Genomic DNA, 111,655 nt, shown 5'->3' with positions numbered 1-111,655 from the left:
ACGCCTCGACCTCGCTCTCCGACGCGCCCTGCCCGCCGAGCGCCTCGTTGGCCTTCCTGATCTCGTCGGCGGTCAGCAGGCCGTCGCCGTCGGTGTCGAAGCGCCTGAACTCCGCCTCTGCCGCCTCACGCGCGGTTGCCATGGGATGCCCCCCTTGTCTAGCTCTCGTCGAACAAGGCGATATCTTCCGGCCTGATCGGAACGCGAGTCAACCGGAGCCCCGTGGCCGCTCTGACGGCGGCGGCGATGGCGGGGGTGGACGACAGGGTCGGCGGCTCGCCGGCGCCGCGCAGCCCATACGGAGCCGCCGGGTCCGGATTTTCTAGGATTTTTAGCGTCATGGGCGGCATGTCGAGGATGGTGGGGATGAGGTAGTCGGTGAACGACGGGTTCAGCACCTGGCCGTCGCGGACCTGGATCTCCTCCATCAGCGCCAGCCCGAGCCCCTGCGCGGAGCCGCCGTGGATCTGGCCCTCCAGGGCCTGCGGGTTCAGCATCCGCCCGACGTCCTGGACCGCCGCCAGCTCGACCACCTTCACCAGGCCCAGCTCCACGTCCACGTCCACGACCGCCCGGTGCACGCACAGCGCGAGCTGCGTGTGCGAGTCGCCCTGCCCGGTGAGCGGGTCCATCGGGTACGTCGGCCGGTGCCGGTACTCCCGCGTCTCCTCGATCGGCCCGAACCGCTCCAGCGCCTCCTTCGGCGTCAGCCCGTCGAACCGCTTGCGCACCGCCTCGCAGGCGGCCTTGACCGCGCCGCCCGTCACGTACGACTGCCGCGACGCCGACGACGAGCCCGCCGAGCCGACCGAGGTGTCGGCGGTGGCCACGGTGACGTTCGGGATGCCCAGCTCGGTGCGGGCGATCTGGGCCTGCACGGTCACCAGGCCCTGCCCCACCTCGGCGGCCGCCGTCTGCACGGTGACGTGCGGCTCGCCGCCGACCAGCTCGGCCCGCACCCGGGCGGTGGAGTAGTCGTCGAAGCCCTCGGAGAAGCAGATGTTCTTGATCCCGACGCCGTAGCCGACGCCGCGGCGCACGGACTCGCCGTGCGTGGTCTGGGAGACGCCGCCGGGCAGCCCCCGCAGGTCCCCGTCCCCGGGGCCGGGCAGGGGCATCGTCTCCAGGTCGCGCAGCATGTCGGCGAGCGGGGCCGGCGAGTCGATCACCTGCCCGGTGATCAGGTGGGAGCCCTGGGAGACGGCGTTGCGCACCCGGATCTCCACCGGCGACAGGCCGCACGCCTCGGCCAGCCGGTCCATCTGCGACTCGTAGGCGTAACACGCCTGCACCGCGCCGAAGCCGCGCATCGCGCCGCACGGCGGGTTGTTGGTGTAGACGCCGGTGGCGTCCACGCGCACGTTCGGCACCTCGTACGGGCCCACGCCCAGCGACGCCGCGTTGCCGACCACGGCGGGGGAGGAGGAGCAGTACGCGCCGCCGTCGAGCAGGATGTCGGCCTTGACGTAGACGAGCCTGCCGTCGCGGGTGGCGCCGTGCTCGTACCGCATGCGGGCCGGGTGGCGGTGCACGTGGCCGAAGAACGACTCCTCGCGGCCGTACACGATCTTGACGGGGCGGTTCAGCCGCAGCGCCAGCATGCAGGCGTGGATCTGCATCGACAGGTCCTCGCGGGCGCCGAACGCGCCGCCGACGCCCGACAGCGTCAGGCGCACCTTGTCCGCGGGCAGGCCCAGGCAGGGGGCGAGCTGGTCGCGGTCCACGTGCAGCCACTGGGTGGCGATGAACAGGTCCACGCCGCCGTCCTCGGCGGGCACCGCCAGGCCGGACTCGGGGCCGAGGAACGCCTGGTCCTGCATGCCGACCTCGTACTCGCCCGTCACGACGACCTCGGCCTCGAAGGTGTCGCCGCGGCGTACCGGCTGGTGGCGCACGAAGTGCTGGGACCGGCGGGGGTCGGTGATGGCCGGGCGGGGCTCGTACTCGACGGCGATGGCCGCCGCCGCCCTGCGGGCCGTCTCCGGGTGGTCGGCCGCCACCAGCGCGACCGGCTCGCCCTGGTAACGCACCTGGTCGATGGCCAGCACCGGCTGGTCCTTGTGCTCCAGGCCGTAGTACTTCGCCCCGGGCACGTCCTCGTGTGTCAGCACCGCCCGTACGCCGGGGATGCGCAGGGCCGGAGCCACGTCGATCGAGCGCAGCCACGCCGACGGGTGCGGGCTGCGCAGCGTCGCGCCCCACACCATGCCGTCCAGCCACAAATCGGAGGCGTAGGCGAACTCGCCGGTCACCTTCAGCGTCGCGTCCGGCCGCCGCGCGCTCGTCCCGACACCGAATCCGGTGCCGGCGCCGGGGAGGATCGCGTCAGACGTCTGCGTCATCCTCCGAGTAGAGCACCGCGCCCGCACCGGACAAATATGCCCGAAGTCAAATTGCGGTCATCGGTTGCAACATCCGGCTTGTACATTCCTACAGGTGCGCATCTCCGACCTGCTGGCCATCGACGACCTGCGCCTGCGGCTGCTCGCCGGCGACCCGGCCCGCGAGTTCGGCACCGTGCACATCACGGACCTGCCCGAGCCCGGCCGCTACCTGAGCGGCGGCGAACTGGTGCTGACCGGGCTGATGTGGTGGCACGCGCCGGAGGACTCCGCCCGGTTCGTGGCCGCGCTGGCCGAGGCGGGGGTCGCCGCACTCGGCGCCGGCGAGGCGTGGCTGGGCCACGTGCCCGACGACCTGGTGGCCGCCTGCGAGCAGGCCGGGCTGCCGCTGCTGAAGGTGCCGGTCGAGGTCTCGTTCCGCACGCTGGCCGAGACGGCCGGGCACCGGCTGGCGGGCGACGTGCGCGACGCGCTCGGCCGCCACCGCCGGCTCGTCGCGGCCATCGCCGAGGGCGCCGACCTGCGCGAGCTGTTCGAGCTGACCGCCGCCGAGCTGGGCGTCACCGGGGCGGTGGTGTCCGCCTCCGGGGAGGTGATCGTCGGCGCGGCCGGCGACCCGGTACGGCTGGCCAAGGCGTACCTGACGGCGCCGCGCCTGCCGGTCAGGGTCGGCGAGCACACGATCTTCGCCGTCGGCCGCGGCCACCGCGCCGCCGGGTGGGCGCTGGCCTGCGACGGCGACCTGATGGACCGGGCCGACCTCGGCTACGAGCTGGCCGCCTGCGTCGGGCTCGAACGCAGCCGGATGGAGGAGGGGCGCAGGGTCGAGCGCCGCCTGACCGAGCAGCTCGTCGTGGCCGCGCTGGACGAGGCCGGGGTGGCGGAGCTCGACGCCAGGCTGCGGACGTGCGGGGTGGGAGCGGCGGAGCCGTACACGATCGTGAACGTCACCGCGCCCCGGCCCGGCGCCACCCGCGGGCCCGACCCCGCCACGCTCGGCGGCCAGGCCGTCGAGGAGCTGCTCGGCCGCGAGGTCGTGGCGGCGGCCGGCGCCGACGGCGCGGTCGCCGTGGTGCCGCTGCGCGAGCGCACCACCGCCGAGCTGGCCGACCGGCTGCGCGCCGGAGCCGGCGTGCTGGCCGCGCTGCCCGGCACCCGCCTGTGCGTGGGGCTCAGCGGCGCGCTGACGGGCGCCGCCGCCGTCAAGGGCGGCGTGGAGGAGGCCGGGCACGCCCGCCGGCTGGCCGAGGCCCGCGGCGGCGGGGTGGTGATCAGCGACGAGATCTACACGCACGCGCTGCTGCTGGCCACGGTGCCGGGCGACGTGCGCCGCTCGTTCTCCTCCCGGCTGCTGTCGCCGCTGCTCGACTACGACCGCAGGCACCAGTCGGAGCTGGTACGCACGCTCGGCATCTTCCTCGACTGCGCCGGCTCGTGGAACGCCTGCGCCGAGCAGCTCCACGTGCACGTCAACACCGTGCGGTACCGCGTGCGCAGGATCGAGGAGCTGACCGGCAGGGACCTGTCCACGATGGCCGACCGGGTCGACTTCTTCCTGGCGCTCAGGGACACGGCGCCGCCACGCTGAGGCCCGGGTCTCACGCGGTGACCGAGCGCTGGCCCGTCGCCGCCTCGCGTTCCCTGGTCGCCTCCCGGATCCAGTACGGGCTGCCCATCTGCTCGGCGAGCACGAGCGCTTCGATGCTGTACCTCATGGCCTCGCGGGTCCGGCCGAGCAGGCGGTGGGCCCGCGCCAGCAGCACGACGCAGTTGACCTCGGTCATCTTCATCCCGGTAGCGCGGGCCGGCTCGAGCACCTCGGAGAGCAGGGCCAGCGCGGACTCCCGCTCGCCGAGCTCGATCAGGACCAGCCCGCGCGCCACGGTGAATTCCACCTGCCGGAGGGAGTCGCCCGCCTGGTCCGCCAGCGCCGCGCCCTCGTCCAGCGTGATCGCGGCCTCCTTGAACCGGCCGAGGCCCGTGTAGGCCCGCCCCGCCACGAGCAGGGCGTAGCGTTCTCCCGGCCCGGACGCGATGTCGCGGGCGATCACGCGCTGGGCGAGCGCGTGCTCCAGCGCATCGGAGCACCGGTCCCATTTCATGAGCGTGCCGGCCAGGTTGCCGTGCGCTCGCTGCTCGTTGAAGCGGTCACCGAGCAGCCGCGCCAGCCGGAGGTGCCACTCGTGGTGCTGGATGCACGCGGCCCAGTCGCCCTTGAGGTACAGCCCCGTGGCGATGTGGGCATGCCCCTCCATCGTGATGACCCGGTCGTCGAGGCGCTCCCCCGTCGCGAGCAACTGCTCGCCCAGCGAGATCAGGCCGGGCACCCGGTACGCGGCCTGCTGGTACCACCACAGGGCGAGGGCGATCCCCGCGCCGGCCCGCGCGATGTCGTCGTCCGGATCCGCCATCGCCTGGAAGGCGGCGGCGAGCAGGATGGTCTCCTCCCTCCTGAGCCAGGCGCGCGCCTCGTCCGCGCTGTCGAAGCCGCGGCCGCGGACGTCCAGCGGCGGATACAGGCAGTGGACCCGGTGCGGGTCGCTGGTCCGCGCCGCGGCCCGCGCGGACTCGGCGTAGTAGCCGATCGCCCGCTTGAGCGGCGCGATCCGCTCGCCGGCGGGCAGCAGGTCGCCCGCGAAGAGCCGGACGAGGTCGTGCGGGTGGTAGCGGCCCGGCTCGCCGGCCTCCAGCAGGTGGGCGTCACAGAGCCGTTCCAGGGCTCGCTCGACGTCGACCGGGGAGGACTCGGACAGCGCCGCGGCCGCCTCCACGGTGACGTCGGGCACGTGCAGCAGGCCCAGCAGGGCCAGCAGGTGCGCCGCCTCGCCGTCGAGCTCGCGGGTGCTGCCGTTCAGCGCGTTCCAGCTCGCCGCCAGGCTCGACCGTACGGCGAGGTCGCCCGCCTCCAGCTCGCGCAGGCGGCGCCGCTCGTCGGTGAGCCGCATCGTCAGCGCGCCTACGCTCCAGTCGGGACGGTCGATCAGCCGCGCCCCGGCGACCCGGAGGGCGAGGGGGAAACCGTCGCAGAGCCGCACCAGGTGAGTGGTCTGGTCGAGGTCGGCCGATACCCGGTCCGCTCCGACCAGCTTGGCCAGCATGGCCGTGGCCTCGGCGTCCGAGAGGGGGTGCAGGCGGACCTGGGCGCAGTCGTCCCCGGCTGTCAGGGACTCGCGGCTCGTGACCAGCACCGCGGTGCCGCGGGGTGCCGAGATGAACGGCTTGACCTGCGCCAGGTCGGCGGCGTTGTCCAGGACGAGGAGCAGCCGCCCGCTCTGCAGCTTGCTCCGCCACAGGGCGGCGGCCTCGTCCTCGTCCTCGGGAATGGCGCTGTCCGGCGTGCCGAGGCCGCGCAGCAGGCGGCTGAAGATCTCGTGGGTGGACGGCCGGGGGACGTTCGGCGTGCCCCCGCGCAGGTTGACGTAGAGCTGCCCGTCGGGGAACCGTTCGCGCACCATGTGGGCGACGTGGACGGCCAGCGCCGACTTCCCGACACCGGGCGGGCCGCAGATCACGACGAACGGGTGCGGAGGCTCGTCACCCCAGGGATCCAGCAGGGATCTGAGCCGGACGGTCTCCCGCGTGCGGCCGACGAAGACGAGCAGGTCGCCGGGAAGCTGGCGTGGTTTGACGTGATCAGGGGCCGCGGGCTCGCCGGCACCCGACAGGACGACGCGATGCGCGCGGCGCAGGCCCTCGCCGGGAAGGATGCCGAGCTCATCCGACAGAGCACGCCGGGCCTCCTCGAACACCGCCAGCGCCTCGGCCTGGCGCCCGCACCCGTGCAGGGCCAGCATGAGCAGCTCGCCCGGGCGCTCCCTGAGGGGGTGGCGGTGGACCAGCTCGTACAGCTCCCCGAGCGCCTCCTCGGGGCGGCCGAGCCGCAGCAGCGCGTCGGCCCGGGTCTCCACGGCCGTCACCTGGAGCTGGTCGAGGCGGGCGCGCTCACCATCGGCGAAGGGCCCCGGCACGCCGCTCAGCGCCGGGCCGCGCCACAAGTCCAGCGCCTCGTCGATGGCGCGCAACGCGCCGGCGAAGTCACCGGACTTCCTGGCCTGCGCCGCCGCGTCGAGCCGCGCGGCGAAGAGGTGGGCGTCGACCTGGAGGGGGTCGAGCTGTAACAGGTAGCCGCCCGAAGCGCGGGACACCCTGCCCGGAGGCTGTCGCCTGCGGCGGCCGGGCTCGAGCGCCCGCCGTAACCCCGCGATGTAGGTGTAGATGCTCTGGGTGGCGCTGGGGGGAGGATCGTCTCCCCACAGACCCTCGATCAGCTGGCTCACGGTGACCACGCGGTTGGAACTCATCGCGAGCATCGCTACGATCGCCTGCTGGAGCGGCGGCCCCAGGTCGATCTCCCTGTCACCGAGCACGCCCACGACGGGGCCCAGGAGACCTACGGTCAGATCGGCCGGGGGGCGCTCATGATCGCGAGTCTCGTCCACGTAGGGAGCTTAGTCCCGATGGCCGCAGCGTAAAGAGGCCGAATCCGTCATGTAGAGGGAATGTAGACGGGGCGGCTAGGCTGAGCCCACGTGCCCGAGGTGCGGTCGGTCACGTGGGCTCAGACTGATCAGCGGCTCAGGCCTGACGGCTCCCTTTCCTGCCAGACCACTGGTGCCGACGAGCGCGAAGTGCGGTTCGTGCCCGTCGTTCGCCTCTTCTCGCTCGGCTCAGCAGCAACCGATCTCCGCTGTGGCGCTCGAGAGGGAAGACGCCGTGGCATTCGCGGCCGTAACATGACCTCCTAGGACTGTCGCGGCGCCGACCGCGACAGCCAGGATCGACAGGGCAATGCGCATGCGCATGGGGGTTCTCCCTCGCCTTTGTGAGTTGCTCGGATTTCATCTTCTCAGGGAGCGGTAGCTGTGACCACATCTGACCTAGTCGGACTCCGCATCAAGACGGTTCGGCGGCAACGCGGCTTGTCGCAGGCACAGCTGGCCCATCCCGAGCTGTCGGACAGTTACGTCTCGCTGATCGAGAGCGGCAAGCGTACCCCCACTCCCGCAGTCTTGGAGCTCCTGGCCAACAAGCTCGACTGCTCGCTGTCCTACCTGATCAACGGTGTCACCGCCGAGCAGATGGAGGACATCGAGCTCGCTCTCGGCTACGCGCGGCTGGCACTCGAGAACGGCGAGGTCGCCGAGGCCCGCACCCGCTTCGCGGAACTGCTGGGGAACAGTAACTTGGCAGGTCTGACATCGCTTCGTCAAGAAGCCGAGTTCGGCCTGGCCCTGGCGACGGAGGCGGCCGGCGATCTCGACCAGGCCATCTCGATCCTGCTCAAGCTCCGCGCGGAAGAGCTCTCGCCCGACCGCGCCATCGAGGTGGCCGTCGCGCTGTGCCGCGCCTACCGGGAGAGCGAGCGGCTGAGCGAGGCCGTCGAGGCGGGGGAGCAGTTCCTCAGCGGCAACGCCCGCCAGCCCTGGAACGACCTGCTGGTCGAGCTGGCCGCCACGCTCCTCATGGCCTACTACGAGCGCGGCGACATGCTGCGCGCCAGGCAGTTCGCGGCCGAGCTGCTCAACGCGGCCGACGCGCTGGGCACCCCGCGCTCCATCGTGGCGGCCAACTGGAACGCCTCGATCATCGCGCGCGTCACCGGGCACACCGACGAGGCGGTGACCTTCATCGAGCGGGCCCTGGCGGTGCAGATGGAGCACGGCCAGCCGCGCAACACCGCCCGGATGCGGCTCCAGGCCACGCGGACGCGGCTCAGGAGCGGCGCGCAGGACCCCGTGAACGCGCGCGAGGCCCTGCGGGCGGCCGTCACGGAGTTCGAGCAGACCTCGACCAGCACGATCGACCAGGCCACCCTCTACCTGGAGCTGGCCTGCGCCGAATACATGAGTCACGACCTCGACAGCGCCGCCGAGCACGCCAGGGCCAGCAGGAGCCTGCTCCCCAGCTTCGGCCACGTCGCGGGCGCCGAGGCCGACCTGCTCCTCGCCCGCATCTACGGTGCCGTCGGCCGTACGGAGGAGGGGCGTGAGATCGCCGCCGGCGTCGAGGGCTGGCTCTCGCCGCTGCCCGACACCCGCCGCTCGGCCTCCCACTGGTACGCCACGGCCGAGACCATGGAGCAGCTCGGCGACGCCGGCGGCGCGGTCGACGCCTACCGGCGCGCGCTGGCCTGCGCGGGATTGTAGAGCCCGGTTCGTAGAGCGACGTCCGGACCGGGCGGTGGCGTCGGTAGCCTTGGGGGTGCCATGAAGAGATCCCCGCTCGCGGCCCTCACCGCGATTCTCGCCTCCGCCCTGCTCGCGTCCGGGCTCGTCGTGTTCGGCTCCGCCGCGCCCGCACTGGCGCACGACACGCTCAAGAGCAGCTCTCCGGCCAAGAACGCCGAGGTCAAGTCCCTCGACGAGGTCAAGCTGGAGTTCAGCGCCAAGGTGCGCATGCCGTTCGTCATCGTGCGGGGCGACGGAGACGCCCAGCACCAGAACGGCAAGCCCGAGGTGGACGGCGCCGTGGTGACGCAGGCGGTCAAGGGGCCGCTGCCCGACGGGAAGTACACGATCGCCTACCGCGTCGTGTCCTCCGACGGGCACCCGATCGAGGGAGAGATCCCGTTCCGGGTGAAGGGCGCCGAGACGCCTGCCCCCAGCCCGTCACCCTCCCCGTCGGCGTCCGGGTCGGCGTCCGGGTCGGCGTCCGCGTCGGCGTCCGTGTCAGCGTCGGGGGAGCCGGCCGCCACCGGCGCGCCCGCCTCGAGCGCCCCGGCTCCCGCGGCCACCGAGGTGACCGCCACCGATCAGGCGGCCGTCGAGCAGGGGGCGACGTTCCCCGTCTGGCTGATCATCGTCATCGGCGCGCTCGTCGGCATCGGCATCGGGTTCCTGCTGAGCGCGCGGAAGAAGCAGCCATGACCCGGGCGGCGCGCCTCGCGCTCGTGACGGCGGCGGCCGCGATCGCCGCGCTGGTCCTCGGCATGATCGCCGGAGGCAGGGCGTTCCCCAGGATCATCCCGGGGCTGCCCGACGCCGGCGCCGTCGTGCGGTGGGGGCTGCCGCTGTCCAAGCTGCTCATGGACGCCGCCGGCGTGATCACCGTGGGCCTGCTGCTGATGGCCGCCGCGCTGCTGCCCAACGACAAGGGCGTGCTCGGCAAGAGCGCCGTCGAGTACGTCAAGGCCGCCTCGTGGGCCGCCCTCGCGTGGGCCGGCGCCGCGTTCCTGTCCATCGTGTTCGGCGTCGCCGACTCCATGGGCAGGAGCGTGCCGCAGATCCTCGACCGGGCCTTCCTGACCAGCTACGCCACCCAGACCACCCAGGGCGTCGCGCTCACGCTCGTCGTGCTGTTCGGCGTGGCCATCGCGCTGTTCTCGCGCGGCGCCATCACCGCCGGGGCGGCGGCGGGGCTGCTGGTGTTCGCGATGGCGACGCTGCTGCCCGCGCCGCTGACCGGGCACACCTCCTCCTCGCCCAACCACGACCTGGCCACCTCGTCGGTGTCGCTGCACCTGCTCTCGCTCGCGCTGTGGACGGGCGGGCTCGGCGTGCTGGCCCTGCACGCGCTGCGCAAGCAGCCGCAGCTCGACGTGGCCGCGGCCCGGTTCTCCCGGATGGCGCTGTGGTGCTACGCCGGGGTGGGCCTGTCCGGGGTCTTCGCGCTGGTCGCCCGCCTGGGCGCCGTCTCCGACCTGTGGACCACCGAGTACGGCCTCCTCGCCGTGGCCAAGATCGTGCTGTTCGTGCTGCTCGGCTACATCGGCTACTGGCACCGCCAGCGCACGCTGGCGGACCTGGAGGCCCGCAAGCCCCGCGCGTTCACCCGGCTGGCCGGCGGCGAGATGGTGCTCATGTTCGCCACCATCGGCGTCGCCGTGGCGCTGTCGCGCACCCCGCCGCCCGAGTACAGCGTCCCCGCGGACCGGGCCTTCGACCTGCTCGGCTTCCCCCTCCCGCCGCCGCTCACCCTTGGCAACATCTTCTCGCTGTGGTGGCTCGACCTGTTCTTCGCCGTGGTGGCGGCCGTGCTGGCCGGGCTCTACGGTGCCGGCCTGCTGCGCCTGCGCCGGCGCGGCGACCGGTGGTCGTGGGGCCGCACCGCCTCCTGGTACATCGGCGTCGCGCTGCTCGTCTTCTGCACGCAGAGCGGCCTGGCCAGGTACGCCAAGGTCATGTTCGACGTGCACATGATCGAGCACATGACGCTGTCCATGGTCGTGCCGATCTTCCTCGTCCTCGGCGGGCCCGTCACGCTGGCCCTGCGCGCGCTCAAGCCCGCCGCCAGGCGGGGCGACAGGGGGCCGCGGGAGTGGATCACCACGATCCTGCACAGCCGGTTCACCAAGGTCGTCACCCATCCCGTGGTCGCCACCGCCATCTTCGTGGCCTCGACATACGCGCTGTACTTCACGCCGCTGTTCGAGTCGGCGATGAACGAGCACCTCGGCCACATCTGGATGACCCTGCACTTCCTGATCAGCGGCTGCCTGTTCTTCTGGGTGATCATCGGCGTCGACCCCGGGCCGAACCGGCTCCCGTACGTCTGGCGGCTGCTGATGCTCTTCGTCACCATGCCGTTCCACGCCTTCTTCGGGATCGCGCTGATGATGATGGGCTCCGTGATCGCCTCGGGCTGGTACGAGCAGCTCGGCCGTACGTGGGGCGACACGCTGCTGCAGACGCAGCGCGACGGCGGCGCCATCGCGTGGGGCTTCGGCGAGATCCCCACGCTCATCGTCCTGCTGGCCATCGCCGTGCAGTGGTACAAGGACGACGACAGGCAGGCCCGGCGCGCCGACCGCAGGGCCGAACGCGGCGCCGGCGGCGATCCCGAGCTTGATTCCTACAACGCCTACCTCGCCCGCCTCAACCGTGCCGACAAGGGCGAGTAGCGGTTCGGACATGGCCTTCTACCTTCCGACTACATGTCTCTGGACCGGCAGGTAGCCTTTCTTACAGGGGAGACGGGCATAACCCCATCAGCTAGAGTGCGCAGGCCTTGAGGGGGGATACGCACCGCAGCTTGGGAGCGCCGGAGTGGGGACCGGCGCTGCGCCCGGTGCCAAAGAAGGCGAGAGACCAATTGTCGGAAGAGACTCGGATGCGCGGGGGGCAGAGCCTGGCCGAGGCCCTCGAGAGTTATCTGGCCGAATGGTCGGAGCGCACGGGAATCACGGTCGAGACGTGGGCGCTGCCCGCGACCGACGTGCCGTCCCGCGTGTCGAGCGGCGTCATGACCACCATGCGTGAAGCGCTGTCCAACGTCGAGCTGCACAGCCGGGCCCGGACCGTGTCCATCGCCGTGACGGTCGGCAAGAGCGGGCTGCGGATGACCGTCAGCGACAACGGCCAGGGGTTTCCCACGTCGGGGGCAGGGCGGGGGATCGCCAGGATGCGGGCGGCCTTCGCCGAGCTGGGCGGGACCCTGTCGGTGAACAGCGTGCACGGCGAGGGCACCACGGTGACGGGGGTGGTGCCCAGGCGGCGTTGACGGGGGCGCGCCCCGGGCAGGCGTGCGGGTCAGGGCAGGGTGAGGATCTCGCTGCCGGATTCGGTGACGACGATCGTGTGCTCGAACTGGGCCGTGCGCTTGCGGTCCTTCGTCACGGCCGTCCACTTGTCGGGCCAGATCTCGTACTCGATCGTGCCCAGCGTCAGCATCGGCTCGATCGTGAACGTCATCCCCGGCACCAGCTCCACCCGCAGCGACGGGTCGTCGTAGTGCGGCACCATCAGCCCGGAGTGGAAGCTCGTGCCGATCCCGTGGCCGGTGAAGTCGCGCACCACGCCGTAGCCGAAGCGCTTGGCGTACGCCTCGATGACGCGGCCCACCACGTTGAGCTGCCGGCCTGGCGCGACCGCCCTGATGGCGCGCATCATCGCCTCGCGGGTGCGCTCCACCAGCAGCCGTGACTCCTCGTCGACCTCTCCCACCAGGAACGTCGCGTCCGTGTCGCCGTGCACGCCGCCGATGTAGGCGGTGATGTCGACGTTGACGATGTCGCCGTCGCGCAGCACGGTGTCGTCGGGGATGCCGTGGCAGATGACCTCGTTGATCGAGGTGCACAGCGACTTCGGGTAGCCCTTGTAGCCGAGCGTGCTGGGGTAGGCGTGGTGGTCGAGGAGGAACTCGTGGCCGATCCTGTCGAGCTCGTCGGTGGTGACGCCCGGCCGGACGTGCCTGCCGACCTCCTCGAGAGCCTGGCCGGCGATCCGGCCGGCCACCCGCATCCGCTCGATGATCTCGGGGGTCTTCACGTCGGACTCGCCGGTCCTGGGGCGCTTCTTGCCGACGTACTCCGGCCGCTCGATGTGGGCGGGAACCTTTCGCATGGGCGAAACTCGCCCGGGCTGGAGCAGTGTCGTCATGAAACCTGAGTCTACGGGGCAGAATTGACCATGTGAGCGAAGGCCAGTGGTGGTTCTGTCTCAAGCACATGCGGGTCGAGCCCGACCAGGGCTGCCCCAACAAGGACCGGATGGGTCCGTACGCGTCCGAGCAGGAGGCGGCCGGGGCGCTGCAGCGCGCCGCCGACCGCAACAAGGCATGGGACGAGGCGGACCAGGACGACGACTGATCAGCGTGCCCGAGTAGGCTGAGCCGCGTGGAGATCGATCCTCGGCGGCTGCGCATCCTGTACGAGGTCGCCCGCCGCGGCGGCGTGCTGCGCGCCGCCGAGGCGCTGCACCTGACGTCCTCCGCCGTCTCCCAGCAGCTCGCCCAGCTCGAACGCGAGGTCGGGCTGCCCCTCATCGACCGCTCCCAGCGCAGCGTCTCGCTCACCCCGGCGGGGCGGGTGCTGGCCGGGTACGCCGAGCGGGTGGAGGAGGAGCTGGCCGAGGCGAAGCGGGAGCTCACCCGGTTCACCGAACGGCTGGCGGGGCCGGTGCGCATCGCCGCGTTCGCCACCGTGATCAAGCACATCCTGGTGCCCGCCCTGCGGGAGCTGGCCGTCCGCCATCCCAGGATCACGCCGGTCATCCACGAGATCTACGGGCCGCCCGCGCTGCAGGAGTTACGGCTGGGGTCGGTGGACGTGCTCATCACCGAGCAGGACATGGGCCTGCCCGCCCTGTCGCAGCCGTCGCTGAGCACGCGGCTGCTGTACGTGGACGAGTACCGCATCGTGCTGCCACCCGGCTGGGCCGAGCCGGCGGCCACGGTGACCGACCTCATGCGGTGCCCGTGGGTGGCGAGCCTGCCGTCGCACGCGACCGGGCAGGCGCTGGACCGGCTGGCGGGGCTGCACGGGTTCGAGCCGCGCAAGGTGCACCTCGTCACGGAGTTCGACTCGGCGCTGGCGCTGGTGGCCGACGGGCACGGGGTGGCGATCGTGCCCACGCTGGCGCTGCTGGACGTGCCGGAGGGTGAGGTGCTGGTGAGCGACATCCGCGAGGTGGGGGCGCGCAGGGTGGACGTCATCACGCGGGTCGGCCGTACCCGGTCGGGGGAGCCCGATCCGGTGCAGGCCGTGGTGATCGAGGCGATCGAGGAGGCCACCGCGGCGCTGGAGGCGTCCCTGCGGGGGCGGCTCGGCGAGGAGAAGCCGGTCGCCGGCCGGTAGCCCGCCTGGAGATCCGCCTGGAGTCAGTCGGTGATCTGGGGGCCGCTGACCTTGTCCAGGAGGCGGGCCAGGCGGTCGCGCAGGCGCGGGCGCTGCTCCAGCTCGCCCGCCGCCGCGCTCACCAGGTGCTGGGCCCCGTCGAACGTCACCAGCCCGTCGCGCGGCACCGCGATCGCGTCGTGCGCCAGCCCGGCCAGCTCCCGGTCGCCGCCCTCGATCGCCAGGATGGTCGCCCCCGTGCGCCGGGCGTCGTCCACGCGTTCCAGCAGGGGGACCGGCGCCTGCTGCTCCGACAGTACGAACAGGGTCTCCCCGCGGGCCGCCCGCTCCAGCCGGTCGAGGCCGACGCTCAGGTGGGCGGGGGCGCCCGGAGGCGGGTCCCAGCGCACCAGGGTGGGCGTGAGCTGGGACAGGCCGGACAGGCGGGCCTCGTCGGCGAGGTGCGCGGTCAGGTGCCAGGGCTCCTCGTCCGGCGTGCCGACCAGCAGCAGGCCGCCTGGCGAGCGCGTGGCGCGCAGGGCCAGGCCCAGCTCGCGGGCGCGTTCGAGCCAGCCGGTCTCGGCGAGGAGCTCGCGCAGGAAGGCCACCGATCCTGAGTCCATGTCCCCATGGTGCCCCACGGGGGTGAGCGGGGAGGTTGATTCGCGAGTGATGTATTGACACGAAGCGTGCGTATCCGTCATTTCGGGCCTTGACATTGAGTTACCCTCGGGTAACGATCGGCTCGCGGCGCCGCCGTCCCAGTGGTGATCCTCACGGAGAGGGGCGGCACATGACCTTACGTGTGCGCGTCAGCATGTCCATGATCCTGTTATCGATCATGTCGCTTCTCACCGCGGGCCCCGCCCGCGCCGCGGCACCGGGAGACGTCGTCTCCGCCCAGCCCACCACGGTCTACCTCCTGCCGGGCCGGCTCCTGGAGGTCCCGGTCAACGCCTGGCACCTGCGCTACAACTCCACGTCCGCCACCGGCGCCGTCAACACCGTTTCCGGCACCCTGCTCGTGCCCAGGGCCGGCTACCCGCTCGGCACGCGCCCGATCATCGGCTACGCCTTCGGCACCCACGGGCTCGGCGACCAGTGCGCGCCCTCCGTCAGCATGAGCCAGGGCAGGGAGGCCGAGCTCGCGCTGGTCAGCCTGTTCCTGCTCAAGGGGTACGCGGTCGCGATGACCGACTACGAGGGGCTCGGCACGCCGGGGCCGCACACGTACATGGCGGGGATCTCGCAGGGGCACGCCGTGCTCGACGCGATCAGGGCCGCCACCCGTGTGTCCGGCGCCGGGCTGTCGGCCACCGCGCCCGTCGGCATCATGGGGTACTCCCAGGGCGGCGCCTCCGCCGCGTGGGCCGCCCAGCTCCAGCCCTCGTACGCGCCCGAGCTGCGGCTGCGCGGCGTGGCGGCCGGTGGCGTGCCCGCCGACCTGCACGCGGTCGCCCAGCACCTGGACGGCAGCGCCGACTTCGGCCTGGCGGCGGCCGCCGGGGTCGGGCTCGACGCCGCCTACCCCGAGCTCGACCTGGAGGCCGACCTCAACGACCGCGGCCGCGCGCTGCTCGCCGACGCCGCCGACGACTGCGTGGGCGACCTGAGCAAGCTGGCCGGGCTGCGCTTCGCCGACCTGAGCCCGATCGACCTGCTCAACCAGCCCAAGTGGCTGACCCGCCTGGCGGAGAACCGGCTCGGCGCGACCCCGCCGCGGGTGCCGATGTTCCTGTACCACGCGCGCGGCGACCAGATCATCCCGCTCGCGGTCGGGTCCACGCTGCGCACCGAGTACTGCAGAGCAGGGGTGCGGGCGCGCTGGCTCTCGCTGCCCGCGCCCGACCACGTCACGGGGGCCATCGAGGGCGGGCCGCTCGCCATCGAATGGCTGGCCCTGCGGATCCTGGGGCTGCCCGCCTCCAGCAACTGCTGAGACCCGCGACCCACCCACCCGGCCCTGGTGCCGGGTGGGTTTGGCATGATCTGGTTATGACAGACGTGAACGGACTTTCCATCGCCATCCTCGGCGGCACCGGTGACCAGGGGAAGGGGCTGGCGCGGCGGTTCGCGCTGGCGGGGCATCCGGTGCTGATCGGCTCGCGCAGCGCCCAGCGGGCCCAGGAAGCCGCCGAGTCCATCGGGGCCGGCGCGACGGGGGACGAGAACGCGGTCGTGGCCGCGCGGGGCGACATCGTGATCGTGGCGGTGCCGTACGAGGGGCACAAGGCGTTGCTGGAGTCGCTGAGGGGGGAGCTGGCCGGCAAGATCGTCGTCGACTGCGTCAACCCGCTCGGGTTCGACAAGCAGGGCGCGTACGCGTTGCAGGTCGAGGAGGGCAGCGCCGCGCAGCAGGCGGCGGCCGTGCTGACCGACAGCCGGGTGGTGGCCGCGTTCCATCACGTGTCGGCCGTGGTGCTGATGGATCCGGCCGTGGACAAGGTGGATCTCGACGTGCTGGTGCTGGGGGACGACCGCGAGGCGACCGACACCGTGCAGGCGCTGGCGGAGGTGATTCCGGGGGTGCGCGGGGTGTACGGGGGGCGGCTGCGCAACGCTCACCAGATCGAGGCGCTCACCGCCAACATCATCTCGGTGAACCGCCGCTACAAGGCCCACGCCGGGCTGCGCATCACCGACATCTGACCACCGCAGCCCGCCCGCCGCGCCTGCCCGCCGCGCCTGCCCGCCGCGCCTGCCCGCCGCGCCTGCCCGGCACGCCTGCCCGGCGTGACTGCCAGGCGTGCGGTCTCCGGGTGCGGCTGGGGGCGGTTGGCGGGTGGCCGGGGTCAGAGCCAGCCGGCGTCTTGGGCGATCCGGATGGCGTCGATCTTGTTGCGGGCGCCCGTCTTCGTGATCGCCCCGGTCAGGTAGTTGCGCACGGTGCCGGGGGAGAGGTGGAGGCGGGCGGCGATCTCCTCGGCCGAGGTGCCCCTGGCCGCCTCCCTGAGCACGGTCGACTCCCTGGGCGTCAGCGGGCTCTCGCCGTACTCCATCGCCGACGACACCAGCTCCGCGTCCAGCACGCGCAGCCCGGCGGCGGTGCGCCTGATCGAGTCCGCCAGCCGGTCGCCGGGGGCGTCCTTGACCAGGAACGCCTCGATGCCGGCGGCCAGCGCCCTGCGTACGTGACCGGGCTGGCCCATCGCCGTGAGCACCAGGACCCGGCAGGACGGCAGGCGTTCGCGGAGCGTGGCGGCGGCGGTGATGCCGTCCACGACCGGCAGGTCGATGTCCAGGACCGCGACGTCCGGCCGGACGCGCAGCGCCTCGGGGACGATCTCGTCGCCCCGGGTGACCTCCGCGACCACCTCGATGTCGGGCTCCAGGCGGAGCAGGGCGGTGAGGGCGGCGCGGATCATGTGCATGTCCTCGGCGAGCAGCACCTTGATCATCGAGCGGCTCCCGTGGTGCCGCTGTCACGGCCTTGCGAAGCACGGGTCACGTCGCGACCTCGACCGCCAGGAGGAAGCCGCCCTCGCCCGTCGGGGTGGTGGTGCAGGAGCCGCCCGCCTGCGCCGCCCGCTCGGCCAGCCCCGTCAGCCCGCCGCCCGCGGCGCCGTGGGCAGCGGGGGCGAGCCCAGCCGGCCCGCCGCCCGCGGCACCGGGGGTGAGGCCGGTGGGCGCGCCGTCGTTGGCCACCTCCAGCCGCACCGCGCCGCCGTGCAGCGACGTGGTGATGGTGCAGGTCGTGGCCCTGCTGTGGCGCAGGACGTTGGTGACGCCCTCGCGTACGGCCCAGGCCAGCGCCTCCTCCGAGCGCTTCGGCAGCCGGACGTCGGCCAGGTTCGCCTGCACGCCCACGCCTGACGACTCCAGCAGCGCGACGGCCCGGTCCACCTCGCCCGCCAGCGACAGCTCCCGGTATCCCCTGGCGACGTGCCGTACGTCGTGGGCCGCCTCCCTGGCCACCTGCACCAGCTCGCCCACCTCCGTACGCGCCGCGCCGGGGTCGCGCTCGATGAGCCGGCCGGCCAGATCGCCCTTGAGCGCGATCGCCGTGAGGCTGCGGCCCAGGCCGTCGTGCAGGTCGCGGGAGATCCGCAGCCGCTCCCTGAGCACCGCGGCCTCCGCCAGCTCGGCCCTGGCCTGCTCCAGCTCGACCGTCACCCGGACGAACCGCACCAGCAAGTAGATCATCGCGCCTGTCGTCGCGATGGTGGCCACGTAGAAGAACGTGATGTGCGCCCCCGCCAGGCCCCACCACATCCGCGTGGCCTCGCTCAGCATCATCAGCCCGACCAGCGCCCCGCCCCAGCCCAGCGGCAGGAGCACCAGCAGCGACCCGGCGAGCAGCGGCGCGGTCAGCGCCGACATGCCGCCGGGCAGCAGGAAGTCGGGCAGGTAGGTGGCCACCGCCTGCAGCACCAGCGTCACGGGGAACCAGGGCGGCCGCACGCCGCGCAGGCCGGCCCGCATGTTCACGTGATGGGTGGTGATGACGGCGGCCATGGACAGCAGGGCCAGCAGGCCGTAGTAGGCGCCCTGCCGGAAGTACACGAGCGTGATCGCCGTGTACGCGCACGAGACGGCCGTGATGAGCACGCCGGCCAGCCTGCGGGCCGCGGGGGAGGACATCACGATGACGATTATGACCTGCGCGGTTCCCAGCGGAACCACAGCCGCAGCGCCACGAGCCCCACGACGGCCCAGCCCGCCAGCACGAGGAACGGCACCACGAGCTCGCCGGTCCTGACCGCGTCCACCACGGCCGTGGTGGGCAGCAGGTCCAGGGCCGGACGCAGCCAGGAGGGCACCGGGATGGGCCCCATCGCGCCCGCCGACACCGCGGCGACGAGGAAGACCGGCATGGTGTAGGCGGCGGCCAGCTCGGCCCGCGGGATCGCCGCCGTGTACGCGGCCCCGAGCAGGGACATCACCACCGAGCCCGCGATCGTGACGGCGGCGAAGGCCACGGGGTCCGCGGGGAGCGGGACGCCCGCGGCGTAGCGTACGGCCACCGCGCACAGCACGATCAGGGCCACGGTCTGCGTGGCCGTGCTGGCGATCTGGCCCAGCAGGAGCTGGCCGTCCGTCAGTCTTGTGGAGCGCAGCCGCTTGAGCACGAGCTGGTCGCGGCGGGCGGTCAGGGCCACCGTGATGTTCATGAACGCGGTGATCGCCAGCAGGATCGAGATCGAGCTCTGGGCGAGGGCGGCGGCCCCCGCGACGCCGCCCGCGGTGACGTGCCGCATCAGCGTCGGCAGGCCCACGGCCAGGCCGACGGGCGTGACGACCGAGGCGAACAGCATGGCCTTGTCCCGCCAGAACAGGCGGGTGCCGAGCCGGTAGGTGGCGGTGAGGCTCATCGGGCGCTCATCTCCATGAACAGGTCTTCCAGAGTGGCGGCGCGGACCTCCAGGCCCGCCAGGCGCAGCCCGCGTTCGGCCGCCCAGGTCAGCAGCGTCTGCGCGGCCAGGTCGGGGTCCTCGGCGCGGCACACGGCGACCCCCTGCTCGACCGTGACCGGCAGCGGCAGGGAAGCGGGGTCCACGTGCGCGGGCAGCCGGAACGCCACCCGCCCGCCGCGGGCCGCGAGCGTCTCGGCCATGCCGCCGGAGGCCACGATGCGGCCCTCGTCCATGATCGCCATCGAGGCGGCCAGGCGCTGCGCCTCCTCCAGGTAGTGCGTGGTCAGCAGGATCGTGGTGCCCTCACCGGCCAGGTCGCGGATGACCTGCCAGGTGGCGGCGCGTGCCTCCGGGTCCATGCCGGCGGTCGGCTCGTCGAGGAAGAGCAGGTCGGGGCGGCCCAGCAGGGCCAGCGCCAGGTCCAGCCTGCGCTTCTCGCCGCCGGACAGCTGCCGCACCCTGGTGCCCGACCTGGCCCGCAGCCCGGCCAGCTCCAGCGCCTCGTCACGGGGCCGGGGCGAGGAGGTGAAGTCGCGCCAGGTGTCGACGGTCTGGGCGACCGTCAGGTCGGGGAAGAACCCGGCCTCCTGCAGCATGACGCCGGTGCGCCGGCGTACGGCGGCGCGGTCGCCGTGCGGGTCGAGGCCGAGCACCCGCACCGTGCCGCCGTCGGCCCGCTGGAAGCCCGCCAGCACCTCGATCGTGGTGGTCTTGCCCGCGCCGTTCCTGCCGAGCAGCGCGAAGATCTCTCCCTCGGCCACCTCGAACGAGATGCCCTTCACCGCCTCGAATCCCTGATGGCTCTTGCGGAGCCCGCTCACGTCGATCGCTGTCATGCGTCCCACTGTCGCCGGGGGCGGAGGCGGGCGACAGTGAAGAATTCACGACTTCCGGGAGAGCTTGAGCAGCGCGTCGGTGACGCCCTCGGGATCGACGAGCTGGTGCAGGTGGGTGCCGGGCAGCCGGGTCACCGGCCAGCCCCGGCGGGCCGCCTCCTCGGCGACCGCGTCGTACGGCGGGCCGTACCACAGGAGCGAGCACCGGACGGTGTCCCATCCGGCGGGCACGGGTATCGGCTGCGTGTAGTAGTCGAGCGGCAGCCGCGGCTGCTCGGCCGCCACCCGGATCCTGACGGCCGGATCGGGCAGCATGGCCACCACGTCCTCCTCGTCCCACCAGTCGGTCCAGCGCGGCAGCACGCCGTCGGGGCCCGCCAGGTCGTGCAGGAACGGCAGGAACGCCTCCTCCGCCGTCGTGACCATCCCCTCGCCGGGCGGGATGTGCGCGTCGGCGAACACACAGGCCACCACCCGCTCGCCCAGCCCTTCCTTGATCGCCGGCACGAAGAACCCGGCGTTGCTGTGCGCGACCAGCACGAGGGGGCCGTCGGAGGGCGCCGCGGCCCGCACCGCGGCCACCACCTTGTGCCAGTACGGTGGCCCGCCCGCCGACACGCCGGTCAGGTCGGGCACCACGGCGGCATGCCCGCGGCGCTCCAGCGACTCGGCCACCGGAGCCCACGTCGAGGGCCCGACGGAGGGGCTGTGCACGAGTACGAACGTCGTCTGCATGCATCCAGCTTTTCAGACGACGAGGGGGTGGCGGGAGACCGTGCGACCGGCTCCGTCGTACGAGGCCCAGGCCGCGGCCAGGTTGTTCACCGCTCGCGAGAGCTCGTCCTCGGGGAAGAGGAAGTGCAGCCGCATGCGGTCGGCGTGGGCGCCCAGCGGGTCGAAGGAGCGGCCGGGCGGCACCGCGACGCCGTGCCTGAGCGCCACCTGGGCGAAGGAGTCGGCGTCACCGTGCGGGAGGCGTACCCAGATGGTCTGGCCACCGAGCGCGGGCTCGAACGTCCAGGACGGCAGCCGTGCCCGCAGCTCGGCGCACAGATGGTCGTGGCGGCGGCGCAGCGTGGCGAGCTGGGCGGCGCGAACCTCGTCCAGGCGCCGCACCAGCGCGGCGGCGGCGAGCTGGCTGACCACCTCGCCACCGAGATCCTGTACGGCCCGCAGCCTGGCCAGCCGCGAGACCAGCGGCGCCGCCGCGCGGATCCAGCCCACCCGCAGCCCGCCCCAGACGAGCTTGCTCAGCGAGCCGATCGTGATGATCTGCTCGCCCCGGTGGAAGCCGGCCAGCGGCGCCGGCGTCTCGCCGGAGAAGCACAGCTCGGCGCGGACCTCGTCGTCGATCAGCGGTACGTCGTGCTCGGCGGCCAGCGTGGCCAGCCGCCGGCGGGACGGATTGTCCATGATCGCGCCGTCCGGGTTGCGGACCGAGGGCACGAAGTACGCCAGCGCCGGGCGCTCGCGCAGGTCCTCGATGCTCGTGGCGGGCCGCACGACCGCCGCCGCGTGCCTGAACGCCTCCAGCGCGCCCGGATAGGTGGGCGTCTCGGTGAGCACCGTGTCGCCCGGCGCCACCAGCAGGCTGGTGAGCAGGGTGAGCGCCTGCTGGGCGCCCGTCGTCACGATGATCTCGTCGGGCGTCGTGGGCAGGCCGCGGCCCGTGTAGTACGCGGCCAGCACCGCCCGCAGCTCCGGGTCGCCCGCCGGCTGGTAGCCCATCTCGTGCAGCCCGGCCAGGCGGTGCGCGGCCTCGGCGTACGCCTCGCACAGGGCGGGTGGCGGGTCGTGCGGGGCGGCGCACGTCAGGAGCTGCACGTTGTCCGGCGGGTGCAGGATGTGCAGGAGCAGCGGGTTGGCGGCCACGCCGTCGGCCGTGCGCGTGGCCGGCAGGTCGAGCGCGGCCACCCTGGTGCCGCTGCCCTGGCGGCGCACCAGCCGGCCCTCCTGCTGGAGCAGGTCGTACGCGGCCACCACCGTGCCCCGGCCCACCGCCAGCCGCCTGGCCAGCACCCGGTCAGGGGGCAGCGGCTCGTCCGGCGCGAGCACGCCGTCGTCGATCAGCGCCCGCAGGCGGGCGGCGAGCAGCAGGTACAGCGGCCCGCGCCCGGACGCCCAGCGGCCGAGCAGATCGACGAGATCATCGAGATTGGCCCCATTCATGGACCAATTCTGCCGCATTGGCTCTGACATCGGATCCCAGGCGGATGGATCCTGGAGCCATGAACGAATTCCGCCCTGATTCCCGCCCGGTTTTCCGGCCTGAGACGCGAGCCGTGCACGTTCCGCAGCCGCCCATCGAGGGCAGCCGCCCGATCAGCATGCCGATCTACCAGACCTCCGGCTTCGTCTTCGACGACCCCGCCGTGATGGCCGAATCGATGGGGCGCCCCGACGGGGCGTTCGTCTACGGGCGGTACAGCAACCCGACCGTGCGCTCGCTGGAGCTCGCCGTGGCCGGGCTGGAGGGCGGCGAGCACGCCATCGCCACGGGCTCGGGCATGGGCGCCATCAACGTCGTCCTGCTCGGCCTGCTCAAGCCCGGCGACCACTTCGTGGCCCAGCGTTCCCTGTACGGGGGCACCGCCGCCATGATCAACGAGCTGGTCGCCAGGTTCGGCGTCACCGTCACGTACGTGCCGGAGAACGACCCGGCCGCCCTGCGCGCAGCCGTCCGCCCCGAGACCCGGCTGGTCTACCTGGAGACGATCAGCAACCCGATGACGCTGGTGGCCGACCTGCCCGGGATGTGCGAGGTCGCCCGCGACCTGGGGATCCTGTCCGTGGTGGACAACACGTTCGCCACGCCCCTGCTGTGCCGCCCGTTCGAGCACGAGGCGGACATCGTCCTGCACTCCACCACGAAGTACCTGTCCGGGCACACCGACGTGGTGGGCGGGCTCGCCGTCTTCGCCGACCGCGGGCTCTACGACCGGCTGTGGCACTTCGCGATCGAGCTGGGGGCCTCGCCCGACCCGTTCGCGAGCTGGCTGACGGTACGCGGGCTGCAGACGCTCGCGCTGCGCATGGAGCGCCACTGCGCCAACGCCGAGTACCTGGCCACCCGGCTGGCCGGGCACCCCGCCGTCGAGGCCGTGCACTGGCCGGGGCTGGCCACGCATCCCTCGTACGAGCTGGCGGCCAAGCTGCTGCCCGGGTTCGGCGGGGTGTTCTCGTTCGACCTGGCCGGCGGGCGGGCGGCGGGGGAGCGGTTCATGAGCTCCGTACGCCTGGCGCTGCTCGCCCCGTCGCTCGGCGGCGTCGAGACGCTCGTCCTGCACCCCGCCACCACCTCCCACCGCGCCCTCGGCCCTGACGAACTGCGGCGCAGCGGCATCGGCGAGGGCACCGTACGCATCGCGGTCGGCATCGAGCACCCCGAGGACCTGTGGGCCGATGTGTCCCAGGCCCTGGCATAGCCTTGAAGACCGTGACGACTGTTAACCATGAGCACGTTCCGGCGGCCGCTCGGCGGATCGCCGGGCACGTGCTCCGCACGCCCGTGATCGAGGTCTCTCCCGGGTTGTGGCTGAAGCTGGAGCTGCTGCAGCACACGGGGTCCTTCAAGGTACGCGGGGCGTTCAACCGCATGCTGTCCGCCGGTGAGCTGCCCGGGAGCGGCGTGATCGCCGCCAGCGGGGGCAACCACGGGTTGGCGGTGGCGTTCGCCGCGCGGGCCCTGGGCGTGCGGGCGGAGATCTTCGTGCCCGAGGTGACCAGCCCGGTCAAGGTGGCGGGGCTGCGGGCGCTGGGCGCGCACATCACGCAGACCGGGGCCTTCTACTCCGACGCCGCCGATGCCGCCGCCAAGCGGGCCGTGGAGACCGGGGCGCTGGCGGTGCACGCGTACGAGCAGGCCGAGGTGGTGGCCGGGCAGGGGACCACGGGGCTGGAGCTCGTCGAGCAGACCGGCGGGGTGGACACGGTGCTGGTGGCCGTCGGCGGGGGCGGCTTCGCGGCCGGCATCACGCTCGGCACAGCCGCCGCCGCGGCCGCGGCCGGTGCCGGTCCGGCGGATGCCGCCGGGTCCTCGGCCGGTTCCGGGGCGGGTGGGCCGAGGATCGTGTGTGTCGAGCCCGAGCGGATCCCGACCCTGCACGCGGCGCTCCGGGCGGGCGAGCCTGTGCAGGTCGAGGTCGGCGGCGTGGCGGCCGACGCGCTCGGGGCCAGCAAGCTCGGCGGGCTGGCGTTCGAGGTGCTGTCCGGGCCCCGGGTGGAGAGCGTGCTGGTGACGGACGAGGCGATCGTGTCGGCGCGGCGTACGCTCTGGGAGCGGCACCGGGTGGCGGCCGAGCACGCGGGCGCGGCCGCCTACGCGGCGTTGCTGTCGGGCGTCTACCGGCCGGCTCCGGGCGAGCGGGTCGCCGTGGTGGTGTGCGGCTCGAACACCGACCCCGCCACACTCACCACCGCCTGACCCGCCACCCGCACGACCACGCCGAACCCCGGTGGCCGCCCCGACGGAACGGCCGGCCACCGGGCACCTGACAGGCCCGCGCGGACAGCCACCCGGCCAGGCGGGTACCCGCCTGGCGCGGACGGCCACGCGAGTCACCGGGCCATGCTCGGACGGCTGCCGGGCGCGTGGTCAGCTGTAGGTGTGCTCCGCCGCCGGGAACGCCCCGGACACCACGTCGTCGGCGAAGGCGCGGGCGGCGCGGTCCATCTCGCCGGCGAGGTCGGCATACCGCTTGACGAACCTGGCCGGCCGCGGCGTGAGCCCCATGAGGTCCTGCCACACCAGGACCTGGGCGTCCGTCGCGGCTCCCGCCCCGATGCCGATGGTCGGGATCGCCAGCGACGTCGTCACCCGCTGCGCCAGATCGGCCGGCACGCACTCCAGCACCACTGAGAACGCCCCGGCCCGCTCCAGGTCCTTGGCGTCCGACATGAGCTCGTCGCCCGACTGCCCCCGCCCCTGTACGCGGTAACCGCCCATGACGTTGACCGACTGCGGGGTCAGCCCGAGGTGCGCCATGACCGGCACCCCGGCCGAGACCAGCGCCTCGACCTGCGGCAGGACCCGCCGCCCGCCCTCCAGCTTGACCGCGTGCGCCCCGGCCTCCTTCATGAACCTCGCCGCCGACTCCAGCGCCTGCTGGGGCGAGGACTGGTACGAGCCGAACGGCAGGTCGGCGACCACCAGAGCGCGCTGGGAGCCGCGCACGACGGCGGCCGTGAGCGGCAGGAGGTCGTCGACCGTGACCGGCAGCGTGGAGTCGTAGCCGTAGACGACCATGGCCGCCGAGTCGCCCACGAGCAGGACCGGGATGCCCGCCGCGTCGAACACCCGCGCCGTCATCGCGTCGTAGGCGGTGACCATCGGCCACCGCTCTCCGCGCTCCTTGGCGGCGGTGAGGTCGCGGACGGTGACGCGGCGCCCGGACACGCCGCCGTACAACGTGGTTGAAGAGGACATGTGCGAACCCTCCAGGACAACGTCTCGAGGCGCCCCAGTGGCGTCCCCGGACTCACTCCGATGATGTCACGCGCTCTCATACGCGGAAAACCAGTGGCAAAACTGTCGGTGCCTCTTGCCACAATCGACGTCGGAGGTAATGAACACCATGGCTCTCGACCCTTACCGGCGCCTGCTCAGAATCCCGGGCGTCCCCACGCTGCTCCTGGTGGGGCTGCTGGCCCGCGTGCCCGCCACGGCCGTGGGCATGGCGCTGACCCTGCACGTGGCCGAGGTGATGGGGCTCGAGTACGGCCCGGCCGGGCTGGTCTCCATGGCCAGCACGATCGGCATGGCCATCGGCTCGCCGCTGGCGGGCAGGTTCGTCGACAGGCACGGGCTGCGTCCGGTGCTCACCGTCACCACCGTGGCGCAGGCGGCGTTCTGGGCGAGCGCCTGGGCGCTGCCGTTCCCCGTCCTGCTCGTGGCAGCGGCGGTGGCGGGGCTGCTGGCGCTGCCGGTGTTCAGCGTGACCAGGCAGTGCCTGGCGGCCATGGTGCCGGTCGAGCAGCGGCGCAGCGGGTTCGCGCTCGACTCGATGCTGGTCGAGATCTCGTACATGGTAGGGCCCGCGCTCGCGGTGGCGGGCATCACGACGCTCGGCAGCGGCGTGACGCTGACGGCCATCGGGGCCGGCCTGACGGCGGCGGGGCTGGGGCTGATCCTGCTCAACCCGCCGGTCCGCTCGGTCGCCGAGCTGGAGGCGGAGGCCGTGAAGGTGCCCAGGCGGCAGTGGCTCACGCCGGCGTTCGTGGCGCTGCTCGGCACGGCCGCGGCGGCCACGTTCGTGCTCACCGCGACCGAGCTCTCCCTGGTCGCCACCATGACCGAGGCGAAGCAGACCGCGTGGGTGGGGCTGGCGGTGGCCATCTGGTGCGTGTTCTCGCTGGTCGGCGGGTTCGTGTACGGCGGGCTGTCGCGGGGCTTCTCGCCGCTGGCCCTGATCGCGGGCATGGGCGTGCTGACCATCCCGGTGGGGCTGGTGGAGGGCGGCTGGCACTGGCTGGTGCTGGCGCTGCTGCCTGCCGGGCTGCTGTGCGCGCCGGCGCTGTCGTCCACGGTCGACGCGCTCAGCCGGTGGGTGCCCAGCGCGGCGCGGGGCGAGGCGATGGGCTTCCACGGCACGGCCCTGCTGATCGGCGGGGCCGCCTCGGCGCCCATCGCGGGCGCCGTCATCGACGGGGCGGGGCCGGAGTGGGCGTTCGTGCTGGCCGGGGTGGTCGGGGTGGCCATGGTGGTGGTCGCCCTGCCGTTCTGGCGGCGCCGCCCGCCCGGCGGTGGTTCGGGGACGCTGCTGGAGAAGGGGGCCACCGAGCAGGCCGAGCCTGCCACCGCCGCGTCGTCCTGACACAGCCCGTCATGACGGAGGCGTCGTGACGGACGGGTGAACGGGGTCCGGGGGCGCGCGGGGGCTGCTCCCGGGCCCCACCGCGTCCTCGCCTGTTTACCTCAGGTTTACGAAACGGGACCGTTGCGTATCGGAATACCTTGCGATACGGTGACGTTGCGAAACTCAGACGTATCGAAATTAAGGATGTTTCCATGGACCCGAACACAGGGCACCCACGCCGCTGGGGGATCCTCGGCGTGCTGGTGTTCAGCCTGCTGGCCGTGGTGCTCGACAACACGATCCTGAACGTGGCGATGAAGACCATCGCCGACGAGACGGTCGGCTTGGGCGCCACCCAGAGCGAGCTGGAGTGGGCGATCAACTCCTACACGCTCGTGTTCGCCGGCCTGTTGTTCACGTTCGGCGTGATCGGCGACCGGACGGGACGCAAGCGGATGTTGTTCATCGGCATGTTGCTGTTCGGCCTGGCCTCGCTGGCCAGCGCCTACTCACAGGACCCGATGCAACTGATCCTGGCCAGGGCGGCGATGGGCATCGGCGGCGCGGCCATCATGCCGGCCACGCTGGCGATCATCTCCAACGTGTTCCCGCCGGCCGAGCGGGGCAAGGCGATCGGCGTGTGGGCCGGTGGCGTGGGCCTCGCGGTGGCGATCGGCCCCATCACGGGCGGCCTGCTGATCGAGCACTTCTGGTGGGGCTCGGTCTTCCTGATCAACGTGCCGATCGTGATCATCAGCATGATCCTCATCGCGGCCGTCGTGCCCGAGTCGCGTGACCCGAAGCCGTCCAAGCTGGACCCGGTCGGCGTGGTGCTGTCCATCATCGGCCTGGTGGCCCTGGTCTACGGCATCATCCGCGGCGGCGAGCTGGGCACCGTGGCGAGCGCGGAGGTGCTGATCCCGACGCTGGCCGGGGTGGCGGTGCTGGGCCTGTTCGTGTGGTGGGAGCGGCGCATCGACCACCCGGTGTTCGATGTGCGCAGCTTCGGCAACGTGCGCTTCAGCTCGGCCATCGGCATGATGGGCATCGTCTTCTTCGCGATGATGGGCGGGATGTTCTTCCTCACGTTCTACCTGCAGATCGTGCTGGGGTTCACGCCGATCCAGGCGGGCGCGCTGATGATCCCGTTCGCCGCCGCGCAGCTCATCTTCGCGCCGCTCAGCCAGCGCATCAACGAACGGTTCGGCGCCAAGCTGTCGGCCAGCGTCAGCATGGTCGTGGTCACGCTGGCCCTCGGCAGCTACGCGCTCATGGACCAGAACACGCCGATCCTGCTCATCGAGGTCATCTTCTTCGTCCAAGGTGCCGCGATGGCGAACATCATGCCGCCCGCGACCACGGCCATCATGGAGTCGCTGCCCAGGGAGAAGGCCGGTGTCGGCTCGGCCATGAGCAACACCGTCCGCCAGGTGTCCGGCGCGCTCGGCGTGGCCGTGCTCGGCTCGGTGCTGTCGTCCAGCTACCGCGGCCAGATGGAGCCCGCGCTGTCCGCCCTGCCCGAGGGCGTGCGGCACGCGGCCGGTGAGTCGATCATGGCGACCATGTCCGTGGTGCAGGAGCTCGGCGCCCAGGGGCGGGCGCTGGTGCAGCCGGCGTTCACCGCGTTCGTGGACGGCATGCACGTCACGGCGCTGGTGTCGGCGGTGATCGGGCTGCTCGGCATCGCGGTGGTGGCCCGGTGGATGCCCGGCAAGCCCCGCTCCGCCAAGCACGCGGAGCAGTCCGAGCCGGTGCTGACGTCCTCCCGCGGATGAGAGGCGGGCCGGCCGATGGAGCGAGCAGCGGGCGGCGGCGCGTGTGCGGCCGGGCGCCCTGAAGACCGGCGCGAGCGCGCCGGCGAGGTATGGTGAGGCCGCGATGTCGATCCAGGAATCCGGAACCGCCCGCCCCGCGGGCCGTCCGCGCAGCGAGAAGGCCGAGAAGGCGATCGTCGAGGCGACCCTCGACCTGATCGGCGAGGGCATGGGCGTGTCCGAGCTGACCATCGAGGCGATCGCCTCGCGGGCGGGCGTCGGCAAGACGACGATCTACCGCCGCTGGTCCAACAAGGAGGACCTGGTCGTCGACGCGCTCTCCACGCTCAAGGCGCCGCTGCCGCCGCTGTCCGGCACGTCGGTGCGCGACGACCTGATCGCCCTGGTCGACGCCATGCGCAGGGAGCACGGCCAGGCCCGCAGCCGTTGCGTGATGAACATCGCGATGAGCGAGGCCGACCGCTACCCGCAACTGTTCGAGCGCTTCCTCCAGCGGGCCGTGGAGCCGCGCAGGGCGGCGATGCGGCAGGTGATCGAGCGCGGCATCGCCACCGGCGAGCTCCGGGCCGGCCTCGACGTGGACATGGCCCAGGCCATGATCTCCGGCACCATGTTGTGGCACACCAAGTGGGGCCCGGCCGGCGACCTCTCGCTCGATCTGGCCGAGCGCGTCGTCGACGCGGCCCTGGCCGGCATGGCTCCATGAGGTCTTGAGAAGAAATGTAGGCGGGCGGGCTAGCGTTCTGGTTCGCCCCACGGAGTTGCACGGATGGCCGACTTCGCGGGGCGCCATTTTTTCCGGATCTTCCGCCTAGGCAGAACGTGAGCCTTGTTCTAGTCTCGCGGCCATGGGCCTCCTGCGAAAGCTCGCGTCCATCGTCGCACTCGCGTCGGGCCTGCTGGTGGCCGGCGGCGGCGCGGCCCTGGCCCACGAGGAACGCCCGGTCTCGTTCCCCGACGGTACGGGCTCTGTGCCGGTCCTGCGGCAGGGCGAACCCGATCTGCTCGTCTGCAAAACCGACAAAGCCGATTTCGAACGCCGAATCGCGAATTTTCCGGCCGACCTTAAAACCCGCAACGTCGACTTATTCGCGAAATGTCAGGAAAACGGGGTGCGGCATCTCCAGGAGGCCGTGGACCGGGTGAACCGCCCCGGAATGACCATCGCCATCCTGCCCGGCCTCTACCGCGAGGAGCCCAGCCGCCCCGCCCCCACCGGCGCCTGCGCCCGCCTGCCCGCCCGCTGGTCGGACTGGGGCTACCAGATCCTCAGCTACGAGCAGCAGGTCCAGTGCCCGCACAACCAGAACCTCGTCGCCATCCTCGGCAAGCAGGACCTCCAGATCGAGGGCACCGGCGCCGGCCCGCTGGACGTCGTCATCGACGCCGAGTACCGCAAGCTGAACGCCGTCCGCGCGGACCGGGCCGACGGCGTCTACTTCAGGAACCTCACCGCGCAGCGCACCACGTTCAACTCCCTGTACGTGCTGGAGACCGACGGCTTCGTCATCGACCGCGTCCTGACCCGCTGGAACGACGAGTACGGCTTCCTCACCTTCGCCAGCGACCACGGCCTCTACACCGACTGCGAGTCGTACGGCAACGGCGACGGCGGCCTCTACCCGGGCAGCGCCTCCAACCTGAACGAGGGCCGCGGCCACGACGTCCCCCGCTACGCCATCGAGATCCGCCGCTGCAAGAGCCACGACAACGCGCTCGGCTACTCGGGCACCGCGGGCGACTCCCTCTGGGTGCACGACAACGAGTTCTACGACAACATGGTCGGCGCCACGATGGACAGCCTCTGGCCCTCCCACCCCGGCCTGCCGCAGAACCACGCGAAGTTCGAGAACAACAAGATCTACGACAACAACCGCGACTACTACCACCACACCCGCGACGGCACCTGCGCCAAGCCGCCCGCCGAACGCGGCTACGAGCGGGGCGTGGTGTGCTCGCAGGTGGGGGTGCCACCGGGCACCGGCGTGATCGTGGCGGGCGGCAACTACAACGTCTTCAAGAACAACCAGGTCTGGGGACACAAGCGGGCGGGCTTCCAGCTCTTCGGCGTGCCCGCGTTCATCAGGGGCGAGAACGACCTCGCCAAGCAGGCCGACACGTCCGACTTCAACCGGTACGAGGGCAACGTGTTCGGCGTCAGCCCGACGGGGGAGCGGCGGCCGAACGGGCTGGACGTCTGGTGGGACGGCCAGGGCACCGGCAACTGCTGGCAGGGGGACGCGGGCGCGTCCTCGCCCACGGTGCTGCCCGTGTGCGCGGCGGCGGCGCCCGAGCTGACGGGCGGGACGCGGCGGCTGCTGGCCGAGCCGGTCAAGCTCGTCAAGCTGTATCTGTGCGCGGACTTCAGCGCCGCCGAGGCGCGGCTGCCCGCCGGGTGCGACTGGTTCGGGGCGTCGGGGCTGGGCAAGGTGGAGGCGCAGCTCGCGCTGGGCGGCTCGGTGGTGCTGGGGCTGCTGGCGGGGCTGTTCTGGTGGCGGTCGCGGCAGGCGATCAGCCGGCGCAAGGCCACGCCCGGTCCGGCGGTGATCAGCCGGCGCGGGGTCACGCCCGGTCCGGGGGCGATCAGCCGGCGCGGGTATCGGCTGGTGGTGGCGGGGACCGTGGCGGGCGGGCTCGGGCTGGTGCTCGACGTCGTGGCCGCGGCACTCGGCAGCTCGGCGCAGGCCGGGGCGGCGTTGCTGCTCATGGGGGCGTGGTGGTTGTGCCTGGGGTCGGCGCTGCGGGCGGGGCGGCCGGTGTTCGGCTGGTTCACGATCGTGGTGGGTGTGCTGGCCTGCGCGGACGCCTTCGACCGGCTCGTGTACCTGATTCCGGTCATCCCGCTGGGGCCGGGGTGGGTGCGGGGGCTGGTCACCGGGTTCTGGGTGTTGTGCGCGGTCGTCGTGCTGGCGCCCCGGCGGGCCCGCGCGGCGGCCGAGCGGCCCGCCGAGGCCGAGGTGCCCACGTGAGGCTCGCCTACTCGCGTGGGTGCCGTGTCGCGAGGCTCGCCTTCGCGCGCGGGTGCCGTGTCGTGCTGATGGTGGCGCTCGCCGCGGGAGCCGCGGGGTGCGGGCCGTTGTCGCGGACGCACCGCGATCCCGGCAACAGCCACGAGGTGGCGACCGGGGCGCCGAGCGGGCGGGCGGACGCCGAGATCACGATCGCGGGCGGCCGGGTCCACCCGCCTCCCGGGTGGCTGGAGGTGGCCAAGGGGCGGCAGGTCAGCATCACCGTCACCAGCGACGTGGCCGACGAGGTGCACGTGCACGGCTACGACCTCGCGGCCGAGCTGCGGCCCGGGGTGCCCGCGACCGTCCGGTTCACGGCGGACCTGACCGGGGTGTTCCAGGTGGAGACCCATGGCAGCAAGCTGGTCCTGACCCAGCTCGCGGTCCGGTGACGGGCATGGTCGCGGCGGGCATGGTCGCGGCAGGCATGGTCGCGGCGGGCGTGCTCGCGCACGGTGTCGGGGAGCGGGCCGATCTGCCGATCCCGATCTTCTACGCCTACGCGGGCGCGTTCGCCGCGCTCGTCGTCTCGTTCCTGGCGCTCGGCCTGCTCTGGGCCGATTCCCGCTTCCGCGGCGACCTGGCCGGCCGCCCGATCACGCTACGCCTCCCCGGCCTGGCTCGGCGCCACGCCGGACCGGCCCCGCCTGGCGATCCCGCCGCCCCTCCGGAGTCTCGCCGTCTGGCCCGTCCGGCCCGGGTGCGCCTGGCCGCGCGCGTCCTGACGCTGCTGGCCGCCGCCTACACCCTCGGCTGGCTGGTCCTCGGCCCGGAGGTGGAGAACGCGGGCCCGTACCTGGTGTACGTGCTCTTCTGGGTCGGCCTGGTGCCCGCGTCGCTGCTGCTCGGCCCGGTGTGGCGGGTGCTGAACCCGTTCCGGCTGCTGCCGGACCGCCCGCGCCGCCCGTACCCGTCCGGGCTCGGCTACCGGCCCGCGGCGGCGGGGCTGCTCGCGTTCACCTGGATGGAGCTGGTCGCCCCCGAGCCCGCCGCACCCCCCACCCTGCTGATCTTCCTCACCCTGTACGCCGCCGCCCAGCTCACCGGCACCCTCGCCTACGGCCACGCCTGGCTGGAGCGCGGCGACCCGTTCGAGGTGTACTCGACCCTGATCGGCCACCTGTCCCCGCTGGGCCGGCGCGCGGACGGCAGGCGCGTGCTGCGCAACCCGTTCGACGGCCTGGACGCCATCGCCCCGGCCCCCGGCCTGGTCGCCACCGTCTGCGTGCTGCTCGGCAGCACCGCCTACGACGGCCTGTCCACCAGCCCGGCCTGGGTGAACGCCCTGCAGTCCGCCCCGTTCGGCGGCCGCGCCGGCCTGGGTACGCTCGGTCTGCTGGCGGCCGTCGCCGGGGTGGCCGCGCTGTACGCCGCGTGCCTCGGGGCGGCCGGCCTGATCGGCGGCACGAGGGGGCTGTCAGGCCGCTTCGCCCACTCGCTGCTGCCGATCGCCGTCGGCTACCTGATCGCGCACTACTTCTCGCTGCTGGTCATCGAGGGCCGGCACGCGATCATCCTGGCGCTGGGCCTGGACGCCGAGGTGGACCGGAACGCCGTGGCGCCCGGCACGATCGCCACCGTGCAGGTGCTGGCCATCGTGATCGGCCACGTCGCGGGCGTGGTGGCCGCCCACGACCGCTCGGTCCGGCTGCTGCCGCCGGCCAGGGCGGTGGCGGGCCAGATCCCGCTGTTCGTGCTGATGGTCTGCTACACGACCGGCGGGCTGACGCTCCTGCTAGCGTGAGGCCGTCCTGCGGCGGAACAGCACCGCCGCCACCGGCACGCAGACCACCACCGTGGCCGCGAGCCACGCGGTGGCCACAGCCCCCGACGACCCCATGGGCAGGCCGAGCAGCAGCGACCGCATGGTCTCGATGATCGGCGTCAGCGGCTGGTTGTAGGCGAAGTCCCGCAGCACGCCGGGCATGGTCTGGGCCGGGACGATGCCGTCCGACACGTACGGCAGGAAGAGCACGAAGAAGCTGAACGCCCCGGCCGCCTGCGACGAGCTGACCAGCAGCCCCCAGACCGCCGCCAGCGCGGACATCGCCAGCACGTACCCGGTCACCAGGGCCAGCACCAGCGCCCAGTCGGCGAGCGAGGCGTCGGGACGGAAGCCGAGCAGCAGCGCGGCGGCCAGGGCGATGGCCGAGGAGCCCACGTTGCGGATCACCGAGGCCACGACGTGCCCGGCGGGCACGACCCAGCCGCTGATCGGCAGGGTGCGGAAGCGGTCGATCATGCCGCCTGTCATGTCCTCGGCGATCGTCACCGCGGTGAGCGCGGCGCCGTACCCGCCGGACATGAGCAGGACGGCGGGCACGACGAAGTCGATGTAGTCCAGCCCGCTGGAGCCGGTCGTGATCGCGCCGCCGAACACGTACACGAACAGGACCATGATCATCACAGGCAGTGCCGTGTTCACGATGAGGCCGTCCAGGACCCGCAGGTCGCGGCGCAGGTCGCGGACGACCAGGCGGCGCAGGTCGCCGGGTGCGGTGAGGGAGGCGCTCATGCCGCGGCTCCTGTCGCGGTGAGCTCGAAGAAGACGTCGTCCATGGTGGGGGTGCGCAGCTCCACGCGTTCGACCGGGATGCCCGCGCCGTGCAGAACGTCCAGCGTGTGACGCAGGTGGTCGGGGCCGTGGAGGGCCAGCGTCAGCTCTCCGGCCTCGGGGTCGACGTGGGCACCCCGCAGCGCGGCGCCCGCGCGGGGCAGGTCGGCCGGGCGTGCCGGGCGCAGGGCCAGGCGTTCCCTGCCGACCTGGCGCTTCAGCGCGGCGGGGGAGTCGTCGGCGACGACGCGACCGTCGTTGATCACCACGACGCGGTCGGCGAGCTGGTCGGCCTCCTCCAGGTACTGGGTGGTCAGCAGGATGGTGGTGCCCGAGCCGAGCAGCTCGCGGATCACCGACCACAGCTCGGCCCTGCTGCGCGGGTCGAGGCCGGTCGTGGGCTCGTCCAGGAACAGGATCGGCGGCGCCGACACCATGCTGGCCGCCAGGTCCAGGCGCCGGCGCATGCCGCCCGAGTACGTGCCGGCCCGGCGGTCGGCGGCGGCGGTCAGGTCGAAGCGTTCGAGCAGCTCCTCCGCCCGCCGCCTGGCCTGGCGGCGGCCCAGATGGTAGAGGCCGGCGAACAGCTCCAGGTTCTCTCTCCCGGTCAGCAACGCGTCCACCGTGGCCTGCTGGGAGGTCAGCCCGATGGCGCGGCGCACCCGTGGGCCGTCGCGCGTCACGTCGTGCCCGGCCACGGTGGCGGTGCCGCCGTCCGGGGCCAGCAGCGTGGTCAGGATCCGTACGGTCGTCGTCTTCCCCGAGCCGTTGGGCCCGAGCAGTGCCAGCAGCGAGCCGGTGGGCACGGTCAGGTCGATCCCGGCCAGCACCCTGGTCCCGCCGAACGACTTGGTGAGCCCCCGGGCCACGATGGAATCTGTGAATGGCTTACTGTGTATGACATTCATAGTTTCACGATAATGCAGAATCCTAGGAGCGAGTCAAGGAGGAGTTCGATGGCGCAGGACCGGTTGCCCCCCATGCTGCAGCGGCTGTGGGGGCGCGAGCCGGCGCCGCGCAGAGGGCCGCGGCCGCGGCTCGACCTGGTCACGATCACCGCCGCCGCCATCGAGCTGGCCGACGCGGAAGGACTGGCCGGGGTGTCGATGAACAGCGTGGCCACGAAGGTCGGGGTGGCCGCGACGGCGCTGTACCGGTACATCGGCAGCAAGGACGACCTGCTCATGCTGATGTCCGACGCCATCGCCGCCGACCCGCCTGATCCGTCGGGCCGGCCCTGGCGCGACTACCTCGCAGAGTGGACCAGGCTCCAGCGCGACCTCGTGCTGAAGCACTCCTGGGTGCTGCAGATCACGAAGTTCGCCCCGCCGCTCGGCCCGCGGCGGCTGCTCTGGCTGGACCGGGCGCTGGCCGCGCTCGACGGCACGGGGCTCGACGACGGGGAGAAGATCAACGTGGCCAGCGCCCTGACCGGGTACGCGCTGACCGACGCCGCGATCGTCGAGGCGGCCGGCACCGGCGTCCAGGAGTTCACGGAGGCCGGGATCGAGAGCGCGGCCGACTACGGCGAGCTGCTGGTGGAGCTGCTCGACCCCGAGCGCTACCCCGCCGCGTCGGCCGCCGTGCGCGGCGGCGCCTTCCGCGGCGCCGAGGGCTGGATCCACGACGACGACTTCCGCTTCGGCCTCGACCTGCTGCTCGACGGCGTGGAACAGCTCATCGCACGGCGCGCGTCAGGCAGTCACGGCGGCGGGTAGCGCGCGTCAGGCGGGCAGCGGCTCGTGGCGCGGTGCGCGTCAGGCGGCCACGTCGGCGGGCAGTAGCTGCTCGGTCAGTAGCCGTCGTACCCGGTCGGGGCCGGTCGCCCACCGGCGCACCAGCTCCCATCCATGGAAATATCCGAAGATGTACGGACTCATCGGCGACGGCTTGAGCAGCCCGAGCGCCGCCGCCACCTCGTCGTCACCGTAGAGCGACCACCGCCCCAGGTACGCGGCCAGCTCCGCCTCGTCCCGCCCCTGGTCCGCCAGGAACGCCGCGTTCCCCCAGACGCCCCACAACACGTTCCTGGCCCGGTGCACGGCCGCGAAGTCGCTGCCGTCAGGCCGCATGCCCAGCTCGGGCAGGACGTTCGCGTTCAGCCACGCCTGCGCCTCGTCCCCGGGGAACACCAGCTCCTCGGCCACCAGCCCCAGCCCCTCGCTGAGCACGAACGACGGCGACAACATGAACCGCACCCGCTGCCCGTCCCCGAGCCGCAGCTCCTTGAGCATCGACTCGGCGATGTGCCCGGGATGCCCCTCGTGCGCCACCAGATACAGCAGATCGGCGACGTTGAACGGGATCGCCCGGTTGATGTGGATCGTGGACTTCAGATCACCCTCGTAGTGACCCGCCCCGTGGAACCCCACGCCCTCCACCAGCCGGCACTCCACCACCTCGCCGGGCGGCAGCGGGACGATCGTGCCCGTCCGCGCCCGCGTCTCCGCCACCGCCCGGTCCACCAGCCCGGGCAGCCGCCCGATGTCCCGCAGCGTGTGCGCCTCCTGCCACGCCCTGAGCCGGTCGGCCAGCGTGCCGGAGTGCCCCGGCAGGGCCGCGTCCAGCTCGGCGTGCGCCTGCTCGAACACCTCCTCCGGCACCCATCGCGGCTCCAGCCCCAGGCACTCCCGCCCGTACTCGGCCAGCGGCGGCCGCTCGCCGTCCAGGTGGCGGGCCATGGCGCGGACGGCGCGTACGTGGGCGGCGAGATAGGCGGTCGGCGCGCACTCCATCAGCCGCTCCGCCTCCTCCGCCAGCGCCCCCGCCACGGCCGGCGGCTCCGCCTCCACCGCCGCGGCCCACTCGGCCGGTCCCCGGTAGATCAGCGCGGTGCCGCTCGCGCCGCCCGTCGCCAGCCGGTTGATCCGCAACGCCAGCATCGCGTGATCCCGGTGCCACTGCTCCATCTCGTCCTCCTCGGGTCGTCGGGGGCGCCTAAGCTAGCCGTACGGATTTCCGTACAATGCACGGAAGGCTGGAGCATGCCGGAGACGATCTGGTTCCGTGAGGACTCCGGGCCGCGCAGGCCCCGGCTGTCACGCGAGCGCATCGTCGAGGCCGCCGTCGCGCTCCTCGACGCGGAGGGCGTGGCCGGCTTCTCCATGCGGGCGCTCGCCGCGCGGCTGGGTGCCGGGACGATGTCGCTGTACGAGTACGTCCAGAGCAAGGAGGACGTCCTCGACCTGGCCCTGGACGAGGTGATCGGCGAGATCGAGGCGCCCGGGGAGACGGGGCCGTGGCGCGAGTTCCTGACCGCGCAGCTCACGCAGAGCCGGGACGTCATGCGCCGCCACCCCTGGGTGCCCGCGCTCACCGCCACCCGCCCGCTGCTGGGGCCCCAGGCCGTGGCCCGGTCCCGGCTGTTCTACTCGGCGCTGGCCGCGGAAGGGCTGGAGGGGGCCGAGCTCACCGCCGCGGTGGGGACGCTGTCGTCCTACGTCAACGGGTTCGTCGCGGCGGAGAACATCTGGTGGCAGAAGGTTCGCAGCCCTGCCGCCGACGCCGAGATCCGGGCCAAGGTGGCCGGGCATCTGGACGGGGAGCTCGCCCGGCTCAGCCAGGTGGAGGATGGGGACTTCGACCGGCAGTTCCTGCTCGGGCTGGGGCTCATCCTGGATGGGATCGAGGGCCGGCTGGCAGGAGCAGGGCGGTGATGTTGTCCTGGCCGCCCGCCGCCAGGGCGTGATCGACGAGGGCGCGGGCAGCGTCCAAGCCTCTGGTGCGGGTCCGGTCTCGCAGGGCGTCGGTGCGGGCTCGGCCGCGCACGGCGCCGACGTGGGTGCGGTCGCGCAGGGCGGTGGCGGTGGCGGTGGGGAAGTGGCGCCACAGGCCGTCCGTGCACAGCAGCAGGAGGCCCGGGGTGCTGGGGCGGAAGCTGCGGAGGTGCGGCTCGGGGCGGCCGGCGTCGGCGCCGAGCCAGGCGGACAGGGCCTCGTGCTCGCCGGTGTCGTCCTCCGTCATGGCCGTCGCGACGCCCTCGCCGGGGAGCCAGTACGCGCGGCTGTCGCCGACCCAGCATGCCCACACGCCGTCCCTGCCCGCGACGCCGGCGACGTACGTGCAGGCAGGCGCCCCGTGCGCCATCGGGTCCCCGGCGGGCGCCAGCGGAACCCGGGCGCGAGTCAGTGGGCCCCGGGCGTGGGTCAGCGGATCTCGGGGGCCGGCCTGCGGATCCCGGCGGCGCCACCGTCCGTCGTGAGCTCGACGTGGGAACGGAACGCCGGCTGCGCCGTCCCGCAATCCCAGCAGTGGCCGTCGGGGGCCACGGTGCCGCCGCCGCACGAGACACAGCGTGTCATTTCCGTCATGGCCTCACGATCGTCCCAGATTCCGGCGGCGGTAGCGTGGCAGGACGCGACACGAGTGGGGTGGACCGGCGGATGGCGCGGACCTGGATCGAGGAGCCCGACGGCGAGGCGGGAGAGCCGCCGCCCCCGTTGCGGGGCGGAGAAGACCGCGAGCCGGCGGCGGCCCGGGGCGGGGAGGAGCGCGAGCTGGTGGCGGCGGCCCGGGGCGGGGACGAGGAGGCGTTCGGGCGGCTGGTGGGGCCGCTGCGGGACGAGCTGCGGGCGCACTGCTACCGGATGCTGGGCTCCCTGCACGACGCCGAGGACGCCGTGCAGGAGACCCTGGACCGGGCGTGGCGAAGCCTGGGACGGTACGAGGACAGGGGCTCGATCAGACCCTGGCTGTACAAGATCGCGACGAACCGGGCCCTGACCCTCATCGAACGCCGGACCCGCCGCGAGCTGCCCGCCGACCTCGGCCCCGGCGGCGCGAGCGAGGTGGCGTGGCTGGAGCCGTACCCGGACCGGCTGATGAGCTGGACGGACGGGCTGGACCCCGAGGCGCGGGTGCTGGCGCGCGAGAGCGTGGAGCTGGCGTTCGTGGCGGCGCTGCAGCACCTGCCGGCCCTCCAGCGGGCCGTCCTGCTGCTGCGCGACGTGCTCGGGTACGCCGCCCGCGAGGTCGCCGACCTCCTCGGCACGACGGTCGCGGCCGTGAACAGCGCCCTGCAACGGGCCCGCGGCACGCTGCGGGACCTGCTCCCCGGCGCCACCCAGCAGCAGACCCTGCGCGAGCTGGGCGAGGAGGGCCGGCGCGAGCTGGCCCAGCGGTACGCGGACGCCTGGGAGGCCGGGGACGTCGAGGCCGTCGTGGCCATGCTGACCGAGGACGCCAGGTACTCGATGCCGCCGCTGACCGCCTGGTACCAGGGGCACGCGGGCATCCGCGCGTTCCTGGAGGAGGGGGCGCTGAGGCGGAGGTGGCGGTTCGTGGCGGCGCGGGCGAACGGGCAGCTGGCGTTCGGGACGTACATGTGGGACGGGGAGCGAGGCCGTTACGTCCCGGCCGGGCTGGACCTGCTCGTGGTACGGGGCACGCGGGTCGCCGAGGTCGTGTCGTTCCTGGAGACGGACTTCGCCTCGTTCGGCCTGCCGGACGGTGACGAGCTCGGTTCGGCGGCCGGAGCTGACTTCGGCGGCGGGTGCTGACTTCTGCGGGCGAGGACTCCTGGTTGCGATGACTTCCGCGGGCGGCGATGAGTTCGCGGCGTGGCGCGGGTTGTAACCGCGGAAGCAACCCTCAGGAGGAGAACCTCATGACCACCGACGAGCAGAGCGTTCGCACGCTGATCGAGAGCTGGGCCGCCGCCGTGCGCGCCGGGGACCTGGACGCGGTCGTCGCCGGTCACGCCGACGACATCGTCATGCACGACGTGCCGGAGAACCTGCGCGGCATCGAGGCGTACCGCAAGGCCTGGCCGCCGTTCTTCGAGTGGCTGGCCATGGGCGTCCCGTTCGACATCGAGTCGCTGGAGGTCACGGCCGGCGCCGACGTCGCCTTCGCGCACACCCTGCTCCGCTGCGGGCCCGCCGCCGAAGAGCCGGACAGGCGGCTGCGGATCACGTTCGGGCTGCGGAAGGAGGGCGGGCGGTGGGTCGTCGCGCATGAGCACCACTCGTTCCCCATCGCCGACCAGGCGGCGGGGGAGGCGGAGGTGCGGCGGGTGCACGAGCGGTGGTACGCGGGCACCGCCGCCAGGGACCTCGACGGCATGATGGCCGCCATCGCTGATGACGTGGTGTCGTACGAGCAGGAGGCGCCCCTCCAGCACGTCGGCGTGGACGCGGTGCGCGAGGTGTGCGCGCGGGGCCTCGACCTGGCCGGTGACGCCCGGGTCACTCTGGCCGTTCCCGAGTTGAAGGTGCTGGTCAGGGAGGATCTTGCGGTGTCGTGGGGGCTCGACCTGGTACGGGTGGGCGAGTCGGGTGAGAGCTGGTCTCGCGGGACCCGGGTGTTCGAGCGGCGCGGCGGCGAGTGGGTGATGGTGCACCAGCACCTGTCCGTTCCGTACGACCCGGCGACCGGAGAGGCGAAAACCGGCCTGCGGCCATGATCGGCGGCCGTTAGCCTGGCGGGCATGTGCACCTACGCGATGGTCCACTACAAGGTCCACTACGTCTGCCTGCCGTGCCGGCGCAGCCACAAGCAGCCCTGGCACGGCGGGGAGCACCGCTGCGCCCGCTGCCGGAGGCCGATGCTGGACGGCGGTCACGACTTCGCCGCGCCGCGGCGGGCGGACGAGCGGAGGTGGCGGGCGGTCGCGGCGGTGCTGGAGTCAGGGTTGCGGTACGAGGGGTTCGAGCCCTGCGGGTGCGGGCGGCAGCCCGAGTACCGGCCTCGGACGAGTGCGCAGGTACGGGCCCGGCGGAGGGTGGCGGCCCGCAGGGGGCTGACCGAGGCGGAAGCCCTGGCACTCCGCGACCCTTCGGACGACTGAGCCTCCCGGCCCTCACATGAGGGAGGCGGTCCAGGTCCCGGCTGTCCGCCGGGGCCGCTCCTGGGCTGAGGGCGTGTTCCGGGATGGGCGGCGTGTTCCGGGGCGCGAGGCTGACCAGCGCCCGTGTTTCGGGTTGCGCGGGTGTCGAGCGGCCGTGACTCGGGTTGAGCGGCCGTGTCTCGGGACGAGCGGGCGGTCAGCGGGGCTGCTCCTGGACGGTCGCGAGCATGGTGTCGAGGGCCTGCTGGGACGTCTGGAGCCGTTCGATGGTCTCGGCGATGCGGCGGCGTTCGCGCTGGAGGTTGGCGACCATGCCGGGGCAGGCGGTCGGCACCATCCGGTCGCCGTCGTCGTGGACGCAGTCCAGCAGCCGCGCGATGACGGCCGTGGGCAGGCCGGCGGCGAGCATCGTGCGGATGTGGCGCACGGCGGCCACGTCCGCTTGGCCGTATTCGCGGTAGCCGTTCGGCAGCCGCAGCGGACGCAGCAGGCCCTGCTCCTCGTAGTAGCGCAGCAGCCGCCTGCTGACCCCGGTCTCGCGGGCCAGGTCACCGATCCTCATGAGCTTCCTTGACCTTCACATCGATGTGACGCCTTAACGTCGCGAGCGTCATGCATGCGAGAACAACGTGAAGGAGCGGATCGATGCCTGGAGCGGTGATCGTCGGGTCGGGGCCGGGGATCGGGCGGTCGGTGGCCCGCCGGTTCGCCAAGGAGGGGCTGGCGGTGGGGCTCGTCTCGCGCAGCGGTAGCTCGCTCGGGCTGGACGGGGTGCTCACGTACCGGGCGGACTGCGGGGACGAGGGGGAACTGCGCGCGGCGCTCGACGCGGCGACGGGAGCGCTCGGCACGCCGGACGTCGTGGTGTACAACGCCGCGATCATCCGCCCTGACACGCTCGCCGAGGCGAACGCGCGGGTGCAGCTCGACGCATGGGCGGTGAACGTGGTGGGGGCGCTCATCACGGCCGCGCACGTGGTGCCCGCGATGGCGCGGCGCGGCGGCGGCACGTTCATCGTCACCGGCGGGATGCCCGAACCCAAGCCCGCGTACGTCAGCCTCTCCCTGGGCAAGGCGGGGCTGCGGACGCTGGTGGCGATGCTGGACGAGGAGTACGGGGCGTCGGGGGTGCACGTGGCCGGCGTGACGGTTGCCGGGGCGGTGGCGCCGGGCACGGCCTTCGATCCGGACGACATCGCCGAGCACTACTGGCGGCTGCACACCCAGCCGCCCGAGGCCTGGAAACGGGAGGTCGTCCACACGGGCACCCGCGGGTGAAACCCGGCCGAGGCTTGCCGGGCGCGCCGGCTGGGTGCCTGCCGGTCGTGCGCCTGTCGGCTGGGCGCCGTGCGTGTTGCGCCGTTCACCGCCGCACAACGCCTCGCCGCACCGGCGCTGGATGGTGGCGGGGGCTGCGGTTTGGGCGGCGGCGGGTTGCCGGGCGGGCCGCACCGTGAGCGGTGGCGTGTCAGGCGGTGAGGTGCCAGAGCCGGCCGAGAGGCCGGAGGGCCAGGCGCCGAGCTACCCGCTGCGACGAGTGGTTGTCCGCGCTGGTGCTGTAGAACAGGTGGATCCCGGGCAACTGGTCGGCCCAGGCGGAGGTGGTCGCGGCGGCGTAGCCACGACCACGGTAGGGCGGGGAGGTCCAGGTGCCGGCCTCGGCGCCCAGCGGGGTGAGGCGGGCGCTGTGGCAGATCGAGACCACCCGCCCGTCCTCGGCGACCATCGCCCACGGGGCTCCCGCGCTGAGGCCGGTGAGCTTGGCCCACTCGTCGGGCTCCCAGGAGTCGGGACGCGGTAAGGAGCGTACGAGGTGCACGTGCGAGGCGGAATCCGACCTGAGCACGTCCACCGCGACGAGGGCGGGGACGGGCGGGGTCACGAGGTAGCTGGGGCCGCCCGAGATCGTCACGCGCTCGCCGCCCAGCAGCGCCCGGCAGTCCGCCAGGACGGACGGCGGGGTGGCGAGGTCCGGTGGGGCGGGGGTGGCCGGGGTGATCAGGGAGAGCAGGCGCTCGGCCAGGTCGTCGGGGACGTCGCGGGCGACGGCCGCCGTCAGGCCACCGGCCGCCACGCCGATCACCATGTCCTCCGGCCCCGGCAGGCGCCCGCGCTCGTCCAGCCGCCAGATGACGCCCAGCTCGATCCGGAGCAGGTCGATGTCGCGCGCCTCATCCGTCACAGGACCCCTCCCGGCCGGTGCCTCATGCCCCGGTCAGCGTGAACGGGACGGTGGCGGCCACCCTACCGTTGACGATCACGTCGAGCTCGCGCGGGCCCGGCGGCTCGTCGCGCGTGGTGACCGGGCGGAACGAGTGGCTCTTGCGTACGGTGAACGTCTCCCCGGCCCCGCCCGCCTCCCGCTGCCCGAGGTGGAACACGCGGCGCGAGCCCGGCCGCCGCACGGCGTACTTCAGCAGCACGGGCCCCGCCGCTTCCGCCGTCACCGTGACCGTGAAGGCCAGCTTGCCGCCCACGGCCACGGTGGGCGAGCCGAGGGCCAGCTCGTCCACCGCGCCGCTGCCCGGCGTGGCGCCCACCAGGGCGAGGGCCTCGGGATGGCCGGCTCTGAGCAGCCCGCGGACCGCGTGGCGCAGCACCCGTTCGACGTGCGAGCCGCCGCCCGCGCGCCAGCCCGCCAGCAGCTCCAGCGCCACCTGCGGATGGTCCTTGGCCAGGTCGTTGACGTGGTTGGCGACAGAGCGGCGGACGTACTCGCTGGGATCGTCGCGGAGGCGGTCGAGCAGGGGCAGGGTCGGGCCGGGCGTCATCAGCCAGCCGACCCGGGTCGCCCAGGGCAGGCGGGGGCGCGAACCCTCGGAGGCCAGCCGGCGCAGGTGCTCGTCGGGTGACTCCGCCCACCCGTACATGATCTTGATGGCGTCGTCGCGGTAGCGCTCCAGGTAGGGGCGCACGGCGAACTCGCCCGTGGCGTACGGCGTGAGCGCGGCCAGCGTCTCCATCGCCGCCTCCAGGTGGTCGAGCCCCTGGGCGGCGGTGTGCTCGGTGGCGGGCCAGCCGCTCCACATGTCGAGCGTGGCGGCGCACTCGCGCACGAGCGGGGCGGCCTGCGGGTACGGCAGGGGCAGGGCGTCGTGCAGCGCCGCGGCGACGTGCGTGACGCGGGCCTTGAGCTCCAGGCCGTCGAGGCCGGTCAGGGCCCGCTCGGTGAAGCGGGCCCGCGGGAACGCCGGCCAGGCGGCGGCCAGCCCGTCGGCGAGCACCGACACCGATCGGGTGTTGATCATGTCTTTCAGGGGTTGAGCCACGCGGCCACTGTGCCAGGAGCCACCGACAATTCCTGTTCAGCCGCCTGACGGGGTGAGACCGGCGTAGTACGCCTGCATCGACGGGTAGTACGCGTCGAAGCCGGGCGCGGGCGAGCCGTCGCGCGAGGCGACGAGCAGGTCCAGGTAGTACTCCCAGCCAGGTCCGATGTCCCCGACGCCGTCCAGCGTGTCGAGGTGCTGGACGAACCGCAGCTCCGTCACCCCGTCCGACTCCGCCAGCAGCAGCTCGAGATGCCAGGCCCCGTGCTCGTCCAGCGACGAGACGGCCAGGCGGCGGGGCGGCTCGCAGGCGTCGATGCGCAGGTCGTACCAGGGCTGCTGCTCCTCGAAGAGGAGCTGAACCTTGACCGTGCGCCCGGGCGCCGCGTCGCCCTCCCACGGCCCGAACCAGCGGGCCGTGCGCTCGGGCTCGGTGACGCTGGCCCAGACGTCGGCGGCGGGCGCGCGGAAGGTGCGCGTGAGGACCAGGTCGGTGCCGTCATCGGTGCTGAACAGCCGTCCTGTGGGGATGGGGCTCATCCGGTGCTCTCCTCTCCGGGGACGCCTGGGGCGGCGTCGGTGGTGGTACGGCGTTCGCGGCGCGTGCGGTACACCTCGGTCTCCAGCGCGTCGAGGCGGTGCTCCCACCCGGAGGGCCGCACGAACGGCCCCAGCCACGCGACCAGCTCCCCGAACGGCCCTGGATCGAGCGTGTAGAGGCGCTGCCTGCCGACCAGCTCGGCGCGGACCAGCCCGCTGCGCCGGAGCACCCGCAGGTGGCGGCTGACGGCGGGCCGGCTGATCGCGAAGCGCTCGGCGACCTCGCCGGCCGGCAGCGGCCCGTCGCGCAGCAGCACGAGGATCCGCCGCCGCACGGGATCCGCGACAGCCCCCGCCACCTCGTCCAGTCGTTCCTCCGCCGCCTCGGTCACAGCAGAAAGCGTAACCTACTGGTTACGTATACTCAAGGCAGCACAGCACGAAGTCCCGCACGACGGGGTTGTCGTCGTCCGCGGGCGCCCAGGCGACGGCGACCTGGCTGGCGCTGACGCCCGTGACGGGCCGGTACGTGACCCCGGGCCGCGCGTAATAGCGAGCCGCCGACTCGGGCGCCAGGGCGACGCCGTACCCGTTGGCGATCGCGCTCAGCCACTCGTCCGGCTGGTCGGTGACGGCGCCGATCCGCACCGGCCGCCCGTCGCGCTCCCCGGCGCCCACCCAGTAGTCCCGCCAGGCCCCGGTCTCCTCGGGGGCCGCCACGAACGCCTCGTCCCACAGCTCGCTGAACGCGATCACCTCCCGCGAGGCGAGCGGGTGCGAGGACGGCAGCGCGACGCAGCGGGGCTCGCTGAAGAGCACCTCCACCCGCAACTCGTCCTGCCCGGGCAACGGCAGGCGCAGCAGGGCGACGTCGACGTCCCCGTCGGCGAGCCCGGCGGTCGGGTTGGCCCACGAGGCCTGCCGCATGTCGGCCCGCCAGCCCGGCCGCCGGCGCGCGAACTCCGCCACGATCTCCTGGGTCGCCTCGTTCGCGGCGCTGGCCAGGAAGCCGACCCGCAGCACGCGGGCCGCCCTGCCGGCCGCCCGCCGGGTCTCGCGCAGCGCCCGGTCCCAGGTGGCCAGCAGCTCGGGCACCCGCTCCGCCAGGGCCCTGCCCGGCCCGGTGAGCGCCATCCCGGACTTGGACCGGGTGAACAGCCGCACCCCGAGCCGTTCCTCCAGCTGCTTGATCTGCTTGGTCAGCGCGGGCTGCGACACGTACAGCCGCTGGGCCGCGCGGGTGAGGCCGCCCTCCTCCGCCACGGCGGCGAAGTAACGCAGCAGGCGCGTGTCCACATCCATGCCATCAGGTTATGGATGCGTGTATTGGACGCCCGGAGCGGGGCGGGGCGAGGGTGGAGGAGAAGGAGGTGTTCGAGCGATGTACAGCGCCTATCTGGCCGTGACCCTCGCGACGATCGCGGTCAACGCCTGGGCCGTCTGGGCGGACGTCGTGCGTGCCAGGTTCGTCCTGGCCAACTCCAGCGAGCTGGGGATCGCGGAGTCCTGGCTCCCGCTGCTGGCCGCGTTGAAGGCCGCGGGGGCGGCGGGGCTGGTCCTCGGGCTCCTGGGCGTGCGCTTCCTCGGGCTCGCGGCGGCGGCCGGGCTGGTCGTCTTCTTCGCGGGCGCGGTGGTCGTGCACGTCCGCGCCCGCGTGTTCCACAACTTCGCCTATCCGGCGGCCTTCCTGGCCCTGGCCGCGGGGTCGCTCGGGCTGGGAGCGGCGACGGCCTAGCCCGTGGTCTCCCGCCAGCGGTTGGTGATGGGCAGGCGGCGGTCACGCCCGAAGTTCTTGGGCGTGATCTTGGGGCCCGGCGGGTACTGGCGCCGCTTGTACTCGGCCAGGTCCACGAGCCGGATCACCCGCGTCACCAGCGCCGGGTCGTGCCCGGCCGCGATGAGCTCCTGCGAGCCCATGTCCTTCTCGACGTAGTCGTCCAGCAGCCGGTCCAGCACCTCGTACGGCGGCAGCGAGTCGGTGTCGCGCTGGTCGGGACGGAGCTCCGCGCTCGGCTCCTTGCTGATCGAGTTCTCCGGGATCGGCTGCTCGGCCTGGAGCAGGAAGCCGGGGCAGGAGTTGGCGTTGCGCCACCTGGACAGCTCCCACACCATCGTCTTCGGCACGTCCTTGATCGGCGCGAAGCCGCCGGCGGAGTCGCCGTAGAGGGTGGAGTAGCCGGTGGCCAGCTCGCTCTTGTTGCCGGTGGTCAGCACCAGGTGGCCGTGCTCGTTCGACAGGCCCATGAGGATCATGCCGCGGACCCGGGCCTGGAGGTTCTCGGCGGCCAGGCCCGACAGCTCGATCTCCTTCTCGAACCCGTTGACGATGTCCGCGATCGGCACCACCTGCGCGCTGACGCCCTGCCTGCGCACCAGGTCCTCGGCGTCGGCCAGCGAGTGGTCGGAGGAGTAGCGGGAGGGCATGAGCACCACGTTGACGCGCGAGGGGCCGATGGCGTCGGAGGCGATGGTGGCGGTCAGCGCGGAGTCGATGCCGCCCGACAGGCCCAGGATGACCGACTGGAAGCCGTTCTTGGCCACGTAGTCGCGTACCGCCAGGACGAGCGCCGAGTAGACCTCGGCGTGCAGGTCCAGCCGCTCGGGGACGGCGGAGGGCTCGACCTCGTACGGCGCGACGGGCTCGGCGGACAGCACCAGCCGCTCGACCGTGATCGTGGAGCCGTCGCCCGCGTCGTACGGGTACGTGCCCGGCTCGGCGTCGGAGACCGGCAGCCCGTCGAGGTCCACGATCAGCAGCTCCTCCTCGAACTGCCGGCCCCGCGTGACCAGCTCGCCCGAGGCGTCCACCACGATCGAGTCGCCGTCGAAGACCAGCTCGTCCTGCCCGCCGACCTGGTTGACGTAGACGAGCCCGCACCCGGCCTCGCGGGCGCGGCGCGCGCACAGCTCCAGCCGTACGTCGTCCTTCTCCTTCTCGTACGGCGAGGCGTTCGGCGCCACCAGCAGCCCGGCGCCGGCCTGCCCGACGACGGACACGGGGCCGCCCTCCTGCCAGAGGTCCTCGCACACCGCGATGGCCACGTCCACGCCGTGCAGCCGGAAGATCGGCAGCCGGTCGCCGCGCACGAAGTACCGGTACTCGTCGAACACCCCGTAGTTCGGCAGGTGGTGCTTGGCCGTGCGGGTGACCACCTCGCCCCTGTACAGCAGCGCGGCGGCGTCGAGCGGGGCGCCCTTCGGCTGCCCGACGCGGGGGGCCAGGCCGGCGCGGTCCACGTAGCCGACGACCACCGGCAGGTCGCCCAGGCCCTCCTGCCGCAGCCTGCGCGCCACCTCCTCCAGCGTCCGGATGCTGGCGTCCACGAAGGAGGTGCGCAGCACGAGGTCCTCCACCGGATAGCCGGTGAGGAACATCTCGGTGAAGACCACGAGATGGACCTCGCGCTCCGCCGCGTCGCGGGTCCACGCGATCAGTTTGTCGGCGTTGGCGTTCAGGTCGCCGACGGTCGGGTTCGTCTGTGCCAGGGCAATGCGCAGTTGTGCCACGTTGAACAGCCTAGTACGCCCCGATTTTTATCGTCAAAGCGACGAAAAGCCGGTCATTTCGCGCCTGGGGTGACCAGGCCCGACTCGTACGCGGCCATCACGAGCTGTGCCCTGTCGAACAGCCCGAGGTGCTCCAGCAGCGACTTCACCACCACGCCCACCTCCTCCTCCGGCAGCGCGAGCGTCTGCCCGATCTGCCGGTTGGTCAGCCCGCGGGCGACGAGCTTGAGCACGTCCAGCCGGTCGTCGGCGAGCCCGGCCAGCGCCGGCGGCGAGGCCGGGTCGGTGCGCCCGGCGAACGCCGAGATCAGCCGCGTGGTCACCGCCGGGTCGATGAGCGCGTCACCGGCCGCGGCGGCCCTGAGCGCGGCCAGGATCTGCTCGGGCGGCGAGGTCTTCAGCAGGAACCCGCTCACCCCGGCCCGCAGCGCCGCGTACAGGTTCTCGTCGCTGCCGAACGTGGTCATCATGACGACCTTAGGCGGCCGCTCCCCGGCCAGGATCCGGCGGGCGGCGGCCAGGCCGTCCAGGCGCGGCATCTGGATGTCGAGCAGCACCACGTCGGGACGCGCCTCGCGGACGGCCGCGATCGCCTCCTCGCCGTTGGCCGCCTCGCCCGCGTGCGCGAACCCGGGCTCGCTGTCCAGCATGGCCTTCAGCCCGGTACGCACCAGCGCCTGGTCATCGGCCACCAGCACGCGCAGCACCCCGCCATCCGGCACGGGCCCGGGGACCGGATCGGCGGCGGGCTCCTCCAGGCGCTGGGCCAGCATGTCGGCCTCCAGCCGCTTCAGCCCGGCCGACAGGTCCAGCCCCAGCTCGTCCCGCCACACGGCGCGCGCCCTGCGCAGCGCCGCCAGCGCGTCGCCCTGGCGCCCCATCCGGTAGAGCGCCACGGCCAGCAGCCGCCACGCCTCCTCCCGCAGCGGGTACGCCGTCGCGTGCGCCTCCAGGTCCGCCACCAGCGACGTCGCCCGGCCCAGCGCCAGCCCGGCGTCCGCCCGCCGCTCCACGGCGATCAGCCGCAGCTCCTCCAGCCGCCCGGCCTCGGTCGCGGCCCAGCTCAGCTCCGCGAACTCGGCCAGCGCCGGCCCCCGCCACAGCCCCAGCGCGGTGTCCATGGCCGCCCACACCTGCGCGGGCGTGCCGTCGGACTTGACCAGGCCCTCGAAGTGCCAGGCGTCCACCTGCTCGGTACGGGCGCGCAACGCGTACCCGGGCGGCGCGGACACCAGCACCCCGGCCTCCTCGCGGGGTGCCCGGCCGGGCTCCAGGGCGCGGCGCAGCCGCGAGACATAGCCCTGGATCGTGGACAGGGCCTGCGCGGGCGGGTCGCCCGGCCAGAGCTCGTCGATGAGGGTGTGCACGGGCACGGCGCGGCCAGCGGCGACGAGCAGGCGCGCGAGCACCGCCCGCTGCCGCTGTCCGCCGAGGTCGAGGGGCGCGCCGTCGGCCCAGGCCTGGAACGGTCCGAGAGCGGTGAAGGTCAGCATGTCAGGCGTAACTGTAGAGGCAGAACGAGTCTGGGTATATGGGGAAATTTCAGAGAGGTAGTTCGGCGTCGACAACGGTGCCGCCTCCCTCCGCCTCCCGTACGACGCAGGTGCCTCCCAGCTCGGCGGCCCGCTCGCGCATCGAGCCCAGCCCGACGCCCGCCCGCGCGTCCGGCGGGATCCCGCACCCGTCGTCGGTGACGGTGATCCGCAACGTCTCCGCGCGCCGCAGCGCGACCGCGATCGTGGCGGCGCCGGAGTGCTTGCGCGCGTTGGTGAGCGCCTCCTGCACGATCCGGTACGCGGCCACCTCCACGGCCGCGGGCAGCCCGTCGAGGCCGCCGGAGACCTCGACCGGCGTGCCGGCCAGCTCCGCCACGGCCCCCGCCAGGCCCAGCTCGTCGAGCGCCGGCGGGCGCAGGCCGTACACGAGCTGCCTGATGTCGCCGCTCACCGCGTCCATGCCGGCGCGCAACTCGGCCAGCAGCAGGTCCGCGCGCTCGGGCGAGCTGCGTACGGACAGGCGGGCGGCGTTGATCGACATGGCCATGCCGGTGAGCGACTGGCCGAGCCCGTCGTGCAGGTCGCGGCGCAGCCGCCGCCGCTCCTCCTCGCGCGCGGTCAGGATGCGCTCGCGCGAGCGCTGCAACGCGGCCGTCAGCCGCACCGCGTGCGCCGCGTCGGCGATGTACGGCGTGAGCGTGGCCAGCACCCGCTCGTCGTGCGCCGCCGGGAACCTGCGCCTGTCGGTCGGCCCGACCAGCAGCAGCCCGACCGGCTCGCCGTGCCACACCAGGGAGATCACCCGCGCGGGCGGGCCGAGCGAGCCGGAGGTGGTGGTCATGCCGTCCAGCTCGACCGCCACGCCCGTCACCGACAGGCCCTCGCGCAGCGTGTCCAGCGTGGCCAGCAGCCCGTGCACCGGGTCGGCGTGCTGCAGCCGGTGCCGCAGCCGCCTGGCCAGCGTGCCGGGCACGCCGGTGCTGCCGTACAGCAGCCGGTCCACGCCGCGCTGCATGCCGCGGCGCATCGGCTGGAAGGACGCCCCGGCGAACACCGCCGCCGCGATCCCGGCCACCTGGTCCACCTCGGCGAGGAACAGGCTGCTCGCGGCGCTGACCGCCACGTACACGCCGGTCGTCACGATGATCAGCCCGGTGCCGATGAGCGCCCGGGTGATCAGCGTGTCGATGCCGAACAGCCGGTAACGCAGCACCGCGATCGCGATGGCCGCCGGGATCAGCGGGATGGTCAGCGTCGCCAGCCACCAGAACGGATCGCCCAGCATCCACGGCACCAGCAGCCCCGGCAGCGCCACCACCAGCCACAGGAGCTGGCGCCGCTCGGCCGCGTCCCCGCGCTTGAACCGCACCACCAGCGAGACGAACGCCAGCGCCATGGCCGCCGACACCATCCAGTGCGCGGGCTCCCGAAACGTTTTCTGCCCGCTCAGCGCGCCGGCCCAGTCGAGCGCCACGCCCATGACGGCCAGCACGACCACCCAGCGCCAGCGCCTCGACAGCAGCGTGCCGACCGGGAAGAGCAGGGGGAGCAGCACGCCCAGCGTGAGCTGCAGCACATGCCAGGTGAGGTTGATCAGCGGCCAGCCCACCGCGGCGTGCCCGTACAGCAGGTGGAAGGTGTTCGCCGACAGGATGTTGGCCGCGGCGCTCAGCCCGCCGACGCACAGCAGCCAGCCGATCACCAGCCGCGGCCTGCTGTGCACCAGGATCGCGCCGAAGACGGAGAACGCCGTGCCCGCCATGTCCTCGGGGGCGAGCGGCAGCGGGGTCCAGGAGGGCTGCGGCAGTTGTGCCGTCACCCAGATGTCGGCGAGCTCGAACACGACGGCGAGCGTGGCCATGCCGATCGCCGTGCCGCGCATGGCCGTGCCGGTTGCCACGCTGCGCATCCCGCCCGCCCTTCCCACCCCATGATCGAGGGTGAAAATTACCGGTGGGCTGCCAACGTCCGATCAAAATTTTCTCAACGCGCTCCGCACCTGGCCGGAGCAACGATAGCGGGCCGGTGCGGGCGCGGTCAGCGGCGCCGGATCGCCGGGCCGAGCAGCAGCATGCCGGCCGCCGACGCCAGGCCGACGCCGCCGATCGTGAACCACAGCGCCCCGGAGCCCAGCTCCAGCAGCGGCCCGCCGAGCAGCGGCGCCAGCACCGCCGACAGCGACCACGCGAACCCGAACAGCCCCGAGTACCGCCCGCGCAGCTCCGCCGGCGCCAGCGCGGCCACGATCGCGCCGGGGATCCCGGCCGTGACGATCTCCCCGGCCGTCCAGATCGCGATCGTCACCGCCAGCCCGAGCACGCTGCTCACGTACGCCGTCAGCGCGAACCCGACGCCCATCACCGCCAGCCCCAGCGCGAACGTGCGCGCCGGGTCCCTGCGCCCCAGCCACCCCGACACCAGCGGCTGCACGACGACGATCAGGATGCCGTTCAGCGCCATGGCCAGCCCGAACTCGTGGGGCGACAGCTTCACCACGCTCGTCATCGCCACCGGAAGCATGGTCATCGTCTGCGAGTAGACCAGCGCGTTGCCCAGCGCGACCAGCGTGAACCCGACCATCACCCGGTCGCGCAGCACCACCCCGAACCCGCCTGTCGCCTGCCTGCTCTCCGGCCTGGTCTCGGGCACCGCCCGCCACACCAGCACGGCGAAGACCACGCTCGACACCGCGTCGATCCAGAACAGCCAGACGAACCCGAGCCCGGCCAGCCATCCGCCGGCCGTCATGCCCACCGAGTAACCGAGGTTGATCGCCCAGAACAGCAGCCCGTACGCCCGGGGCCGCTCCTCGGCCGAGACGAGGTCGGCGACCAGCGCGCTCGAGGCCGGCCGGTAGACGTCGATCACCAGCCCGAGCGCGAACATCGAGGCCAGGATCGCGGGCAGCGAGGTGCTGTACCCCAGCGCCAGCATGCAGGCGGCCGTGGCCAGCATGCCGCCCGACAGCGTGGCCCGGCGCCCGATCCGGTCCGCCAGCACGCCCGCGACGAGCTGCGACAGCAGCGAGCCCACGCCGAACACGCCCATGACCAGGCCCGCCGCGGCCACGGACAGGCCGCGGCTCTGGGTCAGGTAGACGCCGGTGAAGGGCATGACCATGGTGCCCAGGCGGTTCACCAGCGTGCCTCCCCACAGCGCCCAGAACGGGCGGGGGAGCCCGCCGATCTGCGACTTGAGGAAGGACGGTCTCTGGGCAGTAGTGCTTGACACGCCTCAAAGACTGAGATTTCCGGTTTCGCGGTGCGAACGATTTAGCGCACACTAAAAGCATGTCCATCACCTGGGCGCTGAGGCCCGAGGACGTGGCGCGCATCCGGTTCGCCTTCTCCCCGATGTGGGAGCTCGTGGCCAGCCTGCGCACCCTCCAGCAGCCCGCCAGGCAGTCGATCCACCTGCCCTGGCTCAAGGCCGTGCGGCCCCGGCTGGCCGGGCTCGACCTGTCCGAGCTGTTCGCGCTCGTGCCGCCGGGCGGCTACCTGGCCGACTTCATCACCCCGCCGCCCGACACGCCGATGCCCGACTTCGCCGCCGAGCTCGACCGCGTCAGGCGCACCGACCCCGCGCTGGCCCGCCAGGAGGCGCTGAAGGTGCGCGGCACGGACCCGGCCGTCATCGCACGCTTCGCCGCCGACCCCGAGGCCGGGGTGTCCAGGGTCGCGGACGCGCTGGAGGCGTACTGGGAGGGGTGCTTCGCCGAGTTCTGGCCCCGCGTGTACGCGCTGCTGGAGCGGGACGTGCTGCGCCGCTCGCGCCAGCTCGCCCAGGGCGGGGCGCGCGAGCTGTTCGCCGGGCTCGACCCGGCCGTGGTGTGGACGGGGGAGCTGCTGCTCATCGACCGGCCCTGGTGCGCGTCGGGCGGGTTGCACGGGGACGGGCTGGTGCTGGTGCCCAGCGCGTTCTACTGGCCGGCCGTGGCCGTGATGACGGCGCCGTACCAGTCGATGCTGGTCTACCCCGTGCAGGGCGTCGGCACGCTGTGGGAGCAGGGTCCGCCGCCCGCGCCCGGCGCGCTCGCCGCGCTGATCGGGCGGAGCAGGGCCGCGATCCTGCTCGCGCTCGCCGAGCCCGCCACCACCTCGGCGCTGGCCGCCCGCATGGCGCTCACGCCCGGCGCGGTCAGCCAGCACCTCGGCGTGCTCAGCGGCGGCGGGCTGGCGGTCGGCATGCGGCTCGGCAAGCAGGTCGTCTACCGCCGCACCCTGGCCGGCGACATGCTCGCCGCCGGCCCCAAGGCCCACGCCTGACGCCGCCGCCGGTCCCAAGGGCCCACGCCTGGCCGGTCCGGAGGTCACGCGTAGCGCTGGGACTCCAGGAGCCAGTCCAGGTGCGCGCGCGGCGCGGCCAGGTAGGCGCAGGCGACCTTGCTGACGTCCCTGGCCGCCTTCGGCGCCAGGTCGTCCAGCGGCAGCCGCCTGGCCGCCTTGCGCATGTCCTGGCAGCGCGCGGCGATCCGGTCCAGCACCCAGGCCGTCGCCTCCCGCTCGCCCAGGCCGAGCTGCCGCATCGCCAGCACCACGAAGTTGTGCACGTCGCCCCGCTCCTTCGGCCGCGAGGCCACGTCGTTGCACCAGGCGGTGACGTCGCTGCAGGCGTCCACGAGCTGCCGCCACGGGTCCGACTCGTGCACCCAGACCGGCACCTCCACCCGCAGGCACGGCTCCACCAGGTCGTACAGGTAAGGGCCGACCGTGCCCCTGCGCAGCGCCGGGTACTCCTCCAGCGTCGGCATCCGCCCCGCCGCCCGGTTCTCCGCCTCGGCCCGGCAGGCGTCGTACTGGCGCTGCAGCCCCACCGCGAACCTGGCCCGCCACTGGTCGCTCATCCGCACGCTCGTCACGCGCCACAGGTCGGCGAAGGCCGCCTCCAGCGGATGGCAGGACGTGCCCTTGAGCATGCCGTGGAAGATCTCCAGCGGGCCCGACCGCTCGTCCAGCTCGTCGTCCAGGTGGAACAGCCACGTCAGCCACTGCGCGAACAGCGCCGCCGCGGCCGCGTCGAACTCGGCGAACGCCCGGCCCGCCATCCGGTGGTAGCCGACGCCCGGGTCGGCACGCAGGCCGGAACGCCTGGCCCAGTCGATGACCGCGGCCTCGATCGCGTACACGGCCGGGTGCATCCTGCACGGCGCCGCCATCGCGGGCACCCGCTCGGTGAGCGGCAGCAGCGCCATCGCGGCCGAGCCGCCCCTGCGCGGCAGCGGCAGCAGGGACGACAGGGCCGAGCGCAGGGCGGTGCGGACCGTGGCGAACACGGTCGTGGTGGCGGCGGTGCTCACGCCGTCCTTGGAGGCGCTCTTCACTGGAGTGTTCTTCACCGTGCTGTTCACAGGGGCCCGAAAAGCCAGTTGCCGGCGGCGTTGGGGTCGTCGCCGCGGTAGTAGTCGGCCGCGGCCACGACCAGCTCGTCCACGGTGAGCGTGCCCCTGCCCGACCGGTCCAGGCGGTCGAACGCCTCGTCCACGTCGTCGTAGGCCACCCCGAACGCGCACAACATCGTGCGGAACTCGCCCGGCCCGATCTCCCCGTCGTCGTCGCCGTCGCACAGCTCGGCCACCGCGACCGTGGCCGGCCTGAACACCGGGTCGTACTGGTCGCCCGTGACGAACGCCGCCGTCATCCCCCGCAGGAAGTCCGGGCGCGCGATGCCGGAGTCGCCGTCGCGCTCCAGCGTCTCCGACAGGGTGGACCAGATGCGGTCGAAGCCGTCCACGAGACTCGCCCCGGCGACCGAGGTGGGGGACTCCCCGAAGCCCACCAGGATACGGGCGCCCAGCCCCAGCAGGTCCTCGCGCTCGACGACGCCGTTGCCGCTCGCGTCGATGTGGTCGAACGCCCGATCGAGCTTGTGATTGAGCAGGTCGATAGCCACCAATGCCTCCCCCGAGACTGACTGCGTGATCACAGTAAGTCGGGGCGGGCCCTTTGTCAGCGAGGCTCGCACCGGCACCCCCCGTAACGTGTGCGAAACACGGACACGGCATGCTGGTGTGTACGCCTGTACTGTCCGTACGAACGAGGGGATGCCGTGGACCGCCAGCAGGAGTTCGTGCTCCGCACGCTCGAGGAACGCGACATCCGGTTCATCCGGCTGTGGTTCACAGACGTGCTCGGCTTCCTCAAGTCCGTCGCGATCGCGCCCGCCGAGCTGGAGGGGGCCTTCGCCGAGGGCATCGGGTTCGACGGCTCGGCCATCGAGGGCTTCGCCCGCGTCTACGAGTCCGACATGCTCGCCAAGCCCGATCCGGCCACGTTCCAGATCCTGCCGTGGCGCAGCGAGACGCCGGGCGCGGCCCGCATCTTCTGCGACATCCTCATGCCCGACGGCACGCCGTCGCACGCCGACCCGCGCTGGGTGCTCAAGCGCACGCTCGCCAAGTGCGCCGACATGGGCTTCACCTTCTACACCCACCCCGAGATCGAGTTCTTCCTGCTGAAGAACCGTCCCGAGCCCGGCCAGCGGCCCGAGCCGATCGACTCCGGCGGCTACTTCGACCACACGCCCCACAGCTCGGGCCACGACTTCCGCCGCCAGGCGATCATGATGCTGGAGTCGATGGGCATCTCCGTCGAGTTCAGCCACCACGAGGGCGCGCCCGGCCAGCAGGAGATCGACCTGCGCTACGCCGACGCGCTCACCACGGCCGACAACATCATGACCTTCCGCCTGGTCATGAAGGAGGTCGCGCTGGAGCAGGGCATCTGGGCCTCGTTCATGCCCAAGCCGTTCACCGAGCACCCCGGCTCCGGCATGCACACCCACATGTCGCTGTTCGAGGGCGACCGCAACGCCTTCTACGAGGCCGGCTCCGACTACCGGCTGTCCAAGATCGGGCGCTCGTTCATCGCGGGGCTGCTGCGGCACGCCGCCGAGATCACCGCCATCACCAACCAGTGGGTCAACTCCTACAAGCGGCTCTGGGGCGGCGCCGAGGCCATCGCCGGGCAGGGCGGCGAGGCCCCCTCCTACGTGTGCTGGGGCCACAACAACCGCTCGGCCCTGGTCCGGGTGCCGATGTACAAGCCGCACAAGGGCGGCTCGACCCGCATCGAGTTCCGCTCGCTCGACTCGGCCTGCAACCCCTACCTGGCCTTCGCGCTGATCCTGGCCGCCGGGCTGAAGGGCATCGAGGAGAGCTACGAGCTGCCGCCCGCCGCCGAGGACAACGTCTGGACGCTGACCAGCGCCGAGCGGCGTGCCCTGGGCATCCAGCCGCTGCCCGGCTCGCTCAACGACGCCATCGAGGTCATGGAGCGCAGCGAGCTGGTGGCCGAGACGCTGGGCGAGCACGTCTTCGACTTCTTCCTGCGCAACAAGCGCAGCGAGTGGCGCGAGTACCGGCGCCACGTCACCGAGTTCGAGCTCGGCCGCTACCTGCCCGTGCTCTGACCTGCTCCGACCTGCCCTGACAGTGGGCCCCGCCGTGGCGGCGGGGACCGTCGGGGGTCAGCCCCAGAACTCCCGCACCTCGATCGGGAGCGTGCTCGCCGCGGCCATCTTGCGCCCCCAGGCGAGCGCCGCGTCCCTGTCGGGCGCCTGGATCACGGTGAAACCGCCGATGTGCTCCTTGCCCTCGGTGTACGGGCCGTCCGTGGTGAGCACCTCGCCGCCGCCGCGCGGGTCCAGCACGACCGCCTCTCCGGGCGGACGCAGGCCGCCGGAGAAGAGCCAGGCGCCGGCGGCCCTCATCTCATCACCCAGCGCGTCGAGGTCACGCATGATCGGTTCGAGCACCTCGGGGCCGGGCGGCTCGCCGTCGGGCTGGTAGATGGTGAGCACGTATCGCTGCATGGTTCGCTCCTTCCCTTCAGCCCTTGTACGAACGGCGCGGGCTCGGATCGACACCCGGCGGCGGATCGAACACGATCGCCTCCAGCAGCCCCGCCTCCGCCCGGTTCACGATGTACGCCCCTGCCGCCGGAGCCGGGTCACCGCCCTTGACCCGCGCGAGCAGGCAGTCCCACCTGCGCTGGTGCCGGGCGAACGTCCTGGGCGCCACCACCCTGCCCCTGGCCCGCTGCCCCGCCAGCGCCTCGCCGGGCGGCGCGTCCAGCAGGAGCAGGTGGAAGTCCGCGCCGTGCCGGCGCGCCAGCCAGGCGAAACCGCGCAGCACGTACGGCCCGCAGCCCCGGTTGTGCGCGACCACCGAGTGGCCCTGGGTCAGGGCCTGGCGGATGCGGGTCAGGTGGGTGACGAACACCACGGCGCGGCGCACCGGATAGGGCGCCCAGGTGATCCTGCCGTCCCAGTGCCGCCTGGACTGCGAGGAGTCGATCACCACGACCGTGCCTGAGGTGACGGGCAGGCTCTCGGTGCCGTGCAGGTCGTACAGGCGCCGCAGCAGCGTGGTCTTGCCCGCCCCCGGCAGCCCCGTCAGGATGACCAGGGCACCCGGCGGATATCGCAGCCTCGCCCCCACCACGCGCAACACCCTCCCGGCCCGGTCCGCCCTACGCTACCTCTGCCGCGCCAGCATAGGGCGTCTGATACCAGCCTCTCCGAGGATGGGCCGGGACGCGCACGACACTCCTTGATCGAGGAGAATCCGCCGTTTGGTCGCGGCAGGCGGGAAACCTCGTTAAGGTACTGCCGACGCCTTGATCGGCCTCACTCCCGGAGCGGTTCGGAGTGAGGCCGATTTTCGTTGCTTCTGACCCCCGAGTCACATCCGAGCGATGTGCGGCGCCTAGCGTCTCGTTACCCGGTGGGGGAAGTTTCGGGCCCGTTCAAGGCGTTATGGAGACGTACCGAGCGGCCACCGGACCCCCGCATCCTAGGTAAACCGGGTGTCCAGTAAAATCGGCCTGCTCTTTATGATATTTCCGGACTTTTCGCCTGGCGTGGCGATATAGGAGGGTGTGGCATGACGACGGCTGCCCTGCAGACCGTGTTGACCGTTCCCGAGCGCTTCCGTGGTCCCGTCGGCGTCGCCAACGGCGGCTGGATCGCCGGCACCATGGCCGAGGCCGTGAACGGTGGCCGATCAGCCGTCGAGGTCACGCTGCACGCCCCCACGCCGCTGGAGACGGAGCTGAGGCTGGAGCACGTCGCCAACACGGTCTCCCTCTCGCACGGCGACAAGCTGCTGGTCGAGGCGATCCCCGTGGCCGAGGAACTGCAGGGCCCGGGGTTCGTGCCGTTCAACGACGCCGCCCGCGCCGAGGCCGGGTTCGCGGGGCTGACGGCGCACCCGTTCGCGGAGTGCTTCGCCTGCGGTCTGCGCGAGCCCGGCGACGGCCTGCGCATCTTCCCCGGCCCGGTGGAGGGCACCGACCTCGTGGCGGCCGGCTGGCGGGTGCCGTTCACCGTGACCGGCGAGGACGGCGTGCCCGCCTCGATCGTGGGCGCGGTGCTCGACTGCATCACCGGCTGGGCGCACTTCGGCCCCGGTGAGAGCGCCCTGCTCGGCCGGCTGGCCGTGCAGATCCACCGCCCGGTGCTGCCCGGCGGCCGCTACTCGGTGGTGGCCCGCCCGACCGGGCGCGACGGCCGCAAGATGTTCGGCCAGAGCGCCATCTACGAGGCGGACGGCACGCTGGTCGCCGCCGCCCGCGCCACGTGGATCGCTCCACGCTAGAACGTTCCCCGGCGAGCACGTGCGCGAAGGCCCCCGAACCATCCTCGGGGGCCTTCTTCGTGCGCCGAGTGACCTGCTCAGGCGGAGATGCGCGGGCCCGTTACGGTGGCCGGCGGCCTCAGCCGGGGGAGGTGAGGCGGTCCACCACCGTGGCCACGCAGCGCTCGTCGAACAGGATCGTGTAGTGGTTGCAGTCCGGCACCACCTCGTCCCGCAACCCCGGCAGCAGGTCCGTCCACGGCCGTGCCAGCTCGTCGGGCAGCATCCCCGTCGGCTGGTCGAGTAGCCCGCGTGGCGCCCTGAGCAGGTACAGCGGCGAGGTGATCGCCCTCAGCGCCGCACCGATGGCCTCCCGCTCCAGATGCAGCCACCGTCCGTCCTCCAGCACCGCCTCGCCCGCCGCCCGCGACCGCAGCGCGCCCTCGGGCCCCGTCAGGTCGTAACGTACGTACGCCTCCACGTCGGCGTTCCAGCGCCCGGCGAAGGCGGGGTGCGCCTGGAAGAACTCCACGTACGCCTGCGCCGAGGGGAACGTCTGCCGCAGCCGTGCCAGGGCCGGCCCCAGCACGGCCTCCAGTGCCGCGTCCGGGTCCATGCCCTCGGGGATCGGCGGCAGCGGGATCCCGCCGTCCACCAGCACCACCCTGGCGAACTCGCGCCGCGCGGCGGCCAGCGCCGCGACGTACGCGCCCATGGAGTGCCCCGTGAGCACCGCGTCCGGTCCCGCTCCGACGTGGTCGGCCACGCGCAGCACGTCCTCGGCGTGCCTGGGCAGCCCGTACGGGCCGGGCAGGGACGCGCTGTGCCCGCGCCCGCGCAGGTCCACGGCCACCAGTGACCAGCCGTCAGGGAGCCGCCGTCCCACCGCGGCCCAGGCCATCAGCGACGCCGTGATGCCGTGGACGGCGATGATCGTGCGCGGTCCGGTGCCGAACGTGGCGATGCGCAGCCCGTCGACCTCATCAATCCTCATAAACACCACATAATTACGCATATGCGAATCACCGTCATCGAACACGAGGCCGAGGCCGGGCTCGGCTACCTCGCGCAGTGGCTGGGGCTGGACTGCGAGGTCGTGCGGCCGTACCTGGGAGAGGACGTCCCCGCGCGGGCGCGGGACGGGCTGATCGTGCTCGGCGGCGCGGCGGCCGCCTGGGAGGACGAGCGCAGCCCCTGGCAGCCCGCCACCCGCGACCTGCTCCGCCGGGCCGTCGATGACGCCACCCCCACCCTGGCCGTCTGCCTGGGCGCGCAACTGCTCACCATGGCCTGCGGCGGCACCGTCGAGCGCGGCGCGAACGGCCTGGAGGTCGGCGCCCGCGAGGTGGTCGCGCTGCCGGCCGCCGCCTCCGACCGGCTGCTGTCGGGCATCGGGAGCCCGGGCAGCACGGCCGTGGCGGTGCAGTACCACCAGGACGCCATGACGCGGCTGCCCGACGGGGCGGTGCCGCTGATGACCGGCTCCCAGTACCCGAACCAGGCCTACCGGCTCGGCGAGGCGGCGTGGGCGGTGCAGTTCCACCCCGAGGCCACGCCGGAGATCTTCGCCTCGTGGACGGCGGACTCGGACCTGGACGCGGCCGAGGACCTCAACGCCGAGGTCAAGGCCGCCGAGAGGGCGCTCGTGGCCACCTGGCGCCCGGTGGCGCGGGCGTTCGCCGGCGTGGTCAGGAACGGCTGAGCCCCACCCGCCGCGCGCCCTGCCGGCCGGTGCGGCCGTACCTGCCGGTGAGGGCGTGCGCGAGGGCGTGCACGCCCGCCAGGACCAGCGGGAACGCCGCCACGGCCGCCCTGGGGCCGCGTGACGGCACCCCGGCCCGCCGCAGCCGCCGCCACGCCCACACCGAGTACGGGATCACCACGACCGGCGCCGTCACCACCCCCGGCGTGTACCCCCGGAACAGCGCCGCCTGGGCGAGATGCACCACCCCGTGCACTCCGAACCCGGCCAGCGCCGCCTGGAACACCGCGCTCCGCCCGCCCGTACGCGCCCCCAGTCCCGAGGCCACGGCCATCACCCCGCCCATCAGCCCGATGGCCGCGTTCGCGTGCGCCTGCGACACCTCCAGCCGCTCCCACGGCATCCCCGGCAGGCGCTCCTCCAGCCGGGGCCGCGCCGCCCGCGTCCACCGCGCCATGGTGGCCAGTTCCTCGGCGTCGTGCACCACCCAGGCGGCCAGCAACCCCCACGCCACCCCTGCGGGAACCCGTCCCATCCTGCCCTCCTCGCAAAACGCAACGCAACGTTGCGTTCGCATGCTACGACGAAACGGGCATGAGCTGTCAAGATGGAGGGGTGCCCAGGATCGAATCCACCGCCGCGAGGCTCGCGAAGCTCGGCTTCGCCGACGGAGCCAGGGCGGCGCAGCTCGTCGGCCAGTCGGAGGCCGACCTGGACGACATCCTGGAGTCCCTGGTCGACGTGGCCGACCCGGACCAGGCCCTGGTCTCGCTGACCCGCCTGATCGAGCGCGAGCCGGCCGTGCTCGACGCGCTGCGCTCCGACGAAGGGCTCAAGGGCAGGCTGCTGGCCGTGCTGGGCGTCAGTGCCGCGCTCGGCGAGCACCTCGTGCGCCATCCCGGGCAGGTGGCCCGGCTGGCCGAGCCCGCCCTCGGCGAGGCCAGGGCCGAGCTGCTGCGGGCGGTCGGCGCCGAGCCGGGCGAGAGCGAGCCGCGCGCGGCCGAGGGCGGCAACGGCGCGCTGACGGCGCTGCGCGTGGCCTACCGGGGCCGCCTGGCGCACCTGGCCGCCCGCGACCTCAACGGCCAGGCGACGCTCAGCGAGGTCACCGCCGAGCTGTCCGACCTGGCGGGCGCCGCGCTGGAGGCCGCGCTCGCCATCGCCCGCACCGAGGTCGAGGCCGAGGAGGTCCGCTTCGCGGTCATCGGCATGGGCAAGTGCGGCGCCAGGGAGCTGAACTACATCAGCGACGTCGACGTGATCTTCGTGGCGGAGCCGAGGGAGGGCGCCGACGAGGCCAAGGCGCTACGGGCCGCCACCCGCCTGGCCCAGGCCATGATGCGGGCCTGCTCCGCGACCACCCCCGAGGGCTCGTTGTGGGAGGTGGACGCCGGGCTGCGCCCCGAGGGCCGCTCGGGGCCGCTGGTCCGCACGCTCGCCAGCCACCTCGCCTACTACCGCCGCTGGGCCAAGACCTGGGAGTTCCAGGCGCTGCTCAAGGCCAGGCCCGTGGCGGGCGACCTGGAGCTGGGCGCCGCCTACGTCGAGGCCGTCAACGAGATGGTCTGGACGGCCGCCACCCGCGAGCACTTCGTCGAGGACGTGCAGGCGATGCGCCGCCGCGTCGAGGCCCACGTGCGCGCCGAGGGCGAGCGGCAGCTCAAGCTCGGGCCGGGCGGGCTGCGCGACATCGAGTTCGCGGTGCAGCTCCTGCAGCTCGTGCACGGCAGGCTCGACCCGCTGCTGCGCCGCAGGGGGACGCTCCCGGCGCTGGCGGCGCTCTCCAGGGGCGGCTACGTCGCCCGTGACGACTCGCGCGGGCTGGCGGAGGCGTACTCGTTCCTGCGGCGGGTCGAGCACCTGCTGCAGCTCCACCGCCTGCGGCGCACGCACGTCGTGCCCACCGGCGAGGCCGACCTGCGCAGGCTGGGCCGGGCGCTGGGTATGCAGGCCGACCCGGTGGGGGAGTTCACGGCGCGGTGGCGGCGGCACGCCATGGAGGCGCGGCGGCTGCACGAGAAGCTGTTCTACCGGCCGCTGCTGCAGGCCGTGGCGCGGCTGCCGGAGTCGGAGGCGCGGCTGTCCACCGCCGCGGCGGCGGCCCGGCTGGAGGCGCTCGGCTACGTCGACCCCAGGGGCGCGCTGCGCCACATCGCGAACCTGTCCACCGGCGTGTCCAGGCGGGCCGCCATCCAGCGCACGCTGCTGCCGGTCATGCTCGGCTGGTTCGCCGACACGCCCGACCCCGACGCGGCGCTGCTCGGGTTCCGGCAGGTCAGCGACAAGCTGGGCAGCACGCCGTGGTACCTCCGGCTGCTGCGCGACGAGACCGCCGTGGCCGCCAGGATGGCCAGGGTGCTCGGCACCAGCCGCTACGCCACCACCCTGCTCATGCACGCCCCCGACGCGGTGGCCATGCTGGGCTCCGACGAGGAGCTGGCCGTACGCCCGCCGGAGGCGCTGCTCGGCGAGGCGTCCGCCGCGGTCGCCCGGTATACCGGCGACCCCGAGACCGCCGTCACGGCGGTGCGGGCGCTGCGGCGCAAGGAGCTGTTCCGCACGGCCGTGGCCGACCTGTCCGGCCTGATCGACATCGAGACCGTCGGCACCGCGCTGTCGCGGCTCAACGACGTGACCCTCCAGGCCGCGCTCGACGCCGCACTCGGCAGGGCCGCCGGCGTCACCTCCTTCGCGATCATCGCCATGGGCCGGCTGGGCGGCATGGAGTGCTCGTACGCCAGCGACGCCGACGTCATGTTCGTGCACTCGCCGCTGCCCGGCGTGGCCGAGCGCGAGGCCACCGACGCCGCCTTCGCCGTCGCCAACGAGCTGCGCAGGCTCCTGTCGCTGCCCGCCCCCGACCCGCCCCTGCCCATCGACCCCGACCTGCGCCCGGAGGGGCGCCAGGGGCCGCTGGTGCGCACGCTGGCGTCGTACCGGGCCTACTACTCCCGCTGGTCGTCGCCGTGGGAGTCGCAGGCCCTGCTGCGGGCCCGCTTCTCGGCCGGGGACGCCGAGCTGGGGGCGGCGTTCATCGCGATGATCGACGAGCTGCGCCACCCGCGCCACGGCCTGCGGGAGGACACGGTCAGGGAGATCAGGCGGCTCAAGGCCCGCATGGAGGCCGAACGCCTGCCGCGCGGCGCCGACCCCGCCCTGCACACCAAGCTCGGCCCCGGCGGGCTGTCGGACGTGGAATGGGTGGCCCAGCTCCTGCAGCTCCGGTACGCCGGCACGCACCCGTCGCTGCGCACCACCCGCACGCTGGAGGCGCTGCGGGCGGCCGTGGGGGAGGAGCTGCTGGCGCCGGCCGACGAGGCGGTGCTGGCGGAGGCGTGGCGGTTCGCGTCTCGGGTGCGCGACGCGATCATGCTGGTGAAGGGCCGGCCGGGAGACAGCGTGCCGCGCGACGCGGGGGAGCGCAGGATGCTCGCCCAGACGCTCGGCTACCCGCCGGACGGCTCGGAGGACTTCCTCGACGACTACCGCCGCGTCACGCGGCGGGCCCGCAAAGTCGTGGACCGGGTGTTCTACGGCGCCTGATCACCGGCATTGCGGGGCCACACCGCGTGGTGGTATCAATGCGCCGTGTTATCCGTTTACGTGGATTTGGCCCTCGGCCTGGTCGTGGCGTTCCTGCTGCTGTCGCTGCTGGTGAGCGGCCTCAACGAGCTGTTCGTCCGGGTGCTGTCCATCCGCAGCAAGTTCCTGTGGGCCTACCTCAGGGACACCCTGGACGGCGTCGGGGACACATCGCCGTCGTGGCTGCCCGCCAGCGTCCGGGACGTGCTGCTGGCCCTGCCGTTCGGGCGCGATCCCCGGCCGAGGCACAGCGACAGGCCCGCCCCCGCCGACCCCGGCCGGCTGCCCGAGGCGAGGACCGGCGAGTCGATCATGAACCTGCTCTACGAGCGGGTACGCGAGATCGACCACGCCAAGCGCGGCAGGACCAGCATCGCCAACCTGCCGCCCGAGCGCTTCGCGGTCGCGGTGATGGAGCTGGCCGCGATGGAGAACGGTGACATCCCGGAGTTCCTGAGGAAGCTGCACAAGATCGGCAGCCCTCTGTACGGCCATCTCAAGGGCGTGTGGGAGAGCGCGCAGGGCGACCTCGACCGGTTCAGGAAGGGCGTCGAGACCTGGTTCGACGGGGAGATGCAGCGCCTGTCCATGCTGTACAGGCGCTACGTCAAGTGGGTGCTGGCCGTGCTGGGCGTCGTGGTGACGCTGCTGTTCTCGATGGACGGCTTCGAGTACGCCAAGACGCTGCTGCGCGACAACGCCTTCCGCTCCTCGGTCACGGCCGTGGCGGAGGCGGGGCCGGACGCGTACGAGGAGCTGAGGCGGCAGTGCACGGGCGAGGCCCCGGTGCCCTGCGTGACCGAGCTGCTCAGCGAGCCCGCCCTGGTCAAGATGATGGGGCAGGCGATGGTCAGCGTGTCGATCCCTGCGCAGGGCGAGCCGAGCGTGCAGGGGAACCTTCCCATGTGGTGGGACCGGATCAGCACGCCGAGCCACTGGCCGGGCTTCCTGCTGACGTACGTGGCGCTGCTGTTCGGCGCGCCGTTCTGGTGGGACGTGTTCCGCCGCATCACCGGGATCAGGTCGCGGCGCTGAGCCGCCTGCCGCCCGTGGCCGCCAGGGCGATCACGTCGGCCAGGGCGGACAGCTCGTCCGGGTCGTCGGTGAGCCGGGCCGTGGCCAGCCGCAGGTGGTGGGCGGCGGCGGGCTCGACCACGTAGCGGCTGCCCGGCGCGACCGAGATGCCGTGCGCGGCCAGCGTGACCAGGGCGGCCGGCTCGTCGTGCACCGGCACCCAGAGCACCAGGCCGTCGCCGCCGCCCGTACGCACGCCGCGCGCCGCCAGCTCCGCGGCCAGCCGCGCGCGGCGCCGCGCATACACCTCGCGGGCGTGCGCGACGCGCTCGCGCACGCCCGCGTCGCCCAGCAGGTGGGCGAGCGTGTCCTGGAGGATCCGGCTGGTCCAGCCGGTGCCGAAGCTGCGCAGCACGCGCACCCGCTCCACCGCGTCCGCCGCCCCGCCGATGACGGCGATGCGCAGGTCGGGGCCGTGCGACTTGGAGTACGAGCGCACCAGCACCGTACGGCCCGGAAACCGGGCCCCCATGCTGACCATCGGCGAGACCGACAGCTCGCCGATCCCGTCGTCCTCGACGATGAGCGTCTTGGCGGGCTCCAGCAGCTCCGCCAGCTCGGCCGAGCGCGCGGGGGTGACGGCGTGGCCGCACGGCGACTGGCCCCGCGGCTGGTAGACGAAGGCCACGGGCCTGGCCCGCAGCGCCTTCTCCAGCGCACCCGGGATGGGGCCGTGCTCGTCGCAGGCCACCGGGACGATCTGCACGCCGACCCGCTCCAGGATGTCCAGCAGCCGCGCCCCGGTCGGCTCCTCGATCGCGATCCTGTCGCCCGGCAGGGCCGCGGTCTGGCAGAGGAGCTGGACGGCCTCGTACCCGCCGCCGACCGCCAGCCAGCCCTCCGCATGGAACGGCCAGTCCGGCTCGACGGCGGCCCGCAGCCGCGGCGTGATCGTCGCGCGGGCGTAGTCGTTGAGCCCGTCCGCGCGGGCCGCCGCGGCCAGCGCCGCCTCCAGGGGCGGGAGCAGGGCCGTGTCGGGGGAGGCGATGGTCAGGTCGATGGCCAGGCGGTCGCCCCAGTGGCCGAGGCGTTCGTACCGGATCGGGCGGGGCACCTCCGGCGGGCCGAGCACCACGGTGCCGCGGCGCCGCTCGGTCCTGATCATCCCGTGTTTGCGCAGCTCGGCCCAGGCGTCCGCGACCGTTCCCGAGCTGACGCCCAGCTCCCTGGCCAGGCCGCGGACCGTCGGCAGGCGCGTCTGCGCCGTGACCGTGCCCTCCCTGATCAGGTCGGTCAGGGCGGCGGCGATCCCGCGCGCGCTCGGATCGGCGATGCGCTGCGCCAGCCATGCGGTGTCCACTTTGTCCCCCTGTAAATCTTTGTTCAGCAACAAAGATCTTCTTGTGTGGCTTGCATGGCTGAACATATGGTTTCTGGCAATTAACGGCAACTATTGCCCGTTTGGGGTGCTTTATGGCAAATATCCGCCTTGCCGTGCGGGATTGGGACCACCTCGTGCCGGTCGTGACAGGGGTCGTCCGGCCCGAGGGGTTCGAGCTGGAGATCGAGTCCCGTGCCGTCACGCCCGACGTGCTCGGCGAGCCCGGCCTCGACGGAGGGGAGACCTCCTTCAGCCGGTACGTGCTCGGCCGCGCCGCCGGCGACGACCGGCTCGTGGGGCTGCCCGTGTTCGTGATGCGCGGCTTCCGGCACCGCTGCGTGCTCGTCCGCCGCGACAGCGACCTGACCTCGCTGGACGAGCTCAAGGGCGCCCGCATCGGCCTGACCGGCTGGCCCGACTCCGGCAACACCTGGACCCGCGCGCTGCTGCGGGACGCCGGGGTGGACATCGAGGGCATCGAGTGGACGGTCGGCCCGCTGGTGGCCGGCGAGACCGGCAAGGACCGGACCGGGCCCGTGCCGCTCCCCGGCAACGTCTCGCTGACCGGCGACGGCCTGGCCGAAGGGCTCGCGGACGGCCGGTACGACGCGATCATGACGCCGTTCATGCCGCCGGAGTTCTTCACCCCCGGCAGCCGCCTCCGCCACCTGCTGCCCGACCACCGCGCCGCCGAGCTGGCCTACTACCAGCAGACCGGCTTCGTGCCCGGCATCCACCTGATCACGCTCAAGCGGGAGACCGCCGAGCGCCACCCGGAGCTGCCCGGCGCCGTGCTGGACCTGTTCGAACGCTCCAAGCGGCACTGGCTGGCCCGGCGGCGGCTGCTCACCGACACCACGCCGTGGCTGCTCGCCGACCTGACCGAGACGGCCCGCACCTTCGGCCAGGACTGGATGCCGTACGGCGCCGCGCCCAACGCCCCGATGGTGGCCGCGTTCTGCGAGGAGCTGCACGCGCAGGGCATCTCGGGCCGCCCCATCGCCCCCGAGGAGGTTTTCCCCGCATGAGGATCGCCGTAGGACAGTTCGCCTCCGCGGAGGACTGGGCCGTCAACCTCAAGACCTGCCAGGAGCTCATCGACGGAGCCGTGGCGGGCCGGGCGGACCTGCTGGTCCTGCCCGAAGGAGCGCTCGCCCTCTTCGTGGACGAGCCCGTACGCATCCGCGAGGCCGCCCAGCCGCTGGACGGCCCCTTCGTCAGCGGCCTGGTCGAGCACACGCGGGGCAGCGGCACCACCGTCGTCGCCGGCGTGCACGTGCCCGAGCCGGACGGCCGCGTGTCGAACGTGCTGGTGGCGGCCAGGGACGGCGAGATCGTCGCCACGTACGTGAAGCTGCACCTGTACGACGCGTTCGGGCGCCGCGAGTCCGACAACGTCGTCCCCGGCGCGAACGCGCCCGTCGTCTTCGACTGCGCCGGCTGGAAGGTCGGCCTGATGACCTGCTACGACGTGCGCTTCCCCGAGCTGGCCAGGCTCCTGGCCGACCAGGGCGCCCAGGTGCTCGCGCTGCCCGCCGCCTGGGTGCGCGGCCCGGCCAAGGAGTGGCACTGGGAGGTCATGGTCACCGCCCGAGCCCTGGAGAACACCTGCTACGTGGCCGCCTCCGGCGAGTGCGGCAGGCGCAACATCGGGGCCAGCATGGTCGTCGACCCGCTCGGCATCACCAGGGCCCGCCTCGGCGAGGCGCCCGGGCTGCTGTGGGCCGACGCCTCCGCCGGCGAGCTCGCCGCCGCCCGCCGTACCCTGCCCGTCCTGGAGAACCGGCGCTTCGCGGTGGACCCGCGACTGGACCCGCGACCGGACCAGCGGCCGGACCCGCGGCCGGACCCGCGGCCGGACCAGCGGCCGGACTCGCGACTGGACCCGCGATTGGAGCCGCATGTCTAAGCCCGTGACCGCGTTGCTCGCCGCCGCCGTTCTGCTCATGGCCGGTTGCGGCGCCAACCCGCCGGAGGCCGAGGGCGTGCTGGAGCCGGCGGGGCAGCCCTCCGCCGCCGCCCAGGCCAAGGACCAGGCCCTGTACGACCGCCTGCCCGACAAGGTCAAGCAGGCCGGCAGGCTGATCTCGGTCAACAACGGCTCGTTCCCGCCGTACGAGATCGCCGGCGCCGACGGCAGGTCGCTGACCGGCGCCGCCGCCGACATGACCGAGGCGCTCGGCCAGGTCCTCGGCGTGAAGATCGAGCACGTCACCGTGGACGGCCTGCCCAGCTCGTTGACCGGCATCGCCTCCGGCCGCTACGACTTCGCCATCGGCCCCGTGGGCGACTTCCCCGACCGGCAGAAGAACAACGACTTCGTGGACTGGGTCAAGGAGTACGTCGTGTTCGCGGTCCCGAAGGGCAACCCGGACCGGATCGGCTCGGTGGCCGACACGTGCGGGCTGAAGATCTCGGTCATGGCCGGCGGCTCCGCGGAGGCGGTGATCAAGGGCCAGTCCGCGGCCTGCGTCAAGGAGGGCAAGCAGAAGATCACCGTGCAGTCGTACAAGGACCAGCCCACCTCGGTGCTGGCGGTCAGCTCGGGGCGGGCGGACGCGTTCTTCTCCTCCCAGGCACCGCTCACCTACTTCGTCGACCAGGCCGGCGGCAAGCTCGAACTCGCCGGCAAGGGCCGGCCGAACGGCTTCGACGACCTCTACCAGGGGGCCGTCGTGGCCAAGGACTCGCCGCTGCGCGACGTGCTCAGGGACGGCATCCAGAAGCTCATGGACAACGGCACCTACGACCGGATCATGGCCAAGTGGAAGACCTCCGACAACAAGCTGGACCAGGCCGGAATCAACCTGGCGAAATCATGAGCGAACCTCCCGAGATCGACGTCGCGGGCGCCGCCCGCACCCGCCACCCCCTGCGCTGGGTCGCCTCGGCCGTGCTGCTCGTGCTGGCCGCCCAGCTCGTCAGCCTGCTCGTCACCAACCCCAACTTCCAGTGGGACGTCGTCGGCCGGTACGTCAACGCGCAGCTCATCGGCCAGGGCATCTTCACCACGCTGCTGCTCACGGTGATCGCCATGGCCGCGGGCGTCGCGCTGGGCGTGCTGCTGGCCGTCGGACGGCTGTCGGAGAACCCGGTGGCGCGGGCCGCCTGCGGCCTCTACGTCTGGTTCTTCCGGGGCACGCCGGTGCTGGTGCAGCTCGTGCTCTGGTACAACCTGTCGTACCTGCTGCCGGAGATCTCCTTCGGCATCCCGTTCGGGCCCGAGTTCGTCAGCGCCGACACCAACCAGCTCATCACGCCGCTGCTGGCCGCCATCCTGGGGCTCGGGCTGAACGAGGGCGCGTACATGGCGGAGATCATCCGCGGCGGCCTGATGTCCGTGGACCCCGGCCAGACCGAGGCCGCCTCCGCGCTCGGCATGAGCAACGCCCGCGCGTTCCGCCGCATCGTGCTGCCCCAGGCCATGCGCTTCATCATCCCGCCCACCGGCAGCCAGGTCATCAGCATGCTGAAGGCCACCTCCCTGGTCAGCGTGATCGCGCTGGCCGACCTGCTCTACACGGTGCAGTCCATCTACAACCGCACCTTCCAGACCATCCCGCTGCTGATCGTCGCGTGCGTCTGGTACCTGGTGATCACTTCGATCCTGTACGTCGGCCAGTCGTTCATCGAGCGGCACTACGCGCGCGGCGCCACCAGGAACGCCCCGCGGAGCTTCTGGGCCTTCGCGACCTTCCGCCGCCGCCGTCCCTCGGAGGTGACCCCGTGAGCGTCCCCATGGTGCGCGCCCGCGCCGTACGCAAGCACTTCGGCCACCTGGAGGTGCTCAAGGGCATCGACCTGGACGTGCGGCCCCAGGAGGTGGTGGTCGTCCTCGGCCCGTCCGGCTCCGGCAAGTCCACGTTCCTGCGCTGCGTGAACCACCTGGAGACCATCGACGGCGGCTCCATCCACGTGGACGGCGAGCTGATCGGGTTCGAGGCGTCCGGCGGGAAGGTGCGGCACCTGCGCAAGAAGGAGATCACCCGGCAGCGCAGGGAGATCGGCATGGTCTTCCAGCAGTTCAACCTGTTCCCGCACATGACCGTGCTGCAGAACGTCGTCGAGGCGCCCGTCGGCGTCCGGGGCGAGCCCCGCGACCAGGCCAGGGAACGCGCGCACGCCCTGCTGCGCCGCGTCGGCCTGGAGGACAAGGCGGGCAACTACCCCCGGCAGCTCTCCGGCGGGCAGCAGCAGCGCGTCGCCATCGCCAGGGCCCTGGCCATGCGGCCCAAGCTCATGCTGTTCGACGAGCCGACCAGCGCGCTCGACCCCGAGCTGGTCGGTGAGGTGCTGGCCACCATGAAGGGCCTGGCCGAGGACGGGCTCACCATGATCGTGGTGACCCACGAGATCGGGTTCGCGCGGGAGGTGGCCGACCGCGTCGTGTTCATGGACGAGGGCGTGGTCGTCGAGTCCGGCACGCCGGCCGAGGTGCTGGACGACCCGAGCAGCCCGCGGACGAAGGCGTTCCTCAGCCGCGTACTCTAGGCCGGATGGAGACCGAACGGCTCATCATGCGCAGATGGCGCGAGGAGGACCGGGCGCCCTTCGCCGCCATGAACGCCGACCCCGAGGTGATGGAGCACTTCCCCGCACGGCTCACGCGGGTGGAGAGCGACGAGCTGATCGACAGGATCGAGGAGCAGTTCGACCGGCTGGGCTACTCGCTGTGGGCGCTGGAGGTGCGGGAGAGCGGGGAGTTCATCGGCTTCACGGGGCTGGCGCTGCAGACGTTCGAGGCGCCGTTCCTGCCCGCGGTGGAGATCGGGTGGCGGCTGGCGCGCCCGGCCTGGGGCCACGGGTACGCGATCGAGGCCGCCAGGCGGGCGGCCAGGTACGCCTTCGAGGAGGCGGGGCTCGACGGCCTCATCTCGATGACCGCCGAACGGAACCTGCGCTCCCAGGCGGTGATGCGGCGCCTGGGCATGACCAGGGATCCGGCCGAGGACTTCGACCATCCGCGCGTGCCCAAGGCCAGCCCGCTGCGCCGCCACGTGCTCTACCGGCTCACCCGGCCGTAGCCGGCGTCGTACGGACTCACCCGGCCGTAGCAGGCCGGCCGCCGTCACGCGGTGCTGAGGGCGTACAGGACGTCGCGGAGGGACGCCTCGCGGGCGCGCATCCAGACCAGCCGCAGCGCGAGCGGCGGCGCCTGGAGATCCAGCTCCACCAGCGCCCCCGAGTTCAGATCCGTCCCGAGCGCGAAGTCCGGCAGCAGCGCCGCCCCCAGCCCCTGCCTGGACCACTCGCGCGCGGTGGCGATGCTGGTCAGCTCCCTGCGCGGCACCTCCACCCCGAACACCTGATCGGCCGCCAACCGGATCGAGCAACCGGCCGGGCTGACGAGCAGCGGCTCCCGGTCGCCGCCGGGCGCCGCGACCAGCGACAGCCGGACCTCGCCCAGATCCAGGTGGTCCATCCCCGCAGGCCGGTCGAACCCCAGCCCGCCGACCCGGTCACCCAGGTCCAGCAACAGCGCCGCGTCGAGCCGGCCGCCCGCCACCGCCTCCAGCAGCGGCCGCCTGGTGAGCGACTCGACGCTCACGTCCAGGTCGGGGCGGCGCTCCGCCAGGCGGCGGACCACGGCGGGGAGCCTGGCCGCGGCCAGCATCTCCAGCGCCCCTATCCGCACGCGGCGGCGCGCGCCCGTCACGGCGCGCCGCACCTCGTCAGCGTGGTCCAGCAGGCCCTGCGCCCGGGCCAGCAGCGCGCTGCCCGGCTCGGTCAGGCGCATGCCCCGCGGCGTCCGTTCGAAGAGCACGACACCGAGGCCGGCCTCCAGCCTGCGCACCTGCTCCGACACCGAGGCGGGGGCCAGGCCCAGGCGGTCGGCGGCCGCCGTGACGGAGCCCGACGCCGCCACCGCCACGAACCCCCTCAACTGCCGCAACTCCACACATGCCAGCATACGGCTTTCCCGAACGCTCCCCGCGGCTCAGCCTGTTGAGCGGCAGGGCCGCGTTTCAGCAGGCTGGGGCGCATGTTCGGTTTCTCCCTCGCCTACTTCCTGGTGATCCTCGACACCACGGTCCTGACGATCGCGCTGCCCGACCTGCGGGCCTCGCTCGGCGGATCGCTGGCCGGCCAGCAGTGGGCGGTGAACGCGTACACGGTCGCCTTCGCCGCCTGCCTCCTCACCGGGGGAGCGGTCGCCGACAGGTACGGCGCGGCGCGGATCTTCAAGCTCGGCGTGGCGTCCTTCGGCGTGATCTCGCTGCTGAGCGCCGCCGCGCCGGACCTGGGCGTGCTGATCGGCCTGCGCGCCCTGCTGGGCGTGGCGGGCGCGCTCTGCACGGGCGGCTCGCTCGGCCTGCTGGCCGAGCTGTTCCCCGAGCCCGCCGCGCGGGCCCGCGCCACCGGCCTGTGGGCGGCCATCACCGGCAGCGCGCTCGCGGCCGGCCCCCTGATCGGCGGCCTCCTGGTCGACCTGTACGGCTGGCGCGCCGTCTTCCTGCTCAACCCGCCCATCGCCCTGATCAGCCTGCTGGCCATGCGCAAGGTGGTCTCGCCGCGCGGCAGCCGGGTGATCGACTGGTGGGTCCAGATCCTGGCCTGCGCCTTCCTCGGCCTGGTCGCCGAGGCGCTGATCGGCTCCGCGCCCGTGGCCGCCCTGCTGTCCCTGGCCCTCCTCGCCGGCCTGGTGCTGGCCGAGCGGCGCAGCCACGCTCCCGCCCTCCCCGGCGGCCTGCTCGCCGCCACCTGGCCGGAGCTGCTGGCGGGCACGGCGGCGAACTTCGCCTTCTCCGGCGCCCTGTTCGTGCTGACGCTGCTCCTCCAGGACACCCGCCACCTGAGCCCGATGGCCACCGGGCTGGCGTTCCTCCCGCTCACGCTGCCCATGACGGTGAACCCGCTGCTCACCGGCCGCCTGGTGGCCCGCTACGGCCCGCGCCCGCCGATACTCGGCGGCCTGGCCCTCATCGCGGCGGGCCTGGCCGGGACGGCGCTCACCGGCGTGCTGACGCCCTGGCTGGTGGTGCTGGGCTTCGGCCTGTCGTTCGTGCTGCCCGCCCTGATGGCCGGGATGATCAACAGCGCCCCGCCCGGCACGGCCGGCACCGCCGGCGGCGTGCTCAACGCCTTCCGCCAGGTCGGCGCGACCCTCGGGGTGGCGGTCATGGGCGTCATCGGGCGGCCCCTGCTGGTGGCGGCCGTCCTGGCGGCGCTGACCTGCGCGGGCTACGCCCTGGCCGCGCGCCGTGCCCGCCACCGCCTGACGGGGTGACCGGAGTAAGGTGAGAGGTCCGGCGGGAGCGGCCACGACGATGGGGTGCACGTGTTCTTCCAGCATTCGAGCGACATCTGGCGGGATTTCCCCGAGCTCGTCCCGGGGGCGCTCTACGCCGAGGGCATCACCGCCGACGCCGTCCCCGGCGCCCGCATCGCCGCGCACGCCGAGCGGGCCACCGCCCGGCTGGCCGGCGCCTCCGAGGGCGAGCTGCCGGAGGTCCAGGCGTGGCGGCGCACCTTCACCAGGATGGGGCTGAAGCCGACGCAGTACAGGTGCGCCTCCGAGGCCCTGCTGCGCCGCTTCAGGAAGGAGGGCTCGCTGCCGCGCCTCCACCCCCTGATCGACCTGTGCAACGCGGTCTCCATCGGCTACGCGATCCCCATCGCCGTCTTCGACGTCTCGCGGATCACCTCGTACGTGGAGGTGCGGCACGCCGCGGGCGACGAGACGTACCTGACCTTCGGCGGCGAGACGGAGCACCCGCCGGCGGGCGAGGTGATCTTCGCCGACGCGGAGGGCAGGGCACACGCCCGCCGCTGGACCAACCGCCAGAGCGGCCACTCGGCCGTGCGCGACACGACGGCGAACGTGCTGATCGTCGCCGAGGCCCTGCACGACACTGCGGCCAGGGACGTGGAGTCGCTGCTGGCCACGCTCACCGACGAGCTCAACGGCCTGTGGCCCGTCACCCCGAAGTCGGCAATCCTGACCCCCGCGGCTCCCCGCTTCGAGTTCCCGGGTCAGTAAGCTCCGCGCCGGCGAGTGTCCGGTCGGTGAGGCCGTACAGCACGGCGTCGGCGAGGGCCTCGGCCTGATCGGCGGGGGAGAAGAGCTCGGGGCAGGCCGGCCAGGTGGCCGCGGGGCCGTTCACCGACATCATGATCGCCGGCGCGGCGGCCTCGGCCCACAGCTCGCTGATCGTGGCGAGGTAGAGGGCGGCCTTGTCGTGGAAGTGGTGGTAGGCCGCGCCCCTGGTCACCCCGGCCCGCTCGGCGATCCCCGCCAGGGTGGCGGCGGCGTACCCGCGCTCGGCGAACACGGGCAGGGCGGCGCGTAGCAGCGCCTGCCGGGTCCTGGCCGCCTCTTCAGCCGTACGTCGCATGCCAGCGCCCTCTCACGGTCCGCGACCCTTACATACATACATGTGTGTATGTATAGTGCCGGCCCATGCTGTGGCGGCCGGCGGACGGGGAGACGTGGCCGACGGGCGGGAGAGGTGATCGACGGGCGGGGCCGCACGCTCCTGCCCGGGCTGAGACATGATGTCGGACCCCGCCGGAATCGCGCCCCTGCGCGCGCCGAACCCGGCCGGCGCCGAGCTGCGCACGGCGGGAACCGCCGCCACCGTCCCCGGCGGCTACGGCTGGTACCTGGTGGACCAGGGCCACCTGCCGCCCTTCCCCGCCCTCACCGGCCCGGACGAGGCGGACGCCTTCGTGGCCGCCCGGCTCGCCGAGGGCTCCGACCACCTCAAGATCCTGCTGGACGACGGTGCCACGACGGGCATGCCCACCCCGTCCATGGCCGTGGAGACGGCCGCCGCGCTGGTCTCGGCGGCCCACGATCGCGGCTGGCTCGCCATCGCCCACGCGCTCACCGCGGAAACGGCCCGCCAGGCGGTACGGGCGGGCGTGGACGTGCTCGGCCACGTGTTCGTGGACCGCCGGGACCCGGCGCTCGCGTACGAGCTGGGCGGGACCGCGGTGGTGCCGACCCTGGCCGTCCTGGAGGAACTGTTCGGCGCGAGCGGATCAGAGGCCGCACGCCCGCAGGCCGCACCCCCGCAGGCCGGGGCTCCGCAGGCCGGGGCTCCGCAGGCCGGGGATCCGCAGGTCGCGGGCCCATTGGCCGGAGGCAGGTTGCTGGCGGCGGACCCGCGGGTGGCCCCGCGCCTGACGGAGCACTCGCGCCGCATGCTCACCATGGGCCCGTTCCCGCTGCCCGGCGGGGCGCGCCACGACCTGAGGGTGGCCTACCGCACGGTCGCCGAGCTCCGCGACGCGGGCGTCACCCTGCTGGCAGGCTCCGACGCGTCGAACCCCGGCACCGCCCACGGCGCCACCCTGCACCGCGAGCTCGCCCTCCGGCTCCGGGAAGTTCGGCGACTCGCCGGCCGCGTCCGGGCCGTTCCCGGCCTGGACGGGGCGGTCAGCGCGGAGCGGCCCTCCCCGCCCGGGACGGGGAGGGCCGCTGACTGCCTAGCTCTCGCAGTTGACCTCGGTCTCGGCCGAGCACGAGTCGACGCCGTCACCGCCCTGGGCGCTGTCCACGCCGGCGTTGCCGGACAGGAAGTCGTTCCCGGGGCCGCCGTCGAGGAAGTCCCTGTCGGACCCGCCGGAGAGTCTGTCGACCCCGGCGTTGCCGATCAGGGTCGTGTCGATGGTGGAGGCGCTGACGCGTACGACGTCGTCACCCGACCCCATCCTGGCCTGGACCGACAGCTGCGTGGCCGGGCAGGACACGACGGCCCCCAGCTGGACGCAGGGGGCGCCGCCGGAGGTGACAGCGTGCAGGACCGAGCTGATCCGCACGCTGTTCCCCGATTGCACGACATCGATGCTGTCGTTGCCGGTCGTGCCCTGGATGATCACGATCCCGCCGACGACCCGGGCCGTGGCCCCGGCCGCGTGTGCGGGGGCCGCCAGGGCGGCCGTGGCGCCGAGGGCGGCGGTGGTCAGCGCGAGCGCGGCGAACTGCCGGCGAACACGGAACATGGGATTTCTCCTGAATCTTGTTCACGGAATTTCGTACGCCGTGAAGTGAAGCAGGAGGTTCTTCGGCGATCCGCGTCTTAATCCAGGAACCAGGTGTGCTCTGCGGTATTTCGCGGCTAGCTGCGCGCCTCGTACGGAATGATCTCCGACAGGGCGGAGGCCCCGCCGATGCCGTAGTCCACGCGCAGTCTCAGGAACCGGGCGGAGACGCCTTTCAGGTCCACGTCGTTCGGTTCCGTGACGCGCCGCCACTCGACCCGCTCGACGTCGGTGAACGTCGTGCCGTCGGTGCTGACCTGCACCATGCCCTCGAGGACGGTGCCGTTCATGTTGGAGCGCAGCTTGGGCTGGAACCGCACCGCGGACAGCGTCCTGACCTTCCCCAGGTCGACCGTGATGTAGTGGGGCTGCGGCGCGACCTCCGGGTAGTAGGAGTGGTAGTCGGTGAGCGGGTTCCCGTCCACGGCGTTCCCCGGGTCCCCGATGCCGGGCTTGAAGGTGGTCGCGGTCGCGCTGAGCTCGGACGGGGGCACGCGGACGCCGTCCGGGGTCGCATGCCAGACCTCGCGCGGGTCCGCGGGCCGCTCGTTCACGGCGGGCCGGTCGGGGCCGGTCCCCTTGCCGCGGATCAGCACGTCGGTGATGACCGAGCCGTGGTCGGAGTAGAACGGGTAGGGCTGGTCGAGCCGGCTGTCCTGGTGCCGGGGCAGGCGCCGCACGTCGGTGCGGGAGCCGAGGACGCGCACGTCCCTGCCGCGCGCCCAGACGTAGTCGATGCGGCCGGGCGTGGCCAGGTAGCCGCTCAGCGGGCTGAAGGTGCTGCCCGGGTAGCGCCCGGCGTCGGGGTTGGCGTAGCGGAAGGTGTCGACGAAGCCCGCGTCGTTGTACAGCTTGGTGTACGGCCACGGCAGCACCAGGCCCCCGTGCCCGCGCGCGTTCGCGAACTGCGCGGTCCAGTCCTCATGCGGCAGGGCGTTGAGATCCCCGCCCATGAGCACCGGGGCGTCGTCGTCGCCGATGAAGGACGGGATGGCCTTCTCCAGGATGGCCTTGCCCATAGCCATGCGGCGCTGACGGTCGTTGTCGAGGATCTGCTCGGTCGTCTTCGTCCGGGGCAGGCCGAACAGGTTCTGTATGGCCGCGTCGTGACTGTCGTGGCGAGCCGGGCCGTCGTGCCAGGTCCAGAGGCTGAACGCGTGGACGTGCTGCCCGTTCGGCAGGCCCAGCCGGGCGCCGCCCAGGTTGAAGGAGGAGATGTCGGCGTCGGCGTAGCGCGGGTAGACCTTCTCGATCTCGAGCTTGGTGTACAGCCACAGGTTGTCGCCGTTGACGCTGTAGTCCTCCGGCGTGGTGAGCTGGACCGCGGAGAAACGGTCGTCCGCCGCCCGCCCGGCGTTGAGCCCGTCCAGGATCTTCTGGCCGGATCCGTACGCCTCGACCACGAAGAAGACGTCGGGGTCGACCTCGTTGAGGTACTCGATCAGCTGCGTCAGGTTCTCGCCCGTCGTCTCCTGGCGGTTGATCGTGCCGCCGACGAACAGGTTCCACGCCATCAGCCGCAGCGGCGTGCCCACGAACTTCTCCGGCATGGAGCTGACCTTGACGTCCACCGTCACGTCCTGCTCGGGCAGGACGAAGGGCCGGCTGCGCACCTGCCCCTCACGGCTGTAGACGGTGTCACGGGCCCAGACCTGGTCACCGCTCCTGACGGTGGTGCTGAACTCCTCCACGTGGCCCAGGCGATGCCTGGCGGTCGTCACCACCGTGCAGGTGCTGCCGGGCCGGTCGCCGTCGCAGTCCAGCCGGTACGTGGCGGGGACCGGCACGGCGGGCCGGTAGGCGATTCGCCCCGGCACGGGATCGGCGGCGGCGGGCGCCGGGGCCAGTAACCCGGCGAGGACCAGGGCGGCGGCCATGGACGGGACGGATCTGCGCATGAGCTGTCCTTCGTGAGGGGGTGTGGTTCGGAAGGGGAAGCGGGCGCCGGTGTCAGCGGCCCGGCCAGGCCGATTCGGGAGAGGCCGGACGGGTCAGGCGAGCCGGCGGGGGGCGGCGGGGCGGGAGATCGAGCCGTCGGGTGAGAAGAAGTGCTCGTCCACGTGGTCCAGCGCCAGGCAGGCTGCGCCGAGTGCGACGCATTCCTCGCCGAGCGTCGAGGGCCTGATGTCGGGAACGCGCAGGCAGTGAGGTTCGAGCGCCCGGCGGAGCGCGGGCAGCAGGACGTCGGCCGAGCGGGAGAATCCGCCGCCCAGCACGACCAGCTCCGGGTCCAGGGTCAGGACCATGGCGGCGGTGCCGAGTGCGAGGTGGTGGGCGTAGGCGTCGACGGCCGCGAGCGCGCCGGGGTCGCCGGCGCGAGCGGCCGTGAAGACGCGCCCGGCGGCGTCCTCGGGCGTGCTGCCCTCGGCGGCGGGCGCGTCCTCCAGGTGAGAGGCCATGGTGCGCCAGCCGGTCATCTCCATGAGCCCGACCTCGCCGGTCGCGCCGCTGAAGCCGTGGTGCAGGCGGCCGTTGAGGATGAGCGCGGCGCCGGGCCGGCGTCCGGCGTGCAGGTAGACGAGGTCGCGGACGCCCGCCGCGACGCCCAGCCGCTGCTCGGCGAGGGCGGCGAGCTTGCTGTCGTTCTCGACGGTGGTCGGGCAGGACAGCCGCTGCGCGAGGTGACCGGCGAGGTCGACTCCCTCCCAGTCGGGCAGCGCCTTGACCCGGGCGACCATGCCTTCCCTGTTGACGACGCCGATGCTGCCGACGGCGACGCCCCACAGGTCGGAGGCGTCCAGGCCGGACGCGACGAGGGCGGCGTCCACGGCCCGCCACATGGCCTGCAGCCGTTCCCGCTGGGTGGTGTGCGCGTCCACGGCGACCCGGCCGCTGGACAGGGTGCGTCCGGCCAGGTCGGTGACCACGGCGAGGACCTTGTGGACCCCTATGTCGAGGCCGAGCACGCGACCGGCGTCGGCGCGGAAGCGGTACCGCTTCGCGGGCCGGCCCATGCCGCCGGAGGCGGGTTCGACCTCGGCGATCCAGCCGCGTTCGCACAGGTCGGTGATGACGTCGATGACGGAGTTGCGTGACAGCCCTGTCAGCGTGGCCAGCTCGGTGAGGGTCAGCGGGCCCGGCGCCTCGCGCAGGGCCCGGATGCTGTTCAGCGAGTTCAGCTGACGCAGCCGCTGAAGGTCCCCACCGCTGACCTGCACAGGCTCTCCTCCACATTGTTGCGGTTTCCGGATTATGTGAGCAAGGGCCGATCCTTTGCTAGCTGGATCATCCGACAGGGAAGGGCTTGACTGCAAGACCGAATCCGTGACTATCTATGGACTCCGCAATAAATCGGGGAGTCCGGCACATGAGCGTGACCTTAGCCATCGTCGGGGCAGGAGCCCGCGGCCAGATCTACGCCAGGGCGGCCGCCGCCGACGGCCGCGCCAGGATCGTCGCCGTGGCCGATCCCGACCCGGCCAGGCGGAACGCCCTGGCCGACGAGCACGGCCTGCCGGAGGACGCCCGCTTCGCGGGCTGGGCCGAGCTGGCCGCCGCGCCGAAGCGCGCCGACGCCGTGGTCATCGCCACGCAGGACCGCATGCACGCCGAGCCGGCCGTGGCCTTCGCCGAGCTGGGCTACGCCATCCTCCTGGAGAAGCCCATGGCGCCCACCGAACGGGAGGCCCGCCGGATCGTCGAGGCCGTCGAGCGCAGCGGCGTCGTCCTCGCCGTCTGCCACGTGCTTCGCTACACCGCCTACACCAGGGCGTTCAAGGAGCTCGTCGGCGGCGGGCGGCTGGGCACGATCTCCAGCGTCCAGCACCTGGAACCGGTCGGCTGGTGGCACATGGCCCACTCCTTCGTCCGCGGCTCCTGGCGCAACGCCGCCGGGTCGGGGCCGATGCTCCTGACCAAGTCCTGCCACGACCTCGACTGGTTGCTGCACCTCGTCCAGGACGAGCCCGTCAGCGTGGCCTCCTTCGGCTCGCTGACCCACTTCCGGCCGGAGAACCGGCCGCCGGGAGCGGGCGGGCGCTGCGTCGGCTGCGCCGTCGAGCCCACCTGCCCCTACTCCGCCCAGCGGCTCTACCTGGGCTGCCTCGGCGACCCGGACCGGGAGTTCTGGCCTCTCGGCCCTGTCACCTCCGACGCCACGGTGGCGGGCGTCATCCACGCCCTGGAGACCGGCCCGTACGGCCGCTGCGTCTACGACTGCGACAACGACGTGGTGGACCAGCAGGTCGTGATGCTGGAGTTCGCGCGGGGCACCACCGTGTCGTTCACGATGACCGCCTTCACCCCGCTGGAACACCGCAAGACCAGGGTCTTCGGCACGCACGGCTTCGCCGAGGGCGACGGCCGGACCATCAGGGTCGTCGACTTCACGACAGGCGCCGAGGAGAGCATCGACACCGGGACGATGGCGGGCGCCTCGCTCGCGGACGGTCACGGGGGCGGCGACGTGGGCCTCATCAGGGCCTTCATCGACGCCGTGGAGGCCGGAGACCAGGCGCCCCTCGGGGCCGGCGCGGCCGACGCGCTGGCCGGGCATCTCGTCGTCTGGGCCGCCGAGCGTGCCCGCGAGCGCCGGACGGTGGAGGCTCTGTGACGACGATCCCGGCACCCTCCCGCCTCGTCCCGGCCGGCGGCCACTTCGTCCTCACCGCGGCGACCCGGCTGACCGCCGACGCGCGGCTCGGCAGGGCCGCGGCGTGGCTGCGCGAGGCCCTCGGCCCCGCCACCGGCCTGCCGCTGCCCGAAGGCCCGGGCGGGATCGAGCTCCGGCTCGGCGAGGGACTCGGGCCCGAGGAGTACCGGCTCACGGTCACCACGGAGTCGGTGCTGATCGAGGCCGCCGCCCCGGCCGGTGCCTTCTACGGCGCCCAGACGCTGCGCCAGCTCCTCGATCCGGCCGCGTTCCGCGCCGGCCGTACGGGAGACAGGACCTGGAGCGTCCCGGCCGTCAGGATCGCCGACGCGCCCCGGTACGCCTGGCGGGGCTGCCTCATCGACGTGGCCCGCCACTTCCTGGCCAAGAACGACCTGCTGCGCTACATCGACCTGCTGGCCGCCCACAAGCTGAACGTCCTGCACCTGCACCTGACCGACGACCAGGGCTGGCGGCTGGAGATCAGGAAGTACCCGAAGCTGACCGAGGTCGGGGCGTGGCGGCGCGAGTCGCCCCGCGGCCACGTCCGGCACGGCCTGCTCGACGGCCGCCCGCACGGCGGCTTCTACAGCCAGGACGACATCAGGGAGATCGTCTCCTACGCGGCGGACCGGTTCGTCACGGTGGTCCCGGAGATCGACCTGCCCGGCCACACCCAGGCCGCCATCGCCGCCTACCCGGAGCTGGGCAACCTCGGCACGCCGCTGGACGTACGCACCGAATGGGGTGTCGGCGAGAACGTGATCAACGTCTCCGACGAGACCATCGCCTTCTTCCTCGACGTGCTCGAGGAGGTGCTGGAGCTCTTCCCCGGCGAGTACGTCTGCGTCGGCGGCGACGAGGTGCCCAAGACCCAGTGGAACGACAGCCTGCCCGCCAAGGAACGCATGCGGGAGCTCGGCCTGCGCGACGCCGAGGAGCTGCAGAGCTGGCTCATGCGGCACTTCACCGACTACCTGCTGGCCCGGGGCCGCAAGCCGCTCGGCTGGGACGAGCTCCTGGAGGGCGGCCTGCCCGCGGGAGTCACCGTGGCCGCCTGGCGCGGTGACAGGTGCGCGGCGCTGGCCGCGCGGGCCGGCCACGACGTGGTCGTCTCGCCGTTCGCCGAGACCTATCTGGACTTCCGGCAGGCCGACGGCGACCAGGAGCCCGTGCCGATCGGCAGCGTGACCTCGCTCGGCGCGGTGCACGCCTTCGACCCGGTCCCCGCCGGCCTCACCGAGAACGAGCGGGGCAGGATCCTGGGCGCCCAGGCGGCGCTGTGGACCGAGCACATCGACTCGCCACGGCTGCTCGACTACATGGCCTTCCCGCGCCTGGCCGCCTTCGCCGAGGCCGTCTGGAGCGGCAGGCGCGACTTCGAGGACTTCCTCACCAGGCTCGCCACCCACGAGAAGCGGCTCGACGCCCTCGGGGTGGAGTACCGCCCGGCCGGCGGCCCGCATCCGTGGCAGCGACGCCCCGACGCCCCCGGCCACCCCGTCAGCAGAGCCGCGATCGACGACAAGCTCGCCGCCTGGACCGCCAACCTGCGGCCCTGAGACACCCCCTGGAGGACCCCATGCGTTTCCGCCTGCCCCTGGCCGGGCTGCTCGGCCTCACCGTTCTCGCCGCCGGATGCGGCTCGTCCGGCGGGTCCGCCGCCGGCGGCGAGGTCACCATCAGCTACGCCATCTGGGACAAGAACGACCAGCCCAGCTCCGAGAAGATCATCGCCGCCTTCCAGCAGGCGAACCCGAAGGTCAAGGTGAAGCTGGAGATCACCCCGTGGGAGCAGTACTGGACCAAGCTCCAGACCGCCGCCTCCGGTGGCGCCACCCCCGACGTCTTCTGGATGAACAGCCTCAACGTCCGCATGTACGCCAAGGGCGGCATCATCGCCCCGGTCGAGGAGTCCAAGGCCACCGGGCTGCCCGGCGCGGTCGTCGACGGCTACCGCTACGACGGCAAGCTGTACGCCCTGCCCCACCACGTGAGCATCCCGGCGCTCTGGTACAACAAGCAGCTCTTCGAGGAGGCCGGCGTGGAGCCGCCGACCGCGGACTGGACCTGGGACGACGTCAAGGCCGCCGCCAAGAAGCTGACCGACCCGGGCAAGCAGCAGTTCGGCATCCTGGCGCCGATGCTCAACCAGGTCGGCTACTACAACACGATGCTCCAGGCCGGCGGCCAGGTGATCTCGCCTGATGGGAAGCAGAGCGGCTTCGGCGACCCCGCCTCCGTCCAGGGCCTGGAGTTCTGGACCGGCCTGATCGAGGAGAAGAGCGCGCCCGCCGCGGAGGTCTACGGCGACACCGACCCCATCCAGCTCTTCCAGTCCGGCAAGTACGGCATGTTCTACGGCGGCATCTGGTTCGCCTCCACCTACTGGGCCGATCCCCAGTTCCGCGAGCGGATCGACGTCGCCCCGCTGCCCAAGGGGCCCGCGAAGGAGGCCGTCATCCTGCTCGGCCTGGCCAACGCCGTCTCGGCCAAGACCGCGCACCCGAAGGAGGCGGCGGCGTTCGCCGAGTTCATCGCGTCCGAGCAGGCCCAGAAGATCATCAGCGACAGCGCCGGCGGCGCCCTCTCGCTGCGCCCGGGCACCCAGGACGGCTGGTTCAAGGCGTTCCCCTCCTTCCACCTGAAGGAGACCTACGACGCCTCGATGCCGCACGGCGTGCCGTACCCGGTGTCGCTGAACACCGCGCAGTGGCAGGAGGCGGAGACCAGGCTGCTCGCCGACGCCTGGGCGGGCAAGCGGCCGGTGGCCGACGCCGCCAAGGAGATCGCGGTGCAGATGAACGAGATCCTCGCCAAGGAGTAACGGATGCTCTCCAAGCGCGAGTGGGCGTGGGGTTACCTCCTCATCGCCCCGATGGCGCTGGGCCTGGCCGTCTTCTACCTGTGGCCCATCTTCCAGACCCTGTACCTCAGCTTCACCGAGTCGGGCGTCTTCGGCGGATACACCTGGGTGGGCACGGCCAACTACGCCGACCTGCTCGGCGACGAGGACATGGCCGGCGCGCTCGGCAACACCCTGCTCTACGCCGTCCTCGTGCTGGCGGGCGTGCCGCTGTCGATCGTCGTCGCGGCCCTGCTGAACGTGCCGGGGCTGCGCGGCCTGAGCGTCTACCGGACGCTCTACTTCCTGCCGGTCGTCACCATGCCCGCCGCCGTCGGCCTGACCTGGAGGTACCTGTTCAACGGGGACTTCGGGGCGATCAACCACCTGCTGGGCCTGGTGGGGATCGACGGGCCGTACTGGATGGGCGATCCCGACGTCGCCATCTACGCGATCGCGATCGTCGGCGTCTGGAGCTCGATCGGCTACAACGCGGTGCTGTTCCTGGCGGGGCTGCAGGGCATCCCGCGGCACTACTACGAGGCGGCCTCGATCGACGGCGCGGGACGGCTGCGGCAGTTCTTCCGCATCACGCTCCCGCTGCTCACGCCGACGACGTTCTTCGTCGTCGTGATCACGATGATCAACGCGTTGCAGGTCTTCGACCTGGTCTACCTCATGATCGACACGACGAGCCCCGCGCTGAGGGGCAGCCGCACGATCGTCTACTTCTTCTTCGAGAAGGCGTTCGTGCACAACCAGCGAGGACTGGCCGCGGCGATCGCCGTGCTGCTGCTGGGGCTGATCCTCGTGCTGACCGCCATCCAGTTCAGGCTGCAGAAGAAGTGGGTGCACTATGAGTAGGCCCAGGACGTGGCCCGCCCACGTGGTGCTGGCCGGGGGCGCGCTGGTGATGGTCGCGCCCTTCGCCTGGCAGCTCGTGGTGTCGTTGCAGACGCTGCCCGAGTCGCTGCGGGTGCCGCCGAAGTTCACGCCCTCGTGGCAGTGGTCGAACTTCCCCGAGATCTTCCAGACGGTCCCGCTGGGCAGGCAGTTCCTCAACACGGTCGTGGTGACCGCGGCCGTCACCGCCGGGCAGCTGCTGCTGTGCTCGCTGGCCGCCTTCGCCTTCGCCCGGCTGCGCTTTCCCGGCAGGGGCGCCATCTTCATGCTGTTCCTGGCCGTGCTCATGGTGCCGGGAGAGCTCTTCCTCATCCCGCGCTACGAGATCATGGTGGGTCTCGGCTGGCTGAACACGCTGCAGGCGCTCATCGCGCCGGGCGTCTTCGGGGCGTTCGGCACGTTCCTGCTCCGGCAGTTCTTCCTGACCCTGCCCAGGGAGCTGGACGAGGCCGCGCAGTTGGAAGGGGCCAACCCGCTGCAGATCTACTGGCACATCATGCTGCCGCTGGTGCGGCCGGGGCTGCTCGCGCTGGGCATGCTGACCGTCATGTGGTCGTGGAGCAGCCTGCTGTGGCCGCTGGTGGTCAACACCGACCCCGAGATGATGACCCTCTCGGCGGGGCTCGCCTCGCTCCGAGGGCAGTTCCAGACCAACTTCCCGATGTTGTTCGCCGGCTCGGTCGTGGCCACGCTCCCCGTGATCGTGCTCTTCGTGATCATGCAGAAGCAGCTCATCGCCGGCATCGCCTTCACCGGCTCCAAGGGCTGAGCCCGCGACGGCCCGGCCTCGCGGTGCGGGGCTACGCGTCTCCCGGACGATCCAGCTCGGGACGGAGCTCGGCCGCCGGGAGGCTCCCGGCGGCCGAAGGGCCCGGCTCGTCGCCTTGATGGCGAGATCCCAAGGCAGGTCCGCCTTGGTGAGCTGCCGTTTCCACCCTTTGCGCTCGGTGAGCGCGGTCACGCCGTACGTTCCTACCGCGCCGAGCAGGACACCGATGAGTGCGGGGAGTTGGTCCAGGCACCTGGTGACACGACAAGGCCCGGAACCGTACCAGGTCCCGGGCCTTGGTCGGGTACGCGTCAGATCAGACGTCGTAGTAGAGCTCGAACTCGTGCGGGTGCGGGCGCAGCCGGATCGGGTCGACCTCGTTCTCCCGCTTGTACGAGACCCACGTCTCGATCAGGTCGGGCGTGAACACGCCACCCTCGAGCAGGTAGTCGTGGTCGGCCTCCAGCGCGGCGAGCACGTCGGTGAGCGAGCCGGGCACCTGCGGGATGTTGCGGGCCTCCTCCGGCGGCAGCTCGTAGAGGTCCTTGTCGACCGGCTCCGGCGGCTCGATCTTGTTGCGGATGCCGTCGATGCCCGCCATCAGCATCGCGGAGAACGCGAAGTACGGGTTGCACGACGGGTCCGGCACGCGGAACTCGATGCGCTTGGCCTTCGGGTTGGAGCCCGTGATCGGGATGCGTACGCAGGCCGAGCGGTTGCGCTGCGAGTAGACCAGGTTGACCGGCGCCTCGTAGCCCGGGACCAGGCGGTGGTAGGAGTTGACCGTCGGGTTGGTGAAGGCCAGCAGCGACGGCGCGTGCTTGAGCAGGCCGCCGATGTAGTAGCGGGCGGTGTCGGACAGGCCCGCGTAGCCGACCTCGTCGTAGAAGAGCGGCGAGCCGTCCTTCCACAGCGACTGGTGGCAGTGCATGCCGGAGCCGTTGTCACCGAAGATCGGCTTGGGCATGAACGTGACCGTGTGGCCGTACTCCAGGGCCGTGCTCTTGATCACGTACTTGTAGAGCATGAGGTTGTCGGCGGTCTTGAGCAGCGTGCCGAACTTGAAGTCGATCTCCGCCTGACCGGCGGTGCCGACCTCGTGGTGCTGCATCTCGACCTCGATGCCGGCCTCGATGAGGTTGCGCACCATCTCCGAGCGCAGGTCGGTGAAGTGGTCCATCGGCGGGACGGGGAAGTAGCCGCCCTTGTAGCGCGGCTTGTAGCCCAGGTTGCCGCCCTCGGTCGCCTTGCCGGTGTTCCAGGCGCCCTCGATGGAGTCGATGTAGTAGTAGCCGGCGTTCTGCTTCGTCTCGAAGCGGACATCGTCGAAGATGTAGAACTCGGCCTCGGGGCCGAAGTACACCGTGTCGGCGATGCCCGTGCCCTTGAGGTACTCCTCCGCCTTGCGCGCGACGTTGCGCGGGTCGCGGCTGTAGGCCTCGCCGGTCAGCGGGTCGTGCACGAAGAAGTTCAGGTTCAGCGTCTTGTGCTGGCGGAACGGGTCGACCACGGCACTGGACGGGTCGGGCAGCAGGAGCATGTCGGACTCGTGGATCTGCTGGAAACCACGGATCGACGAGCCGTCGAACATGAGTCCGTCGGTGAAGACGCTCGCGCCGAAGTTCTCTGCCGGGAAGGTGAAATGGTGCGTCGTCCCCGGCAGGTCGGTGAACCTGACATCGACGAACTGCACCCCTTCGTCGCTGATGAACTTCAGGACGTCGTCGGCGGAGTTGAACACTCTCGAACCTCCCTGGGGACTGGCCATCATTGCGACGCTAGGGCGCGGCCGTTTCCGTATGGTGTCTCGATTGTTTCGCACGTGTTACGCAGGGTCAGGGTCCGGCAAAGGCGGTTCACGTGCCCGTGGAGGCCTGGCAGTTGTACTTGGGCTGAGGTCCGTCCAGTTCGTACGGGTCCACGGGATCGCCGACCGGACTCTTCGTGCTGGGGGTGGAGTCGTCGTAGGAGGGGTGGATGAAGCCGCCGTCCATGTCGCAGCGGGCAGGCGTCGCGTATCCGCCCGACTGCCGCACCCAGACGACGAGCTCACCTGCCTCGCGGTACACCAGGAAGGTCCCGCGCTTTCGCGTGAGGAGCCGGATCGTCGTGTCCGGCTGCCCCGGCCGCCGGACGGCGTGCACGATGATGTAGTCGGCCTCCAGCTTGGCGCCCTCGCGCCCGTCCAGCTCGAACGACGTCAGCTTCGTCCTGCCGCGCACCTTGATCACGTCGCCGACCTGCTCGGCGGTCCCGGGCGCGAAGCTCGTCACCCACCAGCGGGTGTCCCCAGGACCCTCGCGGTCGAGGTGCTCGCGGAACCAGGGCCGCTCCTTGGGGGGGAGCAGCTTCATGAACGCCTTCGGCTCGCCGCCCATGAGCGTCTCGCGGTCGAGGTGGGCCGCGGCCAGCAGGTCACGGGTCCGCGCGATCCCCTCGGCCACGTCCTCTTTTGACAGCCCGCCGATCGCCTTGGCCTCCGGCATGACGAAACCGGCGGCGCCCTCCGCCCAGCTCTCCGCCTCGGAGCCGGCGAACGGCCCCCCGGAAGTGTCCTCGGGGCCCGTATCGGCGCCGGTCTGCGACGGCAGGGGAGCCGCCGCCACCGGCATCGTCTCCTCGGGCACCGGGCCCGCGGGCGCGAGCAGGTCGGGCCGGAGCGAGACCACGGCGCCCGCCGCCGCGAGCACCGCCGCCATCCCGGCCACCGCCAGCCAGCCCCGCCGCATCCTGCGCCGGGGTGGAGGCGCCTCCCACCCGGGCTCCCAGGCGGCCTCACGGCGGGCTTCCCTGCGTAACCGTTCGAGCTCGTCGCCCCGGGCCCGCCGCGACTCCTTGGCCCCCTTCTTCGCCGCCGCGCGCATCTTGCGCTGCTGCTCGGCGTCTATCTGCGCGACCAGCTCGTTGAACCGCTGGTCAAGGTCATCCCCGTGTGGCATGGCGTACATGATGGCCGGTCCGTGACGCGGTTGGGTCACAATCCGGACCGGCCCACCGGGCGGCTACCGTGGAGGTATGAGCAGCAACGAGCCTCGGTGGACGCAGACCTGGCTGGGCGGGGTCAGGGCCGCCGGCGTCGATCTCGGATTCCCAGGTCAGCGCCTGGGCCTGCCCGAGGAGGGCAGCGGGTCGATCGCCGGCTGGGGGCGCCGGATCGGCGCGCTCGTCATCGACTGGATGATCTGCACCTGGGTGGTCGTGCAGCTGCTGCTCCGGATGAACCCCGCCGAGTCGCCGTGGGCGCCCGTGCTGGTCTTCGCGCTGCAGTACCTGGTGCTGGTCGGGTGGATGGGCCAGACGTTCGGGCACCGGCTGATGGGCGTCAGGGTCGCCGCGATGGACGGGGGCGACCCGCGGCTGCTGCCCGTCGTGGTGCGTACGGCGCTGCTCGCGCTGGTCGTGCCGGCGGTGATCTGGGACCGCGACCACCGCGGGATCCACGACCGCGCGTCCAACACGATGGTCGTGCGCATGTAGCGGGAGCCCTGGCGAAAAAAACCGTACCGGGTATAAATTTGTACCCGGTGTGGTTTATGCTGTCCGCATGATGATGGCGGGACTCAGGGAGCGCAAGAAGGAGGAGACCCGGCGGCGGATCTCCGAGGCGGCGCTGCGGCTGTTCGACGAGCGCGGGTACGACGCGGTGACGGTCAACGAGGTCGCCGAGGCGGCCGGGGTCGCCAAGGTCACCCTGTTCAACTACTTCCCGAGCAAGGACTGCCTGGTCCTCGACGCGGTCAGGGAGGACACGGCCGCGATCGTGGCGGCGCGGCCCGCCGGGCAGTCGCCGCTCGGCGCCCTGCGCGCGCACTACCGCGGCATGGCCGGGCTGGGCACCGGCGAGGTGGACGTCGAGCCGCTGCTGACCACGATCCGGGTGATCTCCGCCAGCCCCGCCCTGCTGGCCGGCGTCTACCAGACGAACATGGCCCAGCGCTACGAGCTGGCCACCGCGCTCGCCGAGGCGGGGGCCGGGCGTGCGGCGACGCTCCTGGCCGGGCAGGTCACGGCCGCCGTCACCACGTTGCAGGAGGCGTTCTTCCACCGGCTCTCCACGGGGGTGCCGCTGGAGGAGGCGGGGCGGCTCCTGGAGGAGGAGGTCGAGCTGGCGTTCGACCTCCTGGAACGCGGCTTCTCATCCATCGAGGGAGATGAATCTTGAAGAAGGGCATCAACTACGACACCGGGTTCCTGCCGGGTGACGGGATCTCGCGCCGGGCGTTCGACCCCGGCACCGTCGCCCGCGAGATGCGGGTCATCGCCGAGGAGCTGCACTGCCAGGTCGTCCGCGTCTCCGGGCGCGACCCCGGGCGGCTGGGCGTGGCCGCCGGGCAGGCCGCCGCGGCGGGGCTGGAGGTCTGGTTCGCGCCGTTCCCGGTCGACGTCCCGGAGGAGCGGATCCTGGAGCTGTACGCCGACTGCGCCGGGCGGGCCGAGACCCTGCGCGAGGGCGGCGCCGAGGTCGTGTTCGTCGCGGGCTGCGAGACCAGCGCCTTCTGCCCCGGCTACATCCCCGGCGACGCCTACGCGGACCGCCTGACGTGGATGGCGACCGCCGGCATGGAGGAGTGGACCGCGCTGGGCGCCGGCATGGAGCGGTTCAACGCCTTCCTCGCCGAGGCCGCGCGGACCGTCAGGTCCCGCTTCGGCGGCCGGGTCACCTACGCCGCCGGGCCGTGGGAGTTCATCGACTGGAGCCCGTTCGACCTGGTCGGCGCGGACGCGTACCGCGCGGCCTACAACCGGGACACCTTCGCCGACGAGCTGCGCGCCCATTTCAAGCACGGCAAGCCGGTCGCCGTCACCGAGTTCGGCACCTGCGCCTACCGGGGCGCGGGGGAGCTGGGCGGCATGGCCTGGTCGGTGCCCGAGGGCGCGGTGCGCGACGAGGGGGAGCAGGTCCGCTACTTCACCGAACTGCTCGACCTCTTCGAGCGGGAAGGCGTCGAGACCGCGCTCTGGTTCACCTTCGCCGGATACACCCGCCTCGGCGAGGACGACCTCGGCTCGTACGGCGTGGTCAGGATGCTGGACGAGACGCGCTGGCAGCCCAAGGAGCTGTTCCACGCCATGGCCGCTAGGTACTCGCGCAGCTGAAGATGGCCGTGCCGGGCAGGTGACGGCCGCGCAGCGGGCTCCAGCCGCCCCACACCCGCTCGTGCCCCTCGGGCCACTCCGGCTCCAGCAGCCCGGTGATCGTCAGGCCGGAGGCCGCCAGCAGGTTCACCCAGTCGGCCATCGTCCGGTGGTGCTCGACGTAGGTGAGCACGCCGCGCTCGTCCCGCTCCTCGTACGGCCCGCGGTCGAAGTACGACCGGTCGGACGTCAGCCCCCGCGGCCCCGGATCGTCGGGGAAGGCCCACCGGATCGGATGGCTCACCGAGAACACGAACAGCCCGCCCGGCCGCAGCACCCTGCGCACCTCGCAGAAGACCGCCGCGGGATCGGCCACGAACGGCAGCGCCCCGTACGCGGAGCAGGCCACGTCGAAGGCGCCGCCGGCGAACGGCAGCACCTCCGCGTCGGCCTGCACCACCGGGACCCGCACCCCCGTGTCCAGGTCGAGGCGCTGGGAGTGGCGGAGCTGGCGGTGCGAGATGTCGAACGCCGCCACCCGCGCGCCCTGCCCGGCCAGCCACCGGGCGCACTGGGCGGCGCCGCAGCCGATCTCCAGCACCCGCCGCCCGCGCACCTCGCCGAGCAGGCGCGCCTCGGCCTCGTCGAGGCCCTCGGGGCCCCACACGAACCCGTCGTCACGCAGGAACGAGCCGTGCTCGACCTGGTAGTCGTCGGCGTTGCCGTCCCACCAGCCGCGGTTGGCCCGCGACGAAGCAGACAGCACTAGCGCATCTTGGGGCCGCGCGGCATGCGGGCGCCCTTGGGCATCGGGCCCTTCGGCATCGGCATGTTGCGCGGCAGCGAGCGCAGGCGGTCCTTCACCTCGTTCACCGACGGCTTCTTCAGGTTGCGCGGCAGCTTCATCAGGTGCCGCTGCAGCTTGCCGAGCGGCACCTGCCCCTCGCCGTCACCGCACTGGATGTCGTAGATCTCGACGCCCAGCACCACCCGCGAGATGCGCTGCTTCTCGGCCTTGAGCATCTTCGCCACCCGGTTGCCCGGCCCCTCGGACACCAGCACCACGCCCGGGTAGCCGACCACCAGGTGCACGATGTCCTGGTCGCGGTTGACCGCGATGGCCGGGGTGACCTGCCAGTTGCCGCGCATGCCCTGGAGCACGGCCGCCGCGGCGCCGGTCTGGCCGTGCAGGATCGAGTACTGCGCCCTCTGGGCGAGCTGGCCGAACACCACGAGGCCGACGGTGAGCGCGGCCAGGATGCCGATGAACACCGAATACCACACGTAGCCCGTGACCAGACCGATCACGACGACCACAGCCAGCGTGCCCACCGCCGAGAGGAAGACGATCGGCATTCCCTTGGGATTGGCCTGCTTGATGATCTGCGCGATCATGCGGAGCTGCTTGATGCGCCCCGGCTTCTCTGCGTCCTCGGACTTTGCCATGCTCAGAAGGATACAAACCAACTGGTGCGGGAGGGAAAACGCGCCCCCGCCCGTTCTCCGGCTGTGACTAGATCTTCACCGTAGCCGACAGCCGGACGTCGGCCGAGCTGCGGCCCACCTCCACCGTGTGCTCGCCCGCGACCGTACGCCAGCCGTCCTCCCACACCTGGAAGGCCCGCTCGGGCAGGAACAGCGTCGTGACCACCGTCTGCCCCGGCTCCGCCTCCACCATGTCGAAGGCGGCCAGCCTCCTGCGCGGCCCCGCGTACACCTGCACGACCTCCCGGCCCGGGCGCGTGCCGGTGTTCGTGACCGCCACGGTCACGGTCGTGCCCTCGGCCGCGATCGAGTCGTACGACCAGGTCGTGTACCCCAGGCCGTGCCCGAACCAGAACGCCGGCGCCCGCTCGGCGCGCCGCCACGCCGGATATCCGGCGAACACGCCCTCGTCGTAGAACACCTTCCCGTCCACCGGCGTCACCGCCCCCACCGGCGCGTCCGCCAGCCGCTCCGGCCACGTCGTGGGCAGCCGCCCGCCCGGCTCGGTGTCCCCGAACAGCACCTCGGCCAGCGCCGCCCCCGCCTCCTGCCCGGGGAACCAGGTCAGCAGCACCGCCGCCACCTCCCGCAGCCACGGCATCTCCACCGGCGAGCCCGCGTTCACCACGACGACCGTACGCGGGTTCGCGGCGGCGACCGCGCTGATCAGCTCGTCCTGGCGGCCGGGCAGCCGCAGGTCCGCCCGGTCGAACCCCTCGCTCTCCACCTCCGGTGTCGTCCCTGCCACCACCACCGCCACGTCGCACTCCCGCGCCAACCGCACGGCCTCGGCGATGAGCTCGCCGGCGTCGCCGGGCGCCGGCTCCGCGTGGCCGAGCGTGAACGACACGATCGCCGTGCCGCCGAACCTGCCCGGCGGGTGCGCCAGACCCAGCTCGTACGTCTCGCCCGCCACCATCGGCACCCCGATCCGCTTCTCGGGCGGCGACAGGAACGCGACGGCCGGGTCGCCGGCGTCCAGGCCGATGCTCTCGTCGAGCACGGCCTCGCCGTTCACGGTCAGCGTGAACGCGCCCACCCCGGCCACCGACAGCTCGTGCACGCCGCTCTCCCGAGCCGTGTACGCGGCCCGCAGCCGGACCGTCCTGAGCCTGGCGGCGTCCACGCCGGGCGGCAACTGGCCGAGCCAGCGCGCCTCGCCGGTGGCCAGCGGCTCCTCGCGCAGCACCGCGCCCGACTCGCCGAGGAACTGCGCCGTGACGGGGCCGGGGAGCGGGGAGAGCCGGATGCGGGGGTCGGCGCCGAGGGCGTACCGGACGTCGGTGCGCTCGGACAGGCCCTGGAGCGGGGAGACGATCCGGTCGGGGAAGACCTGGGCGCTGCCGCCGCCCATCACCCGCGCCTCGCGGGCCGCCGCCCCGAGGACGGCCAGCGTCGGGGTGCCCTGGAGGGGCAGGACGCCGTCGTTGGTGAGCAGGGTGCAGGCCCGCGCGGCGAGCTCCCGCACGAGCGCCACCCCGTCGATGCCCTCAGGAGCGGCGGCGCGTTCCGTGCCGGTGGGGTGGAGGGCGCCGACGCGTTCGGCCAGGCGCAGGATGCGGCGGACGCGGTCGTCCACGGCCGATTCCGGCACGCGCCCCTCCCGCACCGCCGCCTCCAGCCGGGCGCCCCACGGCCCGTACGGCCCCGGCATGGCCACGTCGGTGCCACCGAGCGCGGCGGCCTCGGTCGAACGCACCGCCGTCCAGTCCGACACCACGAACCCGTCGAACCCCCACTCGCCCTTGAGCACCCCGTGCACCAGCTCGGCGTGCTCGGTCATGGTGGTCCCGTTCACCGAGTTGTAGGCCGTCATCACTCCCCAGGCCCCCGCCCGCACCACCCGCTCGAACGGCCGCAGGTACAGCTCGCGCAGCGCCTGCTCCCCGACCACCACGTCCACGGTGAACCGGTCGGTCTCGAAGTCGTTGGCGACGAAGTGCTTGGGCGTGGTCGCGACCCCGCCCTCCTGCACACCCTCCACGTACGCCGCGCCGATCTCACCCGTCAGGTACGCGTCCTCGGAGAAGCACTCGAAGTGCCGCCCGCCCAGCGGGGAGCGGTGCAGGTTGAGCGTGGGCGCGAGCAGCACGTGCACCCCCTTGCGCCGCGCCTCCTGCGCCAGGAGCCTGCCGGCCCGCCTGACCAGCTCCACGTCCCAGGTCGCCGCCAGCGCCGTCGGGCTGGGCAGGGCGATCGAGGGGTCGGCGGCGCTCCACTGCTCACCGCGTACGCCGATGGGCCCGTCGCTCATCACGAGCCGGTCGAGCCCGATCTCGGGCAGCGGCGGCAGCGACCACATGTCGGCGCCCGTCAGCAGGCGGATCTTGGCGGGCAGGTCGAGACGGGAGATGAGTTCATCCAGGTCCACGAGCACAGTGTTCACCAGAAAACCGAGCACCCGATAGGTTTGTGACCTTTGCGTAACGCAAAGCCCCGGGCCGCCGATACGAGGACCGGCAGCCCGGGGGCGTCACCGCATACAGATTGGCAGCGTCAGGCCGTGACGAAGAACTCCAGCAGCTCGGGCACCAGCGCCTCCGGCGCCACGTTGTGCGCCTGGTCCTCCAGCACCCGCCGCACCGCCCCCGGCACGGCCGCCGCCACCGCCACCCCCGCGTTCGCCATCCACGCCGCGCTGTCGGCCCCGTTGAGCACCAGCGTCGGCTGCGCGATGCGGGCCAGCCGCGCCGCGGGCAGCGCGTTCCCGGGGCCGAGCACGGCCGCCTCGTAGGCCAGCGTGTGCGCCACTGCCTCCATCTCCGCCCACGCGGGGTGCGCCCGCATCCCGGCGACGGCCTCCCGCGGCATCTCGGCCGCCTCGACCATGAACCGCTCCACCGCCTCACCCCGCTGCCCCATCGCCACCAGGTCGGCGAGCTGCCCGGCGAAGTCGAGGGGGAGAGCGGGCGCGCCGTCGTCCACGTGGTACGGCGGCTCCCACACGGCCAGCTTGCTGATCGACGGGTTCACCGCCGCCGCCTCCAGCGCCAGCGCCGCGCCCGACGAGCCGCCGAACACCATGGCCGCCCCGCCCGCCGCCCCGGCGACGGCGGCCAGATCCTCGATCTCCCGCTCCACCGCGTACGGCTGGGTGTCACCGCTGCCGCCGCGCCCGCGGCGGTCGTAGTTGTAGACCGTGAACCACCGCGCCAGTCCTTCGGCGATGGCGGTCATCAGCGGATGCCGCCGATCCGAGAACGCGCCCTGGACCAGGACGACCGCCGGGCCCTCACCGAGCCGGTCGTAGGCGATGAGGGTCCCGTCGGCCGACTTCACCGAGCCGGACATGACCGCGTCCTGATTCACTCCGTCGGCGGCACCAGGCACAGCACCTCCCAGTGGTGTCCGTCGAGGTCGGCGAAGCCGCGCTGGTAGCGGGGGCCGCCCTGCAGCGGGACACCCGCCGGGGTGGCGCCGGCGGCCAGGGCCTTGTCCACCAACGCGTCGACCGCGGCCGGGTTCTCCACGCCGAGGCACAGGATCGCCTCGGTGCTCTTTGCGGAGTCGGCGATCTCCTTGGTGATGAACGAGCCGAACACCGGCTCCTCCAGCAGCATCACCTGCGTCTGCTCGCTGATGATGACCGACGCCATGCCCTGGGCCATGCCGAACAGGTTGAAGCCGAGGTCGGTGAAGAACTTCGACGACCTGTCCAGGTCCTTGACCGCCATGTTGACGAAGAGCTGCATCTCCGGATCCCTTCTCGCTTGCGTGTGCCCTCAGTCTGCTCGGCGAGGGACCCGCCGGTCTTGGATCTGGGCGCCAGGGAGATTGACGATCAGCGCACGGTGTGGGCGCGGCGGTACTCGGCGGGCGGCATCCCGTACGCCTGCCGGAACAATCTGGAGAAATGCGCCGCGTCGGGCAGCCCCCACCGGGCGCCGACCGCGCTGACGGACCGGCCGCCGCCCGAGATCAGGTCCGCGCGGCAACGTTCGAGGCGGCGCTGCCGGATCCAGGCGGCCACCGTCGTGTTCTCCGACTCGAAGAGCCGGTGCAGGTACCGCACGGAGATGTGGTGCGCGGCCGCGACGGTCGCCGGATCGAGGTCGATCTCGCCCAGCCGCTGCTCGATGAACGCGTGCACCTCCATCAGTAACGTACGCTGCCGGGCGTCGGCGGGCAGCGACCGCGCCAGGTCCAGGCGTTCGGCCACGGCGGCGCTGACCAGGTCCGTCACCACGCCCGACAGCCGGGCCGCGCTGCCCGGCCGGTAGGTCTCGTGATCCAGCGCCACCCGCCGCAGCAGCGGCACGGCCAGGGCGGCGGCCCCCGACTCCGCCCCGATGGGCAGCGCGGCCAGCTCCGCCACCGCGTCGACGGGCACGGCGAGCTGCTCGCGCGGGAAGCTGAACACCACCAGCCGCACCGCCGAGTCGTAGGCCAGCTCGTACGGCCGCGAGAAGTCGTAGATCGCGAACTCGCCGCGGCTGAGCTGCGTGTTCCGGCCGTCCTGGGACAGGCGCGGGCTGCCCGCCAGCGTGAGCACCACGCGGTACAGCTCGGGGTTGTCGCGGTGGATCATGCCCGGCGTGCGGTGGATGCTGTGCGGCGTGGACGTCTTGATCCGGCCGACGCCGACGGCGCCGAGCTTGCCGAACTCGATCTCGCCGCGCAGCGGGGCGTCGGGATCGATGCGCAGGTCGAGCGGGCCCAGCGTGTCGCAGACGATGCCGCGCCACGCATCGTGGCGGCGCGCCGCGGGCAGGTCACTGGTGCGGATCAGCACGGCCATGTGAGTCGCCCCTCCGTCGGGTGCGCTGCCATGCTAGCCCGTCCGCGATCGTCCGGGCGGAACGCCGCATTACCGGACATGAAGCAGCCCCGGGAGGAGCTCCCGGGGCTGCTTCATGTCTGGAATCAGGCGGTCTGGCGGGCCTCGATGGCCTGCTTGTAGAGCCGGCCCGCCCGGTACGACGAGCGCACCAGCGGCCCGGACAGCACCCCGGCGAACCCGATCGCCTCGGCCTCGGCCTGCAGCTCCACGAACTCCTCCGGCTTGACCCACCGCTCCACCGGGTGGTGGCGCGGCGTCGGCCGCAGGTACTGCGTGATCGTGAGCAGGTCGGTGCCCGCCGCGTGCAGGTCGCGCATGGCCTCCACGATCTCCTCGCGCGTCTCGCCCATGCCCAGGATCAGGTTGGACTTGGTCACCAGCCCGGCCTCGCGGGCCGTCGTGATCACGCCGAGCGAGCGCTCGTAGCGGAAGGCGGGACGGATGCGCTTGAAGATCCGCGGCACCGTCTCGACGTTGTGCGCGAACACCTCGGGCTTGCTGGAGAAGACCTCCTCCAGCTGCTCGCGGTTGCCGTTGAAGTCGGGCACCAGCAGCTCGACGCCGCAGTCGGGCAGCAGCGCGTGGATCTGGCGCGCGGTCTCGGCGTAGAGCCAGGCACCGCCGTCGGGCAGGTCGTCGCGGGCCACGCCGGTCACGGTCGCGTACTTCAGGCCCATCTGCTGGACGGACTCGGCCACCCTGCGCGGCTCGTCGCGGTCGTATTCCTTCGGCTTGCCCGTGTCGATCTGGCAGAAGTCGCAGCGCCGGGTGCACTGGTCGCCGCCGATGAGGAAGGTCGCCTCGCGATCCTCCCAGCACTCGTAGATATTCGGACAGCCCGCCTCTTCACAGACCGTGTGCAGGCCCTCCCGGCGCACGAGCGATTTCAGCTCGGTGTATTCGGGGCCCGTCCTCAGCTTGGTCTTGATCCACGGGGGCTTGCGCTCGATAGGGGTTTCGGCGTTACGCACCTCCAGGCGGAGGAGCTTTCGGCCTTCAGGAGCAACGGTCACCTTCTCAGCTTACGTCCGCCGCGGCAGCGACCTCGTCGAGGGTCAGGAGATGAGCCCGAAGCCGCGGATCGCGCGGGCGTAGTGGGCGGCCAGCTCCTCGTCGATCCGGTCGGACTGGTGGGTGCCGAGCAGCTCGGAGTGCGGCGCCGAGGGCCACACGCCGTCGGCGGTGAGCTGGAACTTGGTCAGCACCGTGCGCCGGATCGCCGAGACGCTCTCGCCGCGCAGCGCCGCCGCCTGCATCGGCGCCAGGTAGCCGCCGCGCGCCTCCAGCGCGTCCAGCTCGGCCAGCTCCGCCTCGGTGGCCGCACGCAGCGCCAGGGCCCGCTGCCTGGCCTGGACGCGGCTCTCGCCGGCCCGGGACAGGCGGGCCAGCGCGTACCGCACGAGCAGCACCGGGCCGCCGAGCACCCGGCCGACCAGGCGGCCGAGGATGCCTGTCACGTCGTACGCGGGGTGCATCGCCTCCAGCGCCATCGGCGTCGAAGCCGCGATCTTGTCCTCCGCCTCCGACCTGGCCTTCAACGGCCCAGAGCCGGTGCCCACCAGGGCGTCCCGCCAGGCGTCCAGCGTGGCCAGCGCCTCGCTCACCACCCGCTCGTCGCCGGTGGGCAGCCGCGCGTACGCCCTGGCCAGCAGGGCCACCCGCTGCTTGGGCGGCAGCGCCAGCCACAGGGGCAGGCCGAGCATCAGGACGGGGGTGCGCGCCAGCCCGACGCGGTCGTACCCGGTGCGCGTGGCCAGGTCGCGCACCGCCACCTTGGCGGGTCGCTTGACCCCCACCTGGTCGGCCACCCGGTCCGCCACCCCGTACAGCTCCGCGGCCGAGGCGCGGTCGAGCACCTCGGCGTCGGCGGGCAGGCGGCCCAGGCGCGGCCGCAGCGCCCAGCCCACCGCCAGGCTCACGCCACCGAAGATCCACGACAGGACCGATCCCGGCTCACGCAGGATGATCCACCCGCCCAGCACCACGAACGCCACCGTCAGCAGGTGCACCACGAGCGCGAGCACCAGAGCGCAAAGACGCGTCACACAGGCGATGGTAAGCCGGAAAAGCGCGCCTACCAGATGCCGATTCGGTCAACGACCGGGTATCGCTCCGTCAGCGCCGGAGGAGGTCCTCCTCGTGCAGGTCGAACGGCTCCTTGCCGAGCGCCTCCGCCAGCCGCTTCTCCGCGATCGGCATGACCTCCTCGACCACGATGCGCCGGCCCGTCTCGGCCGACAGGGAGGTGACGCCCACGTCGGGGATGCCGCACGGCGTGATGCGGTTGTACCAGCGGGGGTCGTTGGCGCAGTTGAGCGCGAAGCCGTGCATGGTCACGCCGCGCGCCAGCCGCAGGCCGACCGCGCCGAGCTGGCGGTCGGGCAGGCCGAGGGCCGGGTCGCCGAGCGCCCAGACCCCCGCCCTGCCGGCCACCCGCCTGGCCGTGACCCCGAAGTCGGCGCACACCTGGATCATCGCGTCCTCCAGGCGGCAGGCGAACGCCACCACGTCGGTGATCGCCACGATCGGATAGGCCACCAGCTGCCCGGGCCCGTGCCAGGTCAGCCGCCCGCCGCGATCGACGTCGACGACGGGGGTGCCGTCGGAGGGGCGCTCGTGCGGGGCGGTGCGCTTGCCCGCCGTGTAGACGGGCGCGTGCTCAAGGATCAGGACGGTGTCGGTGAGCTCTCCGGCGACCCGCTTGCCGTGCACCCAGCGCTGCAACGACCAGGCCTGCTCGTAGGGGACGTCGACACCGAGTCGGACGATGGCGAGTGCGTGGGGATCGTCCCCGGGGATGGGGCGCATGAGCCTATTGTGCCGTTCCCTCACCCTTGAAGGGTAATCAGGGGGTCAGCAAACGCGGCTCGATCCTGAACTCCTTTACCTTTCCCGCACCGTCGGTCTCCACCTTGTACGCGTACGAGCCCGGCTCCGTGCTCACGGCCTGGATGAACTCCGTGCCCACGTAGTGCAGGCCGACGTTCTCGTCGGCGGCGTACCCGGCGGGCAGCTCGCCCTCCGCCACCGACCGCTGCAGCAGCGGGCGGCGCTGCGGCTCGGCGTTGTAGTGCACCCCGCACGAGTACGGCAGCAGCGCCATCCCCTCGGACCACACCCGCAGGTCGGGGCCGAAGGAGTCGGTGTTGCCGCCGACGTGCCAGCACAGCGCGCCCGCGCTCTGCCCCGACAGCACCACCCCGGCCCGCCACGCCTCCTCGAACGCCTCGTCGAGCCCGTGCAGCCGCCACAACGCCATCAGGTTCGCCACGCTGCCACCGCTGACATAGATCATGTCCTGCTCCAGGATCCACGCCCGCGGATCCGGCACGTTCGGCATCGGGAACACCGTCAGATGGCTCACCTCGACGTCCCAGCTCGCGAAGGCGCCGTACATCTTCAGCACCCAGTCGGCCGAGTCGCCCATCGCCGTGGCCACCAGGCCGAGCTTCGGACGGTCCTGGCCGGTCAGGTCGAGGCCGTAACGCAGCAGGGCACTGGCCTCGATCTGGCCGTGGCGCCTGCTGGGGCGGAACGACCCGCCCCCGACGGCGAGGATGTGCGACTGTCCTGACCGGGTCATGTCAGATTTCTCCCAAGTGCTAGAAGGATGGATCGGCAACCTACAGTACGGCGCGTAGCGCCTCGTCGAGACGCGTATGCGCGAAGCGATAGCCGCCGGCCGTCAGCTTGGCCGGCTCCAGCCTATGGCTGACCAGCAACCCCTCGCGGGCGAACTCGCCCAGCCCCGCTGCCAGCGCGAACGCCGGAACAGGGATCGGCATCGTGCCCCGGCGCAGGGCCTTGCCGAGGGTCCTGGTGAATTCGGCGTTCGTGACGGGCGACGGCGCCGTGAAGTTCACCGGCCCGTCGAGGTCCCGGGTCCTGAGGACGTGCAGCGCCGCCCCCACCCAGTCGTCCACGCTGATCCACGACCAGTACTGCCTGCCCGTGCCGAGCGGCGCGCCCAGCCCCATCCTGAAGATCGGCAGGATCCGCCCGAGCGCCCCGCCGTGCTTGCTCAGCACCAGCGACGAGCGCGCCAGCACCGTCCTGATCCCCGACTCGCCGGCCCGCCGCGCCTCGGCCTCCCACCGCTCGCACAGGTCCGACAGGAACCCGCGGCCCTTGCCCTGCTCCTCGTCGATCACCAGGTCGCCGGTGTCGCCGTAGAAGTCCATGCCGGAGGCCGACAGCAGCACCTCGGGCGGCGATGACAGCTCGCGCAGCGCGTCCACCAGCACCCGCGTGCCCTGGGTGCGGCTGGTGACCAGCTCGCGCTTGTACGCGGGCGTCCACCGCCTGCCGCCGATCGACGCGCCCGCCAGATGCACGACGGCCTCGGCGCCTTCGAGGGCGGCCAGGTCCACGACCTGCTCCACGGGGTCCCAGAACGCCTCGTCGTCCCTCTGCGGCCGCCTCCGCACCAGGCGGACCACCTCACGCCCCTCGGCCCGCAGCGCCCCGGCCAGCGCCGTCCCGAGCAGCCCCGACGCGCCCGTCACGATGATCGCCATGCATCCCACACTACGCCGGGCCCCCACCCGGACATCTCCCACCGTGCTCCGCTTCCGCGCGCCGCCGCACTCCGGCGCGCGTCAGGAAGGTCTTCGGCAGGACGCGCGCCCCTCCAGAGCGCCAGGCGGCGGCGGAGCCGGGTGGGGCAAGCGAAAGGCCGGGCGGTCCCGTGGGGGCCGCCCGGCCGATCACAGGCCCGGAGGTGCCGCGTTACGCGAGGCCGAGCTGCGCCTCGAAGCGCCCCTCCTCGAGACGACGCTTGATCGTCGTCAGGAAGCGGGCCGCGTCGGCGCCGTCCACCAGGCGGTGGTCGTACGTCAGCGCCAGGTACACCATCGACCGCACCGCGATGACCTCGCCCTCAGGCGTGTCGATCACCACGGGCCGCTTCACGACGGCGCCCGTGCCGAGCATGCCGACCTGCGGCTGGTTGAGGATCGGCGTGTCGAACAGCGCGCCCCGGCTGCCCGTGTTGGTCAGCGTGAACGTGCCGCCGGTGATCTCGTCGGGCGTCACCTGGTTGTTGCGGGTGCGCTCGGCGAGGTCGGTGATCTTGCGGGCGAGACCGGCGAGGTTGAGGTCACCGGCGTTCTTGACGACGGCCGCGAGCAGGCCGCGCTCGGTGTCGACCGCCATGCCGAGGTTCTCCACGTCGAAGTACGTGACCTCGTTGGTCTCGTTGTTGATCGTGGCGTTGAGCTTCGGGTGCTGCTTGAGCGCCTCGACCGTGGCCATCGCGAAGAACGGGGTGAAGGTCAGCTTCACACCCTCGCGGCGGAAGAAGTCGTCCTTCGCCTTCGCCCGGAGCTGGGCGATCTTCGTCACGTCGACCTCGACGACCGACGTGAGCTGCGCCGCCGTCTGCAGCGACTCGACCATGCGCTTGGCGATGGTCTGACGCAGGCGCGTCATCTTCTCCGTACGGCCGCGCAGCGTCGTGTCGACCTCCACCGGCTCGGGAGCCGCGGCCACCGGGGCGGCCTGGGCGGCGGGCGCGGCCGGGGCGGCGGCGGGCGCGGCCGCGGGAGCCGGAGCGGCCGGCTGCTGGGCGGCGGCGGCCTTCTCGCGCTGGGCCTTGGCGGCCTCCAGGACGTCCTGCTTGCGGATCCGGCCGCCCACGCCGGTGCCGTCGATGGAGTCGAGGTCGACGCCGTGCTCGTTGGCGAGCTTGCGCACCAGCGGCGTCACGTACGGGCTGTCGCCCGAGGGCGCGGCCGGAGCCGGGGCGGCGGGCTGGGCCGGGGGAGCGGCCTGCGGCGCGGGCGCCGGGGCCGGGGCAGGAGCCGGAGCGGGCGCGGGAGCCGGGGCGGGCTGCGCCGGAGCCGGCTGCGGGATCGAGGACGCCTGCGGAGCGGGAGCGGGCTCGGGCTCCGGGGCCGGAGCGGGCTCGGGCTCCGGAGCCGGCGCGGGGGCCGCCTCCGGCGCCGGGGCGGCGGCGCCCGGCTGGCCGTTCTCGTCGATGACGGCCAGCTCGGCGCCGACCTCGACCGTCTCGTCCTCAGCCACGACGATCTTGGTGAGCACGCCGGCGGACGGCGACGGGATCTCGGTGTCGACCTTGTCGGTCGAGACTTCGAGGAGCGGCTCGTCGGCCTCGACGCGCTCGCCCTCCTTCTTCAGCCAACGGGTTACCGTGCCCTCGGTAACGCTCTCGCCGAGCTGGGGCATCTGTACGGAGACCGGCATCGTTATTCTTCTCTCGCGTTCTGATCTCGAGGGCTGGATTAGTTGTGTACGTGCAGCGGCTTGCCGGCCAGGGCCAGCATCGCCTCACCCATGGCCTCGGACTGGGTCGGGTGTGCGTGGATGAGCTGGGCGACCTCTGCGGGCAGGGCCTCCCAGTTGTAGATGAGCTGCCCTTCGGTGACGAGCTCGCCGATGCGCCGGCCCACCATGTGGACGCCGACGACGCGCCCGTCCTTCTCGGCGATGACCTTCACGGCGCCCGAGGTGCCGAGGATCTGGCTCTTGGGGTTGCCCGCCAGGTCGTAGACCTGCTCGACGGTCTCGATGCCGCGCTCGGCCGCCTGCGCCGAGGTCAGGCCCACCGAGGCCACCTCGGGGTCGGAGTAGGTGATGCGCGGCACGCCCGCGTAGTCGATGGGCGGCGGGTTGAGGCCGGCGATGTGCTCGGCCACCATGATGCCCTCGGCGAACCCCGCGTGCGCGAGCTGCAGGGTCGGGATCAGGTCGCCGATGGCGTAGACGCCGGGCACGGAGGTGCGGCAGTGCTCGTCGACCACGACCGCGCCGCGCTCGATGGCGATGCCCTGCTCCTCGAAGCCCATGCCCGCCGACACCGCGCCGCGGCCGACCGCGACGAGCAGCAGCTCGGCGTCGAGGGTCTTGCCGTTGGCCAGGGTGACGACCACGCCCGTCTCGGTGGTCTTGGCGCCGTCGAAGAAGACGCCCAGCTCGTACTTGATGCCGCGGCGGCGGAAGGCCCGCTCCAGCAGCTTGGAGCTGGACTCCTCCTCGGTCGGCAGCAGGTGCGGCAGCGCCTCGACGATCGTCACCTCGGCGCCGAACGAGCGGTAGACGCTGGCCAGCTCGACGCCGATGACGCCGCCGCCCAGCACGATCACCGAGGTGGGCACGCGGTCCATCTTGAGCGTGTGCTCGCTGGTGATGACGCGCTCGCCGTCGATCTCCAGGCCCGGCAGCGACTTGGGGGCGGAGCCCGTGGCCAGGACGAGGTTGCGGCCCTCGTAGACCTCGGAGCCGACCTGGACGCTGTTGGCTCCGACGAGGCGGCCCTCGCCCTCGACGATCGTCACGCCCGCGGCCTTCAGCAGGCCCTGCACGCCCTTCCAGGCCCGAGTGACGATCTTGTCCTTGAAGGCGTGGACGCCCTGGACGTCGATGCCCTCGAAACGCGCCTTGACGCCGTACGACTCGCTCTCGCGGGTCTCGTCGGCGACCTCGGCGGAGTGCAGCAGGGCCTTCGTGGGGATGCAGCCCCTGTGGAGGCAGGTGCCGCCGATCTTGTCCTTTTCGATCAGGGCGACCGACTTGCCCAGCTCAGCCGCCCTCAGGGCACAGGCGTAACCGCCGCTGCCGCCCCCTAGGACGACGATGTCATAGGCCACGGGAAGGCTCCTTGTCGGGGTGTTCGTGATGCCGTCATCTTTTCATTTGTTTCAGATGCTCGCGTGCCGCTCTGCGAGTCCGATGAGGGTGCGGGTGATGGCGCCCGTGCCGCCCTTCGGGGTGTAACCGTACGGCTCGCCCTTGTTGAAGGCGGGACCGGCCATGTCGATGTGCGCCCAGCGCACCCCGTCGGGCACGAACTCCCGCAGGAAGATGGCGGCCGTGAGCATGCCGCCCCAGCGCTCCGGGTGCAGGTTGGCGATGTCGGCGATCGGCGAGTCGAGGCCCTTGCGCAGCTCCTCGGGCAGCGGCATGCCCCAGGCGCCCTCGCCCGCGGCGCCGGCGGCCTCGACCACCAGCTCCCTGATGGCGTCGTCGTTGGACATGACTCCCGAGGTGCGCCAGCCGAGCGCGACGATCTGGGCGCCGGTGAGGGTGGCCACGTCGACGATGAGGTCGGGGGAGTCCTCGGCGGCGCGCGCGATGCCGTCCATGAGCACCAGGCGGCCCTCGGCGTCGGTGTCGAGCACCTCGACGGTCTTGCCGCTGTAGCTGTGGATGATGTCGGAGGGGCGCTGCGCGGTGCCGCTCGGCAGGTTCTCCGCCAGGCAGAGGTAGCCGACGGCGTTCACCGGCAGGCCGAGCCGCGCGATGCCGATCACCGCGCCGAGCACGGCCGCGGCGCCGCCCATGTCGGACTTCATCAGGTCCATGGCCGCCGACGGCTTGAGCGACAGGCCGCCCGAGTCGAACGTGATGCCCTTGCCCACGAAGGCGAGCGTCTTGCCTGCCTCGGGGTGGCGGTAGGCGAGGCGGACCAGGCGCGGGGCGTTGGCCGAGCCCTGGCCGACGCCGATGAGGCCGCCGTAGCCGCCCTCCTTGAGCTGCCGGTCGTCCAGCACCTCGACGCTCAGCCCGGCCTTGCCGCCGACCTCTTCCGCCAGCTCGGCGAACCTGGCCGGCCACAGGTCGGACGGCGGGGTGTTGACCAGGTCGCGGACGAGGGAGACGGACTCGGCCAGCACGCTCGCGCGCTCGGCGACGCCGCCGGGCTGCCCCGAGAGCACGGTGAGCTCGGACACGGGGGGCTTCTGCTCGCCGTTGGTGCGGTAGCGGGCGAAGGCGTAGGCGCCGAGCAGCGCGCCCAGCGCGACGGCCTCGGCCTCCTCGGCGGTGTCGGCGGGCAGCGCGAGCGCGGCACGGGAGGTGCCGGCGAGGGAGCGGGCGGCGGCGCCGGCGGCGCGGCGCAGATCCTCGGGGCCGGGGGTGTCGCCCAGGCCGACGGCGACCAGCAGCGGGGCGGTGACGGCGCCGAACGTCGGCAGCTTGACCAGCTCACCCGCCTTGCCGGAGAACGCCACGGCGCTGAGCGACGGGGCGAGCTTGCCGCCGAAGGCGGCCTCCAAGGAGTCGGCGCCCACCGCGGGGACAGGGCCGTCCTGGCCCGGCCGGAAACCGACGATCAACGCGTCGGTGTCGACGGAGACTGGATCTGCTGAGTTCAGCCGCACAGTGGTCACGTAAACCGATGCTATCCACGGTTTCTGCGTACTCACAAACAGGGGTTCATCCTACCAATCGTTGGTCAGCGTTCTTCGATCAATGGTGCTAGTGTCATTAGCACCATGTTGCTGACGCTGGATCTCAACGACGCGCGCCCCCTCCACGAGCAGGTGGCGGGCGCCATCCGCCGTGCCATCGGCGAGGGCTCCTACCGGCCGGGCGACCGCCTGCCGCCGGCCCGTGACCTGGCCGCCGCGCTGGGCATCAACCCCAACACCGTGCTTCGCGCGCTGCGCGACCTGCGCGACGAGGGGCTGCTGGAGTTCAGGAGAGGCCGCGGCGTCAGCGTGGCCGGCCTCGCGGACGGGCGCGCCCTGCTCGTGCAGCGCGCCCGCGAACTGCTCGACGAGGCCAAGAAGTACGGCTACAGCCGCGAAGACCTCATCACCATCGTGGAGGAACTGACGTGAGAGCCCGTGTCGTCGCCGTCGCATGGTGGCTCGCCGTGGCCACCGCACTGCTCGTGGCACCCCTGGCACTGCGCGACCGGCTGCCCGATCCCCTGGCCACCCACTGGGGGACGTCCGGCAGCGTGCCCGACGGGTCGAGCTCGTTCACGGGGCACCTGATCCTGACCCAGGCCCTCTGGGCCGGGCTGTGGGTGCTGTTCTTCCTGCTCGGCCGGGCGCGCGACCGGCGCGCGGCCCGGGTCACCTCCGCCGCGTGCCTGGTGGGGGCGGGCGTGCTCCTGCTCGGCGTGGACGCCTCGACGCTGGCCGTCAACCTCGACGCCGCCACCTGGCGCGAGGCCCTGCTGCCCGGCTGGCACATCCCGACCGTGATCGCCGCCATGGTCGCGGCCGGAGGACTGGCCGCGTACCTGGGCAGGGGCGCCCCCGACGAGGAGCCCGCGGGGAGCGGGGAGCCGCCCGTGCTCAGGCTCAGGCGGGGCCAGCGGGCCGTCTGGGTCAGCCGCGTGGTCAACCCGTGGCTCGCCGCGGCCACCGTCCTGGCGCTGGCACTCACCGCGACGATGGGCGTGCTGACCCTCGTCGGCGGGGCCCCCGGCGGCTTCCTGGCGGGGCTGCTGCCCGCCTTCGTCATCCTCGTCGTCGTCGGGCTCGCGACCGTGGCCGTCTCCGTCAGGGTCGGCGACGGCCGGATCACGATCGGCTTCGGCCCGCTGGGCTGGCCGGCGCGCAGGATCCCCCTGTCCAAGGTGGAGTCCGCCTGGTCGCAGACGCGGCAGCCGGGCGAGGTCGGCGGCTGGGGCTTCCGCGGCCTGCCGGGAAACGCCACCATCATGCTGCGCGGCGGCGAATGCCTGGTACTCCGCTACCGTTCCGGCGGTCAGCTCACGATCAGCATCGACGACGCCGAGCGCGGCGCATCCCTCATCAACGCCCTCATCGCGGAGCGTGTCCAGTCATGAAAAGACCTCTGCTCATCTTCACCGTCCTGGCCTTCGGGCTGTCCTGGGCCGTGGCGCTGCCCCTGTGGTTCGGCGGCGGGCTGGGCTCGCCGCTGATGCCGGTGCTGGGCACGTTGATGATGTTCACCCCGGCCGCGGGGGTGCTCGGCGTGTGGGCCGTCTCGCGCACGCCGTTCCGCGAGTGGGCCAGGCAGACCGGGCTCACGCTCGGCGATCGCCGAGGCCGCACCGCCGTGCTGGTGCTGACGGCGTGGCTGGGCGTGCCGCTGCTGGCGTTCCTGGCCATGGGGATCAGCGCCGCCGTGGGGCTGGTCGAGCTGGACCTCGAACGGCTCAGCCTGCTCAGGGCGTCCTGGCAGGCGCGCGGCGTCGAGGCGCCCGCCGACCTGAGCACCATCGCCATCGTGCAGGTCGTGATCGCCGTCGCCGCCGGGCCCGTGCTGAACGCGATCCCGGCGCTGGGCGAGGAGTGGGGCTGGCGCGGCTGGCTGGTGCCCAGGCTCGTGTCCACCAACGGCATGCTCGCCGGGCTGCTGCTCTCCGGCTTCGTCTGGGGCCTCTGGCACGCCCCGTTCACGCTGCTCGGCTACAACTACCCGAGGCTGGGCTCGTGGGCGGCGCTGGTGTTCATCGGCTTCTGCGTGCCGGCCGGGGTGGTGATGGGATGGTTGCGGCTGCGTACGGGCAGCGTGTGGCCCGCGGTCGTGGCGCACGCCTCGCTGAACGCCATCGCCGGGGTCGCGCTGCTGCTGGGCGACGCCGCGGACCCGCCGAACGAGCTGCTGGCCGGCATCACCGGCGTGGTGGGCTGGGCGCTGCTCGCGCTGCTCGGCGCGGCTCTGCTCCGCTTCTATCCGGTACGTCCGCCGCATCCGGCCGGTCCCGCGGCGGCGAGTGCCGGGCCGGCCGAACGGGACGAGCCCGCCGAGCCGGTCACCTGAGCAGTCCCCGGGCCTCGTGGCGGCTCAGCCGAGGATCGCGTACACGACCAGGGTCGCGGCCGTGGCCGTCTCGACGAGGGCGCCGAGCACGTCGCCCGTGATGCCGCCGAGGCGCCGCCTGGCGTGCGCGAGCAGCAGCAGGGCGGCGCCCAGCCCGGCGAGCAGCGCCACCGGCGCCACCACGACCCCGGAGAGCCCGTCCAGGCCCCCACTACCGCCGGACACCGCCACCATGTCCACGTCCACGAACTGCGACGCCATGCCGACGCCCTTCCACGGGTGCGGATCGTCCACCGGAGGGCACGAGCCCACCATGCAGGGGTAGTGGGCCGTCAGCTCGCGGGTCGGCTCGTCGCTCCCGTCCCAGGCCCACAGGCCCGTGCCCGGAGCGGAGAGCAGGCCGATCACGGCGGTGGCGAGCAGCGCGGCCACGGTCGCGAGCCAGACGGCCGGGCGGTGTACCGTCCCGGCGACCGTCGCACCCAGCCCGTCGGGGCGGGCGGCGGGCACGCCGGAGCGGCAGGCCCAGGTCAGCGCCAGCCGGCCCGCCACGCACGCCGTCACCAGCGCCCAGAGCCCGGCGTCGGCGAGCGCCACCACCTGCGCGAGCAGCATCAGCACCAGCGTCATCACGCCGAACGGCCCGATGTCCGACTTCTTCATGATGTCGAGCGCCTGATCGGACGGCTTGCCGCTGCCCAGCCCGTCGGCCAGATCGGCCAGCCCGTCGAGATGCAGGCCCCGGGTCAGCAGCGCCAGCAGCCCGAGCGCCAGCACGGCGCCGAGCAGCGGCGGCGCGGGCAGCAGCAACGCCAGGCCGGCGAGCAGCCCGAGCAGCAGCCCGACCGCCGGGGCCAGCGCCATCGCCTGCCCCGCCACCTGCCGGTCCACCCGTTCGACCCGCACCGGCAGCACGCTCAACGTGCCCAGGGCGAACCTCAGCCCGTCCATCAGCCGCATAACGCAGGATCCTAGGGGCCACTAGTGTGGCGGGATGCACGTGGTTGAACTGGAAGGCGTAGGTGTCCGGGTTGTCGGCAAAGCGCTACTGGACGGCGTCGATTGGCAGGTGGACTACGGCGATCACTGGGTGATCCTCGGCCCCAACGGCGCCGGGAAGACGACGCTGCTGTCGCTGGCGGCCGCCGTGCGGCATCCCAGCGAGGGCACGGTCAGGGTGCTCGGGCACCGGCTCGGCCGGGTCGACGTGCGCGAGCTGCGCCGTCACCTCGGCCTCGTCGCGGAGAGCCAGCGGCTGATCGACGAGGAGCTGATGGAGGAGGAGGGGGCGACCGCGCACACCGTGGTCCTCACCGGGCACACGGGCACGAGCGTTCCGCTGTGGGACAGGTACGGCGACGCGGAGCACGACCGGGCCCACCGGCTGCTGGCCGACCTCGGCTGCAAGGACCTGGCCGAGCGGAAGTTCCGCGTCTGCTCGCAGGGGGAGCGGGCCAGGGTCAGGGTGGCCAGGGCGCTCATGGCCGATCCCGCGGTGCTGCTGCTCGACGAGCCGTTCGCGGGGCTCGACCTGCCCGCGCGCGAGGACCTCATCTCCGCCGTCGAGGACCTCGCCGCCACCAGGCCCGTGCTGACCACCGTCACGGTGACGCACCACCTGGAGGAGGTGCCGGCCACGACCACGCACGCCATGCTCATGCGCGACGCCAGGGTGCTGGCCGCGGGGCCGGTGGCCGACGTGCTCACCTCCGCCAACCTCAGCGACTGCTTCGGCCGCCCTCTCCACGTGGACCGCCTGGACGGCCGCTGGTACGCCCGCGCCGCCCGTTCCTGACCCTCCCGGAGCGCGTCGAGGCGGCCGATCCGCCGGCGGCGCCCCCGAAAGCGACGCGGGCGGGGCCTCAGAGCTCGACGAGGCGGCCGGCGACCACCAGTGCCACGTACTCCGACTCGGCCGCCAGGCGCTCGTTGAGCCGTCCCAGGGCGTCCCTGAACGCCCGCCCGCTCGGCGTCGCCGGCACCACGCCCATCCCCACCTCGTCCGACACCGCCACGATCGGCTCGGGAGCCTGGCGCCACGCCGCCACGAGGTCGTCGCACCGGGCGGCCACCTGCGCGCGCTCCCCTGCCTCCTCCCAGGCGCCGTGCTCGTCGAACACCGCCGCCACCCACGTCCCCAGCCCGTCGATCAGCAGCGGCCCCGTGGCCGTGCGGATCGCGGTGACCAGGTCGGTGGTCTCGGCGGTGCTCCAGTGCGCGGGCCGCCGCTCCCGGTGCGCCCGCACCCGCGCCGCCCACTCGCCGTCGCCCGCGCCGCCGGGCCCGGTGGCCACGTACGTCACGTACGGCTCCGCCGCCAGCCGCAGCTCCGCCTCGGCCGACTTCCCCGACCTCGACCCGCCCAGCAGCAGCGCCCGCCTCACCGTCCGGCGCGCCGCCCCTGCCGCCCGCCCCGGTGCGACGTCCAGCTCGGTGCCGTCGGGTACGGCCAGCGCGCCCCACAGCCGCAGCCGCCTGTCCAGCTCCTCCTCCGACCGGACCCGGTGGTCGAGCCCGGCGGCCACCACCGTGGTCCCCTCGTCCACCTGTCCGGCCCGCCGCAGCTCCCCGAGGCGTTCAGGACGGTCGAGGAGGTCGATCAGCACCACGTCGTACCTGGCGGACTCTGCGGCGGGCACCGGGCGTCCCCGGGGCAGGCAGAGCAGCCTGGAGCCGTCCGGGCCGGCCAGCCCCAGGCCGCCGGCGGTGGAGCGGTAGCCGGTGGGCGG

Annotated in this window: 108 protein-coding genes (2 of these 108 running past the window's edge); 50 read left to right on the top strand and 58 right to left on the bottom strand. The window is 72.7% G+C overall.

The window, feature by feature from the left end; all coding sequences use genetic code 11:
- Both HD593_RS39330 and HD593_RS39325 read right to left on the bottom strand, forming a co-directional pair.
- Window positions 1-142, bottom strand: the 5' portion of a protein-coding gene (locus tag HD593_RS39330; protein ID WP_185107142.1) for an EF-hand domain-containing protein. It extends 92 nt beyond the left edge of the window; 142 of the gene's 234 nt are visible here — the first part of the coding sequence; its start codon is at window positions 140-142; its stop codon lies beyond the left edge, outside the window.
- Between the two features lie 16 nt (window positions 143-158).
- The gene (locus HD593_RS39325; RefSeq protein ID WP_185107140.1) at window positions 159-2,342 is read right to left on the bottom strand and encodes a xanthine dehydrogenase family protein molybdopterin-binding subunit; all 2,184 of its coding nucleotides are present in this window, start codon (window positions 2,340-2,342) and stop codon (window positions 159-161) included.
- A gap of 94 nt (window positions 2,343-2,436) precedes the next feature.
- Between HD593_RS39325 and HD593_RS39320 the strand changes: the two genes are divergently transcribed.
- Window positions 2,437-3,930, top strand: a complete 1,494-nt coding sequence (locus HD593_RS39320) for a helix-turn-helix domain-containing protein (RefSeq protein ID WP_185107138.1) — start codon at window positions 2,437-2,439, stop codon at window positions 3,928-3,930.
- 10 nt (window positions 3,931-3,940) lie between these two features.
- Here the strand turns inward: HD593_RS39320 and HD593_RS39315 are convergent, their stop codons facing one another.
- Window positions 3,941-6,781 (bottom strand): AfsR/SARP family transcriptional regulator, encoded by a 2,841-nt coding sequence (locus HD593_RS39315; protein WP_185107136.1) that lies wholly within the window; start codon window positions 6,779-6,781, stop codon window positions 3,941-3,943.
- A 423-nt stretch (window positions 6,782-7,204) separates the two neighbouring features.
- Here HD593_RS39315 and HD593_RS39310 point away from each other — a divergent pair, with 423 nt between their 5' ends.
- The 4 genes from HD593_RS39310 (at window position 7,205) to HD593_RS39295 (ending at window position 11,780) form a co-directional block, all read left to right on the top strand.
- A complete protein-coding gene (locus tag HD593_RS39310; RefSeq protein ID WP_185107134.1) occupies window positions 7,205-8,488 on the top strand; it encodes a helix-turn-helix domain-containing protein in 1,284 nt (427 codons plus the stop codon).
- Between the two features lie 60 nt (window positions 8,489-8,548).
- Complete coding sequence (locus tag HD593_RS39305) at window positions 8,549-9,208, top strand: copper resistance CopC family protein (RefSeq protein WP_185107132.1); 660 nt, start codon at window positions 8,549-8,551, stop codon at window positions 9,206-9,208.
- Window positions 9,205-11,181 carry a bifunctional copper resistance protein CopD/cytochrome c oxidase assembly protein gene (locus HD593_RS39300; protein WP_185107130.1) on the top strand — a complete coding sequence of 659 codons (1,977 nt, stop codon included), beginning with the start codon at window positions 9,205-9,207 and terminating at the stop codon, window positions 11,179-11,181. The genes HD593_RS39305 and HD593_RS39300 overlap by 4 nt, the downstream gene beginning before the upstream one ends.
- A gap of 209 nt (window positions 11,182-11,390) precedes the next feature.
- Window positions 11,391-11,780 carry a sensor histidine kinase gene (locus HD593_RS39295; protein WP_185107128.1) on the top strand — a complete coding sequence of 130 codons (390 nt, stop codon included), beginning with the start codon at window positions 11,391-11,393 and terminating at the stop codon, window positions 11,778-11,780.
- A gap of 29 nt (window positions 11,781-11,809) precedes the next feature.
- Here the strand turns inward: HD593_RS39295 and map are convergent, their stop codons facing one another.
- Window positions 11,810-12,658, bottom strand: a complete 849-nt coding sequence (map, locus tag HD593_RS39290; protein WP_185107127.1) for a type I methionyl aminopeptidase — start codon at window positions 12,656-12,658, stop codon at window positions 11,810-11,812.
- 32 nt (window positions 12,659-12,690) lie between these two features.
- On the opposite strand from map, the gene HD593_RS39285 reads away from it, so the two are divergent.
- Complete coding sequence (locus HD593_RS39285; protein ID WP_185112781.1) at window positions 12,691-12,867, top strand: hypothetical protein; 177 nt, start codon at window positions 12,691-12,693, stop codon at window positions 12,865-12,867.
- A gap of 27 nt (window positions 12,868-12,894) precedes the next feature.
- On the top strand, window positions 12,895-13,854 hold the full coding sequence (locus HD593_RS39280) for a LysR family transcriptional regulator (RefSeq protein WP_185107125.1): 960 nt from the start codon (window positions 12,895-12,897) through the stop codon (window positions 13,852-13,854).
- A gap of 23 nt (window positions 13,855-13,877) precedes the next feature.
- Here HD593_RS39280 and HD593_RS39275 read toward each other — a convergent pair whose 3' ends face one another.
- Window positions 13,878-14,456 carry a hypothetical protein gene (locus tag HD593_RS39275; RefSeq protein WP_185107123.1) on the bottom strand — a complete coding sequence of 193 codons (579 nt, stop codon included), beginning with the start codon at window positions 14,454-14,456 and terminating at the stop codon, window positions 13,878-13,880.
- Window positions 14,457-14,626: 170 nt separating this feature from the next.
- Between HD593_RS39275 and HD593_RS39270 the strand changes: the two genes are divergently transcribed.
- Together HD593_RS39270 and npdG are read left to right on the top strand one after the other, a co-directional pair.
- Complete coding sequence (locus tag HD593_RS39270) at window positions 14,627-15,772, top strand: lipase family protein (RefSeq protein WP_185107121.1); 1,146 nt, start codon at window positions 14,627-14,629, stop codon at window positions 15,770-15,772.
- Window positions 15,773-15,828: 56 nt separating this feature from the next.
- Window positions 15,829-16,482 (top strand): NADPH-dependent F420 reductase, encoded by a 654-nt coding sequence (npdG, locus tag HD593_RS39265; RefSeq protein WP_185107119.1) that lies wholly within the window; start codon window positions 15,829-15,831, stop codon window positions 16,480-16,482.
- A gap of 143 nt (window positions 16,483-16,625) precedes the next feature.
- Here npdG and HD593_RS39260 read toward each other — a convergent pair whose 3' ends face one another.
- The 6 genes from HD593_RS39260 to HD593_RS39235 are packed head-to-tail and all read right to left on the bottom strand — an operon-like array spanning window position 16,626 to window position 22,192.
- Window positions 16,626-17,231 carry a response regulator transcription factor gene (locus HD593_RS39260; RefSeq protein WP_185107117.1) on the bottom strand — a complete coding sequence of 202 codons (606 nt, stop codon included), beginning with the start codon at window positions 17,229-17,231 and terminating at the stop codon, window positions 16,626-16,628.
- Between the two features lie 46 nt (window positions 17,232-17,277).
- A complete protein-coding gene (locus HD593_RS39255) occupies window positions 17,278-18,414 on the bottom strand; it encodes a sensor histidine kinase (protein WP_246549239.1) in 1,137 nt (378 codons plus the stop codon).
- Between the two features lie 11 nt (window positions 18,415-18,425).
- Window positions 18,426-19,145 (bottom strand): ABC transporter permease, encoded by a 720-nt coding sequence (locus HD593_RS39250; protein WP_185107112.1) that lies wholly within the window; start codon window positions 19,143-19,145, stop codon window positions 18,426-18,428.
- Window positions 19,142-20,023: an ABC transporter ATP-binding protein gene (locus HD593_RS39245; RefSeq protein ID WP_185107110.1), complete on the bottom strand. Its 882-nt coding sequence runs from the start codon at window positions 20,021-20,023 to the stop codon at window positions 19,142-19,144. Before HD593_RS39245 ends, HD593_RS39250 begins: the two co-directional genes overlap by 4 nt.
- 45 nt (window positions 20,024-20,068) lie before the next feature.
- Window positions 20,069-20,758, bottom strand: coding sequence for an alpha/beta hydrolase (locus tag HD593_RS39240; RefSeq protein WP_185107108.1), 690 nt, complete (start codon window positions 20,756-20,758; stop codon window positions 20,069-20,071).
- Window positions 20,759-20,770: 12 nt separating this feature from the next.
- The gene (locus HD593_RS39235; RefSeq protein WP_185107106.1) at window positions 20,771-22,192 is read right to left on the bottom strand and encodes an aminotransferase-like domain-containing protein; all 1,422 of its coding nucleotides are present in this window, start codon (window positions 22,190-22,192) and stop codon (window positions 20,771-20,773) included.
- 113 nt (window positions 22,193-22,305) lie between these two features.
- Between HD593_RS39235 and HD593_RS39230 the strand changes: the two genes are divergently transcribed.
- Entirely contained in the window at window positions 22,306-23,448 is a 1,143-nt protein-coding gene (locus HD593_RS39230) for a trans-sulfuration enzyme family protein (protein ID WP_312904030.1), read from the top strand.
- A gap of 11 nt (window positions 23,449-23,459) precedes the next feature.
- Window positions 23,460-24,446 carry a threonine/serine dehydratase gene (locus HD593_RS39225; protein WP_185107103.1) on the top strand — a complete coding sequence of 329 codons (987 nt, stop codon included), beginning with the start codon at window positions 23,460-23,462 and terminating at the stop codon, window positions 24,444-24,446.
- Window positions 24,447-24,617: 171 nt separating this feature from the next.
- On the opposite strand, the gene panB is transcribed toward HD593_RS39225, so the two are convergent.
- Complete coding sequence (gene panB, locus HD593_RS39220; RefSeq protein ID WP_185107101.1) at window positions 24,618-25,448, bottom strand: 3-methyl-2-oxobutanoate hydroxymethyltransferase; 831 nt, start codon at window positions 25,446-25,448, stop codon at window positions 24,618-24,620.
- 148 nt (window positions 25,449-25,596) lie between these two features.
- Here panB and HD593_RS39215 point away from each other — a divergent pair, with 148 nt between their 5' ends.
- The 6 genes from HD593_RS39215 (at window position 25,597) to HD593_RS39190 (ending at window position 33,344) form a co-directional block, all read left to right on the top strand.
- The gene (locus tag HD593_RS39215; protein WP_185107099.1) at window positions 25,597-26,835 is read left to right on the top strand and encodes an MFS transporter; all 1,239 of its coding nucleotides are present in this window, start codon (window positions 25,597-25,599) and stop codon (window positions 26,833-26,835) included.
- Between the two features lie 194 nt (window positions 26,836-27,029).
- Window positions 27,030-28,592: an MFS transporter gene (locus tag HD593_RS39210; RefSeq protein ID WP_185107097.1), complete on the top strand. Its 1,563-nt coding sequence runs from the start codon at window positions 27,030-27,032 to the stop codon at window positions 28,590-28,592.
- 103 nt (window positions 28,593-28,695) lie between these two features.
- The gene (locus HD593_RS39205; protein ID WP_185107095.1) at window positions 28,696-29,298 is read left to right on the top strand and encodes a TetR/AcrR family transcriptional regulator; all 603 of its coding nucleotides are present in this window, start codon (window positions 28,696-28,698) and stop codon (window positions 29,296-29,298) included.
- A gap of 406 nt (window positions 29,299-29,704) precedes the next feature.
- Window positions 29,705-31,561: a right-handed parallel beta-helix repeat-containing protein gene (locus HD593_RS39200; protein ID WP_312904028.1), complete on the top strand. Its 1,857-nt coding sequence runs from the start codon at window positions 29,705-29,707 to the stop codon at window positions 31,559-31,561.
- 62 nt (window positions 31,562-31,623) lie between these two features.
- On the top strand, window positions 31,624-31,992 hold the full coding sequence (locus tag HD593_RS39195; protein ID WP_221525199.1) for a cupredoxin domain-containing protein: 369 nt from the start codon (window positions 31,624-31,626) through the stop codon (window positions 31,990-31,992).
- 5 nt (window positions 31,993-31,997) lie between these two features.
- Complete coding sequence (locus HD593_RS39190) at window positions 31,998-33,344, top strand: hypothetical protein (RefSeq protein WP_246549238.1); 1,347 nt, start codon at window positions 31,998-32,000, stop codon at window positions 33,342-33,344.
- Here the strand turns inward: HD593_RS39190 and HD593_RS39185 are convergent.
- Together HD593_RS39185 and HD593_RS39180 are read right to left on the bottom strand one after the other, a co-directional pair.
- Window positions 33,336-34,115 carry an ABC transporter permease gene (locus HD593_RS39185; RefSeq protein WP_185107091.1) on the bottom strand — a complete coding sequence of 260 codons (780 nt, stop codon included), beginning with the start codon at window positions 34,113-34,115 and terminating at the stop codon, window positions 33,336-33,338. The genes HD593_RS39190 and HD593_RS39185 overlap by 9 nt on opposite strands.
- Complete coding sequence (locus tag HD593_RS39180; protein ID WP_185107089.1) at window positions 34,112-35,062, bottom strand: ATP-binding cassette domain-containing protein; 951 nt, start codon at window positions 35,060-35,062, stop codon at window positions 34,112-34,114. Before HD593_RS39180 ends, HD593_RS39185 begins: the two co-directional genes overlap by 4 nt.
- Window positions 35,063-35,110: 48 nt before the next feature.
- On the opposite strand from HD593_RS39180, the gene HD593_RS39175 reads away from it, so the two are divergent.
- Window positions 35,111-35,872: a TetR/AcrR family transcriptional regulator gene (locus HD593_RS39175; RefSeq protein WP_185107087.1), complete on the top strand. Its 762-nt coding sequence runs from the start codon at window positions 35,111-35,113 to the stop codon at window positions 35,870-35,872.
- A gap of 39 nt (window positions 35,873-35,911) precedes the next feature.
- Here the strand turns inward: HD593_RS39175 and HD593_RS39170 are convergent, their stop codons facing one another.
- Window positions 35,912-37,063, bottom strand: a complete 1,152-nt coding sequence (locus tag HD593_RS39170; protein WP_185107086.1) for a hypothetical protein — start codon at window positions 37,061-37,063, stop codon at window positions 35,912-35,914.
- 75 nt (window positions 37,064-37,138) lie between these two features.
- Between HD593_RS39170 and HD593_RS39165 the strand changes: the two genes are divergently transcribed.
- Window positions 37,139-37,810 (top strand): TetR/AcrR family transcriptional regulator, encoded by a 672-nt coding sequence (locus HD593_RS39165; RefSeq protein ID WP_185107084.1) that lies wholly within the window; start codon window positions 37,139-37,141, stop codon window positions 37,808-37,810.
- Here HD593_RS39165 and HD593_RS39160 read toward each other — a convergent pair.
- A complete protein-coding gene (locus HD593_RS39160) occupies window positions 37,764-38,240 on the bottom strand; it encodes a PP2C family protein-serine/threonine phosphatase (protein ID WP_185107082.1) in 477 nt (158 codons plus the stop codon). The two genes, HD593_RS39165 and HD593_RS39160, sit on opposite strands and share 47 nt — an antisense overlap.
- A 59-nt stretch (window positions 38,241-38,299) precedes the next feature.
- Complete coding sequence (locus HD593_RS39155) at window positions 38,300-38,464, bottom strand: hypothetical protein (RefSeq protein WP_185107080.1); 165 nt, start codon at window positions 38,462-38,464, stop codon at window positions 38,300-38,302.
- Between the two features lie 72 nt (window positions 38,465-38,536).
- On the opposite strand from HD593_RS39155, the gene HD593_RS39150 reads away from it, so the two are divergent.
- The 3 genes from HD593_RS39150 to HD593_RS39140 all read left to right on the top strand — a co-directional run bounded on the left by HD593_RS39150 (window position 38,537) and on the right by HD593_RS39140 (window position 40,941).
- Window positions 38,537-39,652: a sigma-70 family RNA polymerase sigma factor gene (locus HD593_RS39150; protein ID WP_185107078.1), complete on the top strand. Its 1,116-nt coding sequence runs from the start codon at window positions 38,537-38,539 to the stop codon at window positions 39,650-39,652.
- Between the two features lie 107 nt (window positions 39,653-39,759).
- On the top strand, window positions 39,760-40,557 hold the full coding sequence (locus HD593_RS39145; RefSeq protein ID WP_185107076.1) for a YybH family protein: 798 nt from the start codon (window positions 39,760-39,762) through the stop codon (window positions 40,555-40,557).
- Window positions 40,558-40,581: 24 nt separating this feature from the next.
- Window positions 40,582-40,941, top strand: coding sequence for a hypothetical protein (locus HD593_RS39140; protein ID WP_221525198.1), 360 nt, complete (start codon window positions 40,582-40,584; stop codon window positions 40,939-40,941).
- 196 nt (window positions 40,942-41,137) lie between these two features.
- On the opposite strand, the gene HD593_RS39135 is transcribed toward HD593_RS39140, so the two are convergent.
- Complete coding sequence (locus HD593_RS39135; protein WP_185107074.1) at window positions 41,138-41,503, bottom strand: MerR family transcriptional regulator; 366 nt, start codon at window positions 41,501-41,503, stop codon at window positions 41,138-41,140.
- 83 nt (window positions 41,504-41,586) lie between these two features.
- On the opposite strand from HD593_RS39135, the gene HD593_RS39130 reads away from it, so the two are divergent.
- The gene (locus HD593_RS39130; RefSeq protein WP_185107073.1) at window positions 41,587-42,219 is read left to right on the top strand and encodes an SDR family NAD(P)-dependent oxidoreductase; all 633 of its coding nucleotides are present in this window, start codon (window positions 41,587-41,589) and stop codon (window positions 42,217-42,219) included.
- Between the two features lie 190 nt (window positions 42,220-42,409).
- Here the strand turns inward: HD593_RS39130 and HD593_RS63750 are convergent, their stop codons facing one another.
- Genes HD593_RS63750 through HD593_RS39105 form a run of 5 tightly spaced genes read right to left on the bottom strand, consistent with a single transcriptional unit; the run spans window position 42,410 to window position 46,052 of the window.
- A complete protein-coding gene (locus HD593_RS63750) occupies window positions 42,410-43,123 on the bottom strand; it encodes a GNAT family N-acetyltransferase (protein ID WP_185107071.1) in 714 nt (237 codons plus the stop codon).
- Between the two features lie 22 nt (window positions 43,124-43,145).
- Window positions 43,146-44,189 carry a DNA alkylation repair protein gene (locus HD593_RS39120; RefSeq protein WP_185107069.1) on the bottom strand — a complete coding sequence of 348 codons (1,044 nt, stop codon included), beginning with the start codon at window positions 44,187-44,189 and terminating at the stop codon, window positions 43,146-43,148.
- A gap of 57 nt (window positions 44,190-44,246) precedes the next feature.
- Complete coding sequence (locus tag HD593_RS39115; RefSeq protein WP_185107067.1) at window positions 44,247-44,750, bottom strand: SRPBCC family protein; 504 nt, start codon at window positions 44,748-44,750, stop codon at window positions 44,247-44,249.
- Window positions 44,747-45,142, bottom strand: a complete 396-nt coding sequence (locus tag HD593_RS39110; RefSeq protein WP_312904024.1) for an ArsR/SmtB family transcription factor — start codon at window positions 45,140-45,142, stop codon at window positions 44,747-44,749. The genes HD593_RS39115 and HD593_RS39110 overlap by 4 nt, the downstream gene beginning before the upstream one ends.
- Before the next feature lie 22 nt (window positions 45,143-45,164).
- On the bottom strand, window positions 45,165-46,052 hold the full coding sequence (locus HD593_RS39105; RefSeq protein ID WP_185107065.1) for a LysR family transcriptional regulator: 888 nt from the start codon (window positions 46,050-46,052) through the stop codon (window positions 45,165-45,167).
- A gap of 79 nt (window positions 46,053-46,131) precedes the next feature.
- Here HD593_RS39105 and HD593_RS39100 point away from each other — a divergent pair, with 79 nt between their 5' ends.
- A complete protein-coding gene (locus tag HD593_RS39100) occupies window positions 46,132-46,485 on the top strand; it encodes a DoxX family protein (RefSeq protein WP_185107063.1) in 354 nt (117 codons plus the stop codon).
- Here HD593_RS39100 and HD593_RS39095 read toward each other — a convergent pair.
- The 4 genes from HD593_RS39095 to HD593_RS39080 all read right to left on the bottom strand — a co-directional run bounded on the left by HD593_RS39095 (window position 46,482) and on the right by HD593_RS39080 (window position 52,984).
- On the bottom strand, window positions 46,482-48,257 hold the full coding sequence (locus HD593_RS39095; protein ID WP_185107061.1) for an NAD+ synthase: 1,776 nt from the start codon (window positions 48,255-48,257) through the stop codon (window positions 46,482-46,484). The two genes, HD593_RS39100 and HD593_RS39095, sit on opposite strands and share 4 nt — an antisense overlap.
- Window positions 48,258-48,310: 53 nt before the next feature.
- Window positions 48,311-49,750: a BTAD domain-containing putative transcriptional regulator gene (locus HD593_RS64670; protein WP_185107059.1), complete on the bottom strand. Its 1,440-nt coding sequence runs from the start codon at window positions 49,748-49,750 to the stop codon at window positions 48,311-48,313.
- A gap of 49 nt (window positions 49,751-49,799) precedes the next feature.
- Window positions 49,800-51,662, bottom strand: a complete 1,863-nt coding sequence (locus HD593_RS39085) for a sensor histidine kinase (protein WP_185107057.1) — start codon at window positions 51,660-51,662, stop codon at window positions 49,800-49,802.
- A gap of 128 nt (window positions 51,663-51,790) precedes the next feature.
- Complete coding sequence (locus tag HD593_RS39080; protein WP_185107055.1) at window positions 51,791-52,984, bottom strand: MDR family MFS transporter; 1,194 nt, start codon at window positions 52,982-52,984, stop codon at window positions 51,791-51,793.
- Between the two features lie 59 nt (window positions 52,985-53,043).
- Between HD593_RS39080 and HD593_RS39075 the strand changes: the two genes are divergently transcribed.
- Window positions 53,044-54,018 carry a DUF5937 family protein gene (locus tag HD593_RS39075; RefSeq protein ID WP_185107053.1) on the top strand — a complete coding sequence of 325 codons (975 nt, stop codon included), beginning with the start codon at window positions 53,044-53,046 and terminating at the stop codon, window positions 54,016-54,018.
- 44 nt (window positions 54,019-54,062) lie between these two features.
- On the opposite strand, the gene HD593_RS39070 is transcribed toward HD593_RS39075, so the two are convergent.
- Window positions 54,063-55,088: a terpene synthase family protein gene (locus tag HD593_RS39070; protein WP_185107051.1), complete on the bottom strand. Its 1,026-nt coding sequence runs from the start codon at window positions 55,086-55,088 to the stop codon at window positions 54,063-54,065.
- Window positions 55,089-55,096: 8 nt separating this feature from the next.
- Window positions 55,097-55,642 (bottom strand): EF-hand domain-containing protein, encoded by a 546-nt coding sequence (locus HD593_RS39065; protein ID WP_185107049.1) that lies wholly within the window; start codon window positions 55,640-55,642, stop codon window positions 55,097-55,099.
- Between the two features lie 156 nt (window positions 55,643-55,798).
- Here HD593_RS39065 and HD593_RS39060 point away from each other — a divergent pair, with 156 nt between their 5' ends.
- On the top strand, window positions 55,799-57,160 hold the full coding sequence (locus HD593_RS39060) for a glutamine synthetase family protein (protein WP_185107047.1): 1,362 nt from the start codon (window positions 55,799-55,801) through the stop codon (window positions 57,158-57,160).
- A 57-nt stretch (window positions 57,161-57,217) separates the two neighbouring features.
- Here the strand turns inward: HD593_RS39060 and HD593_RS39055 are convergent, their stop codons facing one another.
- Window positions 57,218-57,562, bottom strand: coding sequence for a YciI family protein (locus HD593_RS39055; RefSeq protein WP_185107045.1), 345 nt, complete (start codon window positions 57,560-57,562; stop codon window positions 57,218-57,220).
- A 16-nt stretch (window positions 57,563-57,578) separates the two neighbouring features.
- Entirely contained in the window at window positions 57,579-58,193 is a 615-nt protein-coding gene (locus HD593_RS39050; protein ID WP_312904022.1) for an AAA family ATPase, read from the bottom strand.
- Between the two features lie 441 nt (window positions 58,194-58,634).
- On the opposite strand from HD593_RS39050, the gene HD593_RS39045 reads away from it, so the two are divergent.
- Window positions 58,635-59,348 (top strand): PaaI family thioesterase, encoded by a 714-nt coding sequence (locus tag HD593_RS39045; protein ID WP_185107041.1) that lies wholly within the window; start codon window positions 58,635-58,637, stop codon window positions 59,346-59,348.
- Window positions 59,349-59,466: 118 nt separating this feature from the next.
- Here HD593_RS39045 and HD593_RS39040 read toward each other — a convergent pair whose 3' ends face one another.
- Window positions 59,467-60,321, bottom strand: a complete 855-nt coding sequence (locus HD593_RS39040; protein WP_185107039.1) for an alpha/beta hydrolase — start codon at window positions 60,319-60,321, stop codon at window positions 59,467-59,469.
- Window positions 60,322-60,342: 21 nt separating this feature from the next.
- On the opposite strand from HD593_RS39040, the gene HD593_RS39035 reads away from it, so the two are divergent.
- The gene (locus tag HD593_RS39035; protein WP_185107036.1) at window positions 60,343-61,029 is read left to right on the top strand and encodes a type 1 glutamine amidotransferase; all 687 of its coding nucleotides are present in this window, start codon (window positions 60,343-60,345) and stop codon (window positions 61,027-61,029) included.
- Here HD593_RS39035 and HD593_RS39030 read toward each other — a convergent pair.
- Complete coding sequence (locus HD593_RS39030; protein WP_185107034.1) at window positions 61,016-61,564, bottom strand: HXXEE domain-containing protein; 549 nt, start codon at window positions 61,562-61,564, stop codon at window positions 61,016-61,018. The genes HD593_RS39035 and HD593_RS39030 overlap by 14 nt on opposite strands.
- Before the next feature lie 80 nt (window positions 61,565-61,644).
- Here HD593_RS39030 and HD593_RS39025 point away from each other — a divergent pair, with 80 nt between their 5' ends.
- A complete protein-coding gene (locus tag HD593_RS39025) occupies window positions 61,645-64,572 on the top strand; it encodes a bifunctional [glutamine synthetase] adenylyltransferase/[glutamine synthetase]-adenylyl-L-tyrosine phosphorylase (protein ID WP_312904021.1) in 2,928 nt (975 codons plus the stop codon).
- A gap of 60 nt (window positions 64,573-64,632) precedes the next feature.
- On the top strand, window positions 64,633-65,646 hold the full coding sequence (locus tag HD593_RS39020; RefSeq protein WP_312904020.1) for a hypothetical protein: 1,014 nt from the start codon (window positions 64,633-64,635) through the stop codon (window positions 65,644-65,646).
- Here the strand turns inward: HD593_RS39020 and HD593_RS39015 are convergent.
- Complete coding sequence (locus HD593_RS39015; RefSeq protein ID WP_221525194.1) at window positions 65,630-66,985, bottom strand: aminotransferase-like domain-containing protein; 1,356 nt, start codon at window positions 66,983-66,985, stop codon at window positions 65,630-65,632. The two genes, HD593_RS39020 and HD593_RS39015, sit on opposite strands and share 17 nt — an antisense overlap.
- Window positions 66,986-67,119: 134 nt before the next feature.
- Between HD593_RS39015 and HD593_RS39010 the strand changes: the two genes are divergently transcribed.
- Genes HD593_RS39010 through HD593_RS38985 form a run of 6 tightly spaced genes read left to right on the top strand, consistent with a single transcriptional unit; the run spans window position 67,120 to window position 72,030 of the window.
- Window positions 67,120-68,034, top strand: a complete 915-nt coding sequence (locus HD593_RS39010) for a substrate-binding domain-containing protein (RefSeq protein WP_221525193.1) — start codon at window positions 67,120-67,122, stop codon at window positions 68,032-68,034.
- Entirely contained in the window at window positions 68,031-68,915 is an 885-nt protein-coding gene (locus HD593_RS39005; RefSeq protein ID WP_185107024.1) for a deaminated glutathione amidase, read from the top strand. The genes HD593_RS39010 and HD593_RS39005 overlap by 4 nt, the downstream gene beginning before the upstream one ends.
- Window positions 68,908-69,828 carry an ABC transporter substrate-binding protein gene (locus HD593_RS39000; protein WP_185107022.1) on the top strand — a complete coding sequence of 307 codons (921 nt, stop codon included), beginning with the start codon at window positions 68,908-68,910 and terminating at the stop codon, window positions 69,826-69,828. The genes HD593_RS39005 and HD593_RS39000 overlap by 8 nt, the downstream gene beginning before the upstream one ends.
- A complete protein-coding gene (locus HD593_RS38995; RefSeq protein ID WP_185107020.1) occupies window positions 69,825-70,736 on the top strand; it encodes an amino acid ABC transporter permease in 912 nt (303 codons plus the stop codon). Before HD593_RS39000 ends, HD593_RS38995 begins: the two co-directional genes overlap by 4 nt.
- An 8-nt stretch (window positions 70,737-70,744) precedes the next feature.
- Window positions 70,745-71,497 (top strand): amino acid ABC transporter ATP-binding protein, encoded by a 753-nt coding sequence (locus tag HD593_RS38990; protein WP_185112396.1) that lies wholly within the window; start codon window positions 70,745-70,747, stop codon window positions 71,495-71,497.
- 5 nt (window positions 71,498-71,502) lie between these two features.
- The gene (locus HD593_RS38985; protein ID WP_185107018.1) at window positions 71,503-72,030 is read left to right on the top strand and encodes a GNAT family N-acetyltransferase; all 528 of its coding nucleotides are present in this window, start codon (window positions 71,503-71,505) and stop codon (window positions 72,028-72,030) included.
- 44 nt (window positions 72,031-72,074) lie between these two features.
- On the opposite strand, the gene HD593_RS38980 is transcribed toward HD593_RS38985, so the two are convergent.
- On the bottom strand, window positions 72,075-72,905 hold the full coding sequence (locus tag HD593_RS38980) for a LysR family transcriptional regulator (RefSeq protein WP_312904019.1): 831 nt from the start codon (window positions 72,903-72,905) through the stop codon (window positions 72,075-72,077).
- Between the two features lie 84 nt (window positions 72,906-72,989).
- On the opposite strand from HD593_RS38980, the gene HD593_RS38975 reads away from it, so the two are divergent.
- Together HD593_RS38975 and HD593_RS38970 are read left to right on the top strand one after the other, a co-directional pair.
- Window positions 72,990-74,234 (top strand): MFS transporter, encoded by a 1,245-nt coding sequence (locus tag HD593_RS38975; RefSeq protein WP_185107014.1) that lies wholly within the window; start codon window positions 72,990-72,992, stop codon window positions 74,232-74,234.
- A gap of 51 nt (window positions 74,235-74,285) precedes the next feature.
- Entirely contained in the window at window positions 74,286-74,987 is a 702-nt protein-coding gene (locus tag HD593_RS38970) for a B3/B4 domain-containing protein (protein WP_185107012.1), read from the top strand.
- Here HD593_RS38970 and HD593_RS38965 read toward each other — a convergent pair.
- The 5 genes from HD593_RS38965 to HD593_RS38945 all read right to left on the bottom strand — a co-directional run bounded on the left by HD593_RS38965 (window position 74,926) and on the right by HD593_RS38945 (window position 80,151).
- Window positions 74,926-75,342 (bottom strand): TetR family transcriptional regulator, encoded by a 417-nt coding sequence (locus HD593_RS38965; protein WP_185107010.1) that lies wholly within the window; start codon window positions 75,340-75,342, stop codon window positions 74,926-74,928. The genes HD593_RS38970 and HD593_RS38965 overlap by 62 nt on opposite strands.
- A gap of 255 nt (window positions 75,343-75,597) precedes the next feature.
- Entirely contained in the window at window positions 75,598-75,837 is a 240-nt protein-coding gene (locus HD593_RS38960) for a hypothetical protein (protein ID WP_185107008.1), read from the bottom strand.
- A 601-nt stretch (window positions 75,838-76,438) separates the two neighbouring features.
- Window positions 76,439-76,954 (bottom strand): calcium-binding protein, encoded by a 516-nt coding sequence (locus tag HD593_RS38955; RefSeq protein WP_185107007.1) that lies wholly within the window; start codon window positions 76,952-76,954, stop codon window positions 76,439-76,441.
- Between the two features lie 116 nt (window positions 76,955-77,070).
- Complete coding sequence (locus HD593_RS38950; protein WP_185107005.1) at window positions 77,071-78,891, bottom strand: discoidin domain-containing protein; 1,821 nt, start codon at window positions 78,889-78,891, stop codon at window positions 77,071-77,073.
- A 93-nt stretch (window positions 78,892-78,984) separates the two neighbouring features.
- Entirely contained in the window at window positions 78,985-80,151 is a 1,167-nt protein-coding gene (locus HD593_RS38945; protein WP_185107003.1) for an ROK family transcriptional regulator, read from the bottom strand.
- 149 nt (window positions 80,152-80,300) lie between these two features.
- Between HD593_RS38945 and HD593_RS38940 the strand changes: the two genes are divergently transcribed.
- Genes HD593_RS38940 through HD593_RS38920 form a run of 5 tightly spaced genes read left to right on the top strand, consistent with a single transcriptional unit; the run spans window position 80,301 to window position 86,101 of the window.
- Window positions 80,301-81,545 (top strand): Gfo/Idh/MocA family protein, encoded by a 1,245-nt coding sequence (locus tag HD593_RS38940; RefSeq protein WP_185107001.1) that lies wholly within the window; start codon window positions 80,301-80,303, stop codon window positions 81,543-81,545.
- Window positions 81,542-83,146 (top strand): beta-N-acetylhexosaminidase, encoded by a 1,605-nt coding sequence (locus tag HD593_RS38935; RefSeq protein ID WP_185106999.1) that lies wholly within the window; start codon window positions 81,542-81,544, stop codon window positions 83,144-83,146. Before HD593_RS38940 ends, HD593_RS38935 begins: the two co-directional genes overlap by 4 nt.
- 20 nt (window positions 83,147-83,166) lie before the next feature.
- Entirely contained in the window at window positions 83,167-84,411 is a 1,245-nt protein-coding gene (locus tag HD593_RS38930; protein ID WP_185106997.1) for an ABC transporter substrate-binding protein, read from the top strand.
- Between the two features lie 3 nt (window positions 84,412-84,414).
- Window positions 84,415-85,293, top strand: a complete 879-nt coding sequence (locus HD593_RS38925) for a carbohydrate ABC transporter permease (protein WP_185106996.1) — start codon at window positions 84,415-84,417, stop codon at window positions 85,291-85,293.
- Window positions 85,286-86,101 (top strand): carbohydrate ABC transporter permease, encoded by an 816-nt coding sequence (locus HD593_RS38920; RefSeq protein ID WP_185106994.1) that lies wholly within the window; start codon window positions 85,286-85,288, stop codon window positions 86,099-86,101. Before HD593_RS38925 ends, HD593_RS38920 begins: the two co-directional genes overlap by 8 nt.
- Before the next feature lie 316 nt (window positions 86,102-86,417).
- On the opposite strand, the gene glnA is transcribed toward HD593_RS38920, so the two are convergent.
- Window positions 86,418-87,842: a type I glutamate--ammonia ligase gene (gene glnA / locus HD593_RS38915; protein WP_185106992.1), complete on the bottom strand. Its 1,425-nt coding sequence runs from the start codon at window positions 87,840-87,842 to the stop codon at window positions 86,418-86,420.
- Window positions 87,843-87,957: 115 nt separating this feature from the next.
- Entirely contained in the window at window positions 87,958-89,040 is a 1,083-nt protein-coding gene (locus HD593_RS38910; RefSeq protein ID WP_185106990.1) for a hypothetical protein, read from the bottom strand.
- Window positions 89,041-89,116: 76 nt separating this feature from the next.
- Here HD593_RS38910 and HD593_RS38905 point away from each other — a divergent pair, with 76 nt between their 5' ends.
- From HD593_RS38905 to HD593_RS38895, 3 genes are all read left to right on the top strand, one after another.
- Window positions 89,117-89,578, top strand: a complete 462-nt coding sequence (locus tag HD593_RS38905; protein WP_185106988.1) for an RDD family protein — start codon at window positions 89,117-89,119, stop codon at window positions 89,576-89,578.
- A 67-nt stretch (window positions 89,579-89,645) separates the two neighbouring features.
- Window positions 89,646-90,263 (top strand): TetR/AcrR family transcriptional regulator, encoded by a 618-nt coding sequence (locus tag HD593_RS38900; RefSeq protein ID WP_246546944.1) that lies wholly within the window; start codon window positions 89,646-89,648, stop codon window positions 90,261-90,263.
- The gene (locus tag HD593_RS38895; protein ID WP_221525191.1) at window positions 90,260-91,198 is read left to right on the top strand and encodes a hypothetical protein; all 939 of its coding nucleotides are present in this window, start codon (window positions 90,260-90,262) and stop codon (window positions 91,196-91,198) included. Before HD593_RS38900 ends, HD593_RS38895 begins: the two co-directional genes overlap by 4 nt.
- Here HD593_RS38895 and HD593_RS38890 read toward each other — a convergent pair.
- From HD593_RS38890 to HD593_RS38825, 14 genes are all read right to left on the bottom strand, one after another.
- Window positions 91,179-91,943: a class I SAM-dependent methyltransferase gene (locus tag HD593_RS38890; RefSeq protein WP_185106986.1), complete on the bottom strand. Its 765-nt coding sequence runs from the start codon at window positions 91,941-91,943 to the stop codon at window positions 91,179-91,181. The two genes, HD593_RS38895 and HD593_RS38890, sit on opposite strands and share 20 nt — an antisense overlap.
- Window positions 91,943-92,623 (bottom strand): DUF4191 domain-containing protein, encoded by a 681-nt coding sequence (locus HD593_RS38885; RefSeq protein WP_185106984.1) that lies wholly within the window; start codon window positions 92,621-92,623, stop codon window positions 91,943-91,945. Before HD593_RS38885 ends, HD593_RS38890 begins: the two co-directional genes overlap by 1 nt.
- A 67-nt stretch (window positions 92,624-92,690) precedes the next feature.
- Window positions 92,691-95,033: a beta-glucosidase family protein gene (locus HD593_RS38880; RefSeq protein ID WP_312904017.1), complete on the bottom strand. Its 2,343-nt coding sequence runs from the start codon at window positions 95,031-95,033 to the stop codon at window positions 92,691-92,693.
- Between the two features lie 125 nt (window positions 95,034-95,158).
- The gene (locus HD593_RS38875; RefSeq protein WP_185106982.1) at window positions 95,159-95,953 is read right to left on the bottom strand and encodes an alpha/beta fold hydrolase; all 795 of its coding nucleotides are present in this window, start codon (window positions 95,951-95,953) and stop codon (window positions 95,159-95,161) included.
- Between the two features lie 14 nt (window positions 95,954-95,967).
- Window positions 95,968-96,354, bottom strand: coding sequence for a VOC family protein (locus HD593_RS38870; protein WP_185106980.1), 387 nt, complete (start codon window positions 96,352-96,354; stop codon window positions 95,968-95,970).
- A gap of 89 nt (window positions 96,355-96,443) precedes the next feature.
- Window positions 96,444-97,400 (bottom strand): AraC-like ligand-binding domain-containing protein, encoded by a 957-nt coding sequence (locus HD593_RS38865; RefSeq protein ID WP_185106979.1) that lies wholly within the window; start codon window positions 97,398-97,400, stop codon window positions 96,444-96,446.
- A 125-nt stretch (window positions 97,401-97,525) separates the two neighbouring features.
- Entirely contained in the window at window positions 97,526-98,455 is a 930-nt protein-coding gene (lipA, locus tag HD593_RS38860) for a lipoyl synthase (protein WP_185106977.1), read from the bottom strand.
- 42 nt (window positions 98,456-98,497) lie between these two features.
- Window positions 98,498-99,487, bottom strand: a complete 990-nt coding sequence (locus HD593_RS38855; protein WP_185106975.1) for a M48 family metallopeptidase — start codon at window positions 99,485-99,487, stop codon at window positions 98,498-98,500.
- A gap of 70 nt (window positions 99,488-99,557) precedes the next feature.
- Window positions 99,558-100,250, bottom strand: a complete 693-nt coding sequence (gene lipB / locus HD593_RS38850; RefSeq protein WP_185106974.1) for a lipoyl(octanoyl) transferase LipB — start codon at window positions 100,248-100,250, stop codon at window positions 99,558-99,560.
- A 37-nt stretch (window positions 100,251-100,287) separates the two neighbouring features.
- Window positions 100,288-101,025: a Type 1 glutamine amidotransferase-like domain-containing protein gene (locus HD593_RS38845; protein WP_185106972.1), complete on the bottom strand. Its 738-nt coding sequence runs from the start codon at window positions 101,023-101,025 to the stop codon at window positions 100,288-100,290.
- A 40-nt stretch (window positions 101,026-101,065) separates the two neighbouring features.
- On the bottom strand, window positions 101,066-101,959 hold the full coding sequence (locus tag HD593_RS38840) for a TIGR01777 family oxidoreductase (protein ID WP_185106970.1): 894 nt from the start codon (window positions 101,957-101,959) through the stop codon (window positions 101,066-101,068).
- Window positions 101,960-102,170: 211 nt separating this feature from the next.
- Window positions 102,171-103,646, bottom strand: coding sequence for a 2-oxoglutarate dehydrogenase, E2 component, dihydrolipoamide succinyltransferase (gene sucB, locus HD593_RS38835; RefSeq protein ID WP_185106968.1), 1,476 nt, complete (start codon window positions 103,644-103,646; stop codon window positions 102,171-102,173).
- Between the two features lie 38 nt (window positions 103,647-103,684).
- Window positions 103,685-105,049 carry a dihydrolipoyl dehydrogenase gene (gene lpdA / locus HD593_RS38830; RefSeq protein ID WP_185106966.1) on the bottom strand — a complete coding sequence of 455 codons (1,365 nt, stop codon included), beginning with the start codon at window positions 105,047-105,049 and terminating at the stop codon, window positions 103,685-103,687.
- A gap of 51 nt (window positions 105,050-105,100) precedes the next feature.
- On the bottom strand, window positions 105,101-106,570 hold the full coding sequence (locus tag HD593_RS38825; RefSeq protein WP_185106964.1) for a leucyl aminopeptidase: 1,470 nt from the start codon (window positions 106,568-106,570) through the stop codon (window positions 105,101-105,103).
- 105 nt (window positions 106,571-106,675) lie between these two features.
- On the opposite strand from HD593_RS38825, the gene HD593_RS38820 reads away from it, so the two are divergent.
- From HD593_RS38820 to HD593_RS38810, 3 genes are read left to right on the top strand one after another with little or no spacing between them, the layout of a single operon-like run.
- Window positions 106,676-107,023: a GntR family transcriptional regulator gene (locus HD593_RS38820; protein WP_185106962.1), complete on the top strand. Its 348-nt coding sequence runs from the start codon at window positions 106,676-106,678 to the stop codon at window positions 107,021-107,023.
- Entirely contained in the window at window positions 107,020-107,985 is a 966-nt protein-coding gene (locus HD593_RS38815; RefSeq protein WP_185106961.1) for an SdpI family protein, read from the top strand. The genes HD593_RS38820 and HD593_RS38815 overlap by 4 nt, the downstream gene beginning before the upstream one ends.
- Entirely contained in the window at window positions 107,982-108,926 is a 945-nt protein-coding gene (locus HD593_RS38810; protein WP_185106959.1) for a CPBP family intramembrane glutamic endopeptidase, read from the top strand. The genes HD593_RS38815 and HD593_RS38810 overlap by 4 nt, the downstream gene beginning before the upstream one ends.
- Before the next feature lie 24 nt (window positions 108,927-108,950).
- Here HD593_RS38810 and HD593_RS60615 read toward each other — a convergent pair whose 3' ends face one another.
- Window positions 108,951-109,886 carry an adenosylcobinamide-GDP ribazoletransferase gene (locus HD593_RS60615; protein WP_221525190.1) on the bottom strand — a complete coding sequence of 312 codons (936 nt, stop codon included), beginning with the start codon at window positions 109,884-109,886 and terminating at the stop codon, window positions 108,951-108,953.
- A 34-nt stretch (window positions 109,887-109,920) separates the two neighbouring features.
- Between HD593_RS60615 and HD593_RS38795 the strand changes: the two genes are divergently transcribed.
- Window positions 109,921-110,721 carry an ABC transporter ATP-binding protein gene (locus HD593_RS38795; RefSeq protein ID WP_185106957.1) on the top strand — a complete coding sequence of 267 codons (801 nt, stop codon included), beginning with the start codon at window positions 109,921-109,923 and terminating at the stop codon, window positions 110,719-110,721.
- 67 nt (window positions 110,722-110,788) lie between these two features.
- Here HD593_RS38795 and HD593_RS64665 read toward each other — a convergent pair whose 3' ends face one another.
- A protein-coding gene (locus tag HD593_RS64665) for a bifunctional adenosylcobinamide kinase/adenosylcobinamide-phosphate guanylyltransferase (protein WP_185106955.1) crosses the window boundary here: on the bottom strand, window positions 110,789-111,655 show its 3' portion. It continues 147 nt past the right edge of the window; the window shows 867 of its 1,014 coding nt (coding positions 148-1,014); its start codon lies off the right edge, out of view; it ends in the stop codon at window positions 110,789-110,791.

Source organism: Nonomuraea rubra, from assembly GCF_014207985.1.
In the GTDB taxonomy this organism is placed as follows: domain Bacteria; phylum Actinomycetota; class Actinomycetes; order Streptosporangiales; family Streptosporangiaceae; genus Nonomuraea; species Nonomuraea rubra.
The sequence above is the reverse complement of the archived record's forward strand: the minus strand, read 5'-3'. Positions and strand labels throughout refer to the sequence as shown.

Excerpts from the sequence above, each read along its gene's own strand:
- HD593_RS38845 (WP_185106972.1), bottom strand. The coding sequence starts at position 101,025 with ATGACCCGGTCAGGACAGTCGCACATCCTCGCCGTCGGGGGCGGGTCG.
- HD593_RS38905 (WP_185106988.1), top strand. The coding sequence starts at position 89,117 with ATGAGCAGCAACGAGCCTCGGTGGACGCAGACCTGGCTGGGCGGGGTC.
- HD593_RS39045 (WP_185107041.1), top strand. The coding sequence starts at position 58,635 with ATGACGACGGCTGCCCTGCAGACCGTGTTGACCGTTCCCGAGCGCTTC.
- HD593_RS38950 (WP_185107005.1), bottom strand. The coding sequence starts at position 78,891 with ATGCGCAGATCCGTCCCGTCCATGGCCGCCGCCCTGGTCCTCGCCGGG.
- HD593_RS39250 (WP_185107112.1), bottom strand. The coding sequence starts at position 19,145 with ATGAGCCTCACCGCCACCTACCGGCTCGGCACCCGCCTGTTCTGGCGG.
- HD593_RS39105 (WP_185107065.1), bottom strand. The coding sequence starts at position 46,052 with ATGGATGTGGACACGCGCCTGCTGCGTTACTTCGCCGCCGTGGCGGAG.
- HD593_RS39000 (WP_185107022.1), top strand. The coding sequence starts at position 68,908 with ATGTCTAAGCCCGTGACCGCGTTGCTCGCCGCCGCCGTTCTGCTCATG.
- HD593_RS39215 (WP_185107099.1), top strand. The coding sequence starts at position 25,597 with ATGGCTCTCGACCCTTACCGGCGCCTGCTCAGAATCCCGGGCGTCCCC.
- HD593_RS39260 (WP_185107117.1), bottom strand. The coding sequence starts at position 17,231 with ATGATCAAGGTGCTGCTCGCCGAGGACATGCACATGATCCGCGCCGCC.
- HD593_RS39040 (WP_185107039.1), bottom strand. The coding sequence starts at position 60,321 with ATGAGGATTGATGAGGTCGACGGGCTGCGCATCGCCACGTTCGGCACC.
- HD593_RS38885 (WP_185106984.1), bottom strand. The coding sequence starts at position 92,623 with ATGGCAAAGTCCGAGGACGCAGAGAAGCCGGGGCGCATCAAGCAGCTC.
- HD593_RS39235 (WP_185107106.1), bottom strand. The coding sequence starts at position 22,192 with ATGAATGGGGCCAATCTCGATGATCTCGTCGATCTGCTCGGCCGCTGG.
- map (WP_185107127.1), bottom strand. The coding sequence starts at position 12,658 with ATGACGACACTGCTCCAGCCCGGGCGAGTTTCGCCCATGCGAAAGGTT.
- HD593_RS39085 (WP_185107057.1), bottom strand. The coding sequence starts at position 51,662 with ATGCGCAGCGTGGCAACCGGCACGGCCATGCGCGGCACGGCGATCGGC.
- HD593_RS39240 (WP_185107108.1), bottom strand. The coding sequence starts at position 20,758 with ATGCAGACGACGTTCGTACTCGTGCACAGCCCCTCCGTCGGGCCCTCG.
- HD593_RS38810 (WP_185106959.1), top strand. The coding sequence starts at position 107,982 with ATGAAAAGACCTCTGCTCATCTTCACCGTCCTGGCCTTCGGGCTGTCC.
- HD593_RS38955 (WP_185107007.1), bottom strand. The coding sequence starts at position 76,954 with ATGTTCCGTGTTCGCCGGCAGTTCGCCGCGCTCGCGCTGACCACCGCC.
- HD593_RS38875 (WP_185106982.1), bottom strand. The coding sequence starts at position 95,953 with ATGTCCGGCTCGGTGAAGTCGGCCGACGGGACCCTCATCGCCTACGAC.
- npdG (WP_185107119.1), top strand. The coding sequence starts at position 15,829 with ATGACAGACGTGAACGGACTTTCCATCGCCATCCTCGGCGGCACCGGT.
- HD593_RS39140 (WP_221525198.1), top strand. The coding sequence starts at position 40,582 with ATGTGCACCTACGCGATGGTCCACTACAAGGTCCACTACGTCTGCCTG.
- lipB (WP_185106974.1), bottom strand. The coding sequence starts at position 100,250 with ATGCGCCCCATCCCCGGGGACGATCCCCACGCACTCGCCATCGTCCGA.
- HD593_RS38920 (WP_185106994.1), top strand. The coding sequence starts at position 85,286 with ATGAGTAGGCCCAGGACGTGGCCCGCCCACGTGGTGCTGGCCGGGGGC.
- HD593_RS39075 (WP_185107053.1), top strand. The coding sequence starts at position 53,044 with ATGTCCATCACCTGGGCGCTGAGGCCCGAGGACGTGGCGCGCATCCGG.
- HD593_RS39270 (WP_185107121.1), top strand. The coding sequence starts at position 14,627 with ATGACCTTACGTGTGCGCGTCAGCATGTCCATGATCCTGTTATCGATC.
- HD593_RS39300 (WP_185107130.1), top strand. The coding sequence starts at position 9,205 with ATGACCCGGGCGGCGCGCCTCGCGCTCGTGACGGCGGCGGCCGCGATC.
- HD593_RS39130 (WP_185107073.1), top strand. The coding sequence starts at position 41,587 with ATGCCTGGAGCGGTGATCGTCGGGTCGGGGCCGGGGATCGGGCGGTCG.
- HD593_RS39180 (WP_185107089.1), bottom strand. The coding sequence starts at position 35,062 with ATGAATGTCATACACAGTAAGCCATTCACAGATTCCATCGTGGCCCGG.
- HD593_RS38975 (WP_185107014.1), top strand. The coding sequence starts at position 72,990 with ATGTTCGGTTTCTCCCTCGCCTACTTCCTGGTGATCCTCGACACCACG.
- HD593_RS38965 (WP_185107010.1), bottom strand. The coding sequence starts at position 75,342 with ATGCGACGTACGGCTGAAGAGGCGGCCAGGACCCGGCAGGCGCTGCTA.
- HD593_RS39055 (WP_185107045.1), bottom strand. The coding sequence starts at position 57,562 with ATGCAGCGATACGTGCTCACCATCTACCAGCCCGACGGCGAGCCGCCC.
- HD593_RS39175 (WP_185107087.1), top strand. The coding sequence starts at position 35,111 with ATGGCGCAGGACCGGTTGCCCCCCATGCTGCAGCGGCTGTGGGGGCGC.
- HD593_RS39120 (WP_185107069.1), bottom strand. The coding sequence starts at position 44,189 with ATGATCAACACCCGATCGGTGTCGGTGCTCGCCGACGGGCTGGCCGCC.
- HD593_RS39255 (WP_246549239.1), bottom strand. The coding sequence starts at position 18,414 with ATGTCCTCCCCCGCGGCCCGCAGGCTGGCCGGCGTGCTCATCACGGCC.
- HD593_RS39155 (WP_185107080.1), bottom strand. The coding sequence starts at position 38,464 with ATGACGGAAATGACACGCTGTGTCTCGTGCGGCGGCGGCACCGTGGCC.
- HD593_RS38990 (WP_185112396.1), top strand. The coding sequence starts at position 70,745 with ATGGTGCGCGCCCGCGCCGTACGCAAGCACTTCGGCCACCTGGAGGTG.
- HD593_RS39115 (WP_185107067.1), bottom strand. The coding sequence starts at position 44,750 with ATGAGCCCCATCCCCACAGGACGGCTGTTCAGCACCGATGACGGCACC.
- HD593_RS38865 (WP_185106979.1), bottom strand. The coding sequence starts at position 97,400 with ATGGCCGTGCTGATCCGCACCAGTGACCTGCCCGCGGCGCGCCGCCAC.
- HD593_RS39145 (WP_185107076.1), top strand. The coding sequence starts at position 39,760 with ATGACCACCGACGAGCAGAGCGTTCGCACGCTGATCGAGAGCTGGGCC.
- HD593_RS39185 (WP_185107091.1), bottom strand. The coding sequence starts at position 34,115 with ATGAGCGCCTCCCTCACCGCACCCGGCGACCTGCGCCGCCTGGTCGTC.
- HD593_RS64670 (WP_185107059.1), bottom strand. The coding sequence starts at position 49,750 with ATGCTGACCTTCACCGCTCTCGGACCGTTCCAGGCCTGGGCCGACGGC.
- HD593_RS39210 (WP_185107097.1), top strand. The coding sequence starts at position 27,030 with ATGGACCCGAACACAGGGCACCCACGCCGCTGGGGGATCCTCGGCGTG.
- HD593_RS39165 (WP_185107084.1), top strand. The coding sequence starts at position 37,139 with ATGCCGGAGACGATCTGGTTCCGTGAGGACTCCGGGCCGCGCAGGCCC.
- HD593_RS39190 (WP_246549238.1), top strand. The coding sequence starts at position 31,998 with ATGGTCGCGGCGGGCATGGTCGCGGCAGGCATGGTCGCGGCGGGCGTG.
- HD593_RS38900 (WP_246546944.1), top strand. The coding sequence starts at position 89,646 with ATGATGATGGCGGGACTCAGGGAGCGCAAGAAGGAGGAGACCCGGCGG.
- HD593_RS38840 (WP_185106970.1), bottom strand. The coding sequence starts at position 101,959 with ATGGCGATCATCGTGACGGGCGCGTCGGGGCTGCTCGGGACGGCGCTG.
- HD593_RS38795 (WP_185106957.1), top strand. The coding sequence starts at position 109,921 with ATGCACGTGGTTGAACTGGAAGGCGTAGGTGTCCGGGTTGTCGGCAAA.
- HD593_RS39305 (WP_185107132.1), top strand. The coding sequence starts at position 8,549 with ATGAAGAGATCCCCGCTCGCGGCCCTCACCGCGATTCTCGCCTCCGCC.
- HD593_RS39295 (WP_185107128.1), top strand. The coding sequence starts at position 11,391 with ATGCGCGGGGGGCAGAGCCTGGCCGAGGCCCTCGAGAGTTATCTGGCC.
- HD593_RS39325 (WP_185107140.1), bottom strand. The coding sequence starts at position 2,342 with ATGACGCAGACGTCTGACGCGATCCTCCCCGGCGCCGGCACCGGATTC.
- HD593_RS38925 (WP_185106996.1), top strand. The coding sequence starts at position 84,415 with ATGCTCTCCAAGCGCGAGTGGGCGTGGGGTTACCTCCTCATCGCCCCG.
- HD593_RS39170 (WP_185107086.1), bottom strand. The coding sequence starts at position 37,063 with ATGGAGCAGTGGCACCGGGATCACGCGATGCTGGCGTTGCGGATCAAC.
- HD593_RS60615 (WP_221525190.1), bottom strand. The coding sequence starts at position 109,886 with ATGCGGCTGATGGACGGGCTGAGGTTCGCCCTGGGCACGTTGAGCGTG.
- HD593_RS39245 (WP_185107110.1), bottom strand. The coding sequence starts at position 20,023 with ATGACAGCGATCGACGTGAGCGGGCTCCGCAAGAGCCATCAGGGATTC.
- HD593_RS38940 (WP_185107001.1), top strand. The coding sequence starts at position 80,301 with ATGAGCGTGACCTTAGCCATCGTCGGGGCAGGAGCCCGCGGCCAGATC.
- sucB (WP_185106968.1), bottom strand. The coding sequence starts at position 103,646 with ATGCCGGTCTCCGTACAGATGCCCCAGCTCGGCGAGAGCGTTACCGAG.
- HD593_RS39100 (WP_185107063.1), top strand. The coding sequence starts at position 46,132 with ATGTACAGCGCCTATCTGGCCGTGACCCTCGCGACGATCGCGGTCAAC.
- HD593_RS38870 (WP_185106980.1), bottom strand. The coding sequence starts at position 96,354 with ATGCAGCTCTTCGTCAACATGGCGGTCAAGGACCTGGACAGGTCGTCG.
- HD593_RS38930 (WP_185106997.1), top strand. The coding sequence starts at position 83,167 with ATGCGTTTCCGCCTGCCCCTGGCCGGGCTGCTCGGCCTCACCGTTCTC.
- HD593_RS38995 (WP_185107020.1), top strand. The coding sequence starts at position 69,825 with ATGAGCGAACCTCCCGAGATCGACGTCGCGGGCGCCGCCCGCACCCGC.
- HD593_RS38910 (WP_185106990.1), bottom strand. The coding sequence starts at position 89,040 with ATGCCACACGGGGATGACCTTGACCAGCGGTTCAACGAGCTGGTCGCG.
- HD593_RS39160 (WP_185107082.1), bottom strand. The coding sequence starts at position 38,240 with ATGGCGCACGGGGCGCCTGCCTGCACGTACGTCGCCGGCGTCGCGGGC.
- HD593_RS38985 (WP_185107018.1), top strand. The coding sequence starts at position 71,503 with ATGGAGACCGAACGGCTCATCATGCGCAGATGGCGCGAGGAGGACCGG.
- HD593_RS39205 (WP_185107095.1), top strand. The coding sequence starts at position 28,696 with ATGTCGATCCAGGAATCCGGAACCGCCCGCCCCGCGGGCCGTCCGCGC.
- HD593_RS38820 (WP_185106962.1), top strand. The coding sequence starts at position 106,676 with ATGTTGCTGACGCTGGATCTCAACGACGCGCGCCCCCTCCACGAGCAG.
- panB (WP_185107101.1), bottom strand. The coding sequence starts at position 25,448 with ATGTCCTCTTCAACCACGTTGTACGGCGGCGTGTCCGGGCGCCGCGTC.
- HD593_RS39005 (WP_185107024.1), top strand. The coding sequence starts at position 68,031 with ATGAGGATCGCCGTAGGACAGTTCGCCTCCGCGGAGGACTGGGCCGTC.
- HD593_RS39135 (WP_185107074.1), bottom strand. The coding sequence starts at position 41,503 with ATGAGGATCGGTGACCTGGCCCGCGAGACCGGGGTCAGCAGGCGGCTG.
- HD593_RS39030 (WP_185107034.1), bottom strand. The coding sequence starts at position 61,564 with ATGGGACGGGTTCCCGCAGGGGTGGCGTGGGGGTTGCTGGCCGCCTGG.
- HD593_RS39275 (WP_185107123.1), bottom strand. The coding sequence starts at position 14,456 with ATGGACTCAGGATCGGTGGCCTTCCTGCGCGAGCTCCTCGCCGAGACC.
- HD593_RS39035 (WP_185107036.1), top strand. The coding sequence starts at position 60,343 with ATGCGAATCACCGTCATCGAACACGAGGCCGAGGCCGGGCTCGGCTAC.
- HD593_RS39150 (WP_185107078.1), top strand. The coding sequence starts at position 38,537 with ATGGCGCGGACCTGGATCGAGGAGCCCGACGGCGAGGCGGGAGAGCCG.